We start from the raw sequence: 92,329 nt of genomic DNA on the forward strand, positions 1-92,329 counted from the left end.
AACTATAAGCAAAGGTTACTGTACATAATTGGCTGCTCAATCTTCTCTGTGATTTATGAGGCATTAGCGATAAAAACAGGTTATTTTTATCATCATTATTGGAAGCTTTTGTACTCGGGAATTGCCTATCCTTTTTTACTACTTCTTTTATTATTGGTTTTAGAGTGGGTTAGAAGAATGATCCATTATCAATACGACCGTGTTACGCGGTAATAAAATGTATATTAAAGTATCTTTTGTAATGGATACAATTCTAAAGGGAATGATCTGATGTATATTTTGAGTAATATTTTATATATCGCGGCGGCCTATAAATGGGGCGATTGGAAAAATTGGAAACAATATTATCCAACCATCCTTTTTTTTATCATTGGAGATTTTTTATATAACTTTCTCCTCTATGAAAAATCAATGTGGCTATTTCATGACATCGTTTTGCCTAATCATACCCTTATTACAATCTTCACAATGGTTTTGTCTTATACAGCAACAGTATTAATATACGTAGGGAGGCGTCCAGAAGGAAGGGGAAAACGTTCATTATGGTTTTTATTATGGGTTGGGATTTATTTATTAGTTGAATATGTTAACAGCATCTTTGGCTTTATCACATACCATAATGGCTGGAACTTCTGGTGGTCTGCCATGTTTACTCTCCTGATCTTCTTTATCCTGCCTGTACACCACAAGCGCCCTTTGCTGGCTTGGTTCATCTCAATATTATTCATTGTTACGTTGTTAAGTATCTTTGATGTGAAGCTTAGTGAATTAAAATAGAATCAGCAGGAATAACAATTTGCTGAAAAACAAGCTTAGTTATAAAAAAATGAATAATACTACTGGAATGAGGGATATTCTAAGAAAAAAGGAATTTATATTATGATTGGACTAATAGCTGCAGTTATTACATTTAACCTCATAGCGTTTAAAACAAATAAAAGGCTAACACCTAATCAAATTGTACACATCTGGGCATTTACCATTGCGTTTCAACAGGCTTTTGATATCATAATTGAATTTAAATACCATGGCTACTGGTATTTTGATAAGGATATTGATTGGAAAGGGTTTATCCCTCATACCATTCTAATTCCTCCAGTAAATATGATGTTCCTTAACTGGTATCCTTTCCGAAAAAAAAGGAGTAAACAAATCTTCTATATCCTTTTATGGAGTATCGGTATATTGGTTTATGAAGCAATCACTTTACTTCCTGAACCGTGGGGATATTTTAACTACGGCTGGTGGACATTATGGCACGCAGCTGTAATAGATCCCATCCTTTTCATGATCCTGCTGCAATATTATAAGTGGATAACCAAATTGGAAGGTCAGCTGCAACCTTAACCATTTATAAAAAAATAGAATGGAAACTTATGCAGAATTCTCTTTATTAAGTTTTGAATTCAGTATAGTAAACCTGGGAAAATGGAGACTAGAATGATTTAATCTCCATTTTTATTAATCATATTTACTGCAATTTGTTTAAAGTCTCTTTCAATTATCACTTTATCGAAAGGGACCTTTGACAGCATTCAAACCTGATTCTGTTAAGCAACGCCAATCCAGTATCTCTCATTATGCATAGAATTAGCATCCGCAACGATCAGATGGATGAATCTTAGCAGAAAAGTCTGAGACAGGAAAATTCATTTCTTTCCAGGCAGAGATCCCGCCGGTTAATTCTTTTACTTTATAGCCACGTTCTAATAAAAATGCTGCTGCCTTTGCTGCTGTGTTACACCAGACATCCCAGCAGTACACGATAATTTCTTTATCTTTCGGTATTTCATGCAGACGTTCTTGCAGCTCTTGTTGGGGAATGACAGCAGCATCCTTAATCGTTACACTTCTTACATGTTCAGGACCGTTCCTTACATCCATTAAAAAATATTCTTCTGGATTGGCCTCTGCACATCTTAAATAATCCATAGGGCTGATAGTTGCTTCCAAACGGGTGTTAAAATAATCAAGTGCATTCATAAATAAATTACCTCCAGCTTTAAAGTGTATTCCAAATCTTTACAAGAAACTCCTTCAGCAATTCCTTTTCCTGTTTGCTTAAAGGTTCTAGTACTTCTAACTCTGTTTCAATTAGAAATTCCCAGCGTGAATCCAAAACTTGGTTTCCTTTTGGTGTGATTAAAAGGCTATAAGATCTTCTGTCATTAGGATTCTTTGTTCTCTCAACAAATCCCAAAGTTTCTACATGTTCAGGACCGTTCCTTACATCCATTAAAAAATATTCTTCTGGATTGGCCTCTGCACATCTTAAATAATCCATAGGGCTGATAGTTGCTTCCAAACGGGTGTTAAAATAATCAAGTGCATTCATAAATAAATTACCTCCAGCTTTAAAGTGTATTCCAAATCTTTACAAGAAACTCCTTCAGCAATTCCTTTTCCTGTTTGCTTAAAGGTTCTAGTACTTCTAACTCTGTTTCAATTAGAAATTCCCAGCGTGAATCCAAAACTTGGTTTCCTTTTGGTGTGATTAAAAGGCTATAAGATCTTCTGTCATTAGGATTCTTTGTTCTCTCAACAAATCCCAAAGTTTCTACATGTTCAGGACCGTTCCTTACATCCATTAAAAAATATTCTTCTGGATTGGCCTCTGCACATCTTAAATAATCCATAGGGCTGATAGTTGCTTCCAAACGGGTGTTAAAATAATCAAGTGCATTCATAAATAAATTACCTCCAGCTTTAAAGTGTATTCCAAATCTTTACAAGAAACTCCTTCAGCAATTCCTTTTCCTGTTTGCTTAAAGGTTCTAGTACTTCTAACTCTGTTTCAATTAGAAATTCCCAGCGTGAATCCAAAACTTGGTTTCCTTTTGGTGTGATTAAAAGGCTATAAGATCTTCTGTCATTAGGATTCTTTGTTCTCTCAACAAATCCCAAAGTTTCTAGGTGATCAATATGGCTTACCATCGTTGTCCGATCAATTTGTAGGTTCTCAGAAATATCCTTTTGTGATGAATAAGGATTTCCGTTAATAAATAAAAGGACGCCATATTGCCTAGCATTAATTTTATAAGGGGAAAGACCTTCAGCGAACTTAGTTTCCATTTGCTGAAGAACTTTTCCAAGCAAAAAACCGTAAGATTGATTCCATTTTTCCAATTAAGTGATCACCTCTTATAATAATCAGTTTAATATATAATCAGTTTAACTGATTAATTTTCAAAATGCAACTAAATCTCTATAAAAACATTTAATACAAATCAGCATATTAAAAAATAGTCTCTCTTTTATGAATCTTTGTTGCTTATAGATTCGTATAAAGAAGTAGTGATAATAAACAATAGAAGAGGGATGCGGAGATGGAGAACAGAGAATGTCTAAAATGCGGCAGCACTGAATTTGCAGAGGGTACAGATTATATGCCGATCAAAATCAGCAAAATGTCTATGAGCGGCGGGAATAAAATCTATACATTTTGTTTAGATTGCGGCGAGGTTGATTCGATCCGTATTGAAAATACAGAGATTTTTAGAAAGAAATAGACAATGTACATATTGAGCTCCTCCAAACGGAAGGGCTCTTTTTTTAAGAGTAATCCTTAAAAAGTATAGGATAGAAGAAAACCGTATTGTTTAAGGAGATGATATTGTAATGGATACTAATCAAATTACGTTTAGAGAAGCAGTTATACAAGACCTCGACAGAATTGTGTTTATGCTTTCAGACGATGTTTTAGGAAGCAAAAGAGAGCAATATCAACAGCCTTTGCCGGAAAGTTACATTACAGCTTTTCAATCGATTGCAGCCGATCCCAACAACGAATTGATTGTTGCTTGTTCTGGTGAAGAAATCATTGGGGTTCAGCAGATTACCTTTACTCCATTCATTACTCATCGGGGAGGATGGAGAGCAACAATAGAAGGAGTTCGAACGGCATCCAAAGTGCGAGGGAAGGGTGTAGGCTCTTTGTTAATTCAATGGGCTATTGAGCGTTCTAAAGAGCGCGGATGTCACATGGTGCAGCTTACAACAGATAAGAAGAGACCCGAAGCCCTTAAATTCTACGAAAAGCTGGGCTTTAAAGCTTCTCATGAGGGATTGAAGATGCAACTTTAAAGTTTTTATATTTTTATATGAAATAAGCCGAGAAAATTATATTTTACTTTATATAATTCTCAAATATTAAGCTATCGCCCAGCCGTTTTGTCATGAAAATAACTACTCTGAAAATGGATGTATTAGATCGAAGGATCTTCGATTCTCGGGAATAGAGTAGAATGGAAGAATCATGTAGAAAAATCAGCATATTGAATGTTTATGATATTGAATCAAAAATTTGAAACCCTTTCCCAGATCAAACGTAATTTAATTAAATGCCATTATACAATGATGTTATTAAGCTTTTGATAGGGGAGAATCGGGATGTTAAATTCGGGGAAAAGGCCAAAAATCAAATTACCGAAAACAAAGAGCGAATGGGTTTGGGATATTATTGGATATACTGTCTTCTTAGGTTCAATTATCTTTCTAATTTTTCATTGGAATGAGCTTCCAGACAGGGTCCCGGCGCATTATAATGCGTTAGGAGAAGTCGATCGCTGGGGTTCAAAAATGGAACTGTTGATTTTGCCGGCCATTGGTGTATTAATGGGCATTATGATGCAGGTGCTGGAAAAGTTTCCAGAGGTTCATAATTATCCTGAAAGATTAAACGAGAACAATGCAAAAGCATTCTATCTAGTCAGCCGAAAACTTTTGAATCAAATCAAAAACATTTGTTTGATGATTTTTGCTTTTATTTTATATGAATCCGCCTCTATTGCATTAGGAAAAAGCGATGGATTTGGAGTTTGGTTTTTGCCGGTCGTACTAGTGAGTACAATGATTCCGATTGTGATCGGGTTTGTAAAGCAAAGTAAAATTGAATAAAATTTTATCTTATTTACACTTCCTAAAAACAGGAGATTATGATATTTATAGGATAAAGGGATTAATTCTATTGTGATTAGGAGTAAGAATGTGAGAGAAATTGAGTGTTATACTTTTGAAAATGAAATTGAAGCGGACATACAGTTAGTCTTTGAATGTTTAAATGATGATGAGCATGTGGTGAAGTGGAACTCACAAATTATCGAAAATATATCTGTAGATCCTGAAAGTGAGATCAAAGTAGGATCTACTTTTATTACCAGGCAAAAGATCGATAAGAAGGTTATTGAAGTAAAAGCCACTTATTCAGAGTATAATCCTCCTTATGTGGTTGCTGTTGAGGCAGATACGAAAGAAGGAATCAGCAGGACGGTATATACATTGAAGGAGTTTCCTGAAGGAACCATTCTTCAGGTAAGAGTTACCCTGCTCCCGTCAAACTGGTACTATAAAACAATAACAAAACTAATGAAATGGTCTTTTAAGTTTATTTATGATGACCAATTTAAGAGTTTCATTGACTATGTTTACGACGTTCAATATGAAAGAGACGTAAGAGGTTAACGCCTATTGTAGATAAAAAGACGAGCGATCTATTCAATGATCGTTCGTCTTTTTGTCTTTATTCTTAGAGATTCCGCTTTTTGCTTTCCATTAATTTATGGTAATCCTCGAAGTACACTTTCTCTGCATTCGAAGCCCGGTCTGATGTGTTCATCACGCGATGCCAGAGCGGGTAGAGCGGTTCAAGTGCTGTTAAGTCATTGATTTGTCTAAAATCATCATCCGTTAGCTTAACCTTATACGATGCAATGTTTTCATGCAGCTGTTCTTTGTTTCTGGCAGCAATTACAACTGAATCGACATTTGGGCGATCGCGCAGCCATGCCAAAACAACTTGCGGCACGGTTGCATTATGTTTGGACGCTACATCCTGCAGGGCATCGACCAGATCGTAAAATAAATCCAGATCTTTAATATACGGTTCCTGCCAGCCTTCACCTTGCCGAGTTCCTGGTTCGGCTTTCTTATTTCTCGTAATTTTTCCGGTGAGAAGCCCTGAGCCAAGCGGAGACCAAATGCTGTTTGCCATGCCGAGTTCTTTGCCTGCCGGCAGAAGTTCATACTCTGCTTCTCGTGCCTCCGGCGTATAATAGATTTGCTGGGAAATTGGCGGGATCAGCTTGTTTTCCACTGCCATTGTATGTGTTTTCGCAAGAGCCCAGCCGCTGTAATTGGACACTCCCCAATAGCGGATTTTTCCTTTTCTAATCAAATCATTCATCACTTGGATCGTTTCGGAAACGGGTACTTGTCCATCCCAGAAATGTACATAGTATAGATCAATGAAGTCTGTACCGAGCCGTTTTAAGGATGCATCAATGGACGCTTCAATCTGGCTTCTGGTTGCACCAATATCATTTGGCTGATCGTTAATCTGAAAACCTGTTTTACTGCTGATGACCAACTTATGGCGTTTATCCTTAATGGCTTTGCCTAGTACAATCTCTGAACCGCCTTTTGCATAAAGGTTGGCAGTATCAAAATGATTAATGCCCTGTTCTAATGCATAATCCACCATATAATTCGCTGTTTCCTGATTCATGTCAGCCGCTTTTTCAAATCCGTTTGTCCCGCTGAAGGGGATCGTTCCTAAAGCATATTTTGAAACTCTTAAACCTGAATGACCGAATAGATTATAATCCATCACCATTCCTCCTTATTAATATGGATTGCGGTGTCAATTGGACTATACCCTGGAAAAAGAGTGTCTAAAACGGCAAAACATAATTCGCTGCATGAATCAGTGGAGCTGCATATCTATAAGAAAAATAGTTTTTTCTAACAAAGGTAATACATTGATATTCATGCTTCAAATGACGACTGAATGAAAAGGATCATCTCTGCCTTATGATCTTTAATTGAAGAGGCAATAAGAAAGCAAAAGTAATGAGATAAAAAATCAGTGTTGCATATTTAAACCAATTTTTAGTGTCCATATATCCAGTGGACTCCATCCCTACTTCAATCAAAAAGGAGATAGCGGTGAACAAAACCACTAAAATCCATTTGTTTCTGCTATCTAAAAAGCATAGAAATATGCATGCCATGGAAGGCGGAATAAATGTATAGGATAAAATGTCTCCTAAACCGGGTTTGTCTGGGTCACCTAAATCAATTAGATCAAAAACTCGTAAAACAATTCCATCCGATAGCCATGTAACAAACGCAACGATACAAAAAATAATATATATTTCTGCCATGTTCATTTTCTGTTTGGGAATGAAGCAAAGAGTTAAAAATAGAGCTATGCTGACAATAATCGGAAACCATAACCCCTTTGCTCCAAGGTCGAGATTTTCCAAAGCTGTAGAAAACATGCTGATTCTCCTTTAATTCGTCCTAGCACTAGTTTGGACAATCTGTGGAAAAAAATGCAAAACCGAGTAAGTTCATCTAGTTTTTATGCTATTAGGAATAACTGCGGTTATCGCGACAAAGAATAAGATTTTACTAAAATACTCTTAATAAATGTTTACAACTTGATGTAACTACAGAGTGTTTTGCTTTAAAAGGTAACTTTTTAGAGTTCCATATTGAATTTAATGTTAAGATAGAAAGATCAAGTCTTAAAATGCGAGTAGGTGAACAACATGATTGAAATTAAAACATCTCCACTTAGTGATGGGGAATTCAATAGAGGGGTATTTGCTACACGTGACATTCAAAAAGGTGAGCTTTTACATGAAGCACCTGTTATTGCTTATCCCAACGATCAGCACCAGCATATAGAGAAAACATTACTCGCTGATTACGCTTTTGAGTATGGGAAAAACCATTCAGCTATCCTTCTAGGTTATGGAATGTTATTTAACCATTCTTATGAACCTAATACCTTTTATGAAATTAATTTTGAAGGCCATACATTTGATTTCTATGCTTACACAGATATAAAAAAAGGCGACGAAATTCTAATCAATTATAATGGCGATGTGGATGACAAAGATCCACTGTGGTTTAATCAGGGTTAAAAGAATAGAAAATAAATGAAACATAACTATTATCATTCTCCTATTTTGTTAAATGGACGAAGGTAAGATGAAAAGTCTCAGTTGATTTTTAACTGAGACTTTTATTATTGATGCAAGATGTAAGGCAAGGGCGACTTATAATAATTTATCGTGATTTTGGTGATATTAACCTTTATGGATTTATTAATAGGGGTGGTATTAATGGAGAATAATCAAGAGGGCATTTTGTTAACTTCTGCTGAACAGTCTTATTTATGGACAACCTATCAAGCCGATACGATGGCCGTTTGTGTTTTTAACCATTTCCTTCAGCATATAAAGGATAATGAAATTAAATCACTTATTGTTTTTGCATTGCAGTTATCAGAGGAACACGCCAATTTTATTCGTGAAATTTTTATAAAGGAAAAGATACAAATACCACAAGGTTTTACAGAATCAGATGTTAACTTGCATGCGGAACGATTGTTCTCAGACGTCTTTTATTTAAATTATATAAAAAATATGGCTAAAGGCGGATTAGTAACTTACGGAAGAGTGCTGCAAAACGTATATCGGAAAGATATCCTTTCTTTCTTTTCTGCGTGTTTATCCCAATCAATTGAACTTAATAGCAGAGCCATTGACATTTCATTAAAAAAAGGACTTGCTATTCGCCCGCCCACTATACCATACCTTGAAAAATTGGAGTTTGTACATAAACAATCTTTTATCTTGGAGGGACTTGGAAGAAGGGAAGCATTAACAGGAACAGAAGTAACAAATTTATTTGCAAATATCCAAACTAATTACATAGGCACGAGTTTAGCAACCGCATTCAGCCAAGTTTGTAAAACGAAGAAGGCTCAAAACTTTTTTAAGAGGGGTAAAGAAATTGCCTTAAAGCATATTGAAGTATTCAGCAGTTATTTAAAGATGAGTTCACTGCCGGTTCCCGGCACTTATGAACAAATGGTAACTCAATCTAAGGATGCACCGTATTCGGATAAATTAATGATGTTTCACTTTAGTTTAATGATTTATTCTGGAGTAGGAAATTATGGCTTATCTACTGCTGAAACACAAAGAAGCGATTTAGTTGCAGATTATACGCGTTTAAATGCGGAGATATTAAAATACTCAGAGGATGGTGCAAACATTATGATTGCGGAAAAGTGGTTAGAACAGCCACCTTTAGCAGCTAACCGAAGAGACCTGGCAAAGGGGTAAATATTATAATAATTAATCACTTAGGTGGTTTGGGATCCGTTTCTAGTATGAAAGAGAATTTGAGCAGTTAATAGCAAAAATAGAGTGTATTACATTTATGACCATCAACTGGCTGCATATTCTCCAGGGAATGCCTCAATAGAGGAGGACCTTGCCAGCCAAAAAAAGAGTCAGTAAAATTTTTGCTGACTCCTTTTTTGGGTTGTTAAATCTCAATAATGATAGGAAGAATCATTGGTTTCCTCTTCGTTTCGGTAAATACATATTGCCCTACTGATTTTCTTATACTCTGCTTAATTGCACTCCATTGCTGTCTATTTCCCTTTCGCATATCATTAACGGTGGTTGTAACAAGACGGTTGATTTCTTTTAGCAGATCATCGGAATTTCTGTTGTATACAAATCCACGTGATATAATGTCCGGTTGTGAAACGAGTTTTCCCTCTCTCCTGCTCATTGTTAATACAATAACGAGCATTCCATCTTCAGAAAGCTGTTTGCGATCTCTTAACACAATGTCTCCCACATCACCAACACCAATTCCATCCACGAAGGTATTTCCTGCTTGAATTTGCCGGGTCTGACGGGCAGTTGCGTACTCGATATCTATCACATCGCCATTATTTATAATAAATGTGTTTCCTGGTTCCACTCCAACAGATTCAGCTAATAATTGATGATGATGCAGCATTCTATATTCACCGTGAATCGGGATAAGATACTTTGGCTTCATCAGTGTAAGCATCAGCTTTAAATCTTCTTGATAGCCATGACCGGAAACATGCATGCCGGATGTGCTGCCTGATCCGTATATGACATTGGCCCCAAGTGCAAAAAAGTTGTCAACGATACGCGTTACGTTCCGTTCATTACCAGGGATTGGTCCGGCAGCAAAAATAACGGTATCACCTTGTATAATTTCAACACCGCGAAAATTGCAATTAGATAGCCGAGCAAGGGCTGCTAACGGTTCACCTTGACTTCCAGTGCATAAAATCGCCACTTTCTCAGGAGGCATTTCATTGATTTGCTGCTGGTCAATAAACATGTCTTCAGGAGCGGTTAAATAGCCCCGTTCTAAAGCAACATCCACAACATTAATCATACTGCGCCCAAGCAGCGCAATCTTTCGATTCGTTTTTTGGGCAGCATCCACGACTTGCTGAACCCGGTTAATATTTGAAGCAAACGTAGATAGAATGACTTTGCGTTCTGCTTTTACAAAAGCATCCTCAACATGCTTGCCTACCATTTGCTCTGAAGGAGTTAAGCCAGGCCGCTCTGCATTTGTGCTTTCAGATAATAGCAGAAGGACACCTTCACGGCCGATTTCAGCCATCTTATGAATATCCGAATGTTCGTTGTTTGCAGGAGTTAAATCAAACTTGAAATCACCAGTATGTACGATTTTGCCTTCAGGTGTGTTAAAAACAATTCCTAGACAATCAGGAATACTATGATTTACCTTGAAGAAGCTAATGCCTATTTGATCAAATTGTATGTTTGAATTCGAGTCAATTTCGATCAGTTCAGTTTCCCCCAGAAGCTTATGCTCTGTTAATTTTAATTCTATTAATCCGAGCGTGAATCTTGTGGAATAGACAGGTACATTTATGTTTTTTAAGAAGTAGGGAATACCTCCAATATGATCTTCATGCCCATGTGTGACAATTAACGCTTTTACTTTTTCTTTATTTTCAAGCAGGTAAGTAATATCCGGGATAATCAAATCAATCCCTAATAAACTTTCATCAGGAAACTTATTGCCGCAATCGATTATGAAAATATGGTCGGAGCATTCAATGGCATACATGTTTTTCCCGACTTCATTAAGTCCGCCTAAGGCAAAGATTGATACTCCGTTTATTTTTGCACTCAAATTAGTTCCTCCCAGTTTTATTGTTTTTTGTTAATATTTCCTATTGGGACTTCTTTTATTAGAGAAGTAATGGAAAAATAAACTACATTAAAAAACTGGAATTTAGTGAAAATGTTGATTAGAGTCTTAATGAACCGTATCATTTCTATTATCAATATATAATGTGCCATCATTTTGTATCTCGGCATAAAAGACATCTGAAACTGAAGTTATTCCATTTTTGCTTAATTGCTGATCCAGCCAATCCTCTGTAAGGTTCAACTTAGAAAGGTTATCGATATTAACCTTACCATCAGATATGACACCAGTTGAAATAGGATAAAGCTCATCAGAATCACTTTTGATGCTAAAATCACTTTTCGTTATAAATTGCTTATTATCTTTTTTCATAACAGAAAGTTCACCATTATTTTCTAATATTGCATAATTAACATCAGCCAAAGAGAAAACATTTTTTTGTCTAAGCATGGCATTCAAAGCATCAATATCTAATCGAACCTTTCGCAGTGCTTTTTCCATAATTTGTCCATCTTTAATAACGATTAAGGGTTCACCTTCTAGAGCAATGCGTGCTTTTTTAGAATTGATATCTAATAAATCCATGATAATCGTAATAATACCCCAGCCAACGAGTGCAAGCACTCCGTTACGAATACTTAAATTTTGGCTCACTGCCAGGTTGGCACCAATTGAGCCTATTGCGATCGCAGATACAAAATTAAAAAATGTCATCTGACTAATTTCTTTCCTGCCCATAATCCTCGTCATAACTAGCATTGTTAGAAAAGAAAGCAGGATCCTGATTGCTAATTCTAAAATTGACATAAAAAGCCTCCTTTTTGTTAGTTTGTCAAAAGATCTAAAAAACATTAAAAGAATGTATTCGGCACATATATTACAAAGTATCAATGTAATGCTTTGTGCAACATCTGTGGTGCTCCTTTTTCAGCTTTAAATACTAAAGCTAATGGTAGGGAAAGCTGAATATTGAATGAGTTTAGTCAGCAGAGAAAGTATGGTTAGCTGAGATGATAAACGTGATACAACAAAAGAGGGTGTACCAACTGGGAGGAAACTAGAATAAAAGGGGAAAAGGCTAGTAAGAACTAGCCTTGAAAGAGGAATAGAAAACATCTTCTACAATAGGGTTATGTTGCTTTCCTGGCATTCTTTTATAATCTGTTCATTCCAAACAGAAGCCTGAACTTCACCGATATGGACCTTCTTTAAGAGAAACATGCACAACCTCGACTGCCCGATCCCGCCGCCGATTGTATAAGGAAGTTTTCCATCTAAAAGTGATTTATGATATTGAAGCACTGCACGATCCTCATTATTTGCAATCTTTAATTGTTTTAAAAGAGAATGTTCATCTACTCGGATGCCCATTGAAGAAAGTTCAAAGGCTTTTTCTAATACTGGGTTCCATACAATAATATCGCCATTTAATGTCCAATCATCATAATCTGGTGAACGACCATCGTGTTTTTCTCCAGAGGCTAGCACATCACCTATTTGCATAATAAATACAGCACCGTGTTCCTTTGCAATGACATCTTCCCGTTCCTTTGGAGTAAGTTGGGGAAACATGATTTCAAGTTCCTGAGCAGAAATGAAATAAATGTCATTTGGTAACACAGGTTCTAGGTCAGAATGAAATTTGTGCATATATTCCTCAGTTGCTTTAATAGCCTGATAAATTTTCTCTACTTCTGTTCTTAATGTGTGCAAATTACGCTGTTCTTTAGAGATGACTTTCTCCCAGTCCCATTGATCAACGTACATGGAGTGGAGGTTATCTAAAACCTCATCTCTTCTTATTGCATTCATATTTGTGTAAAGTCCTTCGCCAAAGGTAAATCCATACCTGCCAAGGGCCATTCTTTTCCACTTTGCTAAAGACTGAACAACTTCAATCCGTTTATTCTTAATATCTAAAGCATCGAAGGAAACAATGCGTTCTTCTCCGTTTAAATTATCATTTATTCCATTGCCTTCACTTAACACTAAAGGAGTGGAAACCTTTATTAGGTTTAAGGCTTCCGAAAGCTTATTCTCAAAGCAGTTTTTGACCTCATTAATAGCAATTTCAGTATGCATTAAATTTAGTTTTGATTTATATCCACCTTTTAGAACTCCCAGCGTTTTAGTCACAAAATCTCCCCCATAAAATTAATAGCGTCCACATTAATCCTTAATGTCAAATACGTAATATGTTTCTAATTTTTAATGTATTAATACACAGAAGTACTAATGCAAATAACTAAATTACTTTATGAACGAACCATTAAAGTTGTGACAAAAGACCAGTTAATAAAAATCCTGCAGTATTTGATATTAGCGTATTAAATTATAGAAGAGAATCATTTAAAATGGCTATTGGAAACAGGCATCAAACGAGTAGTGTGAAGTTTTAATCAAAAATGAGATTGATTGTCCGCGTTGTGGGTATAAAACATTATAAAAGATCCGCGGGGTAACGTTTAATAATGTGAAATCTGCGGACTTTTTCTTATCCAACACCATTTGTAAATCTTTTATCATATTAAAGAAATAGGCCGAATTTAAGCTGATTTTTGGCTTCTTATGATGTAACCATGATATTCTAGAAACTATCATAATGATAGATTAGCACATCCCTTTTAATGGCATTTTTAAACGGGAAATCTTCAGTTGACATAAGGGAGGTTAAACGGAATGCAAAGATTCTTATTTGAGTATGAAATTATCTCAAGCGGTATTTCCAGGGAGCACAGCATAGTAGCAAAGGATGAAGCTGATGCAAAAAATGTAGCAGTGGAGCGAATAGCTGATATAGAATTTACCGATGCTGAGGATATAAAATTAGGAAGATTAGTAAAAGCGATTGAACTAAAAGACACTTATTATGAGTGTGAAGGCTGTACTTGATCTGATTTTCTGAACTTATTTAGCAGAAAAAGCAGTTAATAATGCTGAAGAAAAGAGGAGAAAAGGCGTTTCCCAAACGCATTCTCCTCTTTTTTTGTTTGAAATTTTTAACTGTTGATCGCACTGCTGACCGACCAAATGGTTCATTTGGTCCTAACTGAATACAAGATGAAAAACTAGGAATGATTTTGCCCTAAATAAAATCACATTAAACTAATGGATCGTTCGTTTGCGGATATAATTTTTCAACAGCTATTTGAAAGGAATAGTTCAACAGTGCTGCAGCAAAGATGACTAAGAAAAACACAAAGGATTTCACTTTAATATGATAAATCTTAAACTTTTTTAACAAAGCCACTAAAGGATAAGCATAAAAGATATCTGCAATTATGTTAATCAATGCGTATAAAAGAAATTTTCCTTTTGATAAGTAAAAAACCCATACAGTCATAACTAAATATGGTCCAAACAAAACTAAGAAAGCAGTATGTGTCACATTTCCCCGCCCGCCTTTTACTTTCCACAATTTGTGATTCGTAAAATAAAAAAATAATACACATTAGATTTAAAGAAGAAAACAAGGCAACTGGAAGGTATTTAATCAACATTCTTTTTTTATGAGGGAAAAGATGACCGAAAACCACGATATTAAAAAAGAGAAATTTTTATTAAAAGTTGTGACATTTTATCATTCCTTTTAGTTTTTATTTAGTCTGCAGTAGTTCTCAAATTCTATTCTTCATTAAAAGACACCTGCAAAAGTAATTTGCAGGTGTCTTTATGTGCGCCCGGCATGCGCATGAACTATAGGGTGTAAGTCCCGAACCTCGAAGACAGAAGTAGAGGTTAGCTAAAAGCAAGGGTGTCCGTGGTGACGCGGAATCTGAAGGAAGCTGGAGGCAAAACACCGGTCCGAGGAACACGAATCTCATATAAGGCTAGGTATGATTGAATGAGTTTGCATAACAAAACAAAGTTCTTTCTGTCGAAGGTCATATTCAGTAAATGAGGCGGACAGATGGTGTGAAAGTGCATGCGCTTACCCGGGGAGGTCTGACAGAAACGTGAAGTTCCCTTCATAACCTACTTGGTGACAAGTAGCTGAACTGTCAGAAGTCAGCAGAGGTCATAGTACGAGTAAGTCTAGAATTACTCGGAAGGACTGAACAATTAAGAGAGATTAGCCCTTGGCTTTCCACCTAGAACGAATAAACACAGAAAACAGCAGAACCTCACGCTTAGAAAGTAGTGGTGAATTCCACGAGGGTATTTGCGGAGGGTGGAGTTCAGGTGGGCATAAGAAGATAAGCTAATCACGGAAAGGAACGAAATGGCGATGTTGGATCAAATTCTGGAACGGCCAAATATGATACAAGCGCTAAAGCGAGTAGAAGCGAATAAAGGAAGCCATGGAGTAGACATGATGCCCGTACAAACCCTACGACAGCACATCCTCGAAAATTGGGAAACCATTAAATCGCAGATTTTGAAGGGAACTTATGAACCGCAACCAGTACGTCGAGTCGAAATCCCGAAACCAGATGGTGGTGTGCGTTTACTAGGGATCCCAACCGTGACAGACCGTTTGATTCAACAAGCTATCTCGCAGATTTTATCGAAGGAATATGACAAAACATTTTCGGACCACAGTTATGGATTCCGTCCAAATCGGAGCGCCCATGACGCGGTTCGGAAAGCAAAGGGTTATTTGAAGGAAGGTTATCGATGGGTGATTGATATGGATTTAGAGAAATTCTTCGATAAGGTCAATCATGACCGACTAATGGCGACATTAGCGGAACGAATTTCAAATAAACCATTATTAAAACTTATTCGTAAATACCTCCAAGCTGGTGTCATGATCAATGGAGTGGTTTCAAGTACAGAAGAAGGAACACCACAAGGTGGACCTTTAAGTCCTTTACTTTCAAACATAGTTCTTGATGAACTTGATAGAGAGTTGGAGAAACGTGGACATAAGTTCGTTCGATACGCAGATGACTGCAATATTTATGTGAAAACAGAACGTGCGGGGCTAAGAGTAATGGCGAGTGTACAAAGATTTATCGAAGGAAAACTTCGTTTAAAAGTAAACGAAAAGAAATCAGCAGTAGACCGCCCTTGGAATCGAAAGTTCTTAGGTTTTAGTTTCACGAATCACAAAGAACCAAAGGTTCGTCTTGCGAAAACAAGTCTAGTTCGAATGAAGAAGAAAATACGAGAAATTACTTCAAGGAAGATGCCATATTCCATGGAATACAGAATCATGAAGTTAAACCAATATCTAATGGGATGGTGCGGTTATTTTGCCTTAGCAGATACAAATTCCACATTTAAATCATTAGATAGCTGGATTAAAAGAAGATTAAGGATGTGTCTATGGAAGGATTGGAAGAAACCTCAAACAAGGGTCAGAAATCTTACTCGGCTGAAAGTGCCATATGGAAAAGCATACGAGTGGGGAAACACCCGAAAAGGGTACTGGCGTATTTCGAAAAGCCCCATATTACACAGAACCCTCGGCAATTCCTATTGGGAAAGCCAAGGGCTGAAAAGTCTGCAAGTTCGTTATGAAATTTTGCGTTACTCATCTTAATTGAACCGCCGTATACGGAACCGTACGTACGGTGGTGTGAGAGGTCGGGAGTTAATCGCTCCCTCCTACTCGTTTATTTTCTTCCGAAAGTAGTTTGGTCATTTATTCGAATTCACTTTTCCGATCTCTGAAAAAGTCATAGAAATACCTTACATTTTCAAGTTCAGTCCATCTATAGGTTCTTAAAAACGGAGCATCAAGGTTATAAATTTTAGCATCTAGCGTTCCCAGCATAAAAGGAGAATGTGTCGCTATAATAAACTGGCAGTTAAAAAATCTAGCCAGTTTATTGATTTCTTCAGCTAACAGAATTTGATTGGTCGGCGAAAGAGATGTTTCAGGTTCATCGAGCAGAAATAATCCATCAGGAGTAAGATACTCATCAAATATTTGCATGGATGTTTCTCCGTTAGAATACTTCTCATTGGCAAACTTCATAATCTCGATTTCTTTGTACATTTTTGAAGAGTCTTTCAGCTTTTGCAAGTTTTCCTTCGTATATCCTAATTTAGAGTGCTGGTACAGGTAACCTTCCTTAAGAACTGCTTCCTGCTGAATCTTCTTAATCTCATATAAAATATCTTCACTTTTGATGTACTGGCTATTAGGCGGTATTTGATTTGATTCTCCGTCACTCATCACTTCGCCAAGGCTGTACGAACATTCCATCATATAATCAGTCGGGTATGTATTATAACCATTATTCGTAAGATCTTCGGCTCCAGCAATATCTAGCTTATTTGCCATTAAGTTTAAAAGTGTAGACTTACCAGAACCGTTGCTGCCATACAATACTGTAATATTTTGAAAGACAAACACTTCTCCAGTTATTTTTTTAAACACATTGTATGGATAGGCATTTGGATTCCTGGCTATATGAGGGGAAAGTTTAAAGCTTTTTAAATAGATCATTTTGGTAAACCTTCCTTTGGAAAAATGAATAGCTATCATTATTTTACCACATTTGTCCAAATATAGATTGAAGTGTAAATGTTTGCTGTTCTTAAAGTTCAGGATTACTTCGTTTATGAGGTATAATTAGTATGAAAAAAATTCACATCTATCACTATATACATCAAGAAAATGAGGCTGATATAAATGACATGGTATGTAATGGCTATCATACTTGCGGGTATCCTTAAATTCGCAACAAATCCTCCGAGTGCTTTTGTTGCATGGATCTTAAGCAAATTCGAGCTTCAGCCAAAGCTAAGTGCGAACGATGTTCAGGTCACTTACAACGGTAAGTTATTAGCAGAGAGAGAGAAACTGGAGTTTATAGATGGTTTTAATAATGCTGCGTTTTTAGATAAGTATTTTATGATTACGGGTACTGAAAAAGCATACTTAAATCCAGAGACAGAAATTATTCCATTTGTTATTCATACAAAGAACGGAAAGAATGATATGAAATTTACTATTTATTGTTACAAAGAACATATTGATGTAGTGAAGTTATACAAAAAGAAAGTGATTCCATACCGGGTTAGTTCTAGTAACTTACAAGCATTTACTATACAGAATAATGACTATTAACATACATCCTTGTTCACCGTCGCATAGTGCTGCAAAAACTGATAAAATGAAATAAAATGGTAATTAGGATTATTCGAAATGGGGAAAAACCATGAATTGGCTGAATAGTAACTGGTTCAGCAAGATTTTTTTGACATTGTGCTGGCTGTTTTTAATCTGGTTGATTATAGGGTTTGTATTTGTAGGTGGCTACATTCTTTTATTATTTATTAATGAACTTCAAAACTTATAGTAATTTAATGCACTTTTAAAAGCGCCTTGCTGTAATAATCGCAGCAGCAAGGCGCTTTTTTTATCGTGTGTGATCCCGCACACGCAGGTGGTGCAGCAAACATAATTGCATTAAAATCAATTAAGGCTTCAGCACGACTTTAATACACTCATCTTCATGGTCATTAAATGTTTTATATGCATCACTGGCCATGTGTAATGGAACATTGTGTGTAATGATTTCAGTCGGGTCAATTTTGCCTTCCTTTATCATGTCAAATAGCATTGGCATGTAGTGAATGACAGGAGCCTGGCCCATTTTAAGGGTAATATTTCTTTCAAACAGATTGCCGAGCGGGAAGTGGTTGTACATGGAACCATATACACCCGTAACCTGTAAGGTGCCAAACTTTTTGATGGCCTTCATTCCGATTCGAATCGCACTTGTTGTGCCGCCTGACAGTTTCAATTTTTGCTCAACGACTTCAAGAGGGTTCTTTTTGCCATCCATTCCGACACAATCAATGACTACATCTGCTCCGCCTTTTGTAATTTCCGCAATATATGCACCAGTATCCTCATGATCATCAAAGTTGATGACTTCAACTTGGTTCATTTTCTTGGCATGATTTAAGCGATACGCTACGTTATCTACAGCAATAACACGTTTGGCGCCTTTCATCCAGGCAAATTTTTGCGTCATTAAGCCGATTGGACCGCATCCTAAAACAACGACTGTATCTCCTTTTTTTACTCCGCCGCTTTCAACACTCCAATATGCTGTTGGCAAAACATCCGACATAAAGAGCAGGGATTCATCTTCAAGCTCGACCGATTCAGGAATCACAAAGGGCACAAAATTACCGAATGGCACACGGAGTAATTCGGCTTGTCCGCCTTGATACCCTCCATATCGTTCTGTAAATCCAAAATAACCGCCTGTATCCACATGCGGATTTGTATTGGAGTTATCACACTGACTTTCCATATCATTGGCACAATAATGACAGTGACCACAGGAGATATTAAAAGGAAGTACGACACGATCGCCTTTTTTCACTTTCTCCACACCCGGTCCCACTTCTTCAACAATTCCCATCGGCTCATGACCAATCACATAATCTTTAGATGCCGGAAGAGCTCCTTGATAAATATGAAGATCTGAACCACAAATAGCTGTAGACGTTACTCGAATAATAAGGTCGTCACTTTTTTCAATCTTTGGATTCGCTACCTCTTTAACCTGGATATCTTTTGCACCTTGGAAAGTAACAGCTTTCATATTAAAAATTCCTCCTGATGTAAGTGATTTTTAATAAAATAGAAACTTATAACTTTTACTTCCCTTATTTTCGCAGGGTAATCAGGTTAATGTTTATTTCTTTGGTGTGTTTTAAATAATTGGGAGTCTGATTTTTTGATGGAGTTAGGGGGCGTATTGTCTTTCCAGCCATTTTCCATGTGATAAATAAGCGGAGAAATTCCTTTTATTTTGGAAAAAGCTCAAAAAACAGCTGAAATAGAGGGAGAAATTCCGACTATTAGATCAAAATACGAGAAAAAAGCCAATTTTTCTAGAAATAACCGGAAAACCTCCCCTTATTTCCACCAAAAACAGCTACAAAATGCAAATAAGCGGAAAACCTCCGCTTATTTGACCGACCCAGACACTAAAATGGGTCAAGGAACCTGTCCCTAAAAACCCAATAAAATGGGTCAAGGAACCTGTCCCTAAAAACCCAAAAGTAAATTTTGACCTCAACCAACTTAGTTACCCCCTTCTATCTTTTATATAAACGGTCAAAAAGGTTTCTCTAGACCCACACGATCATGGCTTGTTACTATATAGTTCGATGGTTGACAGGGAGTTGATTGAATGGAAGAACAAAAATATAAGGATCTGAAATTAGGGGAAAGAGGAGCAATTATTAGTATAGTTGCTTATATTGTCCTTTCCATATTCAAGCTTCTAGTAGGGTACATGAGTGATTCCGCTGCGTTAAGAGCAGATGGATTGAATAATACAACAGATATCATTGCTTCGATTGCAGTGTTAATTGGGTTAAGGGTTGCACAAAGACCGCCAGATGGAAATCATACATATGGTCATTGGAAAAGTGAAGGCATTGCTAGCATGGTTGCCTCGTTTATTATGATGGCTGTTGGAATTCAGGTCCTGATTGATGCTGGAACCTCTGTGTTTGAAGGGAAAAGTGAATCACCCGATATCATAGCAGCATATGTAGGTTTAGTATCGGCGGTTGTCATGTATTTTGTATACCGCTACAATAAAAAGCTGGCCGAAAAAATTAACAGTTCCGCTGTTATGTCAGCGGCAAAAGACAATATTTCAGATGCATGGGTCAGTATCGGAACCGCAATAGGCATATTTGGCTCCCAATTAAACATGCCCTGGTTAGATCCCATTACGGCCTTTATTGTGGGACTTCTTATATGCAAAACAGCTTGGGACATATTCAAACATGCGACACATGAATTGTCTGATGGATTTGATGAAGAAAAACTGAACATATATAGAACAGAAATATTAAAAGTTGATGGTGTCAAAGGCATTAAGGAAATAAGAGGACGAAGCTACGGAAACAATGAGGTTGTAGACGTTGAAATCCTTGTAAACTCCACATTAGACATAAAAAAGGCGCATGACATCGCAGATATTATTGAACATACCCTAATGGATAAGCATGGTGTATACAATGTGCACATTCATATAGAGCCGAATAGCTAAAGAAAATAATTTTATAGAAAAAAAGCCGTTGCAGGAATACTCATTGTATTGTTCAACGGCTTTTTCGTTTTTTTATCTGGAATCTATTGAATCTGTTCTTTACGGTCAATGTCCCTAACAACATCTTCAATCGTCACATTTTTTAATACCTTTTCCATTGCCAACTGTGCTGCTGTGAACAATGGTTCAATCGTATTTTGAATGTTTTTACCGACAGGACAATCTGGAAGAGGACTTTCATGCATGCTGAATAATTCATTCTCCTGTACCACATCAACTGCTTTATAAATGTCAAATAGAGTAATATCAGATAAGTTTTTTGCAAGTTTAGCCCCAGCAATCCCTGGATGAACTTCAATCAGACCAGCTTTTTTGAGCATTCCCATGATTTTTCTGATCACCGCTGGGTTCGTGTTAACACTTGCGGCTATAAATTCAGAAGATGTTACACCTTCTTCTTTTGTCATTTCAATTAAAGTTAATATATGAATACCAACAGCAAATCTGCTACTGATGGGCATCCTCAGTCACCGCCTTCATTATCATTCATCCATTTTTATCATGTAATAAATTTAATTACAAGTTTATTATACTAAATTACTTTTAAAATCAAAAACATACCTGTTGACATTTTAGTTACATGTAACTAAAATGAATACATGTAATCAAGATTGTTACAAATCGAATTCAACTGGAGGCAAAGATCATGAAAATTTTAGTTACTGGAGCAACAGGAAAATTAGGTTCAAAGGTTGTAGAATCTTTATTAAATACAGTACCTGCAAGCAATCTGGCAGTGAGTGTCCGTGATCCTGAAAAAGCAGAAGGATTCCGCACCCGTGGAGTGGAAGTTCGTCATGGGAATTTTGATCACCCTAAAACACTCGATGAAGCCTTTAAAGGCATTGACAGATTGCTGATTATTTCAGCTGATGGTGATAATGACACAAGAATCCAGCAGCATTCAAATGCGGTTGCAGCGGCTGAACGAGCAGGAGTAAAGTTTATTGCATACACTAGTTTAGCTAATGCAACCGAAAGCAAAAATTTAATGGCACCACCACATATTGCAACAGAAGCAGCCATTGTAAAAACAGGCATTCCTTATTCATTCTTACGCAACAACTGGTATTTGGAAAACGAAATGGGAAGTATTCAAGGTGCAATGGCAGGAGCTCCATGGGTAACATCTGCTGGAGAAGGGAAGGTAGGATGGGCACTACAGCAGGATTACGCAGAAGCTGCAGCAGTAGTAATTACTGGGAACGGTCATGAAAATACAGTATACGAACTTTCTGGTCCTCTTTTAACGCAAGAAGAATTGGTATCTGCTCTTGGGAATGTCCTAGGAAAAGAAATCCCTGTGCAGCATGTGAGTGACGAACAATATGCAGAAGCTATGAAAGGCGCAGGTGTACCTGATTTTGCTATTCCAATTGTGGTGGGAATACAGGAAAGCATTCGCAGCGGTTCACTGGCTGTGGAAAGTCAAGATTTTGAAAATGTACTTGGCCGTCCAATTACTCCAATAAATGAAGCACTGAAACAGCTTGTTAAAGCAGGTTCATAAAAATAATTGATCGCTATATAAAAAAGTGAAATCATTCTCGATTTCACTTTTTTATATGGAAAGGGCAGAGGAGAGCTTGGTCATCATGCCTATGCACAGGACAGAACCTCTAAAGAAGTCAGACGAAACTTCTTCTTTCAGATACCTTTAGAATAATTGCCCTCAGAGTAAATCCGATTACTAAACCAGGGATTACAAAGAGCATCGGAATAAACACAGGACCGATTAAAGTGCCAAATAATTTAAATTTCGTGCAATAAAAAACACCTACTGTTACAAAATAGGCAGAGAAAACAAATGGGAGAAAAGATAACTTTTCTTCTGAAGGCATTGCCGTTCTATATCCATCCCACATCGCAAAAAAGTATAAACAGGCATAAAATAAGAGCCATTGAAAATCTGTAACAGAATATGCCTGATCAAAATCTCCGATAAAGCTAAACATAATAGCAAGGTTGAAATGGCTGTTCATATTTATAATGACTTCTGAGAGAACAAAAAAGATTCCTTTAATATAATGGCCAGTTAATAATTGACTAAATCCAGGAAAGGCAATACTCCACATAATTGACTCAAATTTTCCAATATGCAACCGTACTCAACTCCACCTTTTAGATATAAGGTTAGTTTGTTTAAGGAAAAGGAAATTCATTCATAGATTATTTACTGCCAAAGGTAAATCGAGCTGAACTTGATGCACATAATTAAAATGTTGGATTATATTTAGTGCAGACTTGGATTTGATATAGAAGAGAAGGAATAAGGTCCTTCCGTCTGTTTTATTGTATGACAGTACATGATATAATGAGGAGCTTAAGAAGATTAATACTTTTCCTTATACGGATACCATTAAATACTTCCGCATAACGATCAACTATAGAGGTGTAAGAAAATGAATAAACGATGGACTATTAGTAAAATTAAAGAATTTGTTGAGAAAAATTCAGAAAGCAAGCTGCTGACGACGGAATATCATGGTTTTTCACAAAAGCTTCAATTTCAATGTGCCTGTGGGAGCCAATTTGAAAAAACATTTACGAAATTTAAAAATAACCACCAGCGCAAGTGTGAAACGTGTCAGCCGCCTAAAGAGTCACGCTAGATATCTGTGAAAACGAAGTACCAGTTTCTTTTAAAAAGAAGTGGTGCTTTTTTATTTGTTAAGAACTTATATTTGATGGCACAAGGAAAGCTATCTCCATTAAATAACAAAAATATGTGATATAGTATTTAAAACTGAGGATTGTTAATGCAGTAAAATGGGAGGTTAGCTGATGAACAAAAGATGGATATTAAATGAGAACTTTAACCGTGAACAACTTAGTAAAGAACTTAAGTGGCGCTGTGAACCAAAGAATTGGTTTTTGGACAGCACTTCTTCTCAACTTGTATTAAAAACAGATTTGGAAACGGATTATTGGCAAAAAACGCATTATGGGTTTGAGACTGATAATGGGCATTTCCTCTTTACGGAAACCAGCAAGAATTTCAGAATGACCACAAGAGTTGAAACACTGCCCAAATCAAAGTATGACCAAGCTGGACTAATGATTCGATTCTCTGAAGATATATGGGTGAAAACTTCAATAGAGTACATACCAGATGATAGAAGCAAGTTAGGAGCAGTTGTTACAAATAGAGGCTATTCTGATTGGTCTACCCAATATGTAGACATAAAGAATACGGTAATATATTATCGCATTTCTATTATTGGTCAAAATGTCTATGTCGATTTCTCTTGGGACGGAGAAGCATGGAACCAAATTAGAATTGCACATCTAGAGATACCAGAAAACTCAACCATTTTAGCAGGGGTCTATGCCTGTAGCCCTCAAGGGAAAGATCAAGAAGTACGTTTTGATTTTTTGACCATTGAAGAGCTCGATCATGAACCATCATCGGCTTACCTATAAGTCACTCATAAGCGTAAACACAGTAAGCAGCTCCATTTTAATCCTTTGTAAAAATAGAGCTGCTTATTTATGAGTGTGCATTAATGGTAATTTTGAATAGTGAGTTTTACCAAATTTAAAAGTAGAAAGTATCGCAATTAAGGAAGAAACACCCCTCTATAATCCAGAAAAAGGGAAAACATGTCTTGATTAAGGGAGAAACACCCCTCTAAAATCCAGAAAAAGGGAAAATGAGTCTTGATTAAGGGAGAAACACCCCTTTGAAATCCAGAAAAAGGGGAAACGAGTCTTGATTAAGGAAGAAACACCCCTCTATAATCCAGAAAAAGGGAAAATATGTCTTGATTAAGGGAGAAACACCCCTCTGAAATCCAAAAAAAGGGAAAACATGTCTTGATTAAGGGAGAAACACCACTCTATAATTCAGAAAAAGGGAAAACATGTCTTGATTAAGGGAGAAACACCCCTCTGAAATCCAGAAAAAGGGAAAATGAGTCTTGATTAAGGGAGAAACACCCCTCTATAATTCAGAAAAAGGGAAAACATGTCTTGATTAAGGGAGAAACGCCCCTCTATAATCCAGATAAAGGAAAAACGTGTCGCGATTAAGAAAAAACGTCTTCTTATCATAATAAATCTAGTTTTTTCCATCGTTACTTTTCTCTAAATAACACAAAATAGTTAAACTCAAAGAAGTTACATATAAAAGCTATCCAAAAAGGCGTGATCAAATGAACGCAGGCAAAAGAATCTTAATAATTGAAGACGATCAGGAGATCAGCAGGCTCCTGAGTGTGATTTTGAAAAAATCACAAATGGTGCCGGTTGCGGCGTACTCTGGAACAGAGGGACTGCTGCAGCTGCAGAATAATTCCTTTGATTTAATATTGCTCGATTTGATGCTGCCAGGCAAAAGCGGCGAGGAGCTGTTAACGGAGATCAGAGGGGAGAATTCCATTCCGATTATCATCATTTCTGCAAAAGTTGATGTTGAGAATAAAGTGAAAGTCTTGAAAATGGGTGCAGATGATTACATAACGAAGCCATTTAATCAGGATGAAGTGATGGCTCGAATTGAGGTTCAATTAAGAAAGGCTGGATTTTATCCGCAGAAATCAGCGGAAATGGACTGGCGCGAGCTTAAAATTCATACAGAAAAAAGATTGGTAACATTAAATGAAAAGGAAATGCAGCTTACGAATGCTGAATTTGATCTTTTAACATTTTTCGTGAATAATCCAGAGCGTGCTCTTTCCAAAAAAGAGATTTACGAAAGCATCTGGAAAGGGACCTACTATGGCGACGATAATACTGTCAGCGTTCACGTTTCGAATCTGCGCAAGAAAATAGCGGAAGTGACAGATGCAGAATATATTAAAACCGTTTGGGGAGTTGGATTCATGTTCGTTTGACTTGGAAGACTGAAAAAGCGCCTTCCACATTTCTTTATGTCTAGCTCCAGGCCCTAGGCACTCGAGGTCTTAAGCCAATCTGTCCTAAATAAAGGTTAAAGGCCAACCTTTATGCCGGATAGTCTTAAGCTTGTCCCTAGGCGAGCGCCTTCCGCTTTTCTTTATGATTTCTTTATGTTTTGCTTAAAGGTTTTTAAAGATTTCTACGCTAAACTGAAAGTAGAACATTTAGCAAAGGAGTCAAAAAGATGGATGCTGTTATACAGACGTATCAATTAATGAAAAAATTTAAAAATGAAACCGTCCTTAAGCCTCTGGATTTCACATTAAAAAAAGGTGAGATTTGTGCCCTGATTGGAAAAAACGGGGCAGGTAAATCGACGTTTTTTAAAATTCTGGCTGGTCAGCAAATGCCGTCGTCCGGTGAGATTCATTTGTTTGGAAAATCGGGCAGAGAGCTGGAAAAAGCGAAAAGAAGAATTGCTTTTATGGTAGAAACACCAGCATTCTTCCCGGACTTTACGGCATTGCAAAACCTGGAGTATTTTCGGATTCAAAGAGGAATCGTGGACAAAAAGCGTGTTTATGAAGTTTTGGAGATTGTTGGTTTAAAGCAGGAAAAGAAAAAAAGATTTAGTGACTATTCTATGGGCATGAAGCAGCGCTTAGGCATAGCTCTTTGTCTTTTAGGTAATCCAGATTGTTTAGTGCTTGATGAACCGATCAATGGTTTGGATGTTGAAGGGATTATGGAAATACGCCAATTATTGAAAAAGCTGAATCAGGAAAATCAAATAACGATCCTTATTTCCAGTCATATTTTAACCGAATTGAATCTGCTGGCAAACCGTTTTGTTTTTATCAAAAATGGGGTTATTGTTGAAGATTTAAGCAAAGTACTGCTTGAAGAGAAGAGTAAAAAGCAAATTCTGATCACAGTAGATGATTCAGCTAAAGCAGTCCAATTATTGGAGCGGGCCTATGCTGACATTCAATTAAAAGTCCTTCCTGATCACGAAATTGCGATTCAAAATCATGTGGAGAACAGTGGAAAACTTAATCGCTTGTTAGTTGAAAATGGCGTAATGGTGAAGCAGTTCAGCATCAAAACACTGGATCTCGAGGAATACTTCTTAGGGTTAGTAGGAGGTGATCAGCATGGTTAATTATATGAAAAGTGAATATTACCGTTTGCTGCGCAAAAAAGGTCTTCATTTAACGAGCATACTTTGTTATCTGCTGATTGCCTTTGCTGCTGCTGTCCTTTATTTTTTTGGTGAGAATGAAGCAAATTTCCCTTATGCAACAGATCGATTCTTCTATTCAAATGTTACGGCAGCAGGACTAGTTATTATCATTATTGGTTTGCTTTATAATATGGCTCTTACTGGGAAAGATCGATCCCTAATTAAGCAATCAATTTCGTTTGGGATTTCCCGCAGTATCATTTTTTGGTCAAAGCTGATTCTTACTCTAGGGTATTTTCTTTTGGTATGTGTGATTGGTATGTGTTTAATGCTTCTTTTGGGTGACACCCTATTGACTCATGAACCTGAAGCAATGAGAAACTTTCTAATAGTGAGTGTCAATATGATTCCAATCGTGCTCAGTGGATTTTTCCTGGGACATGCGCTGAAAATGCTTAAGGTAGGAGACGTTTATATCATTATCGTAATGTTAGTGATTTTTGCAATATTAGGGGATTTGCTGCGCTTTCTGCTTCGTCCGTTTGCAGCCTTAGACGAGGTATATAAATACGCACCAGATACACTGCTGAATGATAATTTAATGAGCTTCGTGAATGGTACACCTCAATTAGGTATTCAGTATTGGATTGTCGGCTTGATGATATCACTGGCTGCATTACTGATTGGAGCAAGAATGTTTGCAAAACAAAACATCGATTGATGATGAAGGGATGAATGAATGTGAGCAGCTGGCTGATTATAAGCATCTTGGTATTCCTGCTGATTGCTGCGGTCGTCATGCTTCTGCTTTTCCATTGGGATGTCAGAAGGATGACGAGGCAATTAGAGGATATCAACGAACATTTCGGGACAAATGAATTAGTCCGTACGAATACTCATAATAAAAACCTGGCGAAATTTGCTGCGAAAATCAACCAGCTTATTCATCTTTATAAACAGAATCAACAGTCAGTCGAAAGAAGAGAATTGGAACTAAGACAAGAAATCACCAACATCTCCCATGATCTGCGAACACCTATTACATCAATCAAGGGGTTTTCAGAGTTATTAACAGACCCGTCTTTATCTGAAGAGGAGAGAAAGGATTTCTTAACCATTATTCAGAAGAAAATTGATAATCTCACCTTGATTGTGGATTTATTCTATGAACTATCACAGCTGCATTCATCAGACAAAAAGCTGCACATAGAAAAGCAATTTCTGGACCAATCACTCGTGGATACCATGCTGTTGTTTTATGATGACTTTGAGAAGAAACAATTAAAGGTAGATATAAAAGAAGCCGCTGTCTCTCCAATTCTGGCTGACGAAAAAGCGACCGTTCGTATGATCACCAACATCATTCATAATGCATTAACCTATGCCAAGAGTCATTTTACCATTACATTAACGGAGGACGGAGATTACGTTGTGCTAAAGGCAGTAAATGACGTGGAGACAATGAATACTGCCGAACTTGAAATGATCTTTAAACGAACATTTCGGTTAGACCAAAGCAGAACCGGCACCCACCTTGGGTTGGGATTGCATATTGTTCAGGAACTTGCTGAACAGCAAGGCGGGAAAGTGGCTGCCGATGTTCAGGGAAGTGAATTTATTCTTTCGGTGTACTTTAAGAAATGGGTTTAGGTGGGTTAAATGGGTTAAGGGGACAGGTTCCTTGACCCAAAATTGATAAAAGATTGGACAAATGCAGCTGCCGATGAGACAGCTGTTTTATTTTGGGCAGGTGTATATTTCTGTAAATGGTATTTTATCCTAGTATATTTTTAACGGGGCTTCTCACTTTCTTATGCACTAAATTCCGTGGTTTTATGGGCAACCGTTTTTATCAATTTGTTGTTACGCAACTTTTTAGTTGCCTCTACTTGACGAGCAACCATGAAGTTGCATATAATACATCTATGAATTGGGATAAAGACGCTATATTTAAAGCACTAAGTGATCCGACTAGGCGAGTTATACTAAACGAGCTTTCTGAGCGAGACGAATTGACTTTGTATGATCTTACCGCACGGCTTATTATGAAGCACAACCTTACCATTACACGACAGGCGATAGCAAAACACCTTTCTGCATTGGAAGCGGCTGGGCTTGTCATGTCAAAGCGAAATGGAAAATTTCGAGTGCTTATTTTTAACAGGGAACCACTAAAAGATTTGCTGAAAGGCTGGGTAGAATAAGTTTTAACTAATGATTATTGTTTAAGACTTTACAGTGTAATTACTAAGGGAGGATTCAAAATGTTAAACATCATTATTACCAGTATATTTGTAGAAAACCAGGACAAGGCATTAAAATTTTATACGGAAACATTAGGATTTATGAAAAAGCATGACGTTCCATCAGGAGCACATAGGTGGATCACTCTTGTTTCTTCAGATAAAGAAGAAGCAACTGAGCTTTTACTCGAACCGAATGTACATCCAGCAGCAAAAGAATATCAGCAGAAATTGATGGACGATGGCATACCAGTAACCATGTTCGGAGTTGCAGATATTCAAAAAGAGTATAGCCGACTAGTGGGAAAAGGCGTGCGGTTTACGATGGAGCCTACAAAAATGGGCGATATCCAAATAGCTGTCTTCGATGATACTTGCGGCAACCTTATACAGATTATACAGCAAGATTAGGGTGTGAAAATGGATAGTCAGATGAAGCTGGAGTTTGAAAAATCTAAATCAGGCGATAAAGATGAGCGTTATGAAGCATATCAGAACATTTTAAAGGCAACTGATCAAGTAGTGGATTGGGCGTATGATGTATGGAATCAATTAATAGAGGATCTGACTCATAAAGATCCGCATCAACGCTCGCGTGCAGCACAATATCTGGCCAATCTGGCTAAAAGCGATCCAGAGATGAAAATGATGCAGGATTTCCCTAAGCTGTGGGAAGTAACAAAAGATGAAAAGTTCGTAACAGCTAGACATAGCCTCCAGTCGATTTGGAAGGTGGGAATTGCAGGTTTTCCTCAAAAAGAAATGGTTATGACATATATGGTTGACCGTTTTAAAAATGGAACTGACGAAAAGAATTACACGTTAATTCGTAATGATATCCTTCAAAACATGAAAAACCTATATGAACATTTTAATGACGAGACAATCAAACAAACCGCTATGGATTTAATTGATACAGTAGAAGACAAAAAGTACAATAAAAAGTATAAGGATATATGGAAGTAGAGTTACGAATTTAGCTGAAGACGTGAGCGTCTTCAGCTTTTTATTTTTCATTAAAAATATTATTCTTTTTAAAACCAACAGGATGAATTAGAAGGAATTGGTAATTAAAAGGAGAACTTATATTGGAAATAAATTATAAACGGAAATTTCACATCGAAAAAATGAAGAACTGAAGTCAACGGTAATGAGGTTTTTTCCATCCGTTAAGACATAAATTCATATCTTATAGAGGTGATCAAATGTATTGGGAAACACTGCCTAGTTGGTTGTGGGTAATTTACTATTTATTTTTATTTCTAACAATAGGAGTGGGAATTTTAAATGCTAGTCGAAAAAGAATGTTTGCCTTATCGATTATGACCATTTGCCTTGCGATTACTATTCCAATAATTAGTACAGTTAATAGTATAGGAAGAGCGGAGGGGGTCAATGAGCTTGAACACTTAGTTGCTCAACTTCAACAAGGGGCGATGTGGTCAATTTACACCGTAGTAGGGAATCTATACTTACTTGTATATTGTGTTTTATTTTTCATTAAAATGAAGGAACATAATTCCCACTTAGGTTTTAATTATAAACAAAGATAAAATGTAGGAATTGGTTTTCCTCGAGTTTATTGCGTTTGTTCAAAAAGGATGATCTCTACTCAGAATTACATTACTAACGTTTTCTCCAGTACATTCAGCTAAACTAATTATTTTTCCATAAAGTAAGATCGCTTAAACAAATAAAATATAAGGGTGTCTTAGAATTGGATATTGTCATCTTGTCATTTTCTTTTATCGTTTCAACTATTGTGTCGGTTTTAATATTAAAAAAGACAAAAAGTAAATGGAAAAGCAGGTTGTCAGCATTTATTATAAATACACTAATTTTAGCGACAGCAACATGGTTGTTATACATAACAGATGAGGAAGCAAAAATGTTTGGATACGTGCATGTTGTCTTGGTAATTGCGATTCCAATCATTAGCTGGATTAACTTTATAATCCTAGAGATTAGTAAATATAAAAAATGGGTTGCATGAAGATATGACTGACTAAAGATATTCACTATAATTTAGGCAGAATTACAGACAAGGAGAACTTTTCTTAGAAATTTTGAAACAAGATTAGAAAGATTAACGTCTAATAAAATAATACCAAAAATTAGGATGAAGTGAATTGGTATGATCACATGACTAAAATAAAAATATATGGAGGTTAGCTATGTGGGTAATATTAGGCGTTATGGCTATAATAGCAACTTTAGTAAATCTTTTTATGTATAAAGCTGGAAAGGACTATAAGCTTGCTATGGCGCTGGGATTATCACTTACAGCATTAACACTCTGTGCGGAATACAGTCTTGTATCTCGGTGGGTAAAAGTGGAAGATTGGGCAGCATTGTTGGATGTAGTACCTGGTATGGAAAGGGGATTATGGTTTTTGACAGCTGTTTCTATTTTACTGAATATAGCACCAATGCTTTTAGAATTAAGAAGTAAGAAATAATTTTGTAAACTACTCTGTTATTGAGTTATTAATAGAAGAAAAACAGGGAGATTAAAAATTTTATGTTATTTGCTTTATTAGCACTTTTAGTTACCGCTGTATTATTATTACACTTATGTGCAAGGATACTATTCTCTTTCATTAAAAAGAAACCTTTTCCAAAAAAACTACTGATTGCAACACTTTCTAGCGTTATTTTGGTTTCTTTAATTTACTTATATGAATCGTATTTTTTTACATTTAGCGCAATTGATAGAGAAAACCTTCAATTTGGACCTGGACCAATAACATCACCCACTGAAGAATATACAGCTAATGCTTATTATGAACCGTATGGTGGCGCAGCAGGCGGTGTTAACGTATGGGTCGAAATCAAAAACAATAATGAGAAAAATAAAGCTAAAACTATTTACTATGGTGATGCAAAAAGTAACTTTTCTATGGAATGGTTGGATGAAGATACGTTGTATATTCTAAATGACGAGCCTGATTTCCCTAATTCAAATAGAAGTATTAAGTTAGAAATAGGTAAAGAAATTTATCACGAAAATGGTTTGGCATGTAAAAGTTTGTTAATGAAAGACCAATATGAAACTTGCTATCAAAAGTAATATCATAATTCTATATTCAGATCAGCTGCCAAAGCTTATCGAAGCGGACAATTAAGACGTGAATTATATAAGAAATTCTTCTAAGTGCTGCTGACCGATGCAGCATTTTTTTTATTGATTGAAAGGTACTGTTTAAAAAAATGATTATCTTAATATGTTAAAATGGTATAATTTGGTTATAGGTGAAGTGGATGAGTCTTATTCTTCTTGCTTTCATACACATACTTTTTGGATTAGGATTAATAATGTTTTATGGTAAATTACCAAAAAGTATAGTGACATTTGGAGTTGCCTTTTTCATTATGAGTATTCTTTACTGGGCAGTATTCATAACAAATGCATTGTTCAGCTGAAAATTGTGTTAATGGAATATTTTTTTAATCCATTCATTATAGGGGGGAGTAAAATGAACATTGTTTTAAAGAGAATGTCAGAAGGTGATTTTAAGAATTATTTCGAAAATAAGATTGAGAGATATAGCAATGTTTTATCGGAAAATGTACATGAGGTAAGCAGTGAGGAACCATTGTTACAATCTCGAAAATTGCTAAATAATTTACTTCCAGAAGGATTAAAAACCTCTAATCATTATCTATTCAATATAAGTGAAGATGACAAGTTGATTGGATTTGTTTGGATCAAAGTTGATAAAGAAAAGAAAAGTGCATTCCTTTATGAAATCATTATTTTTGAAAAATATAGAGGAAAAGGTTACGGAACTTGGGTGATGAAGAACATAGAAGATTGGTTAGCACGTGAAGGAGTCTTATACTTTAAGCTGCATGTTTTTGGAAGCAATGAAGGTGCTAGGAAGTTATATGAGGAACTGGGTTTTGAAATAGCGGGAATAAATATGATGAAAACTATTAATAACATGTAGTAGTTATCAATTAAAATATCGGAGCAGTAGAGTTGAGGAAGCATGGTGAAATAAAGAAAAAATGGAGGGGCAAATGGATAAACATAAGTTTGATGAGTTTATTAAAATTGCAAAAAAGCTAAATGATATTAATATTATTCCCTTGCTAATGGGTTCGGTTGGTTTAGAAGTCATTACAGGAAAGAGCTGGGATGCTGAAGACTTAGATATTCATGTGCCTGGTGATCAAAGAGGTTGGGAAGTTCCGCCCGAATTAAATATACATAACTGGAATGATATTGTAAACATTATGAATTTGATGGAATATAGCTTAGTTGATTTACATGAACATGAGTTCACGAAAGAGGGGTTATCAGTTGAGTTTGGTATCATTGATACTTTGCCAAGTTTCGCAGGAGTACCGCTCAAAGATTTAGAAATACATCAAATCGGAGATGTAAAGTATTATTTATTAAATCCGAACCAATATTTAAGTGTATACGAATCCTCATCCAAGGACAGTTATCGAGCAGATAACAATAATAATAAAGATCTTAGAAAGATAGATTTCTTAAAAAGTATGATATATGCTAACTAGAAATTTTATTAAGTCTAATTGTGCTAACAGGTGTTTTCCTTAAATAAAAGGGAAGCCTTTTTCTTATGGTGCTATCGGAGCAGGTTAGTGGAAGAAGGATTGTGAAATTAAAAATAGAATATGTATTAGTGATTAAAGGAGGTTGCAAATTTGAAACTTAGACAAATGGCAGTTGCTTTTCTTTTTAGTGAGAAACTAGAAGTTTTATTTCTTCAAAAAAAGCAAAAAGACACTTTCTTTGCAGGTTTTTTAGTTCCAATAGGCGGACATATTGAAGGCAATGAAATAAATGAACCTCTAAAGGCTTGTTTACGAGAAATTGAGGAAGAAACTGGATTGAAGAGGGAATTCATAGAAAATCTAAGACTTAGATATATCGTACATAGAATAAAGGAAAATCAAGAGATTCGATTACAATATGTTTTCTTTGGAAATGTATCAAGAATTAATACCTTATCTGAGAGTGATGAAGGTTCATTAACCTGGGTAGGCTATAACGAAATTTCAAGCCAAAATGTCTCAGCTACTACTATTGAAATAGTTAACCACTACAAGGAAATAGGCAAAACTACTGAAAATGTGTATGTAGGTTCAATGAGGTCTTTAAAAGGAAATCCTACAATTACTTGGGGACTTTTAGAGGATTGGGAAATGTAATTCTTCTGATAAAGTCGCTTTTTTATTATTAGAAAATATAAGTTTGTGAATTAATGTACTTAAACAAACGGGTGCGATTCTTCAAGATCAGCTGCCAATTCAGGCGGATTTTCTTATGTAACAAACGGAGCAGCATTCCTGTAATAAGTGAAACTTTGCTTATGGTAGAAAATGGGCAGGTTTATTGAACAAACAAATTAGATTTTCATGGTATAGTTTAACAGTATTTATCTTTAAGAACTTAATTTAATTGAAATGAGAAAAACGTTATGACTACTACTGTACTAAAAGTATTTGCTTTAATCGCAATGTTCATTGACCATACAGCTCAATTTATCCCTAATATGCCTGAGTTTTTTGGATGGATTGGTAGAATAGCAGCACCTATATTTTTATTTTGTGTCGCCATAGGATATAAACAAACAACGGATAAAAAAGTATTTAATACGTTTGTACGTTGCAGGAGTTCTAATGGCTAGCATTAATTTATTTTTAAATAATGTTTATAGTTATACTGGTGCTGATATAAAAAATAACTTCTTTTCAACTCTATTTATGGTAGCTTGTACCCTATTTTTACTCGAAAATAAAAAGGTGAAATACTGGGAGATAATCCTTCTTTTTTATATCCATTTTACGGCTCAGTATTCGGCAATATAATTTTTGTTGCAGGGGGTATCTTCTTTGTCTTAATTGGGGGAATTATATTTTTAACAAAGAATAAGTGGCAACTTATTATCAGTTATACTATCTTTGCTTGTTCCTTTTCAAAGGAACTGGAAGGTGGGGAGGAACCCCAGGTCCTATTTCAACTACTTTTTTCCCTTTCTCAGATTACCCAGTGGATAATGATTGCAGCATTACCATTTATGTTACGTTATAACGAGAAAAAAGGTATAGGATTAAAATGTTTTTTCTATTTCTTCTATCCTATACATATAATCGTACTTTACCTAATCGGTATTAGAATATTAAATCAATAATAAACAAAAGGTGCGTTGAACCAAGTAGGATTAACGCTTTTTTTATGAATTCTTATACGAAATTGGTGCTATATTGAAGATCATCTGCTAGATCAAACGAATGTTCTTATAGAACAAATGGGGGTGTTTAGCACAATAACCTGTAAATTACTAAGTATTAGTCATTTATATTATGGAGAGTGAGACTTATGAGGTTATTTTTATTATTTGTTGCTGTTTTAGCTATTCTATCTGGTTGTAATACAAGTTATCCAAGTCTTGAAGAAGCTGTTCAAAGTCAATGGAAAACACCTATAAAGGTTATTAACCACGATGAAAATAATCAATTAGTTTATTACTTAGACCAAACACAGCATATTTTAGGAGTTTATGAATTTGAGAATGGAAAATACAAATATAACAATGAACAAAGTGTTGGTATGACTTTTGAATCGGAAAGTGGTTTACCTTTTTTAGTTTCAGCTAACCATTTTGAAGGTATAGGAAATATTATTCATGGTGCTATAACAACAGATGAACATGAGATAGAAAGATTTGAAATTCATTATAAAAATGGAGAAATACAAGAAATTAGTGCAAAGAATAATACCTTTATAACGGAATTTCCATCTTTTTTAACAATAGATGTAGAAGTGTTTTTTTCTGAAATTGAAAACGCTGTGGGATATGACCAAAATGGAGAGATTGTTGATAAGTGGAATAGGAATGCAGAATTAAAAAATTAAAGGGGTATTTCACTAACGGGTGCTTATATTAAAGATCAGCTGCCAGATTGGGTGGCTTTTCTTATGTCACTAACGGAGCAGCATTCCTGTAATAAGTGAAACTTTGCTTATGGTAGAAAAGAGGCAGGTTAGTGCAACAAGACTCTTTAAATATGGTATGATATTCCAATGTCTAAAAAACGGTAATAACGTTTAAAGGAGGAATACGATGTTAGGATTGCCAAAAGGAGAGGTCTTCTTAGTTCAATGGACTGAAGAATGGAATAAGGAATTTTTATCAGAGAAAGAAAAAATTTTAAATGAAGTTGGTGACTACATTGTAGAAATTCACCATATTGGTAGTACGGCTGTAAAGAAACTAAGTGCAAAACCAATTATTGATATTGCAGTGGAAATCAATGATTTTAGTGTAGGTGAGAATTGTGTTTCTCCCTTAGAAAAGATAGGTTACTCATATAAAGGGACAAACATTTTACCTGACAGACACTATTTTAGTAAAGGTGAACCAAGTACTCACCAAATCCATATGTACCAAAGTGGAAACAAATTTTTACAGGAACAGTTGAAATTCAGAGATTATTTGAGAAATAACGATAAAGCAAGAATTGAATATGAAGAACTTAAATATAAACTATCAGAACTGAATAATAATAATAAGCACAAATACGCAGAGGAAAAAACTCAATTTGTTAAATCAATCTTAGAACAAATTTAAGGGTAATTCTTATTAAAGTAACGGGTGCTTTCCTGAGGAAGCCTTTTTCATATGTCGCTAAAGGGGCAGAATAGTGAAAGAAAGATTTTATATCCGGTGAATGTAAAATCAAGGTAAAATCTAAGAAGGAGGTTTAAATACTTTCAAATGAATGTTTTGCAGATGAATGAAAGGGAGGAGAGCTAACTTGGAATTATCAACTGAAAGATTAATAATTAGACCTTTTAAGAGTACTGATTTACAGGATGTATTTGCTATTTATAATAATGATGATACATGTAGGTTTCTATTACATAATAAGTGGACTCATGAAGATATGGAGAAAAGATTTAATAAGAAGTTAGCAAACTATGTACTCACTAAAGAATCAATGTTAAGTTTGGCAGTTGTATACAAGACTAAAGTTGTTGGTGATTTATCCGTATGGTATACAGATATGAAAGACACTGTTGAGATTGGTTATAGTTTTTCAAATGAAGTAGCTGGGAGAGGCTTGGCAACAGAAGCAGTAAGTAGTTTGGTCTATAAATTATTTGATGAATTTAATGTGCATCGTATACAAGCTAACCTTGATGCAAGGAATACAGCTTCACAAAAATTGTGTGAACGAATAGGCATGAGAAAGGAAGCTCATTTCATACAAGATTTTTGGAATAAAAATGAATGGACAGATAGTATTGTATATGGAATGTTACCTTCCGATCTGTAGTAATAGACTTAGTAATTTTAATGTGCAAACGGGTGCTATATTCAAAATCAGCTGCCAATTTAGGTGGCTTTTCTTATGTAATAAAAGGGGCAAGGTTAGTCGAATAAGGCGGGAGATTGAGATGAATTTTTTCACAGCTCTATTTTCGACAGAATCCGAGTTCTTTCGGGGAGTTTCGGGGCGTCACTGTGACGCCCCGAACGCCCCGAACGGCCCGAACGCCCCGAACGGCCCGAACGCCCCGAACGGCCCGAACGCCCCGAACGGCCCGAACGCCCCGAACGGCCCGAACGGCCCGAACGGCCCAAAACGCTCCGAAAACCCTATACAACAAAAAACGAACCCAGCATGTCCCCGAGTCCGTTTTTTATTCAATATTTATTTTAAGACATGTTTCTGGCTAAAATATGTTTTCCTAGTACTCCTGATATGTCTCTCCATCTGTGACTATGCTTAATACACCATGATATATGTCTGAGTCTGCATTTCTTAATCTTTCGAGCAGTTCAGGGTATGGGTCAATGCCTTGTTCATCGTTAATAAAGGTAATGTCTGGACCAACCGCATCAATAAATGCTTGTGAATTTGCTGAACTGTCCCGGTGATTGGCTATTTGCAGTATTTCTGCCTCGACATTGTGATTCTCCAGTAATTTTTGTTCGGCGGCTCCATTTATTTCGCCAGTGAATACAGTGTCAAAGTCTCTATATGTCATCTTTAGAGCCATTGCACCTTCTTCAATGCTTTCGCCCTCATCGTAAGCATTTAATGCCTGAAGGGAAAATTGGTCTTCTTTTATTAAAGTCTTTCCTTCTTCTGCTACTTGAACTGGAATATCATACTGTTCTATTAACGATAGAAACTCTTTATTAGCAGCATTTTGATCTGGCATTCCGCTATGGATAACCTTCCCAATATCACCTTTGTATGCTTTCAATACAGAATTTAATCCTGCAATATGATCCTCTTGAGGTGTAGTGGATACGATTAAATCAATTTTACCTGTTCCAAAATTCAGGTTGTTTACATCTTCCAATAGTGTGGAATTTATTCCTCCACTATCTATTAGAATTAGATTATTATTCGGTTTTCTAATCACCGCATAGTCAGTATCTCCACCACTGACAAAATAAACAGTCATTTTTCTATGTTCCTGAAATTCTTCATTTAAGGCTCTAGCTAAAAAGGCTGAGAAATCCGATCTTCTAAGCGTCTTGTCTGGTCTAAATGTATTGTTAGGGTAACCTGTTGTAATTCCTGCATCTATGATCTTTTTGGCGGAGGAATAGGCTTTCATTCCTGGTTTCACATCTAAAAAGTCTGTTTGTGCTTCTTCCTTCAAGTCGAAAGCTCTGGCAATAAATATGGCCATTTGTCCTCTAGTTACAGTCTGGTTTGGACGAAATGTACCATCTGGATATCCTAATATGATCCCTGCTTCTACTGCATCATTTATATAACCGCTTCCAAAATTCCCTTTCTTTACATCTGAAAATTTCGTATCGGAAGGAGTGCCATCAAATCCTTTTGCTCTTCCCAACATCACTGCAGCCTGTGCACGAGTTACTGGAGCGTCATATCTAAAGGTTTGATCTGTGTAGCCACTCACAATGCCTTTGTCCACTAAATACATAATCTCATTGTAAAATCTATGGCCTGTTTTCAAATCTTTAAATCCATTTGCACTAACGCTGCCTGCAAATCCTGAAAACACCAACAAAATTGCTACAATCCATACAGCTAGCTTTTTCATAACATCCTCCTTATTTTCCATATATACCAATTATATATTGAATAAACTAGATAATCTATTAATATGGTAAAAGAAATCCAATTACTCCAAACAATAAATATAGCCATCTGTCCTCTCGTATTAGCGCTACTAGTACGTCATAAAAAGAACAGTGAATCATGCAATAATAAATCATCATTTAGGCAATCTTAAACGGGACATTAGAACATGGGTGGGCAGTAATGCATACATCGGATATTAATAAGAAAGAATATAATGCGAAATCCGTTTTATTAAAAGGTTTTATCTGGATACAAGCTTTAAAGTAAAGATTAATTCTATTTGGAGGTATTTGTGTGAATGACAATATAACAGAAGGCGAGTTTCAAGAGATTATCCGCAAAAGGAGTAGTGGGGATTTAAGTTTTTCTCAGTTCTTACAAGAATTGTCCCAAAGAGGCATAAATGAATACGAAATAGATGTTTCAACTGGTCAAGCCACCTATAAAGGAGTCCATTCGGAGTTTAAAACAGACTCTCAAGTAGACCTGGCTATCTCTGATCAATTTAATCGAAATAAGGTATTGGAGGCAATCGCAAATATCTCTCTTCCTTTTTTAGATTTCTTAAAAGAAATTGCTGACGCTGGAATAATAACTTATCGTGTGTACATACCCGAGAGGAAAATCAAATATTTTGGTATAGAGGGAGAAGTAATTGAAGAACAGCTTAGAATTTAAATTGATTTTCAAAACAAGTACGTAAAAGAATTTCAATAAATAATTATGGTTAAAATGACGGGTTGCTGAGGCAACTCTTTTTTTGTGGAAGCAAGTTTAGTTTGTGAATAAAATGCACTTCTACCGCTTGCTGCTGCAAAAGTAGTGATTGATTACTGGGTTGCACGTCAGGTTGAAGAAAATTTATATAAATGAACCGATGAAATTAAGGAGATAAGATTTGATATTAAGCTTACTTGCAATTAAGCCTTTCTTAAAATGTAAGAAAAAAGTAAGAATTTATACAGTAAATATTAATAAAAGCCCTTTGTTATAGTGGTTTACTAGTATTAGAGAGGAGAGTAATTAATAGTATGACCAAAAAAATCATTGTAAGCATTACAGGGCTAATTGTGTTATTTTTACTTATCAATCCTGCTTTTCGATTAGAATCAATTCAACTAATCGAACACTCTGATAAAGAATTAATTGGGGTTGAAAAAGTTGTAGATAAAAATAATAGATTATTACATGAAAGAGAATTAGAAGAAAATATAGCTAGTGAAAATGTATATTTACTAAGGTTAGACCAAAATAAGGTCCTTTATCAGAAACAGCCTCAAGAAGAGATTTCCATCGCTTCATTAACAAAGATCATGACAACACTTGTAGCAATTGAACAGCTTGAGGAAATACATGTACCCGTGAAAGTTTCTCAGGAAATGTTTTCAAAATTGTATGAAGAGAATCTTTCTGTCGCTGGTTTTTTACCAAATGAATCTGTGCGTGCAATTGATTTGCTTTATGGAGTCATGCTGCCATCAGGTGCAGATTCCGCTCTTGCATTAGCTCAACACTTAGCGGGTTCTGAAGATAACTTTGTTAAACGAATGAATGAAAAAGCAAAAACTTTAAATATGAATCATACATCTTTTTCAAATGTAACAGGTAACGACCAAGCAAATCATTACTCTACAGCAGAAGACATAGCTATTCTACTAAAAGAGGCATTACAGAATCATACTTTTAAAGAGATCTTTACAAGTGAACGTCACTCTACTGCAAGTACTAGTTTAAGAACAGAAGGAATTACCATGCATAGTACGATGTTTCAAATGTTGTCCGATCAAACGATTGATTCATCTATACAGATAGAAGGAGGCAAAACTGGTTACACAAGTGGAGCAGGCTTATGTCTTGCTAGTTACGCAATTATCAATGATGTCGAGTATATTTTAATAACTGCTGGAGCGGAAGGGTCAAATAAAACCCCGCCATACCATATAATGGATGCTATTCTTGTATATGAAAGCTTGTTATCATATCAACAAATTTAAAGCAAAAGAGGCTTTGATATAAGTATTTAACACTCTTATTGAGCCGAATGGTTAGGAAAGTGATCTTTCTAATCATTCGGTTTTTTTATTTATAATTATAAAATATATTTTATTTTCATAAGTGAAATGGAGCGGAGGGCCTTCGACTCCTGCGGGCTGTAGAGCAAAGGGTGAGACCCCGCAGGAACGGAGTGACGAGGAGGCTCAGCTTGCTCCCCGCGGAAAGCGAGGGTCCGCAGCGCAATGGAACGGTCTTTGTTTTAAAATTCAACAGAACTCTGAATGTTCGTGTTTAAGGTGGTTATTTAAGTATTGTCTTACCTCTTTTTATACCTGCATAAAATTATTCTCCTGTTCTAATAATTTTAAAGATCAAATGAATAGGAAAAAAGCAGGGATTCTTATGAATATAATTGAAGTTAACTGAATGAATTATTTATAAACTAGGATAAAATTTTATAGCAAAGGAGTGACAAAAAATGAATGAAAATAAAGGTACAGAAATAAAAATCTCTTCAAAAGCAGAAAACATTCTAGCTCAGATCCATAGTAAAACGAAGCTAGGCGATTTACGAAAAATCGCAAAGGACATTAAAAAAGATCATGAACTAGCTATGGAGCTTTGGTCAACGGAAGCGTATTTGCCCAGGCTATTAGCTATTTTAATAATGGACAAAAAACTTCTATCACAAGACGTGCTAAATAAGCTTGATCAGGATATGCAGACCCACACCTTTGATGAGCGAAACAACCTAATGGATTGGTTAATGGCTAATCAGCTCAGCAAAGACAAGAAGACAATTGCTTTAATAGATTCATGGGAGAATAGTTCTTCTGCGCTCCAAAGGCGAACTTTCTGGTACTATCAAGCTCGATTAAGATGGACTGGACAAACACCGCCTGATAATACCGAATACTTGTTATCTGCATTAGAAGCTAATATTGCCCAGGAAGAACCGGAAGTTCAATGGGCTATGAATTTCACCGCAGGCTGGATCGGCGTTTATGATGAAAAGCAACGTGCGCGCTGCATTACACTTGGTGAGAAAACAGGTCTATATAAAGGTGAAAAAGTAGCAAAAGGATGTACACCAAGCTATTTGCCCGAATTCATTGCCATTGAAGCGAACAAACGGCAAAATAATTAGTTGCCCTTAAAATATTATCTACATAAACTGGAAAGTAAAAGGGTGTGGAGAAATCGATATGATGCTGGTTATAACGGCAGGGATCATTGTAATAGCAATTACTGGTTTATCCATTGAGGGGAAGCTAAGAAAGGTGATTGACCAAAATAAAGAAATTATAAATTTATTAAACAACAAATAGACAAAGTATTGTTGGATTTAGGGGGATCAGCATAATGGAAGAGAAACAAAAAAGCGGCAAAGGAATACTCCTGACAATTGGGTGGTTAACGGTGGCATTATTAATGTTAAATTTAATGCCGCCTGTGTTTTTATTTATCCCTATAGCACTCGGAGTTGTATTAAAGCGAGATTACCAGGGAGGTTCGGCTCTCATTATTTTTGGAGGTTTAAGCGGGATTGTGGGCTGGCTTTTAGGGATGTTTGTCATTAATAACATACTGTAGGGAATTAACTAGATTTAACCTATTTAAACAAAAGGCCATACAAATAGTGACTAACAGAAAAGACCACTTTCAAATTAAAAGTGGTCTTTCTTGCCATACTTCTGTAAGTTACTAGATTAATAAGCAGACTTATATTGTCTAAATGTTTTCCCTTTCCATAAAATGATCAGAGCGATCAGCAGCCCAACAGTAGAAAAGGACAAAATAACGTGCTGAATATCAATACCTTTGGACACAAGCAAGGTCACACTTGCATATGCAAGAGGATCGAAGCCATTCATTGCCAGAAAGACGATGCTCATAACTCTTCCCATGATCCGGGGATCTGTATCCTCCTGTGCTGAGGTGAAAAATGGGATCGAAACAAAAGTCATAGTGAAGCCAATTAAGAACGCTAATGCAGTCAAAACATATAAATTAGGAATCTGGCTAAATGCGATAGCTGTGATTAATGTGGCAACTAATCCAATCATTGATGTTAATCCTCTATGTCGTATTTTTACGATTCCAATGATGACAGTACTTACAAGCATCCCTATCGCTAAAGCGGTCTCAATGTAACTAAGATTAATCGGTGACCCTCCATACGTTTCTACTAAAATAGGAATGGCAATCGATATCGCCCCGAAGGCAAAGAAGTTTAAAGTAATTAAGACCAGAATTCCCGTAATCAAAAATTTATTCTCTTTCACATAGGAAAATCCCTCGATCATATCTTTAAGCGGCGTTTGTTTAATTGTATTGTCTACTGGACCTTCTTTTAAGAAAGGAGGAAACATAAAGAAGGCTGACAAAAGAACAACAATAGCGGACACTAAATACCCAATTGTTACGCCGCCGAACTCCATGATACTTCCAGATATAATCGGCCCAACTACAAACCCAGCCTGACCCAGACCCTGAATAATGGCATTTGCCTGTTTGATCTGGCTTTGATGCACTAGCTTTGGAATTAATGATGTTCCAGCTGGTCCAGAAAAAGCATCCAATGTTCCAAACAGGAATCCAAGAATGACTAGATACATAAAGGTTAATTGACCAACATGGTTCAGTAGGAATAGGATAACGAGCAGAACCCCTTGAATGGAGCTCGTACTAAACATAATCGTTGTCTTCTTGAATTTATCTGCGAGAACTCCGCCAAATGCCATCATTAAAATGCGTGGCACAGTAGTGGCAATAAGTATAATGCCCAACGAGCTGGCAGAACCTAAATCCGAAATGACAAACCAAGTCGTTGTCATAAAAAACATGCTAAAACCGATGATCGCCAAAAAAGCGCCAATAAATAGAAATATAAAAGGGCGATTACGGAAAAGTGATTGCTGCTGTTCCATCTAACATCTTCCTCTCAAATTGAATATGTAACCAATCTTAGATGGTGACGTTATGTCGCAAGCAAGCGTTTTTTACCAAAAAGTTTGCACTTTGCATGTGACGTTACGTAACAGGTTAAAATGAAGATAGGGGAGGGATCTGCATGGAAGTAACTATCGGCCCATTTGCAAAAATGGCAGGAACAACAGTCAGAACTTTACGGTACTACGATAAAATTGGTTTGCTTTGCCCGAAAAAATACAATGACAATGGAAATAAAATATATACAGCAGCTGAGTGGGAACAATTCCAGCAAATTAATATATATAAACATCTTGGATTATCTTTAAGTGAAATTAAGGAACAAATGAAGAATGAGAGATTGAAGAATCGGGAGCTTCTGCTGATGCAAAAGCAATTAATTTTAAAAAAACAGGAGGAATTGACTGAAATTCTTGACGTAATCACAAGAATGGAACGACTTTACAATATTGAAGACATTTCTGATGAAGATCTAGATGAGTTCGCTTTTATCATGCTCGATTTATTTAGGCGGGAAAAAGCACAAATTCAATCATTTGAAAAACATTTTAACGAGGACGAGCAGCTCATTCAGCAATTGAATCTACTCAAAGATCCTGAAATCAAGAAAAAGATGGATAGGGAAATATGGAACTTGCTGCAGGCCATAAAAAACTCCATCCAGTTTAAGGATTCTAAAAGCAAAAAGAAAGTACAAGAAATTCTAACTGAAATGGATGGTTTATTTCCTGGCACTGCAACCTTCTTAAATATGACGGATGACGATACATTTCTCACCGAGCATTTCCACGAATTTAATAATTATTTCCCTGAAGATATTGCTAATTATATTTATAAAGAAATGAAGGCTTATTATGAGGAAAAGAAAGATAAGAAAGAGGAGGGATAAAAAAGGGCGAAACTGTTGAACTATTTAGTTAGTGACGATGAATAAACTGTTTTTTATATGGATAAAATATCATTAATATGAAACCAAGGATGATCCGGATGAATAGAAATGCTTCTCATATATTGCTGGCACTGAGTTTCCTGCTAATTTTAAGCAGTACCGAGAAAGTACATGCAAATGAGATTGATGATGCTCAATCTGACGAAAAGTTCTTTGCCGATATTGGATATAAAACCCCTGATGAAGCAATTAAGGAGTTTGAACAGCATTTTAAACAAAATTTAAAATTGCCTCTTAAAATACCACCAATTGCCTTCACTCATTATCTGGGGAGATTTAGTGACTTAGATGGCGACTTAAATGATTCTTTAGATCTAACGTTTACAAATGTAAAAATACCAGAAAATCATTACTCACTGGATATACGTCATGTGAATAACAAAATTATATTAAGAGATAGAGGCAATCAGAAAACCTATACTTTGAAAGATGGGCAAAAGGCCGTTTATATCATAGAAAGAGGTTCAAATATTTTTGTTTTTGAAAAAGGGAATTGGCAGTATATGCTTAGTATTAATAACCGGATAACTGATATAGTTACACCTGAAATGTTAATGGACATTGCTAATACTATTGAGTATTAACGAGAAGCTGCTGTGGAGGCGGCTTCTTCTTTTTACATATAAATTAGGTTTGTGTGTAACTGAATGGAGTTGGGGACCTTGTTCTGATAACTCCCAGAATAAAAATGTTATAATTTGGATAAGTGGGATGTTTACAAATGCAAAGGTAAGGGGGATACCTATGAATCAAGTATTTTCAATATATATGAAAGCAGTCAGAAAAGATATTTTTTTACTTCTGGCGATCATGGTTATTAGTATCTTTACCTATCCATTTTGGTTAGGGTTTCCTTTATTTTATTCGATTACCAGGATACCATATTTTTCTCCTATTCTATTTCCATTCATTTCTTCGTTATTGCTCTCTTTAGGATTTTTATATACTAATATAAATGCAGCAAAGGACCTGCATAATAATAGCCAGCGCAGTGCTTTTCAATGGACGTTATACTTTCAAATAAGAGTGTTTGGTGTTATCTTTTTATTTATTTTTACAGGCTATATGGTAATTTTATTTCTAAGCCGATAATCTGTAAAAACAAGGATGGGAGCGGATTGCTGTGAGAGCAGATTTTGAAAAGGCTATTCAGTTGCGAAAGAGAGGTAATCTGGAAGAATCCAATGAACTACTAATTCAGCTGGTCAGCCAGTTTCCTAATAATGCATCCATTAACTATCATTGTGCTTGGAGCTATGATTTATTAGGAGAAGAACCTAGAGCAGTTTCCTTTTACGAAAACGCAATCAGGCTAGGGCTAGCTTCTGAAGAATTAGAAGGAGCAATAGTAAAATTAGGAAGTACATATAGGACATTAGGAGAATATCAGAAATCCGAGAAGGCATTTGAAAAAGGTATAGGTTTATTCCCAAATAACAAAGCGATTCAAGTATTTTATGCGATAACTTTATACAATTTATCACAGCATGATCAGGCAATGGTGCTATTACTGAAAGTACTGATCCATACAACAAATGACGAAGAAATACTAGGTTATAAAAAAGCCATAGAATTTTATGCGGACAAATTAGATGAGGTATGGGAATAGCTGGTGAGTGATGCAATTTAATTCAATATGCTGTTATTTGAATTAAATCATCATTAAAGGTATCTACTATTCTTTTTAACTAAGGAACCTGTCCCCAGAATGGAGGAAATACAAGTGAAGCATGCATTAGTTATTGGTGGGACTGGTATGTTATCAGGAGTTTCACTTTGGTTAATAGATAACGGTTATCATGTGTCGATCATTGCGAGAGACGCTGAAAAAATGAAGCAGCTTCAAAAAGAGGCCAGTTCGAGCAGCCAAGTAACCCCGCTATTAGTTGATTATAGGAATAATGATAAATTAATAGAGAAACTAAAAGTAACAATCAAGCAAAATGGAGAGATAAATATTGTCGTGGCATGGATCCATTCAATTGCGGAAAATGCTCTTCAAAGTATTATTAGTGAGGTTTCAAAAGAAAGCAATTCTTGGGAGTTATTTCATATACTAGGCAGTCGTTCAAATTTAGAAGAAATAAAAAAGAAGCTTGCTGCACCTTCCAGTATTGCATATTATCAAGTTCAATTAGGTTTTAAAACGGCAGGTTCTCAGTCAAGATGGTTAACGCATAGGGAAATTTCTGAGGGCGTAATTGAAAACATTAAGAAGAAAAAGCAAGTGCTTATTGTTGGGCAGGTTGAGCCTTGGGGAAATCGTCCAAATTGACGATTTGATAAAACGAATGAGGAACAGTTTTTTGTTAGCGATTAAAAATATGAATTGAGGAATTAACATGGAGTTTCAATACGTGAAAGTAGAAGTACTTTTGCCAGAAGAGTACATTGAAAAGGTAAGAAATGAGCTAAATAATATAGGTGTTCTAAAAGTTGGCGCTTATGATAATGTAGTGTCATATTCTTTTGTAAAGGGGTATTGGAGACCATTAGAAGAGGCCAATCCTTTTAACGGAACAAAAGGAGAGGTTTCTTCTGGAACAGAGTGTAAAATGGAATTTAGATGTTTATTTGAGAGAATCAAAGAAGCAGAAATGCTAATTAGAAGTATTCATCCTTATGAAGAACCTATAATAAATATAATACCAATACTAACCTAATAAGTGACTATGTTACCGGCATAATTTAAAGGAATCGACTGATCCTGGTGGATGGGAAATTATTTTAAACTTATCCAAAGAGTGAGGGGAAAGGTAGAAATTGATCGGAATTAGTTAGTAAGGGAAGCAAAAGAAATTATTGATCCTATAAAGTTTATTTTCGATTGTAAAAAGAACAAGAGGTGTATTTGGATGGGATGGAAATTAAAGGCATTTGACGAGTTAACAAATATTGAACTATACAATATTTTAAAAGAAAGAACTTTGGTTTTTGTGGTGGAACAAAATTGTCCTTACCTAGAAGTCGACGGTAAAGATCCTTACTCATATCATTTTTTTAAAGAAGATAATGGAGAAATCATCGCATATTCAAGGATTTTACCTGCGGGAGTTTCCTATCAAGAAGCTTCAATTGGAAGAGTCTTTGTTAAGAAAGAATACAGGGGACAAGGAATTGCAGAGGAACTTCTAAAGAATAGCCTCGACTTTATCCAAAACGAATTAAAAGAAACAAATGTTAAAATCCAAGCTCAAGACTATTTAAGAAAATTCTATAATTCTTTTGGTTTTAAGACTATATCCGAAACATATTTAGAGGATAATATTCCTCACGTCGATATGCTTTTACAAAGATAACACGGTTATAAAGTTGTTAAAAGGTTGCCTTGGCCATTGTGTCCTTGTTTTTAAGTGCAGCTAACAATATTGCATCAGAAAATGACTAGACATTGCAATTCTATTTAGTTTTAGACTATTAAGTAGAAGCTGCGAAGGGTGCTGCTTCTTTTTTACTTAATACTTAGGTTTGTGCGTGAATGAATTGAATCGAGAAAACTGTTCATAAAGTTCTTAAGTCGGAAGGATGAGCGCTTTTTATTTTGTCTAATAGTTAACAAACTAGGCAAGTTAATTCAAAAATTGGAAGGAAAAAGGTATATAGTAAGGGAATATCTCATATACCGGATTAAATAAAGGAGAGTATGATATGAGTAAATCATTTATTGATCAAGTACATTATATTAGAATTCCAGTAAAAGATTTAGACCTGTCTGCACAATGGTATAGAGATGTACTAAGGCTTCAGGTATTAAACAATACCGAGGAGCGCGTAATATTGAAAGTAAATGAAGGCCCTTTTTTACTGATCTTAGTTCCTACCAAAGATGAAACATTTGCACATTTTACAATTGATAATGAACAAGAATTTAGCATTGGTTTTACAAGTCCTGAATTAGTTAAATTTCATCAGCACTTAATTGATCATCAAGTTAAGGTCGACGAGATACAAGAGGATAACGGTCATGCCTTTTTCCACTTTTATGACCCAAACGGCAATAAACTTCAAGTACACTGGTAAAATTATAACTTAATAAATTACCTTTATTACATGAACTAGTGCTTTTATTCTTCATCAGCTGCCAAAACAGGCGGCTTTTTCTCTTTTTATCATGATAAATGATGTTGTTTATGCCGTTGGCCAGCTAATGGAGTGATGTACATTGATACTTATAAAGTCATTAGTATAAAGAAATTTAGTCCAATTTTTCAGCTTTATCGGTGAAAATGAATAAGATAATCTGGGCTTATAACTAAAAAGTATTGAGTTTACATCCATATGATAAACGTTTCATTTTAGATCCAGCCACAATTAGGCAGCTTCTTCTTTTTCACAAAAGGAAACGATTGTTAAATAAAGGGGGAGCATATGAATATGAAAAAGATTGTCCTTATAGGCTCAGGGGGAGCAGGCAAGTCCACATTAGCAAGGCAATTAGGTGAAGAGCTTAAAATAGAAGTTTATCATCTGGATACTTTATTTTGGAAGCCAAATTGGGTAGGTGTTCCAAAGGATGTTCAAAGAAATATTCAAAATAAGCTAGTGGAAAAAGAAGAATGGATTATTGACGGGAATTATGGTGGCACAATGGAGATTAGACTTAATGCAGCAGATACAATTATTTTTCTCGATATTCATCGAACAATCTGTGTTTACCGTGCTTTTAAAAGATTATTAAAGTATCGAAACAAAACAAGACCTGATATGGGTGAGGGCTGCAAAGAAAGATTTGACTTAGACTTTTTACAATGGATATGGAATTATCCCAAAACGAAAAGGCCAGAAATTTTAAAGAGACTCAATCAAATGTCTAAAGATCAACGAGTGATCATTTTAAAATCACCCAGAGAAGTTAAAAAGTTTTTAAAAAAAGTTGAATGATTTTTTCCTTTTATTTATTATAGATTGAATTTATAGCATTAGAGCTCCCAATGGCAGCTTCTTTCATTTTATTATCGGGTCAGGGTAGCTCGAGAAGGATAACTTGATCACTTAGAACTTAAAGGAAATAAGGATTCTTAAAAGAATATTTTACATAATAATCTCAGTTTTCATAATCATGTCAGGAGATGAATTTATTTGTTTGAAACAGAAAGATGTTTGATTAGAAGCCTGCAAGAATCGGATTTTGTTGATGTGAAAAAAATATTTGCTAATAAGGAAGTAAGAAAATATCTTGGTGGCATACGCCAGGACGATGCTATTGAAGCTGGATTAGACGAAATGCTTAATTCAAGTGATAACTCTTTTTATTGGGTTGTCAGAGAAAAACACACAGATGAATTTATTGGTTTGATTTCTCTTGACCCTCATCACGATGGCGATTACCTGGAAATTTCATATCAGTTATTACCACACTGGTGGGGAGCAGGTTATGCAACTGAAGTGGTTCAAGTGATTATTACTTTTGCTTTACATGAATTAAAGCTTCCAAAAATAGTTGCAGAAACACAAACCGCTAATACTTCCTCTTGTAGACTCTTGGAGAAATTAGGGATGGAATTAGAAAGAACAACTAGCAGATTTGGAGCGGAGCAAGCCATTTATTGTATCAGAACATCCTAACTAAACCCAGCGAAAACCTTCATAAACAAACCGGTTTGTTGCTTGAAAAGATCAATAAAAAATCTAAGCTCAAGCGCGAAATTTTAGAGCAGCAAATATGTTTTATTATATAGTTCCTTGCAAGTGTTTATAGAACGTGTTAAACTTTAGTAGAGTTATTTTTGTTCGGTGTAAAGGATAGTAATTTTAGCTTTTCGTCTTGATGATCACTGAGTGCAAGGATAGTACCATATTGTGTGCAAGGCACACAGCAGGAGGAAACAAACATGGAACAAGGTAAAGTAAAATGGTTTAACGCAGAAAAAGGTTTCGGATTCATCGAGCGTGAAGGTGGAGAAGATGTATTCGTTCACTTCTCAGCGATTCAAGGCGAAGGGTTCAAATCTTTAGACGAAGGTCAAACAGTTACTTTTGATGTTGAGCAAGGTCAACGTGGAGCTCAAGCAGCAAACGTGCAAAAAGCTTAATAACAAGAAAAAAAACAGACTCTTTATAGAGTCTGTTTTTTTTTATGTAAAACAAGGAGTCCTAAAAGGGCACATCTAAACAAATAAAATTAAATAGTAATCAACGCGTATCACATAATTAAGCAAGCTCTAATTATTAAAAGAGTGGATGAATGACTAAATGTGCCAACTGGAAAAACTTTCAAAAGCCCCAACTCTTATTGGATAACGTAAGAATGTGTGCTAAGTTGATATTTAAGAATGACTCAATTTTTCTAGTAGTATTCTTGTTCAAGATCAGCTGCCAAATAAGGCGGCTTTTTATAGACAAATTTTACTCTCAAAGAGGGTGATAGATAAGTAATTGATATTTGGAGGGAGTTAATAGTGCAGCTGTTCAAAGGTGTAGATGGTCAAAGGATTAATAATTTTAGTTCCAAAATACTTATTGGGATAATAATTGTTTTTATCCTTATTACTTTAAAACTTTTTATCAATTTTTTAGAATTTAAAGATATTAAGGAAAAGGTAGTTGATGGGGAGCCAATGGCTTATGAATGGTTTCTAAAATCTGTTGATGCACAGGTAGAACTTGTGCGTTCTTTGGATATTGAGACATTAACTAAAGAAGAAAGAGAAATATATTCATCGAATTTACCATTATTAAACCATCATGTTCAAAGTATGTTGTTTTTATCAACCGTTAACAATGATGATAGTAAGATGTTTAACAATACATGGATAGAGTTTTATCAATTGAATGGAAGGTTAATGCTTGAATATGATCCGGAAAAATTTAAACTCCTAATTAAGGATATTACAGATAAACAAGAAGAACTTGAAGCATACCGATCTATATTTAAAGCTGAAAATCTGTCTATCTAACCTATGAGATTCTTTGTAGAGTTTGCTTGGTGAAAATTTTTAAGTGTTCTTTTACTAAATGAATACGTCTTTTTAGTTAACGCGTGCTTATAAGAAACAAGAGCCTGAGACATAAGTATTTAACACTCTCATAGAACCGAATGCTTAGGAAGTCATCTTTCCAATCATTCGGTTTTTTTATGATTATAAAATATGTTTTATTAACATGAGTGAAATGGAGCGGAGGCCCCTCGACTCCTGTGGGCAATAGAGGAAAGAAAGGGTGAGACCCCGCAGGAGCTTCCTCCCCACGGAAAGCGAGGATCCCAAGCGCAGTGGAACGGATTTGTTTAAATGCCCAAACCAAGATATTGAATATTCGTATTTTAGAAAGATTAATTTTGTTTTGTCCCAGCTTCTTATTAGTAAATAGGGGCAGCATTCCTGTAATAATGAACTGGTAATTGTATTAGTGAAATGTTACCTGCAGGATGCTACTTCTTTTTTTTGATAAGTGCATTATGGTCGATTGCCTTTGGCGGTTCTTCTAGAAATGCGTGTTTAATCATTAGGTTTGCCCCATCTTCAGCAAACAAAGCAATTTCTGCAGAAAGTCTTGTATATGTAGCATTAAGATCCATTCGTTGGCAAGTCCCTGCAGCTGTACCGTAATTTCCTATTCCTACAGCAATTAATGTAGTTGTATGAAACATCATTAATTTATCGGAAAAAGGGGATACCGTACTATCTGTTACGTGAGAATCCCAACTAATTGGTGCGGGAATATCTTCGTTAGTTAAAGTTGAACTGAATTTCTTCATGTGTTTATTAGAAATCCCCTTACCTTCTACAAAGAATTGCCTAATATCTTCATTGTTTTTGACACCCTTAAATTACCGAAAGTTGACGATATTGCCTGTCCAGGATTTGTCGATTATAATGTCCGTATATAATTCGAAACATTTCGACATTTATCATTCTGGAGAAAGGAAAAGACGCCTCCCATTACGTATAACTGCGCCAACAGTTATACAGGAGACGTCCCACAAAAAAGTATATGATTATTGTATCAGATTATCAGCTGATTGAAAATACTCTTACTGGAGTTTTTAGTTAGGGGTGCAGGGAGGATTCCTTCTCCGTGTTGCGGGAAAGACATGTTGGTTATAGGAACTAAGAATCGAAAGGCAATAGATCATTCGGGACAGGGGAAGATTTATAACATTCGGAGGCTCAGGTGCACAAACTGCCGTGCTATCCATCATGAACTACCTGATTTGTTGGTCCCTTATAAACGCTATGAAGCTGAATGCATTGAAAATGTTCTTTCGAACCCATCCACTCACACTGTTCCAGCCGATAATTCCACTCTTTCGAGGTGGCATAGCTGGCTTCAAGAATTTGTCGATTACTGGGTTGGCTGTTTAACTTCCATCATGATCAGAACCAATCAAGGAAACATCCCCCTGAATTTCTCGTCCGAAAGTTCAGGGACTGCACTTCAGAGATTAGGGCGCTTGGCAGGAGATGCGAATGGATGGCTGACAAGAATTGTCCGGCCCATCGTAAATATTAATTTTTGGATACATACCCGTTCTACATTCATTGTCCAATAACCTCTGATTTACACTCATGATAGACACTGAAAGGAGAGTGTATTCATGAGGAATCAAAGGAAATCAGAAGAGTTGGCCGTGCAGCGTTTTCAGCTGATCTCCCCTTTATTGGCAGAAGGGCTTGATGCGGGGAAAGCAAAGGAGTTAAAAGACCAGATCGTGAAGGCCAGCGGTCTCTCAGAAAGAACTATTAGGAGATATCTGGCTCAATTTCGCGAAGATGGATTTGGAGGATTGAAGCCACAAGGGAGGACGGTTTCTCGGAAGTCAGTAGCCATCCCTTCTCATCTATTGGAACAGGCCATCCTTCTCCGAAAGGAAGTGCCAAGCCGCAGTGTGGCACAGATCATTCAGATCCTCGAATGGGAAGGCTTAGCTGAACCAGGTCAAATCAAGAGGTCTACGCTTCAAGAGAAATTGACCGAAAAAGGATACAGTACAAGGCAAATGCGTCTCTATACGCAATCTGGAGTAGCTGCCAGAAGGTTTCAGAAACGGCATCGAAACCAACTTTGGCAATCAGATATCAAATACGGCCCTTATTTGCCTATTGGTTCAAACGGAGTTAAGAAGCAGGTTTATCTGGTTGCTTTTATCGACGATGCAACCAGATTGGTTGTGCATGCAGGCTTCTATCCAACACTCGATTCAAGGATCATTGAAGATGCCTTCCGGCAGGCCATCCAAAAATATGGGGTTCCGGAAGCTGTTTATTTTGATAACGGAAAGCAATATCGCACCAAGTGGATGGCCCGCACCTGTTCTAAAATAGGCACTCGCCTTCTGTATACGAAGCCCTATGCAGCCGAATCAAAGGGGAAAATCGAAAGGTTTAATAGGGTCATAGATTCATTTATCAGTGAGGCTGTTATTGAAAAACCCAATACGTTAGATCGCCTAAATGAACTTTTTCAAGTATGGCTGACAGAGTGCTATCAAAATAAGCCTCATTCCGCATTTGAAAAGAAAATGAGCCCGGAAACGGCATTTCGATCGGACAGAAAGGCGATTCGCTTTATCGATCAAGAAACGTTAAGCCATGCATTTCTTCACTGTGAAACAAGGAAAGTGGATAAATCTGGATGCATTAGTTTCATGGATCAAAAATACGAGGTTGGCTTGGCTTTCATGGGACGAAAAGTAGATGTTGTCTATGATCCTCTGAATATCGAAGAGCTTACCATCGAATTTGAAGACTACACACCTTGGAAAGCGAAGAAGCTTGTCATTGGGGAGATGGCTGGTAGACGTTCGGAGTTGCCTGGGCACCTGCAGGCGCAGAGTGCTGACTCTTCAAGGCTATTAAAGGCAGCTGAACGAAAAAATCTGGAACGCCAAATAGACCAGAAACCTGCCGTCACCTTCCGCGCCATCTGGAAGGAGGATGAATCCCATGTTTGAAGCGTTCTATGAAATGGACCATACACCTTTCGCCAGAGATCTGCCAACTGATCAACTTTATGAATCCACCATGATGCAAGAAATTCTTGGACGGTTGAAGTACGCAGCTGATCGACAGCTTTTTGCCGTCCTAAGTGGAGATAGTGGAACTGGAAAAACAACGACCATCCGTAAATTTGTGGATCGATTAGACAAAAGAAAATTTCATGTCTTGTATCTTTCCGACTCCAAATTAACACCGCGTCATTTTTATAAAGGGTTGTTGGAACAATTGGGCTCTGAAGCGAAGTTTTATCGTGGTGATGCGAAACGGCAGCTTCATAAGGAAATTGAACTGATGAAAGGAATTCGAGGACTCCAGCCAGTGGTTGTGGTTGATGAAGCTCATCTATTAGACCGCGAGATGCTAGAAGAAGTTCGTTTTTTATTAAACTTCAGAATGGATTCACAAAGTCCGATGGCGCTCATTCTTGTTGGTCAAAGTGAACTATGGGATCGACTGCGACTCCAATCATACGCAGCCATACGGCAAAGAATTGATATCCAATTCCAGTTAGGACATCTTGACCGAGCTCAAGTGGCGGAATATGTTTCTAGACATCTTCGTTATGCCGGCGTTGATCAACCTATTTTTTCTGACGGGTCGCTTGATGAAGTACACCGGTTCTCTGGTGGAGCCGCAAGGCTTATTAATAAACTATGTACACATAGTCTTCTATACGGCTCGCAAAATGGTCGTAGAATCATAGATGATCATATGATAAAACAAGTGATCCAAGGAGAACTATCATGAAGAGCCGCTGGAAACAAATGAGCTACAATGAAGAGCTGGATTGTTGGTTTATCCTTTGGGGAGATCAAGTAGGTTATAAGATGCGCAGTGGAGATTGGTTTGATCTCCATTTGGGAAATGGAAAAATACTTTCCTGCCTATTGGAACTGGGCAGAGACTGGTATATTCTTACCGGACGAAATGATGTTAGGTTCTATCTGAAGAAGAATGAAACGTATCAGGTTAATTTGTGAAAACTGTGGGAAGCAATTGCTTCCCCTTTTGTTTGGACAATGAATTCGTCAGTTTCTGGACAATTAATAACGTCAATTTTTGGATATTATGGAGTGGCATTAACACTTCATTATTACAAACCTGTGCAAATGCCATCATCATTGCTTTACCCATTGCATTTGTTTGAATATTGATAAAAAGATGCGTGATTTCAATGGTTGTTAATGGACGTTTATGAGAACCTAAAAAATCAAAAAGAAACCCTTGCTTATCTATAAAATCAACCTTATCAGGACTAGGGATTTGCGCTGATCGGACATATACACCTTTCGATAACATAACTTCTCTTGCCTTATCGTGTAATTCAGAAACGGAAATAAGTAAATTTCTAAAAAAGTTACTTACATCAGAACGTGCTGATACACCAATTGCGATTCCAATGCCCGCCATTGCAATTATCTCCAATTTTTGTATATACATAAGGATAAATGTGTCAGAAAATAATCTTGGTGCATTCACATTAACATCTTTGTCAGTAAAGCCAATTGGTATAGGATGATTTTCTTTAGTGAAAATTTCTGTAATAATATCGATGTCTTTTTCTGCTATAGTTAATGAATTTTCTATTAAGGGAAGAATTTCTTTATCTTCACATATGCTTTTAAAATACTTCATGACACAAATAGCTAAGCTATCATTTATATATTGCGTCCAAAGAAACCCCATTTCTGAAGCAGTTAGCGGAATCTTATGTTCTGTCAGTACCTTTTCATCCTTATTTGTATTTGTCATTCTAACCTTGTCCTCCTTGATATCGTCCAAACCTTTTCCATATTTTTAGGATGTTATTTAACATAAGACATTATTCATCTTTACAACAATTCTCAATGTTTTTTAAACAGTCTAGTATCAAATTGTGGTGTTATAAGAAAAAAGATATTCAACTATAGAAAAGGTATGAAGCATCTAAGGTTTGGTAAAAGATGGGGGAGATTAATATAAGGAATGAATTCTATAAGGAACAGAGTGGAACCCGCTGTTTTATCCGGTCAAGCTCACGTTATGATTACTTTAATAATTAGAAGGAAACCACTTAGATACGCGGGAAAACTAATATTCCTTTTATTCGAAATTATACAGACTTCCTATTGTTATTGCTTTTCTTTGATTTTTATCAAAAAAGTAGTTGACAGTAAAAATAATTTTATGATATTATTAAAATTTGATAAAAATTATAATGTGTGTTAAGGTTAAGAAGGTTACAATATATGGAGGTGGATTATTTGTTTGAAATTGGCGATAACATTGTTTATCCAATGCACGGAGCAGGTATCATTGAAGCCATAGAAGAAAAAGAAATATCAGGGAAGAAACAACAGTATTATGTGATAAATATGTTTATCGGGAATATGCAAGTTATGATTCCTGCAGGTAAAATAGTGAGTTCTAGTGTCCGCCCTGTTACTGACATAATGGAATTAAATAACATCATAAACAGTTTTCATCATGGAGAATCCGATCAATTAATGCCGTGGAAACAAAGGTTTAAAATGAACACGGACAAAATAAAAACCGGTAAAATACAAGAATGTTCTGAAGTTGTACGTGATTTAATGCGTATGAAGAAAGAGAAAGCACTTAATTCAAGCGAAAAGAAGATGTTAGATAACGCGCATGGATATTTGATTAGTGAACTGCGATTAATTAAAGGGATTACTGACAATCAAATAAATAGTTTCTGTTAAGGGTAATTTAACCGAAAATTCCTTTATGGTTATTAATAAAAGTAAATCTTTTCAAAGACATTCCCTTCACCACCTCACCCTATAGAGAATTACCTCTTTTGTTATTTCTATAATCTATTCATTTTTTCAATTTCTTTTATAAACTCTTGAAGTTTCATCATATAACTCGATTAAATAGTCACTTGGTTTTTGCATTCCTGATTCACACTGGCACGGACTAGGAGCCGTAAGGATGAAAGAGAGGTAGGGCTTTCATTGTTTTAGGTTTTCAATATATTAATTAAGTCATTATCTCTAGAAGTGAAAACAATCAATCTCACCTCTATCTTTAAGAATTTTTACATCTACTGATCCATTGAACCGTAAAAGAGACCATATGGCCAACTACAAAAATGGTGGGGAAATATACAAGTAAATTTGACATAGTACGTCGAAGTTTTTTTTTATTCTTAAACGAACTTGTGTACCAGTTGAATATATTTATTTAAAGAAAATCCATTTTGACTTCAAAATGGATTTTCTATGTTATAAGGAGACAATAAAAGAACTTAACTACCCTTAATTTCAAAGCTAATTCCCCAGAATGCCGTTTATGCTTCCTTATGACAGTTAGCATCGTTTCAGTGAGAAAATTCTCGAAGAATAAAATCAATCCTGCTATAAATCTTTCACAGGTAACTACATTTCAATTTCGATTCGATTTTGCTCACTAACTCATCTCTGATCACTCTATGAATAAAATTCAATTCAGCATCGATCGTAGAATCTTTTATGACAACAGTCGACAAGAGGAGTATAATTACTAGTTGTTTCAAGTTTATAATAGGGGGTTTTCAAATGAAGGCTTTTAAGATTGGATTTATTATATTGCTTTTGCTGCTTATTACAGCTTGTGGACAAGACGACAGTTCTGATAACAGTGAAACACAAGAACAGGAAACATTTAAAATCGGTGCAATTCCAGATCAGGATGCGGCTGAATTAAGCAGGAGTATGGATGGAATTGCAGATTACATAGCTGAGGAGACGGGGTTAAAGGTTGAATATGTTCCTTCAGTCGATTATTCTGCTCTTGTTACTGCGTTTGATCGCGGAGAAATTCAATTAGCATGGTTTGGCGGTTTGACAGGTGTTCAAGCGCGTAATTTAGTTCCAGAAGCTGAAGCAATTGCACAGCGTCCCCGGGATGAGGAATTTACCTCTGTCTTTATTGCTCAGAGTGATGCTGGAATAGAAAGCTTAGAAGATTTAGAGGGAGCATCATTTACTTTCGGGAGTGAAAGTTCAACTTCTGGTCATTTAATGCCAAGACACTTTTTAATGGAAGCAGGCATTACTCCAGAGGAAGATTTTGATGGAGTGCCTAACTATTCTGGATCACATGATAAAACCTATAAGCTTGTAGAATCAGGTGCTTTTACCGCTGGTGTTCTAAGTGAGGCTGTATGGGAAAGTGCAGTAAGTGATGAAAAAGTTGATCCTTCAAAAGTTAAAGCTTTTTATACAACACCAGAATACTATGATTACAACTGGACAATTAATACGGTTGATGACACTTTCGGAGATGGAACAAAGGATAAGGTGAAAGAAGCAATTTTAAACATGGGCAGCGGACAAGCAGATTATCTAGACCTGTTCCAAACTGATTCTTTTATCGAAACACAAAATGACAATTATAAAGATATTGAAGAAGTAGCCAAACAGCTTGGCATTATTAAGTAGCAGGTGAAATAGATGAATGACAGCAGCATTGATGTTACAAATATGACGGTGGCATTTGGGCATAAACATGCCCTTTCCTCCATCTCTCTTTCTATAAAAAGCGGTGAACAAATCGCTTTAATAGGTCCTAGCGGAGCAGGCAAGACGACATTCCTTAATAGTTTAGCCGCACTGACTGTTCCGAGTGAAGGAGAAATTGCTCTTATGGGTCAAAATGTACGCAATATGAAAGACCCGAAGCAACGTGCTAAAACAATTGGTATGATTCGGCAGCAATTTGATTTAGTTAACGAGCTGCCTGTCCTTCATAATGTGCTGGCAGGAAGGCTTTCAGACTGGGGCTTGCTAAAATCACTGCTGTCACTAGTTTTCCCCCAGGAAAAACAGGTAGCCATACAAGCCTTAAAAAAAGTTGGGCTTGCAGACAAACTATATACGAAAACGGGACTGCTCTCTGGCGGAGAACAGCAGCGGGTGGCAATGGCCCGCTTGCTTCTGCAAAATCCAGCTATTATTCTAGCAGATGAGCCTGTCGCTTCCCTTGACCCCGCACGATCTGAGGATCTATTGCAAATGCTGACACAGCTTGCTGCAGAGGGCAATCAAACATTGATCGCCAGTCTCCATTCTGTTGATTACGCTTTAACCTATTTTTCAAGGGTTATCGCTTTGAAAGACGGAAAGATTTATTTTGATTTAAAAAGCAATGACATTACGAAGGATCGGCTGTCCGAATTATATGCAATTGAGGAAGAGCAGAATGGCTAAAATTTATGATGCTCATAAACGCTTATTTTTGACGCTTCTCCTAATTGGAATCTTTTTATGGTCGCTTTCTTCAGTCACATGGAGCAGTGATCTTGTACACGGAAGCGGCATGGATACCCTAATAGAGATATTATCTGCTCTTTTTATGCCGGATCTATCAGGAGAAATACTTGCTATAGCGCTGGAATCAATTGTCATTACTGTGGTGTATGCAGTGGCAGGTATGTCACTGGCATTGATTTTAGCTTTTTTCCTCGGTATTTTTGCTTCTGGGGTACTATCTGAAACAAAGGCTGGGAAAGTAATGTCTTCCAGCTTTTTTAGAGGAATTTTGAGTTTTATGCGAGCGATTCATGAACTCGTGTGGGCATGGCTTTTTGTTGCATCCTTTGGGTTATCACCATATGCTGCTATCCTCGCGTTAGCACTTCCTTACGCAGGCATTTTGGGAAGAATTTTTGCCGACCTGCTTGCCGATGTGCCAAAAGAACCCATTGAGAGTTTAAAATTGGCTGGTGCAAGCAAATGGCAAACCCTTCTGTATGGATATTTGCCGCAGGTCCGAGCAGGTATTCTCAGCTATGTGATGTATCGTTTTGAATGTGCTATTAGATCTTCAGCCATTATGAGTTTTGTTGGGCTAGGGGGAATCGGCTATCAGATACAGCTTTCTTTAGATGACTTGGCGTACAATGAAGTGTGGACTTTTCTATATTGTTTAATCGCCATGGTTCTATTAATAGACCTCTGGAGCAGATACATACGTCATTCTGATACAGCTTCTGCAGCCAAACCGTGGTTTAAGTTTCTTATCCCAGCTGCCCTTTTATCAGGTTCATGGATTTATATTATTTTTGTTCAGAAAGCTGATTTTCTGTCATTATTTTCTTCAGAGAATCTCCTGTATGTGAAAGAATTTTTCAGGGGATTAGCGGGATTAGGGGAGGAAGAACCAGCATTTTTAAGTGGACAAGCATGGATGGAGACTCTGCGGCTCACCTGGGAAACACTGAAGATGAGCATTATGGCAATTGGAATATCGGCGATTTTAATGATAATCACCGTCCTGCCTGCAGCACGGAATATAGCCGATGGATCGTTAATACTTCAAAAAAATTGGTATAGTCATTTGCTGTATGGCATTATTCGGGTCATTTATATTTTTAGCAGAGCCATCCCAGAGCTGATTTGGGCAATGATGATTATCTTTGTATTTAAGCCTGGCATTCTTCCAGGCGCCTTAGCGCTTGCACTGCACAACTTTGGTATTCTGGGCAAGCTGTGCGCAGAAACGATTGAGGATAGTGATGAACGGCCGATAAAAAATCTGGCTGTTGCCGGCGCACGAAAATACCAGTTATTATTCTATGGAATCCTTCCGGCTGTTTTGCCTAAATTCCTTTCATATATTCTGTATCGCTGGGAAGTGATCATGCGTACGACCATTGTCGTTGGATTTGTTGGTGCAGGAGGGCTTGGCCAGCAATTTAAAATGAGTATGAGCTTTTTTCATTATTCAAGCATCACACAACTGCTATTATGCTATATTGTGCTTGTATTCATCGCGGACGCATTTTCTGAAGGAGCACGTAAGGCGGTAAAGTAATATTTTTATACAGCCGTACTTACTGAAAACAAGCGGTCTTTTTTCAACATCGAGTTGGGAAGCGGCCGCTTTTTTTGTTATTTGTATACGCAGTTGTTCCATTGAAAGGGTGCTAGAATTTCCTTAACTTTTAGAAGGGGATTGGTTACATGGAATTTAAAAGGTGATCTGTTGCATTTTATAATAAAATTAATACTGGAAATTATATGCCATTAAGGGATTTTCTTTTATTACAATTAGAGCAGATTTGTTTAATAAGGGGTACTAAAATTAATAGAAAAGGCATATCAAAAGGTCCGTTTAGGGGAACTTGATATGCCTTTTATAAAGGTTATTCTACAAATAATTTTAAATTAAAAATATCTTTAGTAGAAAGTGATTGTTCTAAAACGATATTTATTTCCTTCATGATCTCCACAATATATTGTCCGCCACTCGGTGTCAGTACTGCATAAACACTGCGTTTGTCTTGATCAAAGCTCGCTCTCTCCACTACTTGTAAATGATGTTGCTCTAGTCTTGATACTAAACGAGACAGTGCGCTTTGACTTAGACCTACCATCTTTTGAAGCTCTGATAAACGTAACTTATTTTCTTGTGCTTCATTTAAAAATATTAAAAAATAGAATTCATTTAATCCAAGCTGGTATTTTTGTTGAAGCACTTGATCAAGAGCGCGTGTAATTCGATTATGAAATTTTGAAAAATTTATCCAAGTCTGGATTAATTCATCTGAAGTATTCATTGCCATCGCCTTTCAATCATTACTGATCCTAGTGTAACATATTATCATTATTGAATGCTTCGGGCATATTGAAATGGAGGTGTAACTTTGCGTGTGATTTCTTTGATTGCATGTAAACTCCAATAGGGATCATTCAGCATACCTCTTGCCACAGCCACTAAATCGGCGTCTCCATTGGATAAAGCAGCCTCTGCTACTTGAGGAGTACTTAGCATGCCTACTGCGATAACGGGAAGTCCAAATTTTTCTTTGAAAGCTCTTGCCATAGGCACTTGATAGCCAGGATAATTGCCTGGCTTTAATGAACCTGGTATACCTTCGCCGCCAGATGAAACATGGAATATATCAACACCAGCTTTTTTAAATTGCTCAGCTATCTGTAAGGAATGATCTAATCCGTAACCACCATCAATATATTCAATAGCCGATATTCTTAAGATTAGAGGCATGTCTTCTGGCATGACTGATTTCACTGAACGAATCACTTCTACGCCAAATTTGGAGAGATCTTGACCATATTCATCTGTGCGATTATTAATACTTGGCGACATAAATTGATGTAGTAAATAACCATGCGCACCATGTAGCTCAATTGTATCAAAGCCTGCCGTAACGGCTCTTCTAGCAGCTTCTTTGAATTGCTTGATTATTTCCTGAATCTCTTTGATCGTTAGTGAACGTGGCTGCTTCAATGATCCATTTTTCGTTTCCTCTGGAAGTGCCTCAACTCCGAGGTTAGAAGGTCCAACTGGCTGCAAGGCATCTTCAGCCTTTCTGCCGGCGTGTGCAATTTGAATGCCAATTTTTGCTCCATATTTGTGAACGTCAGTTACAATACGCTGATATGCGGGAATCTGGTTATCATTCCACAAACCTAAATCCTGATTCGTTATTCTCCCTTCAGGTGTTACACTCGTCATCTCCATAATGATTAATCCAGTACCACCTACGGCTCTGGATACATAATGAACATAGTGCCAATCATTTGGTATGCCATCTTCTTTAACCACAGAGTATTGACACATTGGTGCCATCACAGTTCGGTTTTTCAGTGTTAAGCCTTTCATTTCAAAAGGCGTTCCAATTGTTTTCATAAATAAAACCTCCTGTTATTTTAGATGCATGCACATGCATGTATTTAAAATAACAGATTTACTTATCAGATGCAATCTGAATAAATTATAAAAACATATATCTGTAAAATTTAGTTGGTAGATAGGAAGTATAACTTTTTACTTAACTATTGTGCCGAGTTTAAAGAAGTGTTGGCTACGTTGATGTTTTCAAGTTGTGATGAAGGCTGGGTTATTGCAGCAATAAGAAGGAATTTAGCTAGCATTTGTATAATAGTAAAAAAAAATTAAATTAATAAGTGAGAGTGATTTAATTGGAAAAGTCTATTCCAGAAAGGATACATATTATTGGCTCGATCGGTAGTGGAAAAACAACCTTAGCCAAAGCTTTGTCTGTTCAGTTAGACATTCCATATTATGAATTGGATAATATAGTTTGGAAAAGGTTAAATACTGGAGATGTTAAACGAACTGAACAAGAAAGAGATGAATATTTATGTTCAATACTAACCTCAAAAAACTGGATCATTGAAGGGGTACATCATAAATGGGTATCCCCATGCTTCCAAAAAGCTGATTTAATTTTATTCTTGGATATTAATTTATCTACAAGAAGATTTAGGATAATTAATAGATTCCTTAAGCAAAAAATGGGTATTGAGCGAGCGAACTATAAACCAACATTAAAAATTTTAAAAGATTTATATAGCTACAACACTGTATTTGAATATCATAGTAAGCCAGAAATAATTGATATACTTAGCCCTTATAAAGACAAATTAACAATTTTAAAAAGGAATAGTGAATTTGCAAACTTATTTAATTGAATGTGGTGTTTATAAACAAGATCAACTGCCAATTCAGACAGCTTTTCTTATGTGACTAACGGGGCAAGGTAACTCAATAAGAGTCTGATTGTTTATAGTAAATCTATGATAAATTCAGCTTATTATATAAATAAAAAGTTTGTTGCATTTATTTACAATCGCAACAAACTTTTTTTTAGTTAAGACTTTTTCTATAGTTGAGTATGAATAGCTACTAAATGATTATCGATATAATTCAATAATTTGATTAGCTATATATTCAGAGCTGAAATCAACCCCATCTTTTATCCACCACATGATTATACCAAGGATTGAAGCTGCCAGAATATCTATTGATAGAGTTACCGAAGTATGATTATCTCTTCTCTCCTTTTCTATTACTATCGATTCATTCAAAATCATATGTAATTTTTTTTTGAATCCTGGGTGTTCAAATAGAACAGATAGAATTTTTCGATGCTTATAGAAATAATCTAAAAATGTAATTAATTGTTCATGATTGTGTATGTCGTCAATTTGTAAAACGGGTGACATTTCAATCGATAAGTCACCAAAAATATCATAGACAAGTTGCTTTAATAAATCATCAATATCCAAGAAATGCAAATAAAAAGTTGCTCGATTTAGCTCAGCTCGATTGGTTATCTTTTGAACGGTTAGTTTTGAAATATCAGGGTTTTCAATTAATATGTCCACTACTGCTTTTTTAATCATTCGCTTAGAGCGAATGGCACGAGGGTCTTCTTTTTTTTGTCCTACCATTTTTCTCTCCTTTATCTATTAATTCGAAGTTCATCTCCACTATTTTAAAAAGTGTTGCATAGTTTACACATCTAAAAAAAGTGTAAATAGGCATTGAAAACAATACATGGTATTATCTATTTTATTGACATTGTGTCCATAAAACAACCTAAAGAAAGGAACTTTATATGTCAAAATCAATAAATAAAAAAGTATTATTAACCGTATTAATTTTGGGATGTTTTTTATCGACTCTAAATCAAACACTACTAAATGTTGCATTTAGTAATCTAATGGACGTATTCTCAATATCGGCTACAACTGTACAGTGGCTAGCTACGGGTTTTATGTTAGTTAACGGTGTATTAGTACCTATTACGGCGTACTTAATGAAACGTTTCTCTACACGCCAATTATTTTTAAGTTCCATGTGGTTTCTACTAATTGGTTCAATCGTGTGTGCAATAGCACCAAACTTCTCGGTATTATTAACTGGACGTATGATTCAAGCAATTGGAGCAGGAATCATTATGCCACTGCTAATGAGCGTAGTTATGTTTATTTTTCCGCCAGAAAAAAGAGGAAGCATGATGGGCTTTATTGGGCTAGCAATCATTTTTGCTCCAGCAATTGCCCCAACATTAGCAGGTTTTATTATCGATTATTATTCATGGCGTTGGTTATTTATTGGAATGATTCCATTCACTGTCATAATTATTGTTCTAGCAATGAAATATTTAATTAATGTTTCAGAAACAGAAAAAATAAAATTAGATGTAGTAAGTGTGAGTTTATCAACAATTGGTTTTGGTCTTATTTTATATGGTTTCAGTAATGCGGGAAGCCGTGGATGGGATGATAACCTTGTATTAGTAACTATTATTGTGGGAATAGTTTCTATATTAATATTCTGTCTAAAACAACTTAAATCTCCTGTTCCATTGCTTAACTTATCCGTTTTTAAAAATAAAATATTTACTTTAACATCCATAATCAATATCATTATTACAATGATGATGTACGCAGATATGGTATTACTACCTATGTATTTGCAAAATGGAAGAGGGTTTACTGCTTTCGATGCTGGTTTGTTATTATTACCAGGTGCTGTTGTGAATGCCTTTATGTCTCCTGTCACAGGAAAATTGTATGATAGATTTGGAGCAAAACCGTTATTTATCATTGGTTTGATTTTCATTATTCCATCTATGTGGGTTGTAACAGATTTAACAGAAACAACTACCTATGTTTTCTTGATGATAAGAACTATATTCCTGCGTGTGGGATTGAGTTTTATCACAATGCCATTGAATACAGCTAGTTTAAATTCTTTACCTAGAGAGCTTGTAACACACGGAACAGCAGTAAATAATACTTTACGCCAAATGGCTGGTGCAATTGGTACTGCTGTGGTAATTACAATTTTTACAGCTCAAACAACAAATCACGTTGAAACATTACTAAAGGAAACACCAAATACTGCGATTGAGGGAATACGTACACTTGCCTCTGTTTTAGGAACAAGTGATTCATATTACTTTATGACAATCTTAGCCATAATTGCACTCGTATTAACACTGTTTGTTCCATCTAAATTAAAGGCTAAGAAACAGTTTAAAAGAGAAGTTAAACAACGGGCATAAGAACTAAGCCGATACTGTTTGTATTGGCTTTTTTATATACTTAAGCCAAGAGTGTCCATATATAATAAAATGTTCTCTTTTTATGATTAATGCTATCCCTGTTATTTGGTTTAAATTATTCATTTCAATTATATTTGGTCTTTATTCACAATTTTATGAAAGGTAAAGGGCTTAGGTATAGTTCAGCTGCCAAATTAGGCAGCTTTTCTTTATGTAGCAACTGTGCAGTTTAGTGCAAGAAGGAAAAGGTTACATAGGCGTTGAATTAACAAACAAGATATATTGCAACTATTACATTAACTATGGCTTCATTTTTAAAGAAATTGCGGAAAAACCAATTAAGGTTTCATACAAACATTGGGATACAAATTGGAGATTAAACGTGGAGGTTAATGGTAAAACACTTTTATCCATAAATATTGAAAATTGTTTAGATGCAAATTTTCTCATAATATTTGAAAACGAAGTAAAGGAAAAGATTCTGCCTTATCTGACAGTACAAGGAATTAAATTAAAAATAATTAATAATCCAGATCTTATATATTCACTACCATTGAAAGCACAAGAATTTCTAGGTATTGTTAGAGTTAGATAGAACGATTTATAAGAAATAATATGTAAGGGATTACACTTAAACTACGGTGCTTATGTTTAAGATCAGCTGCTAATCAGGCAGCTTTTTTATATTACAAATGGGGCAGCATTCCTGTAATAAGTGAAAATGAGATTTGATAGAAAAAAGACCTCTTGATAAGATAAATGTGTCCTAAGCCGGCTAGCTAAAAGGGACAAAATATCTACTCGGAGGTCTCCAAATGAATTATAACCAAAATCATAAAATAGCTCAAATTACACCAAAAACCTTAATCATTGGTATTGATATTGCCAAACATCATCATGTAGCTAGAGCACAGGATTATCGTGGAATAGAGCTAGGTTCTACTTGCTTTTTTGATAATACTCAAGAAGGAATTAGGACCTTTATTAATTGAATTAATCAAATAAAAGATTCATACGAAATGGAGTCTGTCATTACTGGAATGGAGCCAACAGGCCATTATTGGCTTAATTTAGCTCATATTTTAAAGGATGAACAGATTAAGTTCGTCACGGTCAACCCCTTACACGTCAAGCACAGTAAGGAACTAGACGATAATTCTCCAACTAAAAATGATGTTAAAGACGCAAAAGTCATTGCACAATTAGTCAAAGATGGTAGATACTCCGAACCAACGATACCACAAGGAGTTTTCGCAGAACTGCGTGTGGCTAAGAAATTACGTGATCTATTAAATGTAGACTTACAAATAGTGCAAGGACAGGTACACAACTGGATTGATCGATATTTTCCAGAGTTCTTTACTGTCTTTAAAAGTTGGGAAGGGAAGGCAGCTCTTCATTTATTAAAGCTTGAAGCATTACCGGAAGAACTGGTGAGATATACAGAAGAAGAATTACTAGAATACCTTAGGCAAGCAGTGAAACGCAGTATAGGGATTAAGAAGATTCGTGCCTTAAAAGAAGCAGCCAATCGCTCAATTGGCATCCGTCAGGGTGCCATGATGGCTAAAATGGAGTTAAGAACGTTAATCCAAAAGTATGAACTCATTCAAAAAAAGTTCGAAGAGCTTGACCAAACTCTGGATACACTACTTCAAGATATTCCAGGCGTTGATCAAATGTTAGAAATAACAGGAATTGGCCGCGATACAGTGGCGGGTTTCTTCGCTGAAGTAGGCGATTTGAGTGAATACAATCATCCTCGCCAGATAACTAAACTGGCTGGACTTAGCTTAAAGGAAAATACATCAGGTAAGCATAAAGGGAGAACCAGGATAACCAAACGTGGTCGAAAGAAATTACGAGCATTATTGTTCCGGGCATCTATGATTCTAGTAGCCAAGAACAAAGCCTTTAAAGTCCTCCATCATTACTACACAACGAGACCTGACAATCCGTTGAAAAAGATGCAGTCTTTAATTGCTTTGTGTAATAAGCTCATCCGTATACTCTTCTCTATTGGTAAGAAACAGTTTGTGTTTCAAGAGGAGAAGATGTTGAAGGATATCCCCCATATGCATGCATTTATCCAAGAACCAATAGCAGCTTAATCACTATTAAACTAACTCTTAACCAATAGATTTGAAAAGATGAACAGACAAAATCAGCATGGGATTAGTTGGCAACGCAACTAACGTAAGGACTTAGATCCTGTGGGGCAGCATGACCGACATCCACCTTATGGAAAGGTTGAACGAAGGAATGTAGGAGCGTAGACTCTGTGAGACTTGGGAGGGTAGACCCCCATAAGAAATGTGGACATCCATTGGTGCGTACATACCTGTTTATCCAACTTTTGGAAATTAACCGAAGGTTGGCTAGTTTCTTGCGCTCATTTTCTTCGTAAACAGCTTGATAGTGTACTTTTCTCTCTAATCAAATTTGTAAAGTAAAACAAGTTAGATAACAATACGGTGAAAAACTGCGTAATTAAGAGATAAGTGTTTGTTTATTGAGGGAGGTTACTGTAAAAAGGGGTAATATGGAACTTTTCATATCAGATTATCGTCTAGTTTTCCTACTATATCGCTACATAAGGAAAAAATAATTTTTCACTAACGGGTGCTTTCCTTATATAAATGGGAAGCCTTTTCTTATGGTGCTAAAGGGGGAGGTTAGTATAAGAGGCAGAACATTGATTGTTATTACAAGAAAAAGTGTATATTTACCTATACACTTTTTTGTGATTTAATCCGTTTATGCTTCGTCACCCGTAGTTTTTCAATATAACCTGTCCCAAATAGAACTCCTGCTACAATAAACATAAATCCAACCGTTTGTGAAGCTGTAATGGTTTCATTTAAGAAAAGTGCGGAGAATACAAGACCAAAAAAAGGAACAAAGTTATTAAATATTGCTGTTTTCCCTGCTCCTATTTGCTGAATCGCAGCATTAAAAACTACATACCCCAAACCTGTTGCCACTACCCCTGATACAATAAATAAAAAGTAAATAAATAAAGGGGCTGAAGTCATTTCATTAATGCCTTTAGGTTCAGCCATAAAACTAATAATCAACAAGCCGATTGAACCTAATAAATACATGATTGCAGTCACCTGTTTAGAATCGAGAGTTGCTGTTGCCTTTTTTACAAAAATAAAACTAATGGCTTGGACGAACATAGCAATAAATAAAATTAATTCTCCTTTAGACAATTGTATATCACTGAATGAACCACCTTGTATAAAAAACACACCAGATAATGCAAGGATAAAACCTATAATTCGAAATTTTGTCAATTGTTCACCTAAAAAGAGAACGGCAAGTATTGCTGTTGTAAGCGGTACTAACGAAAGAATCAAAGAAGCGGTCGAAGCATCAATCATTGTTAAACCCACTGCTATAAGAGAGTGATGCAGAACGACACTAAATAACATTCCGAGTAGTGTATAAACCCATTCCCTTTTTGACAAACGACGAAATGATTTTGCAAAAATAATTATGATTAATGCAGTAAACCCAGCCATCATAATTCGAAATGCCGTCATGGTTTGTGGAGGTAATTCTTCCACCAAGACTTTAATTATACCATATTAAGTCCCCAAATAGCTGTGACCAAAAATAATAAACCATAATTTAGTAATAATCGCTTTTGATTCACAGAATTCACTCCTTTTAACTTGTTAATTTTACTCCTTGTAACAGCTTATAAGGAGTAAAATACTAACTGTTTTTAACAAAGTAATATCACCATATTACACCTAAATATTTACATTTCGATAACTGTTGGAATGTGCTTGGCATAGGTTAGGAAGTTGTTGAGAATTAGCTCTGTTTTGACTTTCATATATCCAGTTGTTGTTCCGTCGCTACATCCGTACCACTCTTCGAGAAGAACATCCTTATCAAAAACTACCTGCACAAGATTTTCTTTGTCCATTAATACACCAAATACAGTAGCAGCACCGATTTTCGCTCCCAGTATTTCTTCCATCAGCTCTGCAGGCGCAAAAGATACACGTGAAATGCTGAGTGCATTACTGAAATTCTTTGCTTTAAATGGTTTATCTGCGGTAGTTATATATAAATAAAATTCTGTCTTTTTACTATTGCAGAGAAACAGCGTTTTTACCATTTTCATATCCAATTTTTGATTGATCTCAATACAGTCCGCCATAGTAATTGCTTCCTCTGTTTTCACTCGTTTAAATGGAATCTGTAACTTTGTCAATGATTCGTAGACCATTTCTTGTAAAGCGGACACAAAGTTGTTTGGTGCCTTTTCCATAATTTCACTTACAAAAAACATCGTTAACTCCCTTTCCAAACTTGAATAATTAATAGTAATAATTTATCATACTGACATGTATTACAAAAACGAATGTTTCTCATTATATATATGACAAAAACAGATGGGTGTGGTAAGAGATATGAATATCCAAAAATATAAGGCATTTATAAAAGCTGTAGAATTTGGCAGCTTTACAAAAGCTGCCGAAGTATTGGACTATACACAATCTGGAATTAGCCGTATGATTAACGATTTAGAAAAGGAATGGGGAGTTTTCTTATTCGAAAGAGGACGGACAGGTATCAATTTAACCACGGATGGTTTAAAGTTACTGCCCCAATTAAAACGAATTTGTAATGAATATGAAATCTTAATGACGCAAATCGAGGACCTACATAATATGGAGTCTGGAATGATTCGTATTGGGACCTTTTCTAGCGTAGCGACCCACTGGCTCCCTAACATTATTAGAACTTTTAAGAAGGATTACCCCAAAATTGATTTTGAACTTCTGCTTGGTGATTATACTGAAATTGAAAATTGGATTCTAACTGGGCGAGTTGATTTCGGCTTTGTGCGACTACCGTCAAAAGCAGAACTAGAAACAACCTTTTTAGAACAAGACCGTTTGCTGGTAGTGATTCCACAAGATCATCCTCTTGCTAATTGCGATAAGTTTCCAATCAAGGAATTACTGAATAGTCCGTTTATGCTATTGGAGAAGGGAGCAAAAGCAGAAATGTCTGAGATATTTGAGACACATCATATTTCACCGCAAGTAAATTTTACAACATGGGATGATTATGCAATTATGTCTATGGTGGAAAACGGTTTGGGAATTAGTATATTACCCGAATTGATACTGAAGCGTATTCCTCATAAAATCGTAGCGAAAGAGCTAGAAATTCCTGCTTATAGAAATATTGGTATAGCTACAAGGGAGCAAAAATCTCTTTCTCTTGCGTCCAAGAAATTTTTAGAATATTTAACGTATAGAAACAGAGAGTAAACATGTATGGTGGATAAAAATGATGAATTAATTATTTGTGCTAACTTTGTGAAAGAATGTACTTAAACTATCGGGTGCTTTCCTTAAGGAAAAGGGAAGCCTTTTTTTATGTCGTTAAAGGGGCAGTATAATTTAATTACACTTATTCACAAAGGTTTTGATAGCATTAAGATTTATATCCAAAACTTGCAGTCATTTGCAGGTTTTTTGTATTTATGTCGATAGATAATAAATAAATTAAATATTGTCATGATTCCTAAAAAGCATTACCATTAAACTATTCAATAAAACTCTTGAATAGTTTAATTGAGAGGAGAATAGATATGTACAATGAGAGAAATCTAAAGGATTTGTTGTATCAGGAGTTCGCAAGAATCGGGAAAAGTATTTCTAGTCCAAAAAGAATTGAACTGTTAGATCTATTATCTCATGGTCCTAAGACTGTTGAAGCATTAACGATAGCTACAACCATGAGTGTGGCAAATGTTTCACAACATTTACAAACATTATCTAATTCAAAGCTAGTGAAGTCTAAGAAGAAAGGTAATTACGTTATTTATGAACTCGTTGATGTAGGGGTAATAGAATTTTTAAATTCATTACGTACACTTTCTGAAAATCAGTTAGTTGAGGTGCAAAAAATAAAACAAGAATTCATGAATAGTCACTTGGATGTTAATGGTGTTTCATTAGAAGAACTGAAAGAAAAGATGGAAAGCGGAGAAGCAATCCTTATTGATGTAAGACCAATAGAAGAATTTAATGAATCTCATATTCCAGGAGCAGTTTCTATGCCTATTAAAGAATTAGCTGAAAAACTGGCATCATTACCAAAAAACTGTGAAGTAGTTGCTTATTGCCGTGGTTGCTATTGCCTTATGGCTGTTGAAGCAGTGCAGCTATTAAATTCTCATGGATACAATGCTTTTCGATTAGATAAAGATGTAAATGAGTGGAATCAGTTTGCTGACTCTAAATAATATGGAATGAAGGTGTAATGAATGTCTGATGAGACATATCAGCTAAAAACTGATATAAATTCACAGGAAACGAGGAAAAGGTTATATAAACGTACGTTATTAATAGTTAGTATCTCACAAATTTTTGGTGGAGCAGGATTAGCTGCAGGTATAACGGTTGGTGCTCTAATCGCACAACAAATGCTTGGTACTGATGCCTTTTCTGGACTTCCTTCCGCTTTATTTACACTAGGTTCTGCAGGAGCTGCTTTATTAGTAGGAAGACTTTCTCAAACTTATGGACGACGAATTGGCCTTACTGCTGGTTTTATGATTGGTGGAATTGGAGCTATAGGTGTAATAATAGCATCATTATTAAATAGTATAATCTTATTATTTGCTTCCTTACTAATATATGGTGCCGGCACAGCTACTAACCTGCAAGCGCGATATGCAGGTACAGACTTAGCCAACACGAAACAACGCGCAACGGCCGTTAGTTTTTCCATGGTCTTCACAACATTTGGAGCAGTTGCCGGACCTAACTTAGTGAATGTTATGGGTGATTTTGCTGTTTCTCTCGAACTTCCCTCTTTATCAGGGCCATTTATATTATCTGCTGCAGCATACATATTAGCAGGTCTTGTATTTTTCATTTTACTTCGTCCAGATCCATTAATTATAGCAAAATCAATAAATGTTAACTTGGAACATGGTAAGCAAACTGACTATACAGTTGAGGAACAAGCAGAAAATAGAAAAGGTATTATGGTTGGTGCAACTATTATGGTTCTTACACAGATCGTAATGGTTGCGATCATGACCATGACACCTGTACATATGGGGCATCATGGCCATGATCTTGGACAAATTGGCCTTGTGATAGGATTTCATATAGGGTTTATGTATTTTCCTTCATTATTTACAGGCATTCTAGTGGATAAAATCGGACGCATTCCAATGGCAATAGCTTCAGGAGTAACGTTACTCCTTGCAGGCTTATTAGGAGCATTGGCCCCAGGTGATTCGATGTTTCTTTTAACAGTTGCTCTTTCCTTACTAGGGTTAGGATGGAATTTTGGCTTAATTAGTGGTACTGCGTTAATTGTAGATTCCACAGAAACCTCAACCAGAGCTAAAACTCAGGGGAAAGTAGATGTATTAATTGCTCTAGCAGGTGCATCTGGAGGAGCTCTTTCAGGTATGGTCGTTGCCGGTTCAAGTTATACAATATTATCTTTTGTTGGAGGTATATTATCTCTAATATTGATACCAGTAGTAGTATGGTCAAAGAAGGAAATAGTTGCTTAAAATCAGGGGAATTTAAATAAGTTTAATAAAATACAAATGCTATTGAATTTTATTGATCGATTGGGATGACAACTAAGGGTGGAAAATGGAGGTTATATTGATAATTCCATTTTTCCTGTTAAACGTAAGGAGCAGCCTAATGAAGCAGAAAAGTGAGCAAACAGCAGTTAAGGGGGTACCTGTAAAATGAAGAGTAAGATTCATATATATGAAACAGAATCCCAATATTTTAGCCCAAGAAAACACTTTATTTCCCGAATTGAAGAGATGGAGAAAAAATCTGATCGAGGAGCTAAGCTGGCAAAAAAGTGGACGGAATTTTTAAATCAATCACTAAATAGTGAAACTTACCCTGTCATTCATCCGATTGGACAGGAAACATTTTCACTATATGCTGAGTTTCCAACAGGTGTATTTGAATATGCTTTTGACATTGATGGAGCTTCTTTACTTATAAAAGAAAAAGAAATAAAGCCAGTACAATTCAATCCGTCGGACATAATAGTTGCTGTTGATCAAGGTAACCTAAATAAAGATCCAAACCGGATAAAACCCAATCATAAAAATCCAGTCATGGTACTTCAGAGTCGTTATTTAACTCAAAATAAACCTTATTGTATCAATGGAAACCATCGTATATTCGAAGCATATCGTAATAATGATAAACAAATAGAAGTTTATGTTTTTAAAGATTTAGAGTTTGTTCCTTTCTTTTATGACGCTCTAAGTAAGGCAACATATTATTTGGAAATTGATTATGATTATGTGGTTAATGAGAAATGATCTGAAGGTTTTGCTTAATAGAGGTTAAAAAAAAAATGGAGTTGCGCGGATTTCTGCTGGTGTTCCATATGAGATGCAATGATGCGCATTTGAAATATATGATCGTAAAAAATATCGAAAGGGGAATGATAAGGAAAAAATAAGGAGTCCACAGCATGATAAGTCCTTCTAAACATACTAAGGAATTAATAAATGAACAATATGAATCAATTGATGATGCTCATTCTGCATTAACTGAAATTTGGATGGAGGAAATTCTATTCTCTTTTGGCTGGCTGACAACATTGGTTTTAACTGTTCTGCCATGGGTTGTCTGGTTTATTTTTAGGAATAAAGACAGTTCAGCACGTTTATTACTAGGCGGGCTGTGGGCAATGCTTATTTCATCATGGCTGGATTATGTTGGCGTTACTCTTGGCCTTTGGAGGTACTATAATAAATTAATTCCCTTAATCCCAGATTATATTGCATGGGATTTTGCACTGATGCCAGTTACAATTATGTTTTTTTACAAATCAAACCTAAAGCAAGCCCTTATATTAAAGGATTAATATTTGCAGGAATGACTGCTTTTTTAGCTGAACCTTTATTTCTATGGTTAGGCTACTTTAAGTATCCAGGGTGGAATTCGGTTATTTCTTTTCCATTTTTCTTTGTCATTTACCTTATAGCTCATAGATTGGCTTACAGTTCAGCCATTAAACCGCTATAATTAATGCTGTCTCTTTGGACATTACATATGTGTTTGATAACGATTGCTATACTGGGCTGTTTTTAATGATTTTTCATATTACCATAGTAAGAATCCTCTTAAAATCAAATCAACGAAAGAGGATTTTAACTTTAGGTAAAGTCAATAAAACTAAATTAAAATGATTCCTCTAAATAATACATATTACGATAATCAATCCTGCCATTTTTATCAAAACGAACATGCTTATATGGCGTGTCTTCCCGTAGATAAACAATGTGTTTACGGTGTGTTAGGAATTTTATGCTGAGGAAAATTAAGTTTGAACAAACCGTTTGAAACGAAAGCTATGGGAAGTATGGCAGTCTCCGTTTTATATTTTGTTAATCTTATAGTGTAGTAAGTGGATGGAGAAAAGGGGTGGTAATATCATCTTTGCTCTAGAAAAGAAAGATGAAGGTGTGGAGTGGCAGAAACAGCCTGTGGAATCCAAAAAGGTAAATGGAGGGATGAAGCGACAGAAACATACCTCTATAATCCAGAAAAAGGGAAATGGAGGTATGGAAAGGGCAGAAACACACCTCTGTAATCCAGAAAAAGGAAAACGAAGGGATGAAAAGGACAGAAACGCACCTCTATAATCCAGAAAAAGGGAAATGGAGGGATGAAAAGGACAGAAACACACCTCTATAGTCCAGAAAAAGGAAAACAGAGGGATGAAAAGGACAGAAACACACCTCTATAATCCAGAAAAAGGGAAATAGAGGGATGAAAAGGACAGAAACGCACCTCTATAATCCAGAAAAAGGTAAATGGAGGGATGAAAAGGGCAGAAACATACCTCTGTAATCCAGAAAAAGGAAAATAGAGGGATGAAAAGGACAGAAACACACTTCTATAATCCTAAAAAAGAAAAACCGAGGTGTGAAAACTGCAACAAGTGGGTCAAGGAACCTGTCCCCATATCCCACAGCCCAAGCCCACTACCCACTAAATGCGCGCCCCAACCGCCAAACAATCAAATCAATCTGAAAACCCTTACAATTTTCTATTGACATTCCAACAGCTAAGGATTACATTGTTAGTAATAAGTTAATCGGTTAACCGGAGGTCGAAGATGAACAAAAAACCTACGATAAGAGACGTAGCGAAGCAAGCAGGAGTATCTCCAGCAACCGTTTCATATGTATTGAATGACGTGAAGAAAGTTTCGGATAAAACGAAGACAGTGGTACTTGAAGCAATTGAACAATTAAATTATTATCCAGACTTCACCGCTGTTAGTTTATCGAAGAAGAAGTCAAATTTAATTGGAATCATGCTGCCGATTATAGAAGATTCACCTGCATCGGTCTTTAAGAACAACCTTTATTATAATGAATTTGTTAGCGGCGTGGAGCTTGTAGCACGGAATCGGAAATTTGACACAATGATTACAGGTGTTGGAGATCTTGATGAATGCAAGAATTGGATTATGAAAAGAAATATCGATGGCCTGATTATTTTAGGGATGTTTCCTGAGAGCCTTTATAATGAATTGAAAAGCATAAATATCCCTATTGCTCTTATTGATACATACGAAGATTATACGAATCTATTTAATAATGTAAAAGTAAACGATAAATATGGGGGATATTTAGCTGCAAAGCATTTAATAGAATTAGGCCATAGAAATATTGCTTTTGTTGCAACGAATCTTTTAATGAGTCCAGTAGACAGAAAACGATATCAAGGGTTTGAACAGGCTTTAAAGGAAGCTGGAATTCAGCCAAGCAAGGATTTAATCTTTGAAACACTTGATATTACGTTTGAAGATGGAGCTAAGGTAGGCCAAGAACTTCTAAGCTCGAACCAAGAAATAACAGGAATTGTAACCGTGTCTGATGTTCTGGCAATTGGAATGATCAAAGCGATCCAGCAAGAAGGTAAGCAAGTTCCTGCGGATTATTCAATAGTTGGATTTGATGATCTGAGTATTTGTAAATACATCACACCGAGTTTAACCACAATCAGACAAGACATCTTTGAAAAAGGGAAATTAGCAGCTGATCAGCTGGTTAATGCAATAGAATCACTTAACTCTGAACAAAAAACAATTGAAATGCCGGTTGAACTTATTGTAAGAGAATCAACACGAAGCTTATAAAAACTTCATCTAAAAAGTGCTATTTATAAAAGTAGCACTTTGTTATTGAACTATAATTTAACCGGTTAACCAATAAAGGAGGTGGTAGGTAAAAAGTAAAAGCGCAAGCGTTTTATAGCACAATCATTGTTTCACATTTCAACTAATTATAAGGGGGAATAGAAGTGAAGAAACGTTTTCTTGCATTAATATCAATATTACTGATTTTATTTTTAGCAGCCTGTGGACCTGATCGAACCAACACAAGTGAAGATCAAGAAGAAGATCAAAACGAAAATAATACTGAAGCAGATAACCCTGAGAGTTTATTGATTTGGGCACCTGTTGATCAAGCACCTGATATAGAAGAAATTGTAGCAGGATACACAGAAGAGACAGGAATTAATGTAGAAGTTCTTCCATTTGCAATGGACGAACAAGAAGAAGCCATGTCACTTGATGGTCCTTCAGGTAATGGTCCAGACTTGTTCTTCCAGCCTGGAATTGGAAGCTTATCAGTAAAAGGATTAGTTCAGCCGATGACTGTGGATCAAGAAGTTCTTGATACGTATTCTGAAGGTTCGGTAGAGGCATTAAGTTATGAAGGTGAAATTTATGGCTTACCGGCTGTCGTAGAATCACTGGCTCTATATTACAATAAGGATCTTGTTCAAGAGGCACCAGAAACGATGGCAGACATCGAAAATATTGCAGCTAATTTAACAGATGCAGCAAATGATGAATTTGGTTTCCTTTATCCTGCAACAGATTTCTATTTCTCTTTCCCATTCATGGCGGGTTACGGTGCAGAAATCTTTGGAAAAGATGGCGATGTATTTAATGTAGATGAGCTTGGATTGGCAAGTGAGAGCGCAGTAAAAGGTGGAGAATTAATTCAGGGGTGGTTTGAAAGCGGATACATCCCAACTGGAATCACAATGGATGTTGTAGGCGGATTATTTAATGATGGTAAAGTCGGTGCTATTATCAATGGTCCTTGGGCTTTAGCTGAGCACAAGGAAGCCTTAGGAGATAAACTTGGAACGGCTCCTATTCCGAAACTTGAAAACGGAGAGCACCCAGTTACTTTCTTAGGGACGAAAGGGTGGATGCTATCTGCATACTCAGAGTATCCAGATGCAGCTACTGACTTAGCAATCTATTTAACTAACGAAGCTTCATTAAAGACTTATTTTGATAGTACGGGTGAAATGCCAGCAAACTCAGCTATTTTAAGCAGTGAAGAATTCCAAAACGATCCACTGTTGAATGGTTTTGCAACACAATTAGAAAATGCAAACCCATTCCCGCCAGTTCCAGCACTATCAGCTGTTTGGGATCCAATGGCAGACGCGTTAACCTTTATTACACAAGAAGAGGATGTTAAGGGAAGTTTAGAGAGCGCTGAAGAACAGATCAATCAAGATATTCAACTTAACTATAAATAATCCATTATCGCTTAAATGTTATCCAAGACAATGGATAACATTTAAGCCCATTCTATGGTTATAGATCATGCTTTTAAAAGAGAAAAGGGAGGGGTGCGAAATGGCATCTGGTCAAACTCGATCACATAGCGTGAAAATAGCCACCTTGCTGTCCATCATACCAGGCCTTGGACAATTATATAATAAACGTTTTATCAAGGGGACAATATTCCTTATACTTTCAGCAGCCTTTTTAATCGTCTTTTATGACATCTTAAACATAGGGTATTGGGGACTGTTTACATTAGGTGAAATTCCAGCAGTTGATGATTCGAGGCTGTTATTAAGTCAGGGGATTATCGCGTTAATTTTAACAAGCTTTGGATTGACCTTCTATGTTGCTAACCTTTTTGATGCGCGCAGAGACGCAAAGAAAATACAGGATGGTTCAGCTATCACTTCGATCAAAGAATCATTTTTAAATGCATGGGATTCATCTTTTCCATATTTACTAGTAGGTCCAGGTTTGTTTTTATTAGTATTTATCGTTATTTTCCCATTATTATTTATGGCGTTTCTGGCGTTTACAAATTATACGCTGATGAATTCGCCGCCAAAGAATCTATTAGATTGGGTGGCTTTTGATAATTTCACAGCATTAGTTACGATCCCAATGTGGAGAAGTACCTTTCTCTCGGTTTTATCATGGACGCTCATCTGGACATTTGTAGCAACAACCATCCAGATTGCATTAGCTATGTTCCTTGCTGTTATCGTTAATGACCCAAGAGTAAAAATGAAAAGATTAATCCGAACCGTACTGATTTTACCGTGGGCAGTACCGGGCTTTGTAACGATTCTAATCTTTACAGCGCTATTTAATGATAATTTTGGTGCTATCAATAGAGATATTATCATGCCTCTATTCGGCGATGGTATTCCGTGGCTGAGCGATCCTTTCTGGACTCGTATTGCTTTAATCGGTATTCAAACCTGGCTCGGCTTTCCATTTGTATTTGCTCTATTTACTGGTGTTCTTCAAAGTATTTCAAGTGAATGGTATGAGGCGGCAGATATGGATGGTGCCAGCCGTATGCAAAAATTCAGGTTCATTACATTTCCGCATTTAATGTTTGCAACTGCCCCATTGTTGATCATGCAATATGCAGGAAACTTTAATAATTTTAATTTAATTTACTTGTTTAATCAGGGTGGACCTGCCGTACAGGGGCAAAATGCTGGAGGAACGGATATTCTCATTTCCTGGGTATACGATCTGACATTTCAATCAAGTCAATTCAGTATTGCAGCAGCCATCTCCTTAATACTCGGTCTAATCGTCGCGATATTTGCGTTTTTCCAATTTAGAAAAACATCGACATTTAAAGAAGGGGGAGAAATGTAATGAATCACAAACTAAAAAACGGCTTAGAATTGACCGGTATTTATGGGTTTTTACTGGTCATGTTTATTATCATTCTATATCCCCTGCTTTGGACATTTGGACTATCCCTCAATCCAGGATCGAGTTTATATGGTGCAGACATCATCCCTGATAACTGGTCTTTTAAGCATTATATCTGGTTATTTACAAATCCGGATAGTGATTATTTAATTTGGTATAAAAATACGCTTATTGTCGCAACGGCGACTTCTATTGGATCCACGATTTTTGTTTCATTAGTTGCTTATGCATTTTCAAGATATCGCTTCTTTGGCAGAAAGTATGGAATTTATACTTTTCTATTACTTCAAATGTTTCCTGTCTTAATGGCAATGGTAGCGATCTATATATTATTGAATCTAGTTGGTTTGCTGGACACTCTGTGGGGATTAATCCTGGTTTATATTGGCGGGTCCATTCCCATGAATGCTTTTCTAGTAAAAGGCTATTTCGATACAATCCCAAGAGAGTTGGATGAATCCGCCAAAATGGATGGAGCCGGTCATTTTAGAATTTTATTTACGATTATGCTTCCGCTGGCAAAACCAATTCTTGCAGTTGTCGCTTTATTCAATTTCATGGCTCCATTTATGGACTTCATCTTACCTAGAATTATTTTGCGCAGCCCGGAGAACTTCACTTTGGCATTAGGGCTTTATAACTTTGTAAATGCACAGTTTGCCAATAACTTTACAAGGTTTGCTGCCGGATCTATCTTAATTGCGATCCCGATTGCGCTCGTTTTCCTTATGCTTCAGCGTTATTTAATTAGCGGATTAACATCCGGAGCAACAAAAGGTTAATCTTATCAGCTTGTATATATTTTTTAAAAACAGCAAGGAGGTCACAAAATGCAAGATACTAGTTTTGCAATACTGCCTGAAAATGAAAAAAAAGTAATGAATACAGATTATAAAAATATAGGTGCACTTGTTTCCTATAAATCCAAAGAAAATAACTCAGTTGAGCTTCAGTGTGAGAATGGTTATGTTTCCATTCAATTTTATCGGGATGATATTGTCCGGTTGATCATGAACCCTAAAAGAATACCAAATCAAAAAACTAGCATAGCAGTAATAAAGGAACCGGAAGAAATTATATACACGATTAATGAAGGCAAGGATGAAATTACGATAACCTCTCAAAAGATAAAACTGGTAATCAGTAAAGCACCTGTTTTCATTTCAATCCATGATTTAGAAGGTCAGTTAATTGTCAGCGATGCGAAAGAAGGAATGGGCTATTCCAGTAATCAAGAAGTGATTTGCTATAAGAAAATGGATCAAGATGATCATTTTTATGGATTTGGTGAAAAAACAAGCTTCCTTGATAAACGCGGCGAAAAGATGACGATGTGGAACAGTGATGTTTATGCGCCACATAACCCTGAAATCGATGCTCTGTATCAATCAATTCCTTATTTTATGAGTATTCGAAACGGAAGTGCCTATGGAATTTTCTTTGATAATACATCGAAGACGGTTTTTGACATGAAATCATCGGCAGATATGTATTCATTTTCAGCTGAAGCTGGTCAATTGGATTATTACGTATTCGCTGGACCTTCTCCAAAGGATGTTCTGGAACAATACACAGACATTACGGGAAGAATGCCGCTTCCACCAAAATGGTCATTAGGTTACCATCAATCCCGTTATAGCTATAAGTCTGAGCAAGAGGTAAGGGAATTGGTCGCTGCCTTTAAGGAAAAAGACATTCCGTTAGATGCTGTATATCTAGACATTCATTACATGGATGGCTATCGGGTATTTACATTTGATGAAGACAGATTTCCTAATCCCAAACAATTAATTCAGGAGCTGAAGGATGCAGGAATTCAAGTGGTGCCGATTGTAGATCCAGGGGTAAAAGAAGACCCTGAATACTACATTTATCAAGAAGGCGTAAGAAATGATTACTTCTGTAAATATATTGAAGGAAATATTTATTTTGGACCTGTATGGCCGGGAAACAGCGCATTTCCTGACTTTACAAGCAGTGAGGTTCGAAAATGGTGGGGCGACAAATATGAATTTTATACCGAAATGGGAATCGAAGGTATCTGGAATGATATGAATGAGCCAGCCGTCTTTAATGAAACCAAAACAATGGATGTCAGAGTAATCCACGAAAATGATGGCGATCCTAAAACACATCGAGAGCTGCATAATGTTTATGGTCTTCTTATGGAAGAGTCAACATATGAAGGGATGAAGCGGCAGCTTGATGGAAACCGTCCTTTCTTATTAACTCGAGCTGGGTATGCGGGTGTTCAGCGCTATGCATCGGTATGGACGGGGGATAATCGCAGCTTTTGGGAGCATTTGCAAATGGCCATTCCGATGTGTATGAACTTAGGGATGTCAGGTGTACCATTCTGCGGGCCGGATGTTGGAGGATTTGCACATGATTCAAATGGTCAATTACTGACTCGCTGGACACAGTTTGGAACATTCACTCCATACTTTAGAAACCATAGTGAACAAAGCACGATTTCTCAAGAGCCTTGGTCGTTTGGTGAAGAGTACGAAAAGGTAATTAGAAAGTATATTCAGGAAAGATATGTATGGCTTCCATATCTATATACTTTATTCAAGGATGCTAGTGTTACAGGTGTGCCGGTAATGAGACCGCTTGTATTGGAATATCCGACTGATAAAAATACATTTAATTTGTCAGATCAATTCATGATTGGTTCTGATATGATCGTTGCCCCAATCCTTACACCAGATACGTATCATAGGGTCGTTTATTTACCTGAAGGCAGCTGGGTAAATTATTGGACAGAGGAAAAGCTAGAAGGCGGAAAACACCATCTCGTTGAAGCGGACCTGTCTACACTGCCGATTTTTGTAAAGGAAGGTGCAATTCTAACACATGGGACAGTAAAAAGCTCAACAGAAACAAAAGAAAGTGAGCTAAATGTTCATATTTATCCAGCAGATGGCCAGTCATACTCTTTCACCTACTACGAAGATGATGGAAAGTCATTTAAGTATGAAGAAGGATCCTATTTTGAATGTACCTTTGAAACCGAATTTAAGAATAATAGAGTGGAAATTACAACATCCGTTGTACAAGACAAATATGATCCGGACTGGGAGAAAGTTTACTTTATTGTGCACGGAATAAGTGATGAAGCTGTTATATCACTTAACGGCAAAGAGCAAGGAACAGTTGAATCTTTAGGCAGCAACAGATATAAAATTTTGGCTGGAAAACAGGACTTAATGTTTTGAGTAAAAAGAGGGGCTATGATAGCTCCTCTTTTTATTAGGTGTGATTTTGAACATAATACTTTGCCCTCATATTTTTTCTTTTTAACTAAAGAGACAGAGTTATGAAAAAAATGGTAAAATAACGAAAGGTAAAATTAGGAATTATTTAGGTATTCTGAAAGGAAGTGTTTACTTTGGATCAATTAGCGTTAGGGTCAATTGGAATTTGGTTAGGGGTATTCTCGGCAATTATGTTTACTGCATGTCTTTACTTCACCCTTTCATACTTTGAGCACCTCAAAAAGGGTGATGACCGACTGACAAAACAATCAAAGCTCTTTGCCGTTCTTACTCTATTCCTTGCTTTGGGAGCGCCAGGGTTTTATCAACTATATATTTTCAGTCAAATGATGTCATGACTACAAGGGAAAGAAAGATTAATACCTGGGTAATTTACTCTATATTTGCTCTCGTTACAGTTGGTTTACTGTATTATATGTATTTTTATAAACCTAAAAACACAATTGAATTGTATCAGGAATTGACTTTCTCAGACAGCTATGAGGAAATTCAAAACCTAATCTTAGAGGGGTATGAAGAAAATTTTGCTGAAGAGGATTTTGAAAATATTCAAAATAATACTGCCATAAGGGTCGGGCAATTCTCACTTTTTGAGTATCACAATACATCTTATATCATTATGACTTCTCCAGGAACTGAAAAATTAAAAGTACTTGCTGTAGAAGAATTACCTGAGGATATTCGGGAGTTTTTTATGGGAATAGCGAATTAGGATTTCCCCTGAAACTAATGCTAACTTTAAGAAATAATATGGATTCTCAAATCTAATTTAATGATAGTTTTGTGAAGCCAGTGCCAACTTGCTTGTATGATAGAAAAAACCGCATTTTGTGTGAAAATGCGGTTTTTTCTATTAAAATATATAAAATTATGTTGATCAATTTATCGAAATTAAACCCCTATTTTGATCTTTCAATCTTGGCTAGTAACTTCATCACTTTCAAGCCAATTCACAATGGATTCAATGATCGCTTCTTGTTGTTCTTTTACAGTTAATTGAGCTTCGTTGTCACCAGATTGGCTGCCATATACACCGAAGTAAGCATGGTTTCCGCCTTCAATTTCAAAAAATGTAGTCTCTGCTGGCAAGTGGGGGCTATTATCTTTTATTTTTTCTGGCGTGCTTAAGCCATCCTCTGACCCGCTTATAGATAAAACGGGCAAGTTGGACTCATGTAAAAAATCGTTTCCGGCTGCATATGCGCCAAGTAATATCAGTCCATGAATCCGATCTAAGTTTTGATCTGCATACATCGCTGCTGCAGCGCCTCCCATTGAATGCCCGGCGATATACCATTCAGTGCTGTCATTCTGATCTAGTATTTCATCTGCCTTCGCAACATCAAATATCGGCAAATTTAATCTAACGGAGGGTATAGCTACTGAAATGTTTTGCTTAGATAATTCTTGAGCTAAAAAGGCATATGCTTCAGGCTCAACTTTGGCGCCAGGATAAAAGATAATGCCTTTCTCAGCATTTTCAACGGTATTGAGATACCAGCCATCCTCTAAATCTCTGACTTCCTCTACTGCGATTTGATTAGCATCAATTGCCTCATACGTATCTTGAGACCATATCAAAAAGGCAGACAAGCCCAAAATGAACAATATACAAATAGTAGAAACTATGATGATTAACTTTTTGCTCTTGAGTATTTTTTTCATTGTATTGTACCGAATTATTCCAAATTGAGTTGGCTTAAGATCGGTTGCCAGTCCACGAACACAGGAATAATAATCCTTTCCTTTGTTTTTCTAATGATGTAGCTTTCGTTTGCTGCAGGGATTACCCATGTAAGGGTTAAAAATCGTGAGGTATTATCACATGACGGTGCGAACATGCAAAAGTAAGACATCTTTATTTCATATGTCATTTTAGACATATGAAACTATAGTTATAATAACTAAGGATTATGAATATGGTCAAGTAAATATGCTATAATTTCAATATTGACAAAATAGTAAGGAATGGATCTAGTATGAGCATACGTTATGCTTTGTTAGGAATAATCTCTAAAAAACCAGTCACTGGTTATGATGTGGTGACTATTTTTAAGCAAAAGATGATTTATTTTTGGAGTTCGACTCATAGTCAAATTTATAAAGAATTGCATAAGATGGAAGAGGAAGATCTAATCACTCACCAATTAGTCATTCAAGGTACTTCGCCAAATAAAAAAGTATATTCTTTAACAGATCAAGGAAAGAAAGACTTAATCCGCTGGGCGATTGAAGAACCTTTAAAACCGGCAAAGATCAAAGATGAATTTTTAATTAAGACAACAATTTTCCCTATTTTATCGGAGGAAGAAATTAACCAATTGCTAGATGAGGTAATAGAGAGAGAACACAGTATTTTAGCTAAGACAAAAGAGTGGAAAGAACACTTTCACAGTCAGGGAGACTCAGACATAGGCACGATCTTAACAGTCGAATACGGAATCAGATATTCGGAAATGTATCTGGAATGGTGCAAGTGGGCAAAACAAATGATTCAGGATAAAGCGTAAGGAATCATCGATTTTCAGGAAAAAGGGCTTTCTATCGGCAGGAAAGCTCATTTCTTTTATGTGTTTGATATTCGTTAATCAATATTTTGGGGTTGTTGACTATAGTAGTGGAGGTCGCACGATGAAAAAAATACTCATTCTATTTACCGTCATTAGTGTATTATCAGCTGGCTGTTCTCAGCAGGATGATAACAATTATTCTGTATGGATTGATGCATCAACTTCAACACAAGCAAGTATCGATTCAGCACTAGATAGACTGACAAGTTCAAACGTTGAATTTATTGTTGATGACAATGGGGATATATTATTAAATGAAAAAGAGATGGAAAAGGCTGTTATGTGCTGCTCATAACTTTCGTTTGCATTTATGGATCACGAAGCAGCTGTAAACGGCTGTTCACTAGAGAAGTTAAAGAGGTTCTGCAGAGTGAAACTTTCACTTCATAAAAACGTATAATAAATTGAGGGCTATCCGATTGATATACATAGAGAGGTGAACAAATTTGGTTGTCTTTATTATTTTAGCGGTATTTTCTATTCCTTTTTTCATTTGGCTGTCATTAACGTATATTGGATATAATAAGGCTGGTCATGCAGACTCAAAGAGAAAGAGTATATATTTTGGATTCATGATTACGCTTGTCCTTTTTAATTTTGTTAGTAATAGTCTGTTTTCACTCAATGCCTCATACGGTTTGCCAATCATGATTTCAATAATCTTGTTATTTAGTATTTATATGTTGATGGCTGTAGCAAAAGAGAGAAGAAAGGTTATTACTTGAAAGGTCAGATATAGACCTGTTTATTTTAAAATAACTAGTAATAAAAATAAAAAAAGCTGCTAAATTTCGCAGCTTTTTCCTTTTTAAATGAAGAGTATTTACCATTAAAGGTAATGGGGCAGGATGATATCTTAACCTTTGTAATCAATCAGAATAGAAGCAATTCCTTTTTGAATCAAGGGAAAGCTGTTCCTAAAAACCTTCTTTACTCTTTCAGTAGGAAGTTATGGCAGGCAATCAGCCCGTCTTTAAATCCTTTGCTAACTCTTTCTGAATCGTATGCACAAACCGAAAGAAGTTTTGTTTCCGCCACAATTTCCTCTGCCTCATGTTCAGAATCCAGCAGTTTACTGACTTCGTGCTCATCCCGCCATTCCACATGCGCCCAGCTTCGAATAACTAAATCAAGTTCAGAGGAATCTTCAATGACGTTTGGAAGAAAATCAAATACAGAATTTATCTGAAAATCTCCGCTGGCATAGTAGAAATCATAATTATTAACAAAAATCACTTTTTCTAGCTGACTACTACTCATTAATGCTGTGAGTCTAGTTTTTATCAAAGAAATATTGCGATCATTTTCCACAATGATACAATATTCATCCCTTTCTAATCCTGAAGTAATAAAGTCAGTCACAAAGACAATATACTGATCTTGGCTTTCATAGAAATATAAGACATGTCCCTTGGTAAGATTCCGAATTTGATTAACTTCTACTATATGTGTACTCCCCACGTGTGCACCTCATTGAATTAGATATAGATATAGCTATTAAATAACTTTACCATACAGTTGAAATGGGGGATAGAGAATTTGGAATGAGTAGTCTTATCTTAGATACAGCAGAAACCACTTGTATAAGAAGAAACTCAGATAAATGGTTGATGAACTTCTTATTCAGACTATTTATTATCCAAACTGTTTACACAATCATTTTCCAAGTGTTTGGATTTATTTTTCTTATCATAATAACTAATGGGTTTTTGTGTTGAATAAACCCAATCCCTCTCACAAAATTGCTTCACTTCTTTTCCTTTTTTGGTCACACCATAATAATATGTAAAGCCCGGTTCATCTTTGAATTCAACCATATAATGACCATGATAGAAATCTTTGTTGATCGTATGTTTTGGTTCCACAAAGTGTGCAGTCGCTAATTCATCATTTGAATAACCTTGTTCCTCTAAATATGGGGGAATATATTTGTCTGTTAAGTATTCATGAATCGGATTTCCATTGTTTAATAAATATATAACGACCAAAGGGGATAACACCAGAGCAAAGCATGCTGCTATTAATATCCAGAATAAATATTTCAACATATTAATCACCTCTTATATTTTCATCATAGTGTAATTCTACACTATTGTTTACATTTTAGGTATATTGATTAGCGTGGGAATTATTTCCTTTTATGATACGTTGGCTAGTATTTAATAATCTAATGTTGAGAGATACATATTTGATCCTAGGGACAAACTGTTTCATGAATGGTTAATAAATGAAGAGGATAACAAGGAACAAGGTTTCAAGTGTTGGTAAAAGGTTTAAAGTGAGGGTATTAATTTTTTATTGACTTATATAAAATAATAATGTTAATATACTAAAAGTCGATGCAAACAAGTTATTTGCTAACGACATTTTTTATTCTAAAAATATTTCATAGAAGTTGACAGAGACGAAGTGGTTGATTATAATTGATTTTATTCTCATCCGGAGAATCATCATATTATATAAATTACTTCAAAAAAAGTTATTGACTTCTACGAAGTGTTATAGTAATATAGTAATTGTCACTTCGGAAGTCGAGTGAATTTTTCTTTCTTATAAATTTTCGCAGAAGTTGACAAAAACGAAATTATGTTATATCATTTATTTACAGACACTAATTGTTCTTTGAAAACTAAACAAAGCAGAACGTCAACGTTTTAAAAAAGATTCTTCGGAATCAACAATGTACATTATGTACACAAGAGCTAATCAACTCTTTCTTGGAGAGTTTGATCCTGGCTCAGGACGAACGCTGGCGGCGTGCCTAATACATGCAAGTCGAGCGGACAGATGGGAGCTTGCTCCCTGAAGTCAGCGGCGGACGGGTGAGTAACACGTGGGCAACCTGCCTGTAAGACTGGGATAACTTCGGGAAACCGGAGCTAATACCGGATAATGCTTTTGGACTCATGTCCTTAAGCTGAAAGATGGTTTACGCTATCACTTACAGATGGGCCCGCGGCGCATTAGCTAGTTGGTGAGGTAACGGCTCACCAAGGCAACGATGCGTAGCCGACCTGAGAGGGTGATCGGCCACACTGGGACTGAGACACGGCCCAGACTCCTACGGGAGGCAGCAGTAGGGAATCTTCCGCAATGGACGAAAGTCTGACGGAGCAACGCCGCGTGAGTGATGAAGGTTTTCGGATCGTAAAACTCTGTTGTTAGGGAAGAACAAGTACCGGAGTAACTGCCGGTACCTTGACGGTACCTAACCAGAAAGCCACGGCTAACTACGTGCCAGCAGCCGCGGTAATACGTAGGTGGCAAGCGTTGTCCGGAATTATTGGGCGTAAAGCGCGCGCAGGCGGTCCTTTAAGTCTGATGTGAAAGCCCACGGCTCAACCGTGGAGGGTCATTGGAAACTGGGGGACTTGAGTGCAGAAGAGGAGAGTGGAATTCCACGTGTAGCGGTGAAATGCGTAGAGATGTGGAGGAACACCAGTGGCGAAGGCGACTCTCTGGTCTGTAACTGACGCTGAGGCGCGAAAGCGTGGGGAGCGAACAGGATTAGATACCCTGGTAGTCCACGCCGTAAACGATGAGTGCTAAGTGTTAGAGGGTTTCCGCCCTTTAGTGCTGCAGCAAACGCATTAAGCACTCCGCCTGGGGAGTACGGCCGCAAGGCTGAAACTCAAAGGAATTGACGGGGGCCCGCACAAGCGGTGGAGCATGTGGTTTAATTCGAAGCAACGCGAAGAACCTTACCAGGTCTTGACATCCTCTGACACTCCTAGAGATAGGACGTTCCCCTTCGGGGGACAGAGTGACAGGTGGTGCATGGTTGTCGTCAGCTCGTGTCGTGAGATGTTGGGTTAAGTCCCGCAACGAGCGCAACCCTTGATCTTAGTTGCCAGCATTCAGTTGGGCACTCTAAGGTGACTGCCGGTGACAAACCGGAGGAAGGTGGGGATGACGTCAAATCATCATGCCCCTTATGACCTGGGCTACACACGTGCTACAATGGATGGTACAAAGGGCTGCAAGACCGCGAGGTTTAGCCAATCCCATAAAACCATTCTCAGTTCGGATTGCAGGCTGCAACTCGCCTGCATGAAGCCGGAATCGCTAGTAATCGCGGATCAGCATGCCGCGGTGAATACGTTCCCGGGCCTTGTACACACCGCCCGTCACACCACGAGAGTTTGTAACACCCGAAGTCGGTGGGGTAACCTTTTGGAGCCAGCCGCCTAAGGTGGGACAGATGATTGGGGTGAAGTCGTAACAAGGTAGCCGTATCGGAAGGTGCGGCTGGATCACCTCCTTTCTAAGGATGAAATGAAGTTTATCTTCATTAAAATGACGTTTCTGCTTGTTTAGTTTTGAGAGAATAATCTCTCAAATATCAGTTGTCGAAAGACAGCATGATGAATAGCTGCGAAGTTCACTCCTAATATGATTGAAATAAGTGGCATTGTTCCTTGAAAACTAGATAATGAAATGACAAGACATCATTGAAATAAAGTAAGTTCTTCTAACACAAGAACAATAACCGCGAGCGTAAAAAGTATGTGTATTCACACTTATCTTTTTACCAACCGTGAGGAAAGCGAGAAGCAAACAGGTCGAGGAATCAAGTGAGGAAAGGCCGGAACGTACGTAGTTGGTACGTGAGGACCTTGACGAGTGAGATGACGAAGAGATGTGTAGCTTATCAATTTCCGAACACTGGTTAAGTTAGAAAGGGCGCACGGTGAATGCCTTGGCACTAGGAGCCGATGAAGGACGGTACTAACACCGATATGCTTCGGGGAGCTGTAAGTAAGCTTTGATCCGGAGATTTCCGAATGGGGGAACCCATCATCCGTAATGGGATGATATCTTTACCTGAATACATAGGGTATTGAAGGCAGACCCGGGGAACTGAAACATCTAAGTACCCGGAGGAAGAGAAAGCAAACGCGATTCCCTGAGTAGCGGCGAGCGAAACGGGATTAGCCCAAACCAAGAGGCTTGCCTCTTGGGGTTGTAGGACACTCTACACGGAGTTACAAAGGAGCGAGGTAAGTGAACAGGTCTGGAAAGGCCGGCCAGAGAAGGTAAAAGCCCTGTAGTTGAAACTTCGTTCCCTCCAGAGTGGATCCTGAGTACGGCGGGACACGAGAAATCCCGTCGGAAGCAGGGAGGACCATCTCCCAAGGCTAAATACTCCCTAGTGACCGATAGTGAACCAGTACCGTGAGGGAAAGGTGAAAAGCACCCCGGAAGGGGAGTGAAATAGTTCCTGAAACCGTGTGCCTACAAGTAGTCAGAGCCCATTTACGGGTGATGGCGTGCCTTTTGTAGAATGAACCGGCGAGTTACGAT

Annotated in this window: 102 protein-coding genes, 2 rRNA genes and 2 pseudogenes (1 of these 106 cut by a window edge); 80 read left to right on the forward strand and 26 right to left on the reverse strand. The window is 36.4% G+C overall.

Annotated elements, in window-relative coordinates; translation table 11 throughout:
- The first annotated feature begins 270 nt into the window (after positions 1 to 270).
- The gene (locus J1899_RS05325) at positions 271 to 777 is read left to right on the forward strand and encodes a CBO0543 family protein (protein ID WP_214477951.1); all 507 of its coding nucleotides are present in this window, start codon (positions 271 to 273) and stop codon (positions 775 to 777) included.
- Between the two features lie 102 nt (positions 778 to 879).
- Positions 880 to 1,347 carry a hypothetical protein gene (locus tag J1899_RS05330; protein WP_214477952.1) on the forward strand — a complete coding sequence of 156 codons (468 nt, stop codon included), beginning with the start codon at positions 880 to 882 and terminating at the stop codon, positions 1,345 to 1,347.
- A gap of 243 nt (positions 1,348 to 1,590) precedes the next feature.
- On the opposite strand, the gene J1899_RS05335 is transcribed toward J1899_RS05330, so the two are convergent.
- Genes J1899_RS05335 through J1899_RS05350 form a run of 4 tightly spaced genes read right to left on the reverse strand, consistent with a single transcriptional unit; the run spans position 1,591 to position 3,126 of the window.
- Positions 1,591 to 1,983: a rhodanese-like domain-containing protein gene (locus tag J1899_RS05335; RefSeq protein ID WP_214477953.1), complete on the reverse strand. Its 393-nt coding sequence runs from the start codon at positions 1,981 to 1,983 to the stop codon at positions 1,591 to 1,593.
- Between the two features lie 19 nt (positions 1,984 to 2,002).
- Positions 2,003 to 2,335, reverse strand: a complete 333-nt coding sequence (locus J1899_RS22575) for a MarR family winged helix-turn-helix transcriptional regulator (protein ID WP_246586587.1) — start codon at positions 2,333 to 2,335, stop codon at positions 2,003 to 2,005.
- 19 nt (positions 2,336 to 2,354) lie between these two features.
- On the reverse strand, positions 2,355 to 2,687 hold the full coding sequence (locus J1899_RS22580) for a MarR family winged helix-turn-helix transcriptional regulator (RefSeq protein WP_246586587.1): 333 nt from the start codon (positions 2,685 to 2,687) through the stop codon (positions 2,355 to 2,357).
- Between the two features lie 19 nt (positions 2,688 to 2,706).
- Positions 2,707 to 3,126, reverse strand: coding sequence for a MarR family winged helix-turn-helix transcriptional regulator (locus tag J1899_RS05350; RefSeq protein ID WP_214477954.1), 420 nt, complete (start codon positions 3,124 to 3,126; stop codon positions 2,707 to 2,709).
- 200 nt (positions 3,127 to 3,326) lie between these two features.
- Here J1899_RS05350 and J1899_RS05355 point away from each other — a divergent pair, with 200 nt between their 5' ends.
- The 4 genes from J1899_RS05355 to J1899_RS05370 all read left to right on the forward strand — a co-directional run bounded on the left by J1899_RS05355 (position 3,327) and on the right by J1899_RS05370 (position 5,460).
- Positions 3,327 to 3,509 carry a hypothetical protein gene (locus J1899_RS05355; RefSeq protein WP_214477955.1) on the forward strand — a complete coding sequence of 61 codons (183 nt, stop codon included), beginning with the start codon at positions 3,327 to 3,329 and terminating at the stop codon, positions 3,507 to 3,509.
- A 109-nt stretch (positions 3,510 to 3,618) separates the two neighbouring features.
- Complete coding sequence (locus J1899_RS05360) at positions 3,619 to 4,083, forward strand: GNAT family N-acetyltransferase (RefSeq protein WP_214477956.1); 465 nt, start codon at positions 3,619 to 3,621, stop codon at positions 4,081 to 4,083.
- Positions 4,084 to 4,389: 306 nt separating this feature from the next.
- Entirely contained in the window at positions 4,390 to 4,896 is a 507-nt protein-coding gene (locus tag J1899_RS05365) for a DUF1648 domain-containing protein (protein ID WP_214477957.1), read from the forward strand.
- A 90-nt stretch (positions 4,897 to 4,986) separates the two neighbouring features.
- Entirely contained in the window at positions 4,987 to 5,460 is a 474-nt protein-coding gene (locus J1899_RS05370) for an SRPBCC family protein (RefSeq protein ID WP_214477958.1), read from the forward strand.
- A 64-nt stretch (positions 5,461 to 5,524) separates the two neighbouring features.
- Here the strand turns inward: J1899_RS05370 and J1899_RS05375 are convergent, their stop codons facing one another.
- On the reverse strand, positions 5,525 to 6,604 hold the full coding sequence (locus J1899_RS05375; RefSeq protein ID WP_214477959.1) for an aldo/keto reductase: 1,080 nt from the start codon (positions 6,602 to 6,604) through the stop codon (positions 5,525 to 5,527).
- A 190-nt stretch (positions 6,605 to 6,794) separates the two neighbouring features.
- Complete coding sequence (locus J1899_RS05380) at positions 6,795 to 7,277, reverse strand: hypothetical protein (RefSeq protein WP_214477960.1); 483 nt, start codon at positions 7,275 to 7,277, stop codon at positions 6,795 to 6,797.
- Between the two features lie 273 nt (positions 7,278 to 7,550).
- Between J1899_RS05380 and J1899_RS05385 the strand changes: the two genes are divergently transcribed.
- Together J1899_RS05385 and J1899_RS05390 are read left to right on the forward strand one after the other, a co-directional pair.
- Positions 7,551 to 7,928, forward strand: coding sequence for an SET domain-containing protein (locus J1899_RS05385; RefSeq protein ID WP_214477961.1), 378 nt, complete (start codon positions 7,551 to 7,553; stop codon positions 7,926 to 7,928).
- Between the two features lie 201 nt (positions 7,929 to 8,129).
- Entirely contained in the window at positions 8,130 to 9,137 is a 1,008-nt protein-coding gene (locus J1899_RS05390; protein ID WP_214477962.1) for a DUF3231 family protein, read from the forward strand.
- Between the two features lie 205 nt (positions 9,138 to 9,342).
- Here the strand turns inward: J1899_RS05390 and J1899_RS05395 are convergent, their stop codons facing one another.
- The 3 genes from J1899_RS05395 to asnA all read right to left on the reverse strand — a co-directional run bounded on the left by J1899_RS05395 (position 9,343) and on the right by asnA (position 13,116).
- A complete protein-coding gene (locus J1899_RS05395; RefSeq protein WP_246586681.1) occupies positions 9,343 to 10,950 on the reverse strand; it encodes a ribonuclease J in 1,608 nt (535 codons plus the stop codon).
- 192 nt (positions 10,951 to 11,142) lie between these two features.
- Positions 11,143 to 11,841, reverse strand: coding sequence for a YetF domain-containing protein (locus J1899_RS05400; RefSeq protein WP_214477964.1), 699 nt, complete (start codon positions 11,839 to 11,841; stop codon positions 11,143 to 11,145).
- 312 nt (positions 11,842 to 12,153) lie between these two features.
- Entirely contained in the window at positions 12,154 to 13,116 is a 963-nt protein-coding gene (asnA, locus tag J1899_RS05405; protein ID WP_214478763.1) for an aspartate--ammonia ligase, read from the reverse strand.
- Between the two features lie 597 nt (positions 13,117 to 13,713).
- Between asnA and J1899_RS05410 the strand changes: the two genes are divergently transcribed.
- On the forward strand, positions 13,714 to 13,926 hold the full coding sequence (locus J1899_RS05410; RefSeq protein ID WP_214477965.1) for a hypothetical protein: 213 nt from the start codon (positions 13,714 to 13,716) through the stop codon (positions 13,924 to 13,926).
- Between the two features lie 208 nt (positions 13,927 to 14,134).
- Here the strand turns inward: J1899_RS05410 and J1899_RS05415 are convergent, their stop codons facing one another.
- Complete coding sequence (locus tag J1899_RS05415) at positions 14,135 to 14,422, reverse strand: hypothetical protein (RefSeq protein ID WP_214477966.1); 288 nt, start codon at positions 14,420 to 14,422, stop codon at positions 14,135 to 14,137.
- A gap of 840 nt (positions 14,423 to 15,262) precedes the next feature.
- Here J1899_RS05415 and ltrA point away from each other — a divergent pair.
- Positions 15,263 to 16,522, forward strand: coding sequence for a group II intron reverse transcriptase/maturase (gene ltrA / locus J1899_RS05420; RefSeq protein WP_214474158.1), 1,260 nt, complete (start codon positions 15,263 to 15,265; stop codon positions 16,520 to 16,522).
- A 102-nt stretch (positions 16,523 to 16,624) separates the two neighbouring features.
- On the opposite strand, the gene J1899_RS05425 is transcribed toward ltrA, so the two are convergent.
- A complete protein-coding gene (locus J1899_RS05425; protein ID WP_214477967.1) occupies positions 16,625 to 17,434 on the reverse strand; it encodes an AAA family ATPase in 810 nt (269 codons plus the stop codon).
- Positions 17,435 to 17,620: 186 nt separating this feature from the next.
- Here J1899_RS05425 and J1899_RS05430 point away from each other — a divergent pair, with 186 nt between their 5' ends.
- Positions 17,621 to 18,058, forward strand: a complete 438-nt coding sequence (locus tag J1899_RS05430) for a YfmQ family protein (protein WP_214477968.1) — start codon at positions 17,621 to 17,623, stop codon at positions 18,056 to 18,058.
- Between the two features lie 352 nt (positions 18,059 to 18,410).
- On the opposite strand, the gene J1899_RS05435 is transcribed toward J1899_RS05430, so the two are convergent.
- Positions 18,411 to 19,550, reverse strand: a complete 1,140-nt coding sequence (locus tag J1899_RS05435) for a zinc-dependent alcohol dehydrogenase (protein ID WP_214477969.1) — start codon at positions 19,548 to 19,550, stop codon at positions 18,411 to 18,413.
- Positions 19,551 to 19,760: 210 nt separating this feature from the next.
- Between J1899_RS05435 and J1899_RS05440 the strand changes: the two genes are divergently transcribed.
- Both J1899_RS05440 and J1899_RS05445 read left to right on the forward strand, forming a co-directional pair.
- Entirely contained in the window at positions 19,761 to 19,967 is a 207-nt protein-coding gene (locus tag J1899_RS05440; protein ID WP_214477970.1) for a hypothetical protein, read from the forward strand.
- A gap of 177 nt (positions 19,968 to 20,144) precedes the next feature.
- Positions 20,145 to 21,017, forward strand: coding sequence for a cation diffusion facilitator family transporter (locus J1899_RS05445; protein ID WP_214477971.1), 873 nt, complete (start codon positions 20,145 to 20,147; stop codon positions 21,015 to 21,017).
- Positions 21,018 to 21,100: 83 nt separating this feature from the next.
- Here the strand turns inward: J1899_RS05445 and J1899_RS05450 are convergent, their stop codons facing one another.
- Positions 21,101 to 21,538 carry an Rrf2 family transcriptional regulator gene (locus tag J1899_RS05450; protein ID WP_214477972.1) on the reverse strand — a complete coding sequence of 146 codons (438 nt, stop codon included), beginning with the start codon at positions 21,536 to 21,538 and terminating at the stop codon, positions 21,101 to 21,103.
- A 185-nt stretch (positions 21,539 to 21,723) separates the two neighbouring features.
- Here J1899_RS05450 and J1899_RS05455 point away from each other — a divergent pair, with 185 nt between their 5' ends.
- Complete coding sequence (locus J1899_RS05455; RefSeq protein ID WP_214477973.1) at positions 21,724 to 22,587, forward strand: SDR family oxidoreductase; 864 nt, start codon at positions 21,724 to 21,726, stop codon at positions 22,585 to 22,587.
- Between the two features lie 118 nt (positions 22,588 to 22,705).
- Here J1899_RS05455 and J1899_RS05460 read toward each other — a convergent pair whose 3' ends face one another.
- The gene (locus tag J1899_RS05460) at positions 22,706 to 23,179 is read right to left on the reverse strand and encodes a hypothetical protein (protein WP_425514996.1); all 474 of its coding nucleotides are present in this window, start codon (positions 23,177 to 23,179) and stop codon (positions 22,706 to 22,708) included.
- A 300-nt stretch (positions 23,180 to 23,479) separates the two neighbouring features.
- Here J1899_RS05460 and J1899_RS05465 point away from each other — a divergent pair, with 300 nt between their 5' ends.
- The 22 genes from J1899_RS05465 to J1899_RS05560 all read left to right on the forward strand — a co-directional run bounded on the left by J1899_RS05465 (position 23,480) and on the right by J1899_RS05560 (position 37,658).
- Positions 23,480 to 23,689 (forward strand): hypothetical protein, encoded by a 210-nt coding sequence (locus J1899_RS05465; RefSeq protein WP_066448796.1) that lies wholly within the window; start codon positions 23,480 to 23,482, stop codon positions 23,687 to 23,689.
- Between the two features lie 172 nt (positions 23,690 to 23,861).
- Entirely contained in the window at positions 23,862 to 24,500 is a 639-nt protein-coding gene (locus J1899_RS05470; protein ID WP_214477974.1) for a DUF1349 domain-containing protein, read from the forward strand.
- A 731-nt stretch (positions 24,501 to 25,231) separates the two neighbouring features.
- Positions 25,232 to 25,912 carry a response regulator transcription factor gene (locus J1899_RS05475; protein WP_214477975.1) on the forward strand — a complete coding sequence of 227 codons (681 nt, stop codon included), beginning with the start codon at positions 25,232 to 25,234 and terminating at the stop codon, positions 25,910 to 25,912.
- Positions 25,913 to 26,160: 248 nt separating this feature from the next.
- Positions 26,161 to 27,078, forward strand: a complete 918-nt coding sequence (locus J1899_RS05480) for an ATP-binding cassette domain-containing protein (RefSeq protein ID WP_214477976.1) — start codon at positions 26,161 to 26,163, stop codon at positions 27,076 to 27,078.
- Positions 27,071 to 27,820, forward strand: coding sequence for an ABC transporter permease (locus tag J1899_RS05485; RefSeq protein WP_214477977.1), 750 nt, complete (start codon positions 27,071 to 27,073; stop codon positions 27,818 to 27,820). Before J1899_RS05480 ends, J1899_RS05485 begins: the two co-directional genes overlap by 8 nt.
- Positions 27,798 to 27,977 (forward strand): hypothetical protein, encoded by a 180-nt coding sequence (locus tag J1899_RS22585; protein ID WP_246586588.1) that lies wholly within the window; start codon positions 27,798 to 27,800, stop codon positions 27,975 to 27,977. The genes J1899_RS05485 and J1899_RS22585 overlap by 23 nt, the downstream gene beginning before the upstream one ends.
- Positions 27,931 to 28,749, forward strand: coding sequence for a sensor histidine kinase (locus J1899_RS05490; RefSeq protein WP_246586589.1), 819 nt, complete (start codon positions 27,931 to 27,933; stop codon positions 28,747 to 28,749). The genes J1899_RS22585 and J1899_RS05490 overlap by 47 nt, the downstream gene beginning before the upstream one ends.
- Before the next feature lie 275 nt (positions 28,750 to 29,024).
- The gene (locus J1899_RS05495; protein ID WP_214478765.1) at positions 29,025 to 29,303 is read left to right on the forward strand and encodes an ArsR/SmtB family transcription factor; all 279 of its coding nucleotides are present in this window, start codon (positions 29,025 to 29,027) and stop codon (positions 29,301 to 29,303) included.
- Positions 29,304 to 29,363: 60 nt separating this feature from the next.
- Positions 29,364 to 29,753, forward strand: coding sequence for a VOC family protein (locus J1899_RS05500; RefSeq protein ID WP_214477979.1), 390 nt, complete (start codon positions 29,364 to 29,366; stop codon positions 29,751 to 29,753).
- A 9-nt stretch (positions 29,754 to 29,762) separates the two neighbouring features.
- Complete coding sequence (locus J1899_RS05505) at positions 29,763 to 30,308, forward strand: hypothetical protein (protein WP_214477980.1); 546 nt, start codon at positions 29,763 to 29,765, stop codon at positions 30,306 to 30,308.
- A gap of 239 nt (positions 30,309 to 30,547) precedes the next feature.
- Complete coding sequence (locus tag J1899_RS05510; RefSeq protein WP_214477981.1) at positions 30,548 to 30,895, forward strand: hypothetical protein; 348 nt, start codon at positions 30,548 to 30,550, stop codon at positions 30,893 to 30,895.
- A 164-nt stretch (positions 30,896 to 31,059) separates the two neighbouring features.
- Entirely contained in the window at positions 31,060 to 31,335 is a 276-nt protein-coding gene (locus J1899_RS05515) for a hypothetical protein (RefSeq protein ID WP_066448750.1), read from the forward strand.
- Positions 31,336 to 31,516: 181 nt separating this feature from the next.
- Positions 31,517 to 31,801 carry a hypothetical protein gene (locus J1899_RS05520; RefSeq protein WP_214477982.1) on the forward strand — a complete coding sequence of 95 codons (285 nt, stop codon included), beginning with the start codon at positions 31,517 to 31,519 and terminating at the stop codon, positions 31,799 to 31,801.
- Between the two features lie 62 nt (positions 31,802 to 31,863).
- Positions 31,864 to 32,412, forward strand: coding sequence for a DUF5412 family protein (locus J1899_RS05525; RefSeq protein WP_214477983.1), 549 nt, complete (start codon positions 31,864 to 31,866; stop codon positions 32,410 to 32,412).
- Positions 32,413 to 32,818: 406 nt separating this feature from the next.
- On the forward strand, positions 32,819 to 33,292 hold the full coding sequence (locus J1899_RS05530) for a GNAT family N-acetyltransferase (RefSeq protein WP_214477984.1): 474 nt from the start codon (positions 32,819 to 32,821) through the stop codon (positions 33,290 to 33,292).
- Between the two features lie 73 nt (positions 33,293 to 33,365).
- Positions 33,366 to 33,869: a phosphoribosylanthranilate isomerase gene (locus J1899_RS05535; protein WP_214477985.1), complete on the forward strand. Its 504-nt coding sequence runs from the start codon at positions 33,366 to 33,368 to the stop codon at positions 33,867 to 33,869.
- A 150-nt stretch (positions 33,870 to 34,019) separates the two neighbouring features.
- On the forward strand, positions 34,020 to 34,526 hold the full coding sequence (locus tag J1899_RS05540; RefSeq protein ID WP_246586590.1) for an NUDIX hydrolase: 507 nt from the start codon (positions 34,020 to 34,022) through the stop codon (positions 34,524 to 34,526).
- Between the two features lie 269 nt (positions 34,527 to 34,795).
- Positions 34,796 to 35,005, forward strand: a complete 210-nt coding sequence (locus tag J1899_RS22590; protein ID WP_246586591.1) for a TraX family protein — start codon at positions 34,796 to 34,798, stop codon at positions 35,003 to 35,005.
- A 366-nt stretch (positions 35,006 to 35,371) separates the two neighbouring features.
- Entirely contained in the window at positions 35,372 to 35,509 is a 138-nt protein-coding gene (locus J1899_RS22595; protein ID WP_484840049.1) for a TraX family protein, read from the forward strand.
- A gap of 188 nt (positions 35,510 to 35,697) precedes the next feature.
- Positions 35,698 to 36,234, forward strand: a complete 537-nt coding sequence (locus J1899_RS05550) for a hypothetical protein (protein ID WP_246586592.1) — start codon at positions 35,698 to 35,700, stop codon at positions 36,232 to 36,234.
- A gap of 208 nt (positions 36,235 to 36,442) precedes the next feature.
- A complete protein-coding gene (locus tag J1899_RS05555; protein WP_214477986.1) occupies positions 36,443 to 36,949 on the forward strand; it encodes a GrpB family protein in 507 nt (168 codons plus the stop codon).
- Positions 36,950 to 37,136: 187 nt separating this feature from the next.
- The gene (locus J1899_RS05560; RefSeq protein WP_214477987.1) at positions 37,137 to 37,658 is read left to right on the forward strand and encodes a GNAT family N-acetyltransferase; all 522 of its coding nucleotides are present in this window, start codon (positions 37,137 to 37,139) and stop codon (positions 37,656 to 37,658) included.
- A gap of 415 nt (positions 37,659 to 38,073) precedes the next feature.
- Here the strand turns inward: J1899_RS05560 and J1899_RS05565 are convergent, their stop codons facing one another.
- Positions 38,074 to 39,411 (reverse strand): S-layer homology domain-containing protein, encoded by a 1,338-nt coding sequence (locus tag J1899_RS05565; RefSeq protein WP_214477988.1) that lies wholly within the window; start codon positions 39,409 to 39,411, stop codon positions 38,074 to 38,076.
- Positions 39,412 to 39,746: 335 nt separating this feature from the next.
- Between J1899_RS05565 and J1899_RS05570 the strand changes: the two genes are divergently transcribed.
- From J1899_RS05570 to J1899_RS05585, 5 genes are all read left to right on the forward strand, one after another.
- On the forward strand, positions 39,747 to 40,130 hold the full coding sequence (locus J1899_RS05570; protein ID WP_214477989.1) for a DUF1398 family protein: 384 nt from the start codon (positions 39,747 to 39,749) through the stop codon (positions 40,128 to 40,130).
- Positions 40,131 to 40,483: 353 nt separating this feature from the next.
- Positions 40,484 to 41,446 (forward strand): D-alanyl-D-alanine carboxypeptidase family protein, encoded by a 963-nt coding sequence (locus J1899_RS05575; RefSeq protein ID WP_214477990.1) that lies wholly within the window; start codon positions 40,484 to 40,486, stop codon positions 41,444 to 41,446.
- A 479-nt stretch (positions 41,447 to 41,925) separates the two neighbouring features.
- Entirely contained in the window at positions 41,926 to 42,594 is a 669-nt protein-coding gene (locus J1899_RS05580; protein WP_214477991.1) for a DNA alkylation repair protein, read from the forward strand.
- Between the two features lie 58 nt (positions 42,595 to 42,652).
- Positions 42,653 to 42,775, forward strand: a complete 123-nt coding sequence (locus J1899_RS22720; protein ID WP_281420642.1) for a hypothetical protein — start codon at positions 42,653 to 42,655, stop codon at positions 42,773 to 42,775.
- 34 nt (positions 42,776 to 42,809) lie between these two features.
- The gene (locus tag J1899_RS05585; protein ID WP_066448663.1) at positions 42,810 to 43,040 is read left to right on the forward strand and encodes a hypothetical protein; all 231 of its coding nucleotides are present in this window, start codon (positions 42,810 to 42,812) and stop codon (positions 43,038 to 43,040) included.
- A gap of 116 nt (positions 43,041 to 43,156) precedes the next feature.
- On the opposite strand, the gene J1899_RS05590 is transcribed toward J1899_RS05585, so the two are convergent.
- A complete protein-coding gene (locus tag J1899_RS05590) occupies positions 43,157 to 44,377 on the reverse strand; it encodes an MFS transporter (RefSeq protein WP_214477992.1) in 1,221 nt (406 codons plus the stop codon).
- A 143-nt stretch (positions 44,378 to 44,520) separates the two neighbouring features.
- Here J1899_RS05590 and J1899_RS05595 point away from each other — a divergent pair, with 143 nt between their 5' ends.
- From J1899_RS05595 to J1899_RS05650, 12 genes are all read left to right on the forward strand, one after another.
- Positions 44,521 to 45,288 carry a MerR family transcriptional regulator gene (locus tag J1899_RS05595; protein ID WP_214477993.1) on the forward strand — a complete coding sequence of 256 codons (768 nt, stop codon included), beginning with the start codon at positions 44,521 to 44,523 and terminating at the stop codon, positions 45,286 to 45,288.
- Between the two features lie 98 nt (positions 45,289 to 45,386).
- Positions 45,387 to 45,932, forward strand: coding sequence for a hypothetical protein (locus tag J1899_RS05600; protein ID WP_214477994.1), 546 nt, complete (start codon positions 45,387 to 45,389; stop codon positions 45,930 to 45,932).
- A gap of 160 nt (positions 45,933 to 46,092) precedes the next feature.
- Complete coding sequence (locus tag J1899_RS05605) at positions 46,093 to 46,440, forward strand: hypothetical protein (RefSeq protein WP_214477995.1); 348 nt, start codon at positions 46,093 to 46,095, stop codon at positions 46,438 to 46,440.
- A 31-nt stretch (positions 46,441 to 46,471) separates the two neighbouring features.
- Positions 46,472 to 46,957, forward strand: coding sequence for a tetratricopeptide repeat protein (locus tag J1899_RS05610; protein ID WP_214477996.1), 486 nt, complete (start codon positions 46,472 to 46,474; stop codon positions 46,955 to 46,957).
- 114 nt (positions 46,958 to 47,071) lie between these two features.
- The gene (locus tag J1899_RS05615) at positions 47,072 to 47,623 is read left to right on the forward strand and encodes a short-chain dehydrogenase (protein ID WP_214477997.1); all 552 of its coding nucleotides are present in this window, start codon (positions 47,072 to 47,074) and stop codon (positions 47,621 to 47,623) included.
- 67 nt (positions 47,624 to 47,690) lie between these two features.
- Positions 47,691 to 48,011 (forward strand): YqfO family protein, encoded by a 321-nt coding sequence (locus tag J1899_RS05620; protein WP_151575015.1) that lies wholly within the window; start codon positions 47,691 to 47,693, stop codon positions 48,009 to 48,011.
- Between the two features lie 192 nt (positions 48,012 to 48,203).
- Positions 48,204 to 48,647, forward strand: coding sequence for a GNAT family N-acetyltransferase (locus J1899_RS05625; RefSeq protein ID WP_214477998.1), 444 nt, complete (start codon positions 48,204 to 48,206; stop codon positions 48,645 to 48,647).
- Between the two features lie 349 nt (positions 48,648 to 48,996).
- On the forward strand, positions 48,997 to 49,368 hold the full coding sequence (locus tag J1899_RS05630) for a VOC family protein (RefSeq protein ID WP_214477999.1): 372 nt from the start codon (positions 48,997 to 48,999) through the stop codon (positions 49,366 to 49,368).
- Positions 49,369 to 49,722: 354 nt separating this feature from the next.
- Positions 49,723 to 50,229: a DNA topology modulation protein gene (locus J1899_RS05635; protein ID WP_214478000.1), complete on the forward strand. Its 507-nt coding sequence runs from the start codon at positions 49,723 to 49,725 to the stop codon at positions 50,227 to 50,229.
- A 198-nt stretch (positions 50,230 to 50,427) separates the two neighbouring features.
- Positions 50,428 to 50,913, forward strand: coding sequence for a GNAT family N-acetyltransferase (locus J1899_RS05640; RefSeq protein ID WP_214478001.1), 486 nt, complete (start codon positions 50,428 to 50,430; stop codon positions 50,911 to 50,913).
- Positions 50,914 to 51,179: 266 nt separating this feature from the next.
- The gene (locus J1899_RS05645) at positions 51,180 to 51,380 is read left to right on the forward strand and encodes a cold-shock protein (RefSeq protein ID WP_066448645.1); all 201 of its coding nucleotides are present in this window, start codon (positions 51,180 to 51,182) and stop codon (positions 51,378 to 51,380) included.
- Positions 51,381 to 51,746: 366 nt separating this feature from the next.
- A complete protein-coding gene (locus tag J1899_RS05650; RefSeq protein ID WP_214478002.1) occupies positions 51,747 to 52,244 on the forward strand; it encodes a hypothetical protein in 498 nt (165 codons plus the stop codon).
- 473 nt (positions 52,245 to 52,717) lie between these two features.
- Here J1899_RS05650 and J1899_RS05655 read toward each other — a convergent pair.
- A pseudogene (locus J1899_RS05655) lies at positions 52,718 to 53,092 on the reverse strand (DUF3231 family protein); the annotation flags it as partial.
- 216 nt (positions 53,093 to 53,308) lie between these two features.
- On the opposite strand from J1899_RS05655, the gene J1899_RS22600 reads away from it, so the two are divergent.
- Genes J1899_RS22600 through J1899_RS05670 form a run of 4 tightly spaced genes read left to right on the forward strand, consistent with a single transcriptional unit; the run spans position 53,309 to position 56,266 of the window.
- A complete protein-coding gene (locus J1899_RS22600; protein WP_281420604.1) occupies positions 53,309 to 53,839 on the forward strand; it encodes a DUF6431 domain-containing protein in 531 nt (176 codons plus the stop codon).
- Between the two features lie 45 nt (positions 53,840 to 53,884).
- Entirely contained in the window at positions 53,885 to 55,240 is a 1,356-nt protein-coding gene (locus J1899_RS05660) for a DDE-type integrase/transposase/recombinase (RefSeq protein WP_214477233.1), read from the forward strand.
- Complete coding sequence (locus tag J1899_RS05665; RefSeq protein ID WP_214477231.1) at positions 55,233 to 56,033, forward strand: ExeA family protein; 801 nt, start codon at positions 55,233 to 55,235, stop codon at positions 56,031 to 56,033. Before J1899_RS05660 ends, J1899_RS05665 begins: the two co-directional genes overlap by 8 nt.
- Positions 56,030 to 56,266 carry a DUF5348 domain-containing protein gene (locus tag J1899_RS05670; protein WP_214477230.1) on the forward strand — a complete coding sequence of 79 codons (237 nt, stop codon included), beginning with the start codon at positions 56,030 to 56,032 and terminating at the stop codon, positions 56,264 to 56,266. Before J1899_RS05665 ends, J1899_RS05670 begins: the two co-directional genes overlap by 4 nt.
- Here the strand turns inward: J1899_RS05670 and J1899_RS05675 are convergent.
- Positions 56,256 to 57,038, reverse strand: a complete 783-nt coding sequence (locus tag J1899_RS05675; protein ID WP_214478003.1) for a DUF3231 family protein — start codon at positions 57,036 to 57,038, stop codon at positions 56,256 to 56,258. The genes J1899_RS05670 and J1899_RS05675 overlap by 11 nt on opposite strands.
- A gap of 476 nt (positions 57,039 to 57,514) precedes the next feature.
- Between J1899_RS05675 and J1899_RS05680 the strand changes: the two genes are divergently transcribed.
- The 4 genes from J1899_RS05680 to J1899_RS05695 all read left to right on the forward strand — a co-directional run bounded on the left by J1899_RS05680 (position 57,515) and on the right by J1899_RS05695 (position 62,087).
- Positions 57,515 to 57,991, forward strand: coding sequence for a CarD family transcriptional regulator (locus tag J1899_RS05680; RefSeq protein WP_214478004.1), 477 nt, complete (start codon positions 57,515 to 57,517; stop codon positions 57,989 to 57,991).
- 837 nt (positions 57,992 to 58,828) lie between these two features.
- Entirely contained in the window at positions 58,829 to 59,713 is an 885-nt protein-coding gene (locus J1899_RS05685) for a putative selenate ABC transporter substrate-binding protein (protein WP_214478005.1), read from the forward strand.
- Between the two features lie 12 nt (positions 59,714 to 59,725).
- The gene (locus J1899_RS05690; RefSeq protein ID WP_214478006.1) at positions 59,726 to 60,481 is read left to right on the forward strand and encodes a phosphonate ABC transporter ATP-binding protein; all 756 of its coding nucleotides are present in this window, start codon (positions 59,726 to 59,728) and stop codon (positions 60,479 to 60,481) included.
- Positions 60,474 to 62,087 carry a PhnE/PtxC family ABC transporter permease gene (locus tag J1899_RS05695; protein ID WP_214478007.1) on the forward strand — a complete coding sequence of 538 codons (1,614 nt, stop codon included), beginning with the start codon at positions 60,474 to 60,476 and terminating at the stop codon, positions 62,085 to 62,087. Before J1899_RS05690 ends, J1899_RS05695 begins: the two co-directional genes overlap by 8 nt.
- 331 nt (positions 62,088 to 62,418) lie before the next feature.
- Here J1899_RS05695 and J1899_RS05700 read toward each other — a convergent pair whose 3' ends face one another.
- Positions 62,419 to 62,832 (reverse strand): MarR family winged helix-turn-helix transcriptional regulator, encoded by a 414-nt coding sequence (locus J1899_RS05700; RefSeq protein WP_214478008.1) that lies wholly within the window; start codon positions 62,830 to 62,832, stop codon positions 62,419 to 62,421.
- A gap of 47 nt (positions 62,833 to 62,879) precedes the next feature.
- Entirely contained in the window at positions 62,880 to 63,926 is a 1,047-nt protein-coding gene (locus J1899_RS05705; RefSeq protein WP_214478009.1) for an NADH:flavin oxidoreductase/NADH oxidase, read from the reverse strand.
- A gap of 293 nt (positions 63,927 to 64,219) precedes the next feature.
- On the opposite strand from J1899_RS05705, the gene J1899_RS05710 reads away from it, so the two are divergent.
- Positions 64,220 to 64,732, forward strand: coding sequence for an AAA family ATPase (locus J1899_RS05710; protein ID WP_214478010.1), 513 nt, complete (start codon positions 64,220 to 64,222; stop codon positions 64,730 to 64,732).
- A 222-nt stretch (positions 64,733 to 64,954) separates the two neighbouring features.
- Here J1899_RS05710 and J1899_RS05715 read toward each other — a convergent pair whose 3' ends face one another.
- Positions 64,955 to 65,494, reverse strand: a complete 540-nt coding sequence (locus J1899_RS05715; protein WP_214478011.1) for a TetR/AcrR family transcriptional regulator — start codon at positions 65,492 to 65,494, stop codon at positions 64,955 to 64,957.
- Between the two features lie 167 nt (positions 65,495 to 65,661).
- Here J1899_RS05715 and J1899_RS05720 point away from each other — a divergent pair, with 167 nt between their 5' ends.
- The 3 genes and pseudogenes from J1899_RS05720 to J1899_RS05730 all read left to right on the forward strand — a co-directional run bounded on the left by J1899_RS05720 (position 65,662) and on the right by J1899_RS05730 (position 69,227).
- A complete protein-coding gene (locus J1899_RS05720; protein ID WP_214478012.1) occupies positions 65,662 to 67,116 on the forward strand; it encodes a DHA2 family efflux MFS transporter permease subunit in 1,455 nt (484 codons plus the stop codon).
- Positions 67,117 to 67,348: 232 nt separating this feature from the next.
- Positions 67,349 to 67,711 carry a hypothetical protein gene (locus J1899_RS05725; RefSeq protein WP_214478013.1) on the forward strand — a complete coding sequence of 121 codons (363 nt, stop codon included), beginning with the start codon at positions 67,349 to 67,351 and terminating at the stop codon, positions 67,709 to 67,711.
- A 220-nt stretch (positions 67,712 to 67,931) separates the two neighbouring features.
- A pseudogene (locus J1899_RS05730) lies at positions 67,932 to 69,227 on the forward strand (IS110 family RNA-guided transposase).
- A 618-nt stretch (positions 69,228 to 69,845) separates the two neighbouring features.
- Here J1899_RS05730 and J1899_RS05735 read toward each other — a convergent pair.
- On the reverse strand, positions 69,846 to 70,688 hold the full coding sequence (locus J1899_RS05735; protein WP_246586691.1) for a DMT family transporter: 843 nt from the start codon (positions 70,686 to 70,688) through the stop codon (positions 69,846 to 69,848).
- Positions 70,689 to 70,885: 197 nt separating this feature from the next.
- Entirely contained in the window at positions 70,886 to 71,425 is a 540-nt protein-coding gene (locus J1899_RS05740; RefSeq protein WP_214478014.1) for a prolyl-tRNA synthetase associated domain-containing protein, read from the reverse strand.
- A 121-nt stretch (positions 71,426 to 71,546) separates the two neighbouring features.
- Here J1899_RS05740 and J1899_RS05745 point away from each other — a divergent pair, with 121 nt between their 5' ends.
- From J1899_RS05745 to J1899_RS05795, 11 genes are all read left to right on the forward strand, one after another.
- Complete coding sequence (locus J1899_RS05745; RefSeq protein WP_214478015.1) at positions 71,547 to 72,416, forward strand: LysR family transcriptional regulator; 870 nt, start codon at positions 71,547 to 71,549, stop codon at positions 72,414 to 72,416.
- Positions 72,417 to 72,739: 323 nt separating this feature from the next.
- On the forward strand, positions 72,740 to 73,396 hold the full coding sequence (locus J1899_RS05750) for an ArsR/SmtB family transcription factor (RefSeq protein WP_214478016.1): 657 nt from the start codon (positions 72,740 to 72,742) through the stop codon (positions 73,394 to 73,396).
- Between the two features lie 21 nt (positions 73,397 to 73,417).
- Positions 73,418 to 74,686: an MFS transporter gene (locus J1899_RS05755; protein ID WP_214478017.1), complete on the forward strand. Its 1,269-nt coding sequence runs from the start codon at positions 73,418 to 73,420 to the stop codon at positions 74,684 to 74,686.
- A gap of 186 nt (positions 74,687 to 74,872) precedes the next feature.
- Positions 74,873 to 75,469 (forward strand): hypothetical protein, encoded by a 597-nt coding sequence (locus J1899_RS05760; RefSeq protein WP_214478018.1) that lies wholly within the window; start codon positions 74,873 to 74,875, stop codon positions 75,467 to 75,469.
- Between the two features lie 155 nt (positions 75,470 to 75,624).
- Positions 75,625 to 76,020, forward strand: coding sequence for a CBO0543 family protein (locus J1899_RS05765; protein WP_214478019.1), 396 nt, complete (start codon positions 75,625 to 75,627; stop codon positions 76,018 to 76,020).
- 1,257 nt (positions 76,021 to 77,277) lie between these two features.
- On the forward strand, positions 77,278 to 78,306 hold the full coding sequence (locus J1899_RS05770; RefSeq protein ID WP_214478020.1) for a LacI family DNA-binding transcriptional regulator: 1,029 nt from the start codon (positions 77,278 to 77,280) through the stop codon (positions 78,304 to 78,306).
- Between the two features lie 164 nt (positions 78,307 to 78,470).
- On the forward strand, positions 78,471 to 79,733 hold the full coding sequence (locus J1899_RS05775) for a sugar ABC transporter substrate-binding protein (protein ID WP_246586594.1): 1,263 nt from the start codon (positions 78,471 to 78,473) through the stop codon (positions 79,731 to 79,733).
- Positions 79,734 to 79,833: 100 nt separating this feature from the next.
- A complete protein-coding gene (locus tag J1899_RS05780) occupies positions 79,834 to 81,117 on the forward strand; it encodes a carbohydrate ABC transporter permease (RefSeq protein ID WP_214478021.1) in 1,284 nt (427 codons plus the stop codon).
- Positions 81,117 to 81,959, forward strand: coding sequence for a sugar ABC transporter permease (locus J1899_RS05785; RefSeq protein WP_151574999.1), 843 nt, complete (start codon positions 81,117 to 81,119; stop codon positions 81,957 to 81,959). The genes J1899_RS05780 and J1899_RS05785 overlap by 1 nt, the downstream gene beginning before the upstream one ends.
- A gap of 48 nt (positions 81,960 to 82,007) precedes the next feature.
- Positions 82,008 to 84,395: a glycoside hydrolase family 31 protein gene (locus J1899_RS05790; RefSeq protein ID WP_214478022.1), complete on the forward strand. Its 2,388-nt coding sequence runs from the start codon at positions 82,008 to 82,010 to the stop codon at positions 84,393 to 84,395.
- 475 nt (positions 84,396 to 84,870) lie between these two features.
- Positions 84,871 to 85,167 carry a hypothetical protein gene (locus J1899_RS05795; RefSeq protein WP_246586595.1) on the forward strand — a complete coding sequence of 99 codons (297 nt, stop codon included), beginning with the start codon at positions 84,871 to 84,873 and terminating at the stop codon, positions 85,165 to 85,167.
- A gap of 200 nt (positions 85,168 to 85,367) precedes the next feature.
- On the opposite strand, the gene J1899_RS05800 is transcribed toward J1899_RS05795, so the two are convergent.
- Complete coding sequence (locus tag J1899_RS05800) at positions 85,368 to 86,036, reverse strand: alpha/beta fold hydrolase (RefSeq protein WP_214478024.1); 669 nt, start codon at positions 86,034 to 86,036, stop codon at positions 85,368 to 85,370.
- 398 nt (positions 86,037 to 86,434) lie between these two features.
- On the opposite strand from J1899_RS05800, the gene J1899_RS05805 reads away from it, so the two are divergent.
- The gene (locus tag J1899_RS05805; protein ID WP_214478025.1) at positions 86,435 to 86,965 is read left to right on the forward strand and encodes a PadR family transcriptional regulator; all 531 of its coding nucleotides are present in this window, start codon (positions 86,435 to 86,437) and stop codon (positions 86,963 to 86,965) included.
- A 121-nt stretch (positions 86,966 to 87,086) separates the two neighbouring features.
- Positions 87,087 to 87,320, forward strand: a complete 234-nt coding sequence (locus J1899_RS05810; protein WP_066448601.1) for a hypothetical protein — start codon at positions 87,087 to 87,089, stop codon at positions 87,318 to 87,320.
- A 635-nt stretch (positions 87,321 to 87,955) separates the two neighbouring features.
- Here the strand turns inward: J1899_RS05810 and J1899_RS05815 are convergent.
- Positions 87,956 to 88,486 (reverse strand): MEDS domain-containing protein, encoded by a 531-nt coding sequence (locus tag J1899_RS05815; RefSeq protein WP_214478026.1) that lies wholly within the window; start codon positions 88,484 to 88,486, stop codon positions 87,956 to 87,958.
- Positions 88,487 to 88,653: 167 nt separating this feature from the next.
- Complete coding sequence (locus tag J1899_RS05820) at positions 88,654 to 89,073, reverse strand: DUF3139 domain-containing protein (protein ID WP_214478027.1); 420 nt, start codon at positions 89,071 to 89,073, stop codon at positions 88,654 to 88,656.
- Positions 89,074 to 89,739: 666 nt separating this feature from the next.
- Between J1899_RS05820 and J1899_RS05825 the strand changes: the two genes are divergently transcribed.
- Positions 89,740 to 91,289, forward strand: a 16S ribosomal RNA gene (locus tag J1899_RS05825).
- A 403-nt stretch (positions 91,290 to 91,692) separates the two neighbouring features.
- Positions 91,693 to 92,329: ribosomal RNA gene (locus tag J1899_RS05830) — 23S ribosomal RNA — on the forward strand (it continues 2,297 nt past the right edge of the window).
- The 16S and 23S rRNA genes sit together here, the layout of an rRNA operon.

The organism is Cytobacillus gottheilii (assembly GCF_018582665.1).
Classification (GTDB): domain Bacteria; phylum Bacillota; class Bacilli; order Bacillales; family Cytobacillaceae; genus Cytobacillus; species Cytobacillus gottheilii.

Bases quoted from the DNA above. Each gene is read 5' to 3' on its own strand.
- J1899_RS05325 (WP_214477951.1), top strand. From the start codon at position 271: ATGTATATTTTGAGTAATATTTTATATATCGCGGCGGCCTATAAATGG.
- J1899_RS05330 (WP_214477952.1), top strand. From the start codon at position 880: ATGATTGGACTAATAGCTGCAGTTATTACATTTAACCTCATAGCGTTT.
- J1899_RS05335 (WP_214477953.1), bottom strand. From the start codon at position 1,983: ATGAATGCACTTGATTATTTTAACACCCGTTTGGAAGCAACTATCAGC.
- J1899_RS22575 (WP_246586587.1), bottom strand. From the start codon at position 2,335: ATGAATGCACTTGATTATTTTAACACCCGTTTGGAAGCAACTATCAGC.
- J1899_RS22580 (WP_246586587.1), bottom strand. From the start codon at position 2,687: ATGAATGCACTTGATTATTTTAACACCCGTTTGGAAGCAACTATCAGC.
- J1899_RS05355 (WP_214477955.1), top strand. From the start codon at position 3,327: ATGGAGAACAGAGAATGTCTAAAATGCGGCAGCACTGAATTTGCAGAG.
- J1899_RS05360 (WP_214477956.1), top strand. From the start codon at position 3,619: ATGGATACTAATCAAATTACGTTTAGAGAAGCAGTTATACAAGACCTC.
- J1899_RS05365 (WP_214477957.1), top strand. From the start codon at position 4,390: ATGTTAAATTCGGGGAAAAGGCCAAAAATCAAATTACCGAAAACAAAG.
- J1899_RS05375 (WP_214477959.1), bottom strand. From the start codon at position 6,604: ATGGATTATAATCTATTCGGTCATTCAGGTTTAAGAGTTTCAAAATAT.
- J1899_RS05380 (WP_214477960.1), bottom strand. From the start codon at position 7,277: ATGTTTTCTACAGCTTTGGAAAATCTCGACCTTGGAGCAAAGGGGTTA.
- J1899_RS05385 (WP_214477961.1), top strand. From the start codon at position 7,551: ATGATTGAAATTAAAACATCTCCACTTAGTGATGGGGAATTCAATAGA.
- J1899_RS05390 (WP_214477962.1), top strand. From the start codon at position 8,130: ATGGAGAATAATCAAGAGGGCATTTTGTTAACTTCTGCTGAACAGTCT.
- J1899_RS05395 (WP_246586681.1), bottom strand. From the start codon at position 10,950: ATGTATGCCATTGAATGCTCCGACCATATTTTCATAATCGATTGCGGC.
- J1899_RS05400 (WP_214477964.1), bottom strand. From the start codon at position 11,841: ATGTCAATTTTAGAATTAGCAATCAGGATCCTGCTTTCTTTTCTAACA.
- asnA (WP_214478763.1), bottom strand. From the start codon at position 13,116: ATGCATACTGAAATTGCTATTAATGAGGTCAAAAACTGCTTTGAGAAT.
- J1899_RS05410 (WP_214477965.1), top strand. From the start codon at position 13,714: ATGCAAAGATTCTTATTTGAGTATGAAATTATCTCAAGCGGTATTTCC.
- ltrA (WP_214474158.1), top strand. From the start codon at position 15,263: ATGTTGGATCAAATTCTGGAACGGCCAAATATGATACAAGCGCTAAAG.
- J1899_RS05425 (WP_214477967.1), bottom strand. From the start codon at position 17,434: ATGATCTATTTAAAAAGCTTTAAACTTTCCCCTCATATAGCCAGGAAT.
- J1899_RS05430 (WP_214477968.1), top strand. From the start codon at position 17,621: ATGACATGGTATGTAATGGCTATCATACTTGCGGGTATCCTTAAATTC.
- J1899_RS05435 (WP_214477969.1), bottom strand. From the start codon at position 19,550: ATGAAAGCTGTTACTTTCCAAGGTGCAAAAGATATCCAGGTTAAAGAG.
- J1899_RS05445 (WP_214477971.1), top strand. From the start codon at position 20,145: ATGGAAGAACAAAAATATAAGGATCTGAAATTAGGGGAAAGAGGAGCA.
- J1899_RS05450 (WP_214477972.1), bottom strand. From the start codon at position 21,538: ATGCCCATCAGTAGCAGATTTGCTGTTGGTATTCATATATTAACTTTA.
- J1899_RS05455 (WP_214477973.1), top strand. From the start codon at position 21,724: ATGAAAATTTTAGTTACTGGAGCAACAGGAAAATTAGGTTCAAAGGTT.
- J1899_RS05465 (WP_066448796.1), top strand. From the start codon at position 23,480: ATGAATAAACGATGGACTATTAGTAAAATTAAAGAATTTGTTGAGAAA.
- J1899_RS05470 (WP_214477974.1), top strand. From the start codon at position 23,862: ATGAACAAAAGATGGATATTAAATGAGAACTTTAACCGTGAACAACTT.
- J1899_RS05475 (WP_214477975.1), top strand. From the start codon at position 25,232: ATGAACGCAGGCAAAAGAATCTTAATAATTGAAGACGATCAGGAGATC.
- J1899_RS05480 (WP_214477976.1), top strand. From the start codon at position 26,161: ATGGATGCTGTTATACAGACGTATCAATTAATGAAAAAATTTAAAAAT.
- J1899_RS05485 (WP_214477977.1), top strand. From the start codon at position 27,071: ATGGTTAATTATATGAAAAGTGAATATTACCGTTTGCTGCGCAAAAAA.
- J1899_RS05490 (WP_246586589.1), top strand. From the start codon at position 27,931: ATGACGAGGCAATTAGAGGATATCAACGAACATTTCGGGACAAATGAA.
- J1899_RS05495 (WP_214478765.1), top strand. From the start codon at position 29,025: ATGAATTGGGATAAAGACGCTATATTTAAAGCACTAAGTGATCCGACT.
- J1899_RS05500 (WP_214477979.1), top strand. From the start codon at position 29,364: ATGTTAAACATCATTATTACCAGTATATTTGTAGAAAACCAGGACAAG.
- J1899_RS05505 (WP_214477980.1), top strand. From the start codon at position 29,763: ATGGATAGTCAGATGAAGCTGGAGTTTGAAAAATCTAAATCAGGCGAT.
- J1899_RS05510 (WP_214477981.1), top strand. From the start codon at position 30,548: ATGTATTGGGAAACACTGCCTAGTTGGTTGTGGGTAATTTACTATTTA.
- J1899_RS05520 (WP_214477982.1), top strand. From the start codon at position 31,517: ATGTGGGTAATATTAGGCGTTATGGCTATAATAGCAACTTTAGTAAAT.
- J1899_RS05525 (WP_214477983.1), top strand. From the start codon at position 31,864: ATGTTATTTGCTTTATTAGCACTTTTAGTTACCGCTGTATTATTATTA.
- J1899_RS05530 (WP_214477984.1), top strand. From the start codon at position 32,819: ATGAACATTGTTTTAAAGAGAATGTCAGAAGGTGATTTTAAGAATTAT.
- J1899_RS05535 (WP_214477985.1), top strand. From the start codon at position 33,366: ATGGATAAACATAAGTTTGATGAGTTTATTAAAATTGCAAAAAAGCTA.
- J1899_RS22590 (WP_246586591.1), top strand. From the start codon at position 34,796: ATGACTACTACTGTACTAAAAGTATTTGCTTTAATCGCAATGTTCATT.
- J1899_RS05550 (WP_246586592.1), top strand. From the start codon at position 35,698: ATGAGGTTATTTTTATTATTTGTTGCTGTTTTAGCTATTCTATCTGGT.
- J1899_RS05555 (WP_214477986.1), top strand. From the start codon at position 36,443: ATGTTAGGATTGCCAAAAGGAGAGGTCTTCTTAGTTCAATGGACTGAA.
- J1899_RS05565 (WP_214477988.1), bottom strand. From the start codon at position 39,411: ATGAAAAAGCTAGCTGTATGGATTGTAGCAATTTTGTTGGTGTTTTCA.
- J1899_RS05575 (WP_214477990.1), top strand. From the start codon at position 40,484: ATGACCAAAAAAATCATTGTAAGCATTACAGGGCTAATTGTGTTATTT.
- J1899_RS05580 (WP_214477991.1), top strand. From the start codon at position 41,926: ATGAATGAAAATAAAGGTACAGAAATAAAAATCTCTTCAAAAGCAGAA.
- J1899_RS22720 (WP_281420642.1), top strand. From the start codon at position 42,653: ATGATGCTGGTTATAACGGCAGGGATCATTGTAATAGCAATTACTGGT.
- J1899_RS05585 (WP_066448663.1), top strand. From the start codon at position 42,810: ATGGAAGAGAAACAAAAAAGCGGCAAAGGAATACTCCTGACAATTGGG.
- J1899_RS05590 (WP_214477992.1), bottom strand. From the start codon at position 44,377: ATGGAACAGCAGCAATCACTTTTCCGTAATCGCCCTTTTATATTTCTA.
- J1899_RS05595 (WP_214477993.1), top strand. From the start codon at position 44,521: ATGGAAGTAACTATCGGCCCATTTGCAAAAATGGCAGGAACAACAGTC.
- J1899_RS05600 (WP_214477994.1), top strand. From the start codon at position 45,387: ATGAATAGAAATGCTTCTCATATATTGCTGGCACTGAGTTTCCTGCTA.
- J1899_RS05605 (WP_214477995.1), top strand. From the start codon at position 46,093: ATGAATCAAGTATTTTCAATATATATGAAAGCAGTCAGAAAAGATATT.
- J1899_RS05620 (WP_151575015.1), top strand. From the start codon at position 47,691: ATGGAGTTTCAATACGTGAAAGTAGAAGTACTTTTGCCAGAAGAGTAC.
- J1899_RS05625 (WP_214477998.1), top strand. From the start codon at position 48,204: ATGGGATGGAAATTAAAGGCATTTGACGAGTTAACAAATATTGAACTA.
- J1899_RS05630 (WP_214477999.1), top strand. From the start codon at position 48,997: ATGAGTAAATCATTTATTGATCAAGTACATTATATTAGAATTCCAGTA.
- J1899_RS05635 (WP_214478000.1), top strand. From the start codon at position 49,723: ATGAAAAAGATTGTCCTTATAGGCTCAGGGGGAGCAGGCAAGTCCACA.
- J1899_RS05645 (WP_066448645.1), top strand. From the start codon at position 51,180: ATGGAACAAGGTAAAGTAAAATGGTTTAACGCAGAAAAAGGTTTCGGA.
- J1899_RS05660 (WP_214477233.1), top strand. From the start codon at position 53,885: ATGAGGAATCAAAGGAAATCAGAAGAGTTGGCCGTGCAGCGTTTTCAG.
- J1899_RS05665 (WP_214477231.1), top strand. From the start codon at position 55,233: ATGTTTGAAGCGTTCTATGAAATGGACCATACACCTTTCGCCAGAGAT.
- J1899_RS05670 (WP_214477230.1), top strand. From the start codon at position 56,030: ATGAAGAGCCGCTGGAAACAAATGAGCTACAATGAAGAGCTGGATTGT.
- J1899_RS05675 (WP_214478003.1), bottom strand. From the start codon at position 57,038: ATGACAAATACAAATAAGGATGAAAAGGTACTGACAGAACATAAGATT.
- J1899_RS05680 (WP_214478004.1), top strand. From the start codon at position 57,515: ATGGAGGTGGATTATTTGTTTGAAATTGGCGATAACATTGTTTATCCA.
- J1899_RS05685 (WP_214478005.1), top strand. From the start codon at position 58,829: ATGAAGGCTTTTAAGATTGGATTTATTATATTGCTTTTGCTGCTTATT.
- J1899_RS05690 (WP_214478006.1), top strand. From the start codon at position 59,726: ATGAATGACAGCAGCATTGATGTTACAAATATGACGGTGGCATTTGGG.
- J1899_RS05695 (WP_214478007.1), top strand. From the start codon at position 60,474: ATGGCTAAAATTTATGATGCTCATAAACGCTTATTTTTGACGCTTCTC.
- J1899_RS05700 (WP_214478008.1), bottom strand. From the start codon at position 62,832: ATGAATACTTCAGATGAATTAATCCAGACTTGGATAAATTTTTCAAAA.
- J1899_RS05705 (WP_214478009.1), bottom strand. From the start codon at position 63,926: ATGAAAACAATTGGAACGCCTTTTGAAATGAAAGGCTTAACACTGAAA.
- J1899_RS05715 (WP_214478011.1), bottom strand. From the start codon at position 65,494: ATGGTAGGACAAAAAAAAGAAGACCCTCGTGCCATTCGCTCTAAGCGA.
- J1899_RS05720 (WP_214478012.1), top strand. From the start codon at position 65,662: ATGTCAAAATCAATAAATAAAAAAGTATTATTAACCGTATTAATTTTG.
- J1899_RS05740 (WP_214478014.1), bottom strand. From the start codon at position 71,425: ATGTTTTTTGTAAGTGAAATTATGGAAAAGGCACCAAACAACTTTGTG.
- J1899_RS05745 (WP_214478015.1), top strand. From the start codon at position 71,547: ATGAATATCCAAAAATATAAGGCATTTATAAAAGCTGTAGAATTTGGC.
- J1899_RS05750 (WP_214478016.1), top strand. From the start codon at position 72,740: ATGTACAATGAGAGAAATCTAAAGGATTTGTTGTATCAGGAGTTCGCA.
- J1899_RS05755 (WP_214478017.1), top strand. From the start codon at position 73,418: ATGTCTGATGAGACATATCAGCTAAAAACTGATATAAATTCACAGGAA.
- J1899_RS05760 (WP_214478018.1), top strand. From the start codon at position 74,873: ATGAAGAGTAAGATTCATATATATGAAACAGAATCCCAATATTTTAGC.
- J1899_RS05765 (WP_214478019.1), top strand. From the start codon at position 75,625: ATGATAAGTCCTTCTAAACATACTAAGGAATTAATAAATGAACAATAT.
- J1899_RS05770 (WP_214478020.1), top strand. From the start codon at position 77,278: ATGAACAAAAAACCTACGATAAGAGACGTAGCGAAGCAAGCAGGAGTA.
- J1899_RS05780 (WP_214478021.1), top strand. From the start codon at position 79,834: ATGGCATCTGGTCAAACTCGATCACATAGCGTGAAAATAGCCACCTTG.
- J1899_RS05785 (WP_151574999.1), top strand. From the start codon at position 81,117: ATGAATCACAAACTAAAAAACGGCTTAGAATTGACCGGTATTTATGGG.
- J1899_RS05790 (WP_214478022.1), top strand. From the start codon at position 82,008: ATGCAAGATACTAGTTTTGCAATACTGCCTGAAAATGAAAAAAAAGTA.
- J1899_RS05795 (WP_246586595.1), top strand. From the start codon at position 84,871: ATGTATTTTTATAAACCTAAAAACACAATTGAATTGTATCAGGAATTG.
- J1899_RS05805 (WP_214478025.1), top strand. From the start codon at position 86,435: ATGAGCATACGTTATGCTTTGTTAGGAATAATCTCTAAAAAACCAGTC.
- J1899_RS05810 (WP_066448601.1), top strand. From the start codon at position 87,087: ATGAAAAAAATACTCATTCTATTTACCGTCATTAGTGTATTATCAGCT.
- J1899_RS05820 (WP_214478027.1), bottom strand. From the start codon at position 89,073: ATGTTGAAATATTTATTCTGGATATTAATAGCAGCATGCTTTGCTCTG.